Origin of the sequence: Streptomyces sp. Root1310, from assembly GCF_001426425.1 — a bacterium.
Classification (GTDB): Bacteria; Actinomycetota; Actinomycetes; order Streptomycetales; family Streptomycetaceae; genus Streptomyces.
Window position 1 is genome coordinate 1 of the sequence record NZ_LMEQ01000030.1, and the last position, 113,789, is coordinate 113,789.

A 113,789-nucleotide genomic window follows, 5' to 3' on the forward strand; every position below is an offset into this window, starting at 1 on the left:
GGTGGGTGGCGTTGCGCGGAATGAAGGCGAGGGCCAGGCGCCGTACAGGGCGCGTTCCCGCTCGACCAGCAGCGGCAGCGGCTCGGACGCGGTCACCAGCTCCCGCAGCGGATGGCGGCCGAGCACGGCGCCGACCTCCGGTGCCAGCGCCGCCGCGTAGCGTTCGGCCACCGGAGCCGAGTCGTCGAGCAGCTTCTTCGCCGTGTCCCGCAACAGGGTGCGCTCCGGTCCGCGCGGGGCCCGGGCGGCCGCCCGCTCGTAGAGCTGACCGCCCTCCTCCAGAACCAGACCCGGGTCGATCCCGGCCGGGATCTTGATCTCCGCGTGGCGGCGCCAGGTGGTGATCGGGTCGCTCCAGGCCTCCACGGTGTAGGTCCAGCGGCCCATGGCCTCCAGGGTCACATCGGCTGCCCAGCGGTCGCTGCCGGGGGTGAGCTCGCGCATCGGGGTCCAGGGCCCGCGGCCGCCGTCCGGGTTCTTGAGGACCACGTTGGCGCCGATGGCGTCGTGGCCCTCGCGAAACACCGTCGCGGAGATCCGCACCGTCTCCCCGGTCACGGCTTTCGCCGGCCGCCTGCCGCACTCCACGCGCGGTTCGACGTCCCGCACCGGGATACGGCCGATCGCCCTGGTGGACTTCACCCTTGCACCTCCGCTAGCTCGAAAATGGCTTCGTCCTCCCGGTGTTGGGCGAACGGACTGCACCTGCGCGGAGCGCTACGTCTCCGCGGGCAGGCAGGGGAGCGGTCGCGTCGCGGAGAGCCGTGCGACGCCGCCTCTCCGGCTCAGGCCCCAGCGCTCCCGGTGGAGGGCGTCCACGCCGGCCCGCAGATACTGCTCGGCGGCGTCCGCGGCCTCCCGTGCGCAGCGCTTGCCCATCAGCACGCAGAGGGTGTAGCCGCAGTCCTCGAACGCGGCCCGCGCCGTGCGATCCTCGGGTCGCGCCAGCATGTCCCGCTCCCAGGCCCGGTAACTGCGCAAGGTCCTGGCGACTTCTGTCTTCGCTGGTTGCAGCATCGCGCTGTGCACCTTCCGGGAGTTCAAGCAAGGGGGAGGTCGCTCGAGACGGCCGGGTCGGCCCGTTGCGCGGAGGCGCGAAGTGTCCGACCTTGTGAGGCCTTCACTTATGGTGCACGGCGCATCACCCAACGTCCTGTTGGATCTTGGTTGTGGTGTGCTCGTGTTGCACGAATGGCGTAGCAGCCCCACTGTGGTTGTGACTCTGGAGCGATAACCGCTCACGCTTCGTATTGGGGAACTCTGGCCCGTCGGGCCGAGCAGGAGTGGGAGCCTCGCCGGTGAGGAGCGAACGACGATGAAGACAGCAGTCCCCTGCTACTACCACCTCGATGTGGACGTCTGTCCGGAACGGGTCGGACAGGTCAGGCGCATCCTGGCCGCTCACCTGTCCTACTGGGAGCTCGAGACCCACGTCGAGACCGTCTGCCGCGGCGCCGAGATGCTGCTGACCGCGATCGACGAGCACGCCACGGACAAGCACACCTCCATCGAGATGTGGTGGAACGGACAACACCTGATCACGGCCATCGGGGGCCGTGACCGTCGGCTGCGTCCCGACCAGGATCTGCGCGCCTGTCTGCAGCGCATCGCCGTGATGAGTGACGGCTGGGGGTGCTGCGACACCGGCACCGGAAGCCAGGTCATCTGGTTCTCCCAGCGGGCCCGCTCCGGCGAACGTGTCCCGCTGGTGCGGACCGGGCCCTCGCCGAGCCTGCGCGCGGTGCGTCAAGTGCCCCGCGAACTGCCGGTGGCGGTCCTGGCCGCCCCCGCCCCGACGGACGAGGCGCACGGCGTCCGCGAGGTCGCCCGGTGACCTCACGGCCGAACCGGAAGGACCGCAAGGACCGCAAGGACCGCGGGAACCGGACGGACCGGATGGACCCGAGTGCCGGGGTGCCCGCCTGGAGCGGGCACCCCTTCCCGCTGGGCGCCGACTTCGACGGCCAGGGCACCAACTTCGCGTTGTTCAGCGAAGTCGCCGAACGCGTCGACCTCGTCCTCGTCGACGACGACGGCACCACCCGCGGTGTCCCGCTGACCGAGGTCGACGGCTTCGTCTGGCACGGCTACCTGCCCGGGATCGGTCCCGGGCAGCGCTACGGCTTCCGGGTGCACGGGCCGTGGAACCCCGGCTCCGGTCACCGGTGCAACCCGGCGAAGTTGCTCCTCGACCCCTACGCGCGCGCCGTCGACGGCCAGATCGACAACCACGCCTCCCTGTTCGAGCGGGCCGGCGACCGCCCCGACCCGGCGGACAGCGCCGGGCACACCCTGCTCGGCGTGGTCACCGACGCCGCCTTCGACTGGGGCGACGACGAGCCGCTGCGGCGCCCTTACGCCGACACGGTGATCTACGAGGCCCATGTGCGCGGTCTGACCCGCACCCATCCCGAGGTTCCGGCCGCCCTGCGGGGCACCTACGCCGGTCTCGCGCACCCGGCGGTGACCGAGCACCTCACCTCGCTGGGCGTGACGGCGATCGAGCTGATGCCCGTGCATCAGTACGTGCAGGACGGCGTGCTGACGGACAGGGGGCTGTCCAACTACTGGGGCTACAACACCATCGGCTTCTTCGCCCCGCACAACGCCTACGCCGCCCACGGCACCCGCGGCGAGCAGGTCACCGAGTTCAAATCCATGGTGAAGGCGCTGCACGCGGCCGGCCTGGAAGTGATCCTCGACGTCGTCTACAACCACACCGCCGAGGGCAACGAGAAGGGCCCCACCCTCTCCTTCCGCGGCATCGACAACGCTTCCTACTACCGGCTCGTGGACGGCGACTGGGCGCACTACTACGACACCACCGGCACCGGCAACAGCCTGCTCATGCGGCACCCGTACGTCCTGCAGCTGATCATGGACTCGCTGCGGTACTGGGTGACGGAGATGCATGTCGACGGCTTCCGTTTCGACCTCGCGGCCACCCTGGCCCGCCAGTTCCACGAGGTGGACCGACTGTCCGCGTTCTTCGACCTCATCCAGCAGGACCCGGTGATCAGCCGCGTCAAACTCATCGCCGAGCCCTGGGACGTCGGCGAGGGCGGCTACCAGGTGGGCAACTTCCCGCCGCTGTGGTCGGAGTGGAACGGCCCCTACCGCGACGCCGTACGCGACTTCTGGCGCGCGGAACCCGGCTCGCTGGGCGAGTTCGCCTCCCGCCTGACCGGCTCCTCGGACCTGTACGCCCACAGCAGGCGCCGCCCGCGCGCCGGCGTCAACTTCGTCACCGCGCACGACGGTTTCACCCTGCGTGACCTCGTCTCGTACAACGACAAGCACAACGAGGCCAACGGCGAGGGCAACCAGGACGGCGAGAGCACCAACCGCTCCTGGAACTGCGGGACCGAGGGCCCCACCGACCGACCGGCGGTCCTGGAACTGCGCGCCAGGCAGCAGCGCAACCTGCTCGCCACGCTGCTGCTGTCGCAGGGCATCCCGATGATCGGGCACGGCGACGAACTCGGCCGGACCCAGGGCGGCAACAACAACGCCTACTGCCAGGACAGCGAAGTCTCCTGGGTCGACTGGCGGTTGACCGACGAGCAGCGGGCCCTGGCGGACTTCTGCCGACGCCTCGTCGCCCTGCGCGCCGCCCACCCCGTGCTGCGCCGACGCCGGTTCTTCCGGGGCGAGACCGTCCGGCACGCCGGGCAGCCGCTGCCCGATCTCGTCTGGCTGCTGCCGGACGCGCGCGAGATGACGGACCGCGACTGGCAGCGCCCGGACGCGCACAGCGTCGGTGTCTTCCTCAACGGCGACGCCATCGCCGAGCCCGACCCCCGTGGCCGGCCGGTCGTTGACGACTCGTTCCTGCTGCTGTTCAACAGCTACTGGGAACCGGTCGTCTTCCGGCTGCCCGACGCCGCGTACGGCGAGCGCTGGACGGTGTGCGCCGACACCACCGAGCCCGACGGCGGCCCGGACGAGACGGAGTACAAGGCGGGCGCGGAGGTGACGCTGGAGGCACGCAGCCTGATCGTGCTGGCCCGGCCCCCGCGCCGTTCCGTCTGAGGCCGGGGGCGCTGAGCCCCGCGTCGTTCCGTCTGAGGCCGGGGGCGCTCAGCGCCCCCGGCTCGACGTCACCGTGAACTGGGCGCCGTCCGGGTCGCGCAGCACGGCCTCGTGGGCGGTCTCGACCAGCACACTGCCGCCGTGCTTCTCGGCCGCCCGCGCACAGGCCGTCACGTCCGCGACGGCGAAGTGCACCTGCCAGTGCGGACGGATCGTGGGGTCGGGCGCCGCCTCCAGCGCGCCCGACTCGATCCGGGCGACCGCATCGCCCCGGCTGCGCAGCACGACCTCGCCGCGCTCGTAGTGGACCTCGACGCAGCCGGGGCGGTCCGTGGCCCAGTCGAGGATCTCGCCGTAGAAGATGGCGGAGTCGAAGGCGTCGCGGGTGTGCAGCCTGATGAAGGCGGGCGCGTCCTGCCGCCACGCCTCCCAGTTGCCGATCAGCTCGCCCTCCCACACGCCGAAGGTCGCGCCGTCCCGGTCGGCCAGCAACGCCGCCCGGCCCGGCGGCAGCGAGATCGGGCCCACGGCCACGGTGCCGCCGCGCTCCCGGGTCCGGGACGCGGCGTCGTCCGCGCTCGGCACGGCGAAGTACGGCGTCCAGGCGACCGCCATCTGCCACATCGAGGCGACGGCTGCGACCCCGGCGACCGGCACGCTGCCGACCAGGGCCGTACGGAAGTGGTCGCCCAGCACGCCCCGGCGCCACTCCCAGCCCAGGACGGCCCCGTAGAACCCCTGGGTGGCGTCCAGGTCGCGGCTGGTCAGACTCACCCAGCAGGGCGCGCCGAACACGGAGTGCGTGGAGACGGATCCCCGCTTGCCGGGGGCGGATGTCGGGCGACGGTTCATGGCACTCGCGTTCCTGGTCTCTCGGCCGGCGGGCTGGGCCGCCGGGCTGGGCTACCACCAGTGTCCGGCCGGAACCGTCCCGGGCGCCTGCCGAGTGACCCGGTGGCACGACGAAGCGGTGGCACGAGTACCGCGTGCGACGGCCGACGAAACGGCCCGGATCTTCGCGCTCCAGGAGGAGGCCGTCCGGCCGAAGGCGGCGGTCGCCTCCCGGGCCGTGGTCGGCCAGGCCGTCGGAGTGCGGGTCGCCGTCGGGGCGGATGACGCCCGACCAGGCATGGATCGCGCGGAAGGAGGTCTTCCGGACACCGGCACCCAGCGGTGCCGCGTCGCCGGGCCGGCCTCGCCCACGGGCGCGCCGGAGAGATGCCCGACGAGATCGGGGCGCGGCCGGAGGCCCCCGGGACCGGCGCGGCCCACCCGGATCCCTGGCGTGCCATGCCTGGCCCCCCGGGGAGCGAGGGTCAGTCCGACTCGGCGGCGATCTCCTCGCGCAGCCGGGCGAAGCAGCCGCTGAGCAGGCGGGACACATGCATCTGCGAGATGCCCAGCTGCTCGGCTATCCGGCTCTGTGTCATGCCGGCGAAGAACCGCATGTACAGGATCGTCCGTTCGCGCTCCGGCAGCGCCCGCAGACAGGGCGCCACGGCCACCCGGTCGACGACGGCGTCGTAACCGGGATCGGGGTCGCCGAGGGCGTCCTCGAGCGCGTAGCCGTCCGTGCCGGGCAGTTCGGCCTCCAGCGACAGCGCGGAGAAGCACTCCAGCGCCTCCGCGCCGGTGCGCACCTCGTCCTCGGTGAGCTGCGCGTATGCGGCGATCTCGGCGACGGTGGGCGGGCGCCCCGGAGTCGTCTGCGACAGCTCCTTGGCGGCGCTCCGTACTCGGTTGCGCAGGTCCTGGACCCGGCGAGGTACGTGCAGCGTCCACATGTGGTCCCGGAAGTGCCGCTTGATCTCACCGGTGATCGTCGGTACCGCGTACGCCTCGAAGGCGCGGCCGCGATCCGGGTCGTAGTGGTCGACGGCCTTGACGAGCCCCAGGGCGGCGACCTGATACAGGTCCTCGAGGTTCTCGCCGCGCCCCCGGAACCGGACGGCGATCCGTTCGGCCATGGGCAGCCAGAGACGGACCAGCTCGTCCTTGAGCGCCTGGCGCTCCGGTCCGTCGGGCAGCTTGGCGAGCCGTGCGAAGGATTCGTCGGTGTCGGGAGCGTCGTCGTGGGGGTGCTGCTTCGATCTGACGGTGCTACGCATCACGCGCGCCTTCCCCAGAAGGATGCCGATGGAGATCGGGCACCGTGGGAACCGCGCATTCGGGCCGAACGGGAGAACACCGGGACCGGCCGCGCGGCGGGATCCCACGGACGTGCCTCCTGTCCGAAGCACTCTTGTCCGGATTCCCGTCATTGAGCTTCTTGAACCATTTTCTCCCTTTTTGTTCCATGTCGCTCCTTGACTCGCACCCTTGACCCTTCCTTGGGTCGACCACGTCTGTCGATTGCCTCTGACACAGAGGTAATCTCGTCCGCGTGGATCAGGAGCGGAGGGACCAGGAGACGTTCCCGGAGGAGCTCGCCGACGCGCTCGTCGGCGTCCAGCGGCTGCTCAGGCGGCGGCTGCGGGCCGGGCTGACCGTGCCGCGGCTGCGCGGCGCCGAGGTCGAGCTGCTGCGCATGGTCGAGGCGCGGCCCGGCATCGGCGTCTCGGACGCGGCCAGGGAGCTGTACCTGGCGGGCAACTCCGTCTCGACCCTCGTCAACCAGCTGGTCAAGGACGGCTACCTGGTCCGTGAGACCGACCCCGCCGACCGGCGCGCCGCCCGGCTGCTGCTCACCGAGGCGGCCGAGGCCCGGCTGCGGGCGTGGCGGGAGCGGCGCGCCGCGCTCGTCGGCCGGCAGGTCGCCCGCCTCGACGCCGCCGACCGAGAAGCCCTGCGCGCGGCGCTCCCCGCCCTGCGGGCGCTCGCCGTCAACCTGCACGAGGAGGCCGAGGAGTCATGACGACCGACAGCGCCACGGACGCCGTCGCCTGCACCGGGCTCGCCTACGCCTTCGGTGACTCGAAGGCGGTCGACGGGCTCGACCTGACCGTCCGGGAGGGCGAGGTCTTCGGCCTGCTCGGGCCCAACGGAGCCGGGAAGACCACCGCCATCCGCTGCATCACGACCCTGCTGCCGGTCCCGTCCGGCATGGTGCGCGTCTTCGGCCACGACACCGCCGGCGACCGCATGGCCGTACGCAGGCTGCTCGGCTACGTCCCGCAGCAGCTGTCCGCCGACTCGGGGCTCACCGGCCGGGAGAACGTCTCCCTGTTCGCCCGCGTCTTCGACGTGCCCCGGCGCGAGCGTGCCGAACGCGTCGGCCAGGCGCTGGGCGCCGTCGGTCTCACGGACGCCGCGGACCGGCTCGCCGGCACCTACTCCGGCGGCATGGTCCGTCGTCTCGAACTCGCCCAGGCCCTGGTCAGCGCGCCCCGGCTGCTGATCCTCGACGAGCCGACGATCGGCCTCGACCCGATCGCCCGAACGGGTGTCTGGGAGCACATCACCGCCGTACGCGAGGCCACCGGCATGACCGTCCTGGTGACCACGCACTACATGGACGAGGCCGACCAGTACTGCGACCGGGTCGGCCTGATGCACCGCGGCCGGATCCGCGCGCTCGGCACCCCCGCCGAGCTCCGGCGGGGGCTCGGCGAACGCCGACGCGCCGAGGGTGCCCCGGCCGACGCCCCGCTGCCGACCCTGGAGGACGTCTTCCGGGACGTCGCCGGCAGCGGCCTCGACGAGCAGGCAGGAGATTTCCGCGATGTCCGAAGCACCCGCCGTACCGCTCAGCGCGTCGGCTGACCGCGCCCGTCCGCACGCCATCGACCTGCTGCTGCGGCCGCCCCGGCCCCGCGTCGGCCGGCGGGTGCTGCCGGCCAGGGTCGCCGCCCTGTGCGCCGTCGAACTGCAGAAGCTGCGCCACGACCGCACCGAGCTGTACACGCGGGCGGTCCAGCCCGCCCTGTGGCTGCTGATCTTCGGTCAGACCTTCACCCGGATCAAGGCGATCCCGACCGGCGGCATCCCCTACATCGACTATCTGGCGCCCGGCATCATCGCCCAGTCCGCGATGTTCATCGCCATCTTCTACGGCATCCAGATCATCTGGGAGCGGGACGCCGGCGTACTCGACAAGCTGCTCGTCACGCCGACCCCGCGCTCCGCGCTGATCACCGGCAAGGCGTTCGCGGCGGGAGTGAAGTCGGTGATCCAGGCGGTCGTCGTGGTCGCCATCGCCGCCCTGCTCGGGGTAGCCCTGACCTGGAACCCGCTGAAGCTGCTCGGCGTCGCCGCGATCGTCGTCCTCGGCTCGGCCTTCTTCTCCTGCCTGTCGATGACCATCGCGGGCATCGTCCTCAGCCGCGACCGCCTCATGGGCTTCGGGCAGGCGATCACCATGCCGCTGTTCTTCGGCTCCAACGCGCTGTACCCGATCGGCATCATGCCGGGCTGGCTCCAGGCCGTCAGCAAGGTCAACCCCCTCAGCTACGAGGTGGACGCGCTGCGCGGGCTGCTCCTCGGCACGCCCGCGCACCTCGTCCTCGACTTCGGGGTGCTGATCGTGGCCGCCGCGCTCGGCGTCGCCGCGGCCTCCTCGCTCCTGGGACGGCTGGCCAGCTGATCCCGCCCGGGAACGTGATGTGCGGCACGCCCGCGGCGGGCCCTGTCGCGGCCTGTCGGCGGATTCTGCCTGCGCACGGCTTGATCAGCGATCAAAAGGGATGAATTCCCTGGCCACAGCGCATTCCGCTCATTTGACAGTGCGATCGGCGCACGGATAGGAAGCAGCCGGTAGAAGTCGAGAGGTGGACTGTGTACGAGCCGAACGTGGTCGGGGACTGGCAGGAGTACGACGAGCATGCCGGTCTGCGGGTCCGCGTCCACCGCCTGGAGCAGAGTGAGCCGCCCAGGGGACGCGACGACGCCGCAGAAGGGCTGACGTACTTCTGCCTGCGGGTGACCGTCGAGAACCGGGGCGACAAGAACTCCACGATCCACCTCGAGGACGGGCAGATCGACGTACGGCTCGGGCCCGACGGGGAGAGCGCGTTCATCGACTGGCGCAACTCGCAGTTCATCGAGGGCTTCGACGTCTATCCGCTGCGCCGGGCCACCGCGGTGCTGTACGCGGCGGGCCCCGAGGCGTCGCTCGCCCAGGTGGACGTCCAGATCCAGCTGCGGGTCGACGACGACTGGGCCGACCGCCGGCTGTGGACGGGCGGCATCGGCCTGGCCGAGGGATCCGGCGGGGCCCCGGCCGGCGCGGGACGCGACAGCCTGGCCCGCCAGATCAGCAACTTCCTGCGCGACCAGGCCGAAGAGGGCAGCGCCTGAGGGGTGCCGCGCCCTCCGCCCGGTCCGCGGACGGTCAGTGCGGGATGCCGTCGATGATCTCGCGCGCGCCCTGACGCAGCAGTGACACCGCCACCGAGGTGCCGAGCGTGGCCGGGTCCAGCCGGCCGGCCCACTCGTGGGCGTTCAGCCTGGTCTTCCCGTCCGGGGTGAACACGCAGGCCCGCAGGGACAGTTCCCCGCTGCGGTCCACTCGCGCGAAGCCGGCGATCGGGCTGTTGCAGTGCCCCTGGAGCACATGCAGGAACATACGTTCCGCCACGGCCTCCCGATGGGTGGCCGGATCGCCCAGCCCGCTGACGACGTCGATGACGTCGGAGTCCCCCTCGCGGCACTGGAGGGCGAGGATGCCCGCGCCGATCGGCGGCATCATCGTCTCCGGCGACAGCACCTCGCTGATCACGTCCTGCCGCCCGATGCGCTCCAGACCGGACACGGCGAGCAGCAGCGCGTCCGCCTCGCCCGCCGCCAGCTTCTCCAGCCGCCGGTTGGCGTTGCCCCGGAACGGCACGCACTGAAGGTGGGGGTGGGTGGTGGCGAGCTGGGCGACCCGGCGCACCGACGAGGTGCCGATACGCGTCCCGGCCGGAAGACCGTCCAGGGTGCGGCCGCCCGGGTGCACGAGGGCGTCACGGATGTCGTCGCGCTTCAGGAACGCGGCGAACACCGTGCCCGCGGGCAGCGGCCGGTCCGCCGGCACGTCCTTGACACAGTGCACCGCGAGATCCGCCTCACCGGCCAGCAGCGCGGCGTCGACCTCCTTGGTGAAGGCACCCTTGCCGTCGACCTGCGACAGGTCGCCCATCCACTTGTCGCCGGTCGTCTTCACGGGGACGACCTCGGTGCGCACATCGGGATGCAGGGCGGCCAACTCCGAGCGCACGCACTCCACTTGGGCCAGCGCCATGGGCGAGTCACGGGAGACGATACGGATCATTTCCGGAACGGACATGCGGGACACGATAGACCCTCGCGGGCCGTGCCCCGTGCCGGTGGCCGGTTTCGGTCGCGGGTGAACGGCCCGTCGGCGGCGGTTCCACGGGCCCGCGCAAGGGTGGCGGGCGACCGCTTTTCCACCGTCAGCGGATCACGTCTTTCGCGCCGTCAGGAGGTCACGTCGAGAACGAAGCGCCGCTTGTCGGTGCCGAGGGCGCCGAGCCGGGCGTAGAAGCGGATCGCCCCGTCGTTCCAGGCCGGGGTCTGCCACTGCACCTCGCTCATGCCCAGACTCCGGGCCTGGGCCGCCACGGCCGCCACCAGCAGGGCGCCCAGACCCAGGCCGCGGTGGCCGGGGGTGAGGAACAGACAGTCCATGTGGAGGTACTCGCGGCCCTCCCAGGTGGAGAGTTCGGGCGCGCAGGTCGCGTAGCCGACGACCTCGCCGTCGGGCAGTTCCGCGACCAGGCAGTACAGCCGGGGCGCCGGGGCGTCGAAGAGGAGCCCGGCCAGCCGCTTCGCGAGGTCGGGCACCGGCGGGGCGGCACGCTCGTACTCCGCGTGCTGGGCGGCGAGTTCGGCCACGCGCGGCAGATCGGACCGGTCGGCGTGCCGGACCCGTGCTGCGGCGCTCACCGGACGTTCCCCTCGACGGTGTCCGCGCCCCAGGCGGCCAGCCGCTCGCCGAGCGGGCCGGTGCCGTCCAGGACGTGCCGGGCGTAGGCGTCGCGCTCATGGGCCAGCACGGCCGCCTCCCACACGCACGGCGCCAGCCCCGCGCGACCCGGCCGCAGCTCCTGCGGCCGGCCGGCCGGACCCGTGAACACCGCGAGATCCGACATGTGGCCCTCGATCCAGGTGTGGACCAGCAGATAGTCCCCGTCGCCGCCCGCGTGCACCAGGACGACGGCGAGGCCGAGCGATCCCCGCAGCGCCCCGAGCGCCAGGTGGCCGGCGGCGACCCGCAGCGCCTCCCCGGCGGCGGACTCCGTCACGGTCCGCCCCGGCGCCTCGAGCGCGTACACCTTGACCAGGTGCCCGGCGGCCTCCCGGACGCCCAACGGCCGGGCGGCGCGGGCGTGGTGATCCTCGGCGAGGGCGAGCAGCTCCTTCGCCGGCACGGCCGGCGGCAGTTCGTCGTGAAGATCCATCCGGACATCATGGGCCGTGCGTGCGCCGCCGTCCACGGTCCGGGAGCGCGCAGCCCCGGCCCGCGGACGGCGGCCGGGGCTCACGCGGCAGGATCGAAGGCGATCCCGGACGGCTTCGCCGAGGAGAGGTGGTTGGCGAAGTTGGCGTCCTTCAGACCGAAGTTGGCGCTGCCGAAGTTGTACGCGCTCAGCTTGTCCCGCAGGCCCGCCGGGTAGCCGTTCCAGCCCACCAGCGGCGGGTACTGCCAGGTGCCCTTGTGGTTCTCCGGCGGCTCGTCGTTGGAGTTCGCGAGCCGGAAGCAGTGCGTGCTGATGCCGTCCTTGTGGTAGACGATCTTCGCGTGCGAGCCGTCGAAGCGGACGCCGGAGGCCGCGGTCACGGTGAACGAGCCGTGGTTGGACGTCGAGACGTACTGGACCTGGCCGTTCTGCACCCAGATCACGACGTGCTCCCAGTCGTGCCGGTGCCCGCCGATGCTGCTGCCCGCTATGGCCTGGTCCTTCTCGAAGTAGAGGCCGTACAGGTACGCGCACCAGCCGTTGTTGCACTTGTAGCGCGAGTAGCTGTTGGTGTTGTCCAGGTCCGAGGCGTCCCGGCAGCTGCCGTTGAGGGCGCCGGTCGGGTTCAGCCCGCCGTTGATCGTGCCGTCGGGGCCGATGGCGGGGGTCGAGTAGCAGCCGTCCGTGTCGTAGTCGAAGGCGGGCTGATACGTCAGTTCGGCGGCTTCGGCGTTGGACGGCAGGGCCGTCGGCGGGGCCGCGAAGGCCGCGGTGGGGAAGGCGATGACGAGCGCGGCGGCACCGGCGAACCCGGTGAGCCACCTCCGGCGGTGGACCTTGGACTTCGATGACGACACTGCGTCCTCCTCGGGGTTCGGGCGCAGCCGAACGGCTGTGTGGGGAGAGGGAGTTGAAAAGCAGCTCAGCTTCCCCGGTTTTCCCTTCCACGCCAAGAGGTCGCAGGGGTATCCGTGGTGAAGTACAGCCCAATACTTGGCCGCTGAGGTGAGGTCAGGCGGAAATGTCCGGCAGATCCGCCGCCGACTCCTCGGGGGTCAGGTCCGGCCGCAACCGCAGCCAGGACGGCTGGCGCAGCAGACCCGCCCGGGTCCGCGTGCTGTACCGCACCTCGCCGACCAGCCGGGGCACGACCCATCGCGCGCCCGGCGCCTGGGGTACGGCGTCGAAGGGGCACTCGTCGGTCGCGGCGGCCCGCAGCAGGGCCGCGAGTTCGATCCGCTCGGACTCGCTCCAGCCGGTGCCCACCCCGCCGACGTACCGCAGTCCCGTCGCGGCCCGCTGCCCCACCAGGACGGCGCCGGGCAGCCCGGTCAGCCGTCCCTTGCCCGGCAGCCAGCCGCCGACCAGGACGTCCGCGACGCGCATGTTCCGGATCTTGATCCAGGCGCGGGAGCGCACCCCCGGCTCGTACACCGAGTCCAGACGCTTGCAGACCAGCCCCTCCAGGCCGTGCGCGCGGGTCGCCTCCAGGGCCTCCCGCCCGTGTCCGACCAGGGCGCTCGGCGTCGACCAGAACGGCCCGTCCAGCGCCAGCGCCTCCAGCCGGGCCCTGCGCCGCGTGTACGACAGCGGGAGGAGGGACCGCCCGCCGAGGTGCAGCACGTCGAACAGCACGAGGTGCACGGGTGCGGTCGCCGCCAGCCGTGCGGCCTTGCCCGGCGCCCGGACCAGGCCCATCCGGGCCTGGAGCAACTGGAAGTCGGCCCGGCCCTGTCCGTCCAGGGCGAGGACCTCGCCGTCCAGTACGGCGGGTGTGGGGCCGAGCGCCTCGGCCAGCGTCCGCAGCTCGGGGTAGGCGCCGGTGATGTCCTCCCCCGAACGGGCGCGCAGGGTGACGCTCCCGTCTCCGGCGAGGTACACCACGGTCCGCTGCCCGTCCTGCTTCGTCTCGTAGGCCCAGCGCGCGTCCTGGGCGACGGGCGGCAGCCGCCCGGGGGTGGCGAGCATGGGGGCGATCAGAGGGAGGGTCACGGGTGAGTTGTGGACGTGGCCGGGCCGGACCACGCGGAACAGGCCGCGGTTTCGCCTGAACGGCGGCGCCGGACCGGCCGCGCGCTCAGTGGCCGCCGGGCCGCGGCTCGGGCGCCCGGACCGGCCCCGGCCGGTGGGCGACATCGGTGTTCACCACACGCACGGAAGCTCCACCTCGATCACCGTCGGCCCGCCCACCGGGCTGCTGACCCGCACGGTCCCGTCGAGTGCGGCGACCCGGCGCCGCATGCCCAGCAGCCCCGAGCCGGCGCTCTCGTCGACGCCGCCGCACCCCTCGTCGCGCACCCGCACGCTCAGCCCGGTCCTGGAGCGGGCCAGCAGGACCTCGGCGCGGTCCGACCCGCTGTGCTTCGCGGCGTTGGTCAGTGCCTCGGCGATCACGAAGTAGGCGGCCGCCTCCACCGCGGCCGGCGCCCGGGGGCCGTCGGGGAAGCGGTCGGCCCGCACGCTCACTCCGAGTCCGCTGCCGCCCGCCAGTGCCCGTACGGCCCCCTCGAGTCCCCGGTCGGTGAGGATCGGCGGATGGATGCCGCGTACGACGTGCCGCAGTTCGGTCAGAGCCTCCTCGGCCTGGTCCTGCGCGTCGGACAGCAGCTTCCGCGCGGTGTCGGGGTCGGCCCGGTACGCCCGCTGGGCCAGTCCGATCCGCATCGACAGGGCGACCAGCCGCGCCTGGGCGCCGTCGTGCAGGTCCCGTTCGATCCGGCGCAGTTCGGCGCCGTGCGCGGAGACCGCGTCCGCCCGGGTCGCGGTGAGCTGCTCGACCCGACGGGCCAGCAGCGCCTTCGGGGAGGGGCTGAGCAGGGCGGCCGACCAGCCCGCCTCCAGGTCGGCGAGCCGGACGAGCAACGGCAGGACCAGCGCCTCGCGCCGCAGCAGCCCGCACCGCACGCCGTCGACGAGGAGGCCGGCCGGCCACAGTGGCAGCATCAGCACCGTCAGCCAGCCGTAGGCGTAGTACGCCCCCGTCCAGCGCAGATCGGTGAGGGTGCCGGGGTCCCCGACCGCCGTCCGCAGCCGCTCGCGCAGCGGACCGGTGACCGTGCGGTACGCCTCCGGTATCTCCCGGCCGGTCCAGGACGCCGTCAAGCGCCGCTTGGCCCCGGCGATGCGGCGGATCAGCAGCACGGTCTCGGGCAGCATCCAGAGCCCGACCCCCGTGACCGCACCGGTGGCGGCGATCAGCAGGACGGTGATGAACAGGTACGACCCGAAGGCCATGGCGGCGGCCAGGAAGAGGTGGACCGTGGCCCGCGCAGCCTGTCGCAGGGTCGCGCGCATGCAGTGCCGTTCCTCTCTTGAAGAGAAGAGGGGAGGAGAAGGGAGAGCGATGCGGGGGAGAGGGAAGGGGGAGCGGGCCTGGGGAGCGGGGCGTGGAGGGAGGGAAGTGGGCGGCCCGCCGGCCGTGGGACGCGCGGACCGGCGGACCCGTGTGCGGCGGTCCTAGTCGTCCAGCGTGACGACGACCTTCTCCGCCGCGCCCGGCGTCAGGGCCAGTTCGAAGGCGCGGGCGGCCTCGGAGAACGGGACGCGGTGGCTGATCAGCTTGGCGAACCGCTCCTGGTGCTCGACCAGTTCCGGGGTCACCTCGAAGATCTCGGTCGGGTAGCCCTGGGAGGCGATGAGGGTGAGCTCGCTGCGGAGCATGCCGCCGAGGTCGATCTCGCCCTTCTTCTGCACGGCCACCATGACCAGCTTCGCGTGCCACTTCGCCGCCTGCACCACGGTGTCGAAGACGGCTGGGGCCCCGGCCGCGTCGATGAAGATGTCGGTGCCCGGCCGGGGCTGGCCGAGGGCGTTGGCGCTCTGCCCGTGCAGCTCGGTCAGCCGCGCGGCCACGTCCTCCTCGGCCGAGTCGATGACCGCGTCCGCCCCGACGGCCATTGCCTTCTCCAACCGGGAGGGGATGACGTCGGCGACCACCACGTGCTCCACACCGCGCAGCTTCAGCCAGATCGCCGCGCCCAGGCCGATCGGACCGGCGCCGAACACGACGACCTTGTCGCCCGGCCCCGCCCCGGAGCGGTTGACGGCGTGCCGTGACACGGCCATCGGCTCGTTGAGCGAGGCCACGTCGAACGGCATCGTGTCGGGGAAGACCGCGACGCTCTTTCCGACCTCGGCGTTCTCGATCAGCAGGTACTCGCTCATCCCGCCGAACTTCCCGCCGCAGCCGATGATGCCGGTGGGCGCGTCCTGCGGGTTGACGACCACCCGGTCGCCCGCCTTCAGGCCGTCCACCTCGGCGCCGACCTCCACGACCTCACCGGCGGGCTCATGGCCGAGCGGCACGGGGATCAGCTCGCCGCCCAGGTGGGCCCGGGCGGGCATGCCGCCCATGTGCAGGAAGGTGACGTCGGTGCCGCAGATGCCGCAGGCGCGGATCCGTACGAGCGCGTCCTTGGGGCCGGGTACCGGGCGCTCGACGTCGACGACGGCGATCTTGCCGGAGCCGCCGGTCCGTACGGACTTCATCGTGCTCATGAGGGGGCCTTTCTCGCTGGGGTGACTCGGTTGCTGGAGGCAGGTGTTGGCAGGCTCGGAAGCGTCCCGGGGCCCGGCGCCGGGCGGGGTGCCGGCTGCCGGGCCCCGGGACCGCGCCGATCCCCGTCCCCACGGGTTCGGCGGCCGGGGCCGCCTCCGCTCAAGGCGAGCCCCGGATTGCTTGAGTTAGGCAAACACATCTGGATTACTTGAGTCAAGCAAATTACTTGATGTGCGCGAGTCGGGCGTTCGGAGGGGGCCTGGCCCTGCCGCAGGTGGCAGGGGGGCGGGGTGTGCATGGGGCGCGGGCCGGATGTGACCCCAGTGTGTGCCGGTGGGTAGGGGTGATCGCGTGTCATCCGGCCATGGCAGGGGTGTCGTCCGCGTGTCGCCCCCGCGGAGCGTGGGGTGTGCGAAGGCGGTAACTTACTTGAGTTACGCAACAAGATGGTAAAGTGGGTCCCATGTCCACCGAACCTTTGCCGTTGCCCTCCACCGCGTCTCCGGAAGTGATCGAGATCGAGCGCGCGCTCACTCGCATCACCTACCTGAGCACCCGCGCCCGCCAGCACGACCGGCTGATGACCCTGGCCGGCGTGCCCCTGGACCGCGCCGCCGTGGCGCTGCTGCGGCAGGTCGCCGACTCCGAGCCGCTGCGGCCGGGGGAGCTGGCGCAGCGGCTGGGCGTGGAGGCCTCCCATGTGACCCGCACCGTGCAGCAGCTCCAGAAGTCCGGGTACGTCACCCGGGTCCCCGACCCCGACGACGGCCGGGCCCAGCGGATCCAGCTCACCGAGGCCGGCCGCGCGGCCGTCGGCCGGGTCCGGGACGCGGGCGCCAGGGGGATGCAGCTGGCGCTGGCCGACTGGTCCCCGGAGGAGCTCGGGCAGCTCGCCGCGCTCTTCCACCGCATGGTCGACGACTTCCTCTCGCACTCCATCGAGGACGAGACCGAGCAGCCGGCCGCGGCCCCACGCGCCTGACAAGCAACCGACCCTCAGGACGCGCGCCGGACCGTCAGGACGCTCGACCGGCGGTTCGCGCCGGACCCTCAGGACGCCGACCCTCAGGCGCGGGAGCCGGTCACGGGCGACAGGGCGGTGGCGGGGACCGGCTCGCGCAGCCCGCGCAGCAGGAACCAGGCCACCACCGGTGGTACCAGCAGGGGGAGCAGACCCGTCCGCAGGGACGTGGCGTCCGCGAGCGCGCCCAGGGCCGGAGCGGCCGCACCCCCGATGCTGACCGTCAGCCCCAGGGTGACGCCGCCGGCGGTGCCCATGCGGCGGGGCAGACAGTCCTGGCCCAGCGTCACGTGCAGCGAGAACGGTACATACAGGCCGGCCGAGGCGAGCGCGACGAACAGGTACAGGGGCGGACCCGGGACCAGGACCACACCGCCCACCGCGAGCACCGTCACGGCGTACGAATGCCGTACGACCCGGAGCCGCCCCCACCGCCCGGCCAGCCGGCTCCCGGCCAGCGTCCCCACCGCGCCGCCCGCGTAGAGCACGCACAACGCGGCCGTCCCCGCCGCCGCCCCGCCTCCGGTGCGCTCGCGGACGTACAGCGAGACGAACGTGCTCAGACCGACGAAGACGATCGAGCGGCACACCACGGCACCCGAAAGACGCAGGAACGCCGCCCAGTCGTCCCGGCCCGGCGCCGCCTCCGGCGCCCCCTCCGCCGACTCCGACCCCTCCGACGGCTGCGCCCCCTCGGTCGCCGGTGGAGCGGACCCCGCCCGGTCCGCCGCCGAGCGCACCGCGGCCGTACACAGGGCCACGCCCGCCAGCGCCGGCAGTCCCAGCAGCGGCGAGGCGCGCAGACCCCAGCTCGCGACGACGGCCGCGACCAGCGGCGGGGCGAGCGCGAAGCCGACGTTGCCGCCGAGCGCGAACCAGCCCATCGCCGTGTGGCGGCCGTCCGAGGCGGCCCGCGCCGCCCGCGCGGCCTCGGGGTGGAACGCGGCGACCCCGATCCCGGACACGGCCATCGCCGCCAGCGTGAGCGGGTACGAGCCGCCGATCCCGCTGACGGCGACCCCCGCGCCGGAGGCCGCCGCCGCGAGGGGCAGCAGCCACGGCATCGCGAAGCGGTCGGTCAGCACGCCGAACAGCGGCTGCGCCACCGACGACAGCAGGGAGGCCGCCAGGACGATCCCCGAGGCGGCGGCGTAGGAGTAGGCACGCTCGGCGACGAAGAAGGGGACCAGCGCGGCCACGGCCCCCTGGTACACGTCCACGCAGGCGTGTCCCAGGGACATCAGGGTGATGGATCGGTTTTTCGGCACGCTGCGATCGTCACGGCCCGGATGCCTGTCGCGCTTCCGATAATCTGCCGCCTTGTGCCGCACATCCGCCACACACCGACCGCGCCCACCCGGGTCCAGCCGCTGGCCGCGGGCCGGCGTATCGACGCGCACCGGCACGACGACCACCAGATCGTCTACGCGGGCTCGGGTGTCGTGGCCGTCACGACCGACGCCGGCACCTGGTTCGCCCCCGGCACCCGCGCGCTGTGGGTGCCCGCCGGAACGACGCATGCGCACCGGGCGTACGGCCCGCTCGACCTGCACCTGGTGGGCCTGCCGGCCGACGACAACCCGCTCGGGTTGGACGCGCCGACCGTCCTCGCCGTCGGTCCGCTGCTGCGGGAGCTGATCCTCGCCTACACCCGGGCCCCGGACGACCCGGGCCCCGAACGCGTCCGCCTGCTCGCCGTGCTGCGCGACCAGTTGCGCGCCTCCCCGCAGCAGCCGGCCCGACTGCCCACCCCTTCCGACCCCCGGCTGGCCGAGGTCTGCGCCCTCGTCCACGCCGACCCCTCCGACCAGCGCACCCTCGCCGCCCTGGGCGCCGCCACCGGTACCGGCGAACGCACCCTGAGCCGCCTCTTCCGCCGCGAGTTCGGCATGACCTTCCCCCAGTGGCGCACCCAGTCCCGGCTCTACCACGCGCTGCGTCTGCTGGCCGAGGGCACGCCCGTCACGACGGTCGCCCACCGCTGCGGCTGGTCCTCCGCCAGCGCCTTCATCGACGTGTTCCGCAGGGCGTACGGGTACACCCCCGGCCGGTACCACGGGCGGGCCCGGGAACCGTCCTAGACGCGCACGAAACCGCCGGTCCACTCGTCCTCGTCGAGGGTGTGCTCGTCGATGACGAAACAGTCCGGCTCGTCGGCGAAGCCCGGCAGCAGCCGGGCGCGGCGCCTGCGCTCCGCCGCCTTCTCGGCCGTGGAGTACACGCCGAGCAGCTTGGCGTCGTCGCCGTCCTCCTCGTCGACGTGCACCGTCTCCCCGTCGAGGTGCAGGGTCGACCCGCCTTCACCGGCTTCGTTCCGGTGCCCGATGTGCCACAGCAGATAGACGGTCATCCCGGCAGGCTATCGCCGACCGCGGGCAACCACGATGCGTCCCGGCCGAGTTGGGGGAGCCCCGTTCCCGGGTCCCGCCTCGCGACCCCGCCTCCGTACTCACGCCTACCCTCCAGTAATGTCGGGCGCCAGGTCATCAGAGGAGGAACCGTGTCCCGGTCCGAACGCTCACCCCTGCTCCTGGCGGGCCTGCTGGCCGGCATGGGCGTGGCCCACTTCGCCGTTCCGCGCCCGTTCGACGCGATCGTTCCGCGCACGCTCCCGGGCTCGCCCAGGGCCTGGACGCACGCCAGCGGTGTGGCCGAGCTGGTACTGGCGGCGGGAGTGGCCCTGCCGCGGACCCGCAGGACGGCCGCGCTGGCCGCGGCCGGCCTCTTCGTCGGCGTCTTCCCCGCCAACGTCAAGATGGCCTGGGACTGGCGGCACCGCCCCACCCCGCTCAAGGCCGCAGCAGTGGCCCGTCTGCCCTTCCAGGTGCCCCTGGTGCTGTGGGCCCGCAACGTCGCCGACGGCGCCGCGAAGATCACGGAGGGACGGTCATGACCAAGGCCCTGGGGACCGGCGACCTCGTCGAGGACTTCGCGCTGCCGGACGAGACCGGCACGGTGCGCAGCCTGACCGACCTGCTCGCCGACGGACCGGTGGTCCTCTTCTTCTACCCCGCCGCCCTCACCGCGGGCTGCACCGCCGAGGCCTGCCACTTCCGTGATCTGGCCGCCGAGTTCGCCGCCGTGGGCGCCCGGCCCGTCGGGATCAGTGGGGACTCCGTCGACCGCCAGCAGGAGTTCGCGGGCCGGCACTCGCTCGGCATGCCGCTGCTTTCCGACGCCGACGGGGCCGTGCGGGAACGGTTCGGCGTGAAGCGCGGCTTCTCCCTCGCCCCCACCAAGCGGGTCACCTTCGTCATCGCGGAGGACCGCACCGTCCTGGAGGTCGTGCGCAGCGAGCTGCGGATGAACACCCACGCCGACCGCGCCCTCGACGCACTGCGCGCCCACCGCGCCTGAGCCGCGGAGGGAACCTCGGCCGCGGAGGAACCCGCGCCAGAGAAGGAAGCGGGCCCGGAAGGCCCGGAAGGCCCGGTCGGGCCGGGGGTGCCGTGCGCCCCGGCCCGACCGTCGCGTTCGATGCGTCGCCCGGCCCGTCGTCGTCGGCCCCGTCGGCCCGTCGCGGTTGATGCGTCGGGACAAAGGGACCATTCTGGACGACATGGAGCATGTCGTCGCTGCGGCGGTCATCGATGCTCACGGCATCGTGACGGGCTGGAGCGAGGGTGCCCGTCTGCTGACGGGCCACGCGGCCGAGGAGGCCGTGGGCCGGGCCGTCGCCGACCTGCTCGCCGAGGCCCTTCCGCGCCGCCCGGACGGCGAGTGGACCGGCCCCGTCGTCGTGCGCCACCGCGACGGCCACCCCGTGACGCTCGTCGTGACGGCCTGCCCGGTACTCGGCGCCGACGCCCGCCCCGCCGGGTTCACCCTCACCGCCCAGCGGCCCGCCGCCCCGGAACCGACGCTGGCGGGGCGGGCCTTCCAGCAGGCCTCCATGTCGATGTCCGTCTTCGACCCCGCGCAGCGCTACCTGCGCCTGAACGAGACCGCGTGCAAGGTCATGGGCGTGCCGGAGGAGGCCCTGCTCGGCCGCCACTTCCCCGAGACCGTCGAGGACGCCGAGCACAGCCGGGGCTTCGACCGGCACCTGCGCCACGTCGCCGAGACCGGCCGCCCGGTGCGCTACGAGAGCTTCACCGGAGCCCCCGCCCTCAACCGGGAGCACGCCTGGAGCACCGAGATGTGGCCGGTGCGCGACGAATCCGGAGCGGTGGCCGGCGTGGCGCTCGCCGCCTTCGACAGCACGGAGCAGTATCTGGCCCGCCGACGCCTGGTGCTGCTGAACGAGGCCGCGGCCTCCATCGGCACCACCCTGGACGTGGTGCGCACCGCCGAGGAGGTGATCGAGCTCCTCGTGCCGCAGTTCGCCGACTTCGCCAGCGTGGACCTGCTCGAGTGGGTCCTGGGCGCGGACGAACCGCCCCCGGTGCCCGACGGCGAGATCCTGCTGCGCCGCGTCGCCCACGGCTCCGGGCACGAGGGCACCCCCGAGGCGGCGGTCCGCCTCGGGGAGACCGATGTCCATCCGCCCTTCAGCCCGCCCGCCCGCGCCCTGCGGCAGGGGCGTGCCGTCCGTCTCCAGGCGGGCGAGCCCGATTTCATGAGCTGGCTCGCCGAACGCAACGCGCGCGCCCCGGAGGGCCGTCGCTTTCGCAGCGGGGTCCACTCGGTGATCTCGGTGCCGCTGCGGGCCCGCGGCACCACCCTGGGCGTCCTGGTCGGCGTCCGTATCGCCCATCCCGACGACTACGAGGACGACGACGCCGTCTTCGCCGAGGAACTCGCCAGCCGGGCGGCCGTCTGCATCGACAACGCCCGCCGTTTCGCCCGCGAACGCACCACCGCTCTCACCCTCCAGCACAGTCTGCTGCCCCGCGGCCTGCCCGGACAGGTCGCCGTCGAGGTCGCCCACCGCTATCTGCCCAGCGGCTCCACGGCCGGCATCGGCGGTGACTGGTTCGACGTCATCCCGCTCTCCGGCAGCCGGGTCGCCCTCGTCGTCGGCGACGTCGTCGGACACGGCATCCCGTCGACGGCGACCATGGGCCGGCTCTGCATGGCCGTGCGCACGCTGGCCGACGTGGATCTGCCTCCCGACGAACTCCTCACCCACCTCGACGACCTCGTCACCCACCTCGCCGCCTACGACGACGCGGGCGAGGAGGTCGCGGAGCTCGGCGCCACCTGCCTCTACGCCGTCTACGACCCGGTCAGCCGCCGTCTCACCCTCGCCGCCGCGGGACACCCGGCCCCCGCCGTCGTCCTGCCCGACGGCACCGCACAGCTGGTCCGGATGACCCCCGGGCCCCCGCTGGGGGTCGGCGGACTGCCCTTCGAGGCGGTCGAGCTGGAGCTGCCCGAGGGCGCGGTCGTCGCCCTCTACACCGACGGCCTGATCGAGGACCGCGACCGGGACGTGGACCGCGCCACCGGCGAGCTGTGCAGCGCCCTGACCGCGCCGGCCGACACGCTCGACGCCCTCTGCGACACCGTGCTCAAGGCGGTGCTGCCGGAGGAGCCCGACGACGACGTCGCGCTGCTGCTCGCCCGTACCCGGGCGCTCGGCGCGGACCAGGTCGCCACCTGGGACGTCGAGCCGGACCCCGCCCGGGTCGCCACCACCCGCCAGGCGGCGACCGAGCAACTGACCGCGTGGGGCCTGGAGGAGGCCGCGTTCGTCACCGAACTCGTCGTCAGCGAACTCGTCACCAACGCCATCCGCTACGGCGCACCCCCCATCCGGCTCCGCCTGATCCGCGACCGCAGCCTCATCTGCGAGGTGTCCGACGGCAGTTCCACCTCTCCCCACCTGCGTCGCGCCCACGCCTTCGACGAGGGCGGGCGCGGCCTGCTGCTGGTCGCCCAGCTCACCCAGCGCTGGGGCAGCCGGCAGACGGACCGGGGCAAGACGATCTGGGCGGAGCAGTCGCTGGAGCCCGGGTGATCCCTCCTGGCCGGTGCCGCCCCGGGGAGCGGCACCGCCCGACCGGCCTCCCGCCGGCACCGCTCAGAACTCCTCGTGCACCTCGGGGTCGCCGCCCAGGCGCCGGTGCGGCCGGTCCCCGACCGCCGCCAGCTGCGCCGGCCCGAGTTCGAAGCCGAAGACGTCGAGGTTGGCGCGCTGCCGTTCGGGACTGGACGACTTCGGGATGGGGACCGCGCCGAGCTGGAGGTGCCAGCGCAGGACGACCTGGCCGGGCGTCACGCCGAGCGACTCGGCGACGGAGACGACGGCCGGGTCCTCCAGGAGCGTCGAACCGCGGCCCAGCGGGCTCCAGCTCTCCGTACGGACGCCCTTGGCCTCGTGGAAGGCGCGCAGCTCGTCCTGCGGGAAGAGCGGGTGCAGCTCGATCTGGTTGACCGACGGCAGCACGCCGGTCTCCTTCTCCAGCCGCTCGATGTGTCCGGCGGTGAAGTTGGAGACACCGATGGACCGGACCAGGCCGTCCTCGCGGAGCTTGATCATGGCCCGCCAGGAGTCGACGAATTTGTCCACCCTGGGAAGCGGCCAGTGGATCAGGTACAGGTCCACGTAGTCGAGGCCGAGCCGTTGCCGGGATTCCTCGAAGGAGGCGAGGGTCTCCTCGTAGCCGTGGTGGCGGCCGGGCAGCTTCGTGGTCACGACGATCTCCTCGCGCGGCACCCCGCCCCGTGCCACGCCCCGCCCGACCCCGCTCTCGTTGCGATAGTTCGTCGCAGTGTCGACGAGCCGGTACCCCAGGCCGAGCGCCTCGGCCACCGACCGCTCCGCCTCCGCGTCGTCCATCGGCCAGGTGCCCAGACCCAGGGCCGGGAGCTTCGTACCGTCGTTGAGCGTGTGCTCCGGGATGGTGCTCACCAGGGGACCTTTCCTCGGCTGTGTCGTCCGTGTCGTGCCACCAGCCTCACCGATGACACGGGGATCGATCAACCGGAGGCCGCGGGGCGGACCGTCCGACGCGGGCGGGGGCGTCCGAGGCGCTGTCGCCAGGCCGTCGATTCGCTGTCACGATCTTCCCGGAACCGTGACGGACGAGCGAGGACGAGCGGAGCACGCATGACGACGGACAGCCGGGCCACCCCCTTCGACGGCCCGACGGCCGAGGAGGCCGCGCGGGCGGCCGGAGTGGCGGTGAAGCCGGTCGCCGGACACATCGGCGCCGAGATCGAGGGCGTCGACCTGGCCGCGGGACTCGACGACGCGCAGGTTGCCGTGGTCAGGGCGGCGCTGCTGCGCTGGAAGGTGGTGTTCTTCCGCGGCCAGCGCCTCGACCACGCCGGACATGTGGCGTTCGCGCGGCGGTTCGGCGAACCCGTCGTTCTGCGCAGGCGCGGCGGCGCGTCACCGGCGGACTTCCCGGAGATCGAGACGACCGCCGACCGCCTGGAACTGGGCGGGAAGTTCGGGATGGAGCACGAGGAGTGGCTCCGGCGCCGCCGGCACACCCTCCTGCGCGGGTGGCACTGCGACCACGGCGCCCGCGTCGACCCGCCGGCCGCGACGATCCTGCGCGCCGAGACCGTACCGCCCTACGGCGGTGACACGACCTGGTCCAACCTGGCCGCCGCCTACGCCGGACTCTCCGCGCCGCTGCGGGAGTTCCTGGCCGCTCTGCGCGCCGAGCACCGGCTCGGCGTCGGCTACCAGCCACGTCCCGGCGACGACGCCTACGTCCGCCACCTGCTCGATCACCAGGTCGCCTCGGTGCACCCCCTGGTACGCGTCCACCCCGAGACGGGGGAGCGCGTGCTGTACGTCAACGGCTACTACGTCGAGCAGATCACCGACCTCTCCCGCGCGGAGAGCCGGGCGATCCTGGACATGCTGCTGGAGGAGGCGACCCGCCCGGAGTACACGGTCCGCTTCCGCTGGGAACCGGGCAGCGTGGCGTTCTGGGACAACCGCGCGACCATTCACCTCGCGCCGAGCGACAACGCGCATCTGGGCTTCCCCCGCACGATGCACCGGGTGATGCTCACCGGCGAGATCCCCGTCGGCGTGGACGGCAAGCCGTCCGAGCCGGTGACGGGAACCGAGCCGGGCCGCTGGTGAAAGTCCTCACGCTCCGGCGCCGGGCCGCCATCCCAGCGCCGGACCCAGCTTCGTCGCCATGTCGGTGAGGATCTGTACGTAGTCCTCGTGCCCGAAGGTGAACGGCAGGGCGAAGGCGACCTCGTCGATCTCACGGAACGCGGCGTGCGCGTGCAGGCGTTCGGCGATCTCGGCCGAGGTGCCGACCAGGTCCGGGGCGAACAGCAGCCGGGCCGGCCCCTGCGGCGAGGCCGTACGGGGGAGCCGCTTCGCCGCGAACTCCTCGTACCTCGCGCGCTGTCGGGGTGAGGCGGAGTCGGTGGGGATGACCACGAGACCCTGCGAGACACGGGCCGCCTCGCCGTCGGGGTGGGCGGCGCGGAAGGCGCGGACGTGCGAGAGCTGGATCTCGGCGAAGTCCCTGGTGTCGTCCGGGCCTTCGGCCTTGACGACGCTGCTGGTCAGGAAGTTCATGCCGTGTTCGCCGGCCCACCGCGCCGAACCGAGGCTGCCCCCGCCGTACCACAGGCGGCGGCCGAGACCGGGGGAGTGCGGCTGCACCACATCGGAGAACACCTCGAAGCCCTCGACCCCGCTGAAGTCGGTGGCGGACTTGCCGCGTACCAGGTCCAGCAGCCGCCGCACCCGGTCGTAGCCGAAGTCCTCCGCGTCGGCGGTGTCCGGGTACAGGGCCTCCTTCACCTGCTCGTAGTGCATCGGCGGACCGACGCTCACCCCCGGGTTGAGCCGGCCTCCGGAGAGGACGTCGACGGTGGCCAGGTCCTCCGCGAGGCGCAGCGGGTTCTCCCAGCCCAGCGGGATGACCGCGGTGCCGAGCTCGATGCGCCGGGTGCGCTGCGAGGCGGCCGCGAGGACGGCGACGGGGGAGGATATGCCGTACTGGAGGTGCCGGTGGCGCACCCAGGCGCTGTCGAAACCGAGCCGTTCACCCAGCTCGATGATCTCCAGCGTGGTCTCGTGTCCCCGGCCCGGATCGTCCGCGTCGAACAGTCCGATGGTGAGGAAGCCCAGCCTGCGCAAGGGGCGTGAGGTCGAAGGCACGGGGGCTCCTCCATCGTTGTGCGGCGCGTACGGCCGTACGGCGGTTGTCGGTGGTTGTCGGCGGTCGCTCGTGAGGTGTCGCGAGCGGGCGTTTCAGACCAGCGGGATCGTGACCTCGTCCTCGACCGGCGGGTTCAGCTCCTGGGCGCGGTTCCCGGTGGCCGCGAAGCAGCGCAGCCGGACGGACTCCGGCGTGACGTCCAGCCGCAGGAAACACTTGAAGAACGGCGGGCTGTACGTCGCCGAGCTGGGCGAGAAGAGCTGGGTGTAGATCTTCCGCACCGGCAGCCGGAACCGCTTGCGGTGCTCCGGGCGGCTCCCGGTGCCCAGCAGACCGGCCAGCAGGCGGATCCGCCGCGTCACCCTGACCTCCGGGCCCGGGGTGCGGGTCGGCGGGATGCCCAGCCGTTCGGCGACCACCGCCTGGGCCTCGGCCTCGGTGAGGGCGAAGAAGCGGCGCAGCCGCAGCCGGCGGCCGTAGAGCCGGCTGTAGAAGGCGAGGGAGTCACCGCGCAGCGGATAGCAGCGGAAGTCCCGCTCGGTGACGCCGGCGACGGACACCCGGGGGATGGTGTGCGTGGCGTGCATGAAAGCGCCCCCGCCACCCGCGACCACGTACTGCAGCGTCCGCCCGTCGGCCAGCCGCACCGGGTAGCGCTGGTAGTTGTGGATGTCGCCGCCGATGGCCGCCACGAAGCGGTGCTCGGGCGCGCTGACGATGTCGTCGACCGTGCCGCCGCCCTCGATGGGGCACGGGTGGTGCTCGCCGTCGACGTAGAGGGGTGAGCCCGTCACGAGGATCTTGGGGCGCGGTCCCTGCGACACCGCGCGCAGCCACGCGCCCTGTTCGGCGTCCAGTGTGCCCAGCAGCCCGGTGTCGATGCCGATGATCCGCACCGGGCCGGTGTCGATCGCCCAGTACGGTCCGGGCTGCACCGCCCGCTGGCCGGTCGCGGACCTCAACGCGCGTGCCTCGGCCAGGCGCCGGCCGTCGTGCGGGCGCGGCCGGTGCCACAGCAGGGCGCGCAGCCGGGCGCGGCTGAACAGGCTCGGCGCGGGCTCGGCGGGCAGGGGCGGGGCGTCGCCGCAGAAGACCCGCATGAACGCGCCCAGGTCCTCGTACCAGTCGTGGTTGCCCGGTATCGCGTATATGGGCGCCGGGTAATCCCGGTACGGGCGGAAGAACTTGGTGCCGTAGTCGTCGGCGCTGCCCACCGGATAGATCACGTCACTGGCGAGCACGGCGAAGGACGTGCCCTGACTCGCCCTCAGAAAGCCGGGAACGACGGCGTACTGGGGATCGTCGCCCTCGCCCGTGTCGCCGATGACCATGAAGGAGAAGCTGTCCGGGTCCGTGCGCCGGATCACCTTGTCCCCGGGTGCGCCCGCGGCAGCCCGCTGCGCCACCAGACGGCCTCGGGTACGGCCCGTCGGGTCCCCGAACCACGAGGCCAGCACGCCGTTGCGGGCGGCCCACAGCATCCTGGGATCGAGCCAGGAGATCTTCTCGGTCCGGTCCGGCATGAGCTGCCGGTACGCGCCTCGGTCGGCGCCGACCCAGCCGGCGCCTTCGGCGGTATCGCGTGAGGAGTCTGACACCGGTGCACCGTAGCAATGATCCACACCACGGCAGGAGTCCACCCGGCAGAGTTCATGCACCGACATCTAATGCCCTTGACACTTTCCGGGGCCGACCACGTAGGTTGAGGCGATCTGTCACGAAGGGCGGAGGCCTCGATGCGCGCACCCGGCACGACACCGCACGGTGTCGGCACGGGCACGCGGCTGATCACCCGACGGCATGTCGACTACTGCCGTACCGCCTCCGCCGTCTGTCCTTCCGCACGCCGCTGACCCCCGCCGGCCCGTCGGGCCGGTCGACTCGTCGTGCCTCCGGAAGGAACTCCCGTTGTCCGGTCCCGCCCTGCGGCTCGCCGTCGAACTCGACGGTGACGGCGCCCACCCCGCGGCCTGGCGCCGCGCCGCCCACTCGCCCGACCATCTGCTCACCCCACGCCGGGTGGCCCGCGTCGCCGCCGCCGCGGAGAACTCCGGGTTCACCCTGATCACCCTGGCGGACGGCGCGCTGCCGCCCGGCGGCGCCCCCGACGTCGTCGGCCGCATCGGAGCGGTCGAGCGGGCCGCGTTCCTCGCCGCGTCGACCAGCGTCATCGGCGTCGCGCCCGTCGTACCGGTCACCTACGCCGAACCCTTCCACGTCTCCAGCCAGTTGGCGTCCCTCGACCACATCTCCGCCGGGCGCGGGGGCTGGGTGGCCGGCGAGGAGGAACACCCCGACGCGGCCCGGGTCTGGGGCCGTCCGCTCGTCGACGGCGAGGCCGCCCGCGCCCGGGAGTCCCGCGACGGAGTCGAGGTCGTCCGCGCCCTGTGGGACTCCTGGGAGGACGACGCGGTCATCCGTTCCGTCGCCACCAGCAGATACCTCGACCGCGACCGGCTGCACTACGTCGACTTCACCGGCGACACCTACGCGGTGAAGGGCCCGGCCATCGTGCCGCGCCCGCCCCAGGGACAGCTCGTCGTCCTCGGCCGGCCCGACCGCGTCCCGGCCGGGCAGCTCGACGTCGCCCTCGTCGAGGGCCGCGATCCCGCCGAGGTCGCCGCGGCCGCCGCCGGCGCGGGAACGCCCCGCGTCTTCGCCGAGGTCGAGGTCGCCCTCGACACGGCCCACGCCACCGCCGAGGAACGCGTCACCGACCTCGAACAGCACGCGCCCTGGACCGACCGGGGACGGCTGCGCCACGTCGGCTCCGCCTCCGGACTCGCCGTCCTGCTCGGGCGGTTGCGGGGCGTCGTGGACGGCGTACGTCTGCACCCTCTCGTGCTGGACGAGGATCTGCCGGAGCTGTCCCGGCTCGTCCTGCCGCACCTCTTCGAGCGGCGCCTCGCCGTGCGTCCGCTGCCCGGCGCGTCGCTACGCACCCATCTGGGCCTGGAGCGCCCCGCCAACCGCTACGCCGCCGGCCCGGACCTCGAGGCCCTTCAGGAGAGCCGATGACCCGCACCGACCCCCTCGACGTCCCCCGGCCGGACGCGAAGCTGCACTTCGGTGTCTTCTTCCAGGGCGTCAACCACTGGACCATCTGGTCCGACCCGGCCAGCGGCTCCCAGATCGACCCCGCGAACTTCCGCCGGGTCGCGCAGACCGCCGAACGGGGATTGTTCGACGCGTTCTTCCTGGGGGAGGGGCTGCGGCTGCGCGAGGTCGACGGACTGATCCACGAACTCGACGTCGCCGGACGGCCCGACGCCATCACCCAGCTCGCCGCGCTGGCCGCCGTCACCGACCGGATCGGCCTGGTGAGCACCTCCAACACCACCTTCAACGAACCCGCCGACCTGGCCCGCCGGCTCTCCGGCCTCGACCTGCTCTCCGAGGGCCGGGCCGGCTGGAACGTGGTGACCACCGACAACGCCTGGACCGGCGCCAACTTCCGGCGCGGCGGCTACCTCGACCACGCCGACCGCTACCGGCGCGCCGAGGAGTTCCTCACCGTGGCCCGTGCCCTGTGGGACGGCTGGGCCGACGGGGCCGTCTCCGGCGCCGCGGGCGCCCCCGCCTGGGCGGCGCCGGGAGCCGTGGGCCGGGTCCGGCACCGGGGTGCGCAGTTCGACGTCGACCTCGCGCCCACCCTGCCCCGCAGCGGCCAGGGCCACCCGGTGATCTTCCAGGCCGGGGACTCCGGCGAGGGACGCGACTTCGCCGCCCGCAACGCCGACGTCGTCTTCTCCGCGCACGGCAACGACTTCGACGACGCGCTCGCGTTCGCCGAGGACCTGCGGCGGCGGCTGCTCGCCGTCGGCCGGCCCGAGGACGACCTGCGCATCCTGCCCGGCACGGAGATCATCATCGGGGCGACGGAGGCGGAGGCGCTGGAGAAGAAGCGCTGGATCCGGCTCCAACAGGTCACCCCGGCCACGGCGTTGGGTGTCGCCGGTCTGCTGTGGGGTCTCGACCTCTCGGACCGGGACGCCGACGGGCCGTTGCCGAAGGAGGACCCGGTAGTCGCCGAGAACGACGGCTCCTTCGGCGCCCGGCGCGTCACCGACCCGCGCACGGTGGTCGCCGAGTGGCGTGAGAAGGCGGAGGCGCACGGCTGGTCGCTGCGCGAGACCGTCATCGCCCTGGGACCTCAGCGCGGGCACGTCGGCACCCCGGCCGGACTCGCCGACCGGTTCGCCCACTGGGTGCGGCACGGCGCCGTCGACGGTTTCAACGTGACGCCGTACCTGATTCCGGACGGCCTCGACGACATCGTCGACCTGCTCGTGCCGGAACTCCAGGAACGCGGTGTCTACCCCACCGCGTACACGGGCAGGACGCTCCGTGACCACCTGGGCCTGCGCGAGCCCCTCACCCACCGCTCCACGACCGGCGGACGGCGGGCGGGCTGACCGCCTCCTCCGCCGTACCGGCCCGCCCCGTCCGGGCGGGCCGGTTCCACTCGCCGTCGCCGAGCACGAGCAGCGGATCGAACATCACCACCACCCCGGCCAGCAGCAGGAAGATCACCGGCCCGATCAGCATCGGCAGCAGCAGCGAGGTGGGGCTGTCACCCGCCCAGTACGGCGTCGTGCCGTGCACATGGACGCTGACCGCGGCCATCGCCGTGTAGTGCATCCCGGACACGGCGACGCCCATCACCAGGCTGGCGCCCAGGCTCGTCAGGAACCCCCGGATCGTGACGGCCGCCCACAGCGCGGCGGTCGCGGCCACCACGGCGATCAGCACCGAGAGCGCCACCGTGCTCGGCGCGTACTCGATGGCGCCGTTGAGCTGGAGGGCCGCCATGCCCAGGTAGTGCATGGCGGCGACCCCGATGCCCGTGACGACCCCCGCGAGCGACAGCGACACCCGGCCGGCGCCCCGGTAGCCCACGATGAACACACCGATGCCGACCACCACGACCGCGACCGCGAGGCTGAGCACGGTCAGGCCGACGTGGTAGCCGATCCGGGTCTCCTCCACCTGGAAGCCGATCATGGCGATGAAGTGCATCGTCCAGATGCCACAGCCGATCGACGCGGCCCCCAGCGCCAGCCAGCCAGGCTTCCACGAACCGCCGTTGAGCAGCGTCCGCACGATGCAGCGCAGCCCCAGCGCCCCTCCCATACAGGCCATCACGAAGGCCGCCACCGGGGTCACCACCCCGTACCGGAATCCGTCTATCGTGCCTTCCATCATCAACTCCCCCCGAATTGACGATTGTTCGAGAAGAACGTGTCTACGGGTAAGGGAGTGGTGAAAGCAAGCGTTTCCTGAGAGTCGACGGTCATGTCCGTGTGAACGCCGGCGGGGGAGTGCCTGCCGCCGTCCCGACCGGGCCGGTTCGCCGCCGGAGGACCGGGTCCCGAGGACCGGTCACGAGGGTTGGTCCCGGCGACCGGCCGCGAGGGCGGGGTCGCGCCGTACGCGCGGCCCTTGTCGCCGGACGCGGCCTTTCGGGGGACGACGTCCTTGATCCCGGGCGTCGCCGGGTCGTTCCCGCCGGTGACGGCGCACCGCGGCGTGCCCGCCGAACTCGGCGGCGCCCGGCGCGGGGAGGCCGACCCGGCGACGTCCCGCCCGCCGCGGCGGCGCCCCCCTGCGCCGGGTCCGGCCCAGGTCAGCGCGGCGTGGTGTCCGTTCCCCACACGAAGACCTCGGTGCTCGGCCCGCGTGCGGAGAACCGGCCCGACGCCGAGGCCTCCCGCAGCAGTCGGCGCAGGTCCGCCTCGAATGCGTCGCGGCGCGCGCCGAACAGGTGCGGGGCCGAGAACGACATCGAGAACACCCCCGCCACGACGTCGTCGGCCGTGCGTTCGAGCGGTTGTCCGCCGGGCACCACATGGCGCCGCGGACCGGTGAACCCGGCCCGGGCGAGCACCGCGGCCTCACCGCCGGGCGTGCCCTGCGGCAGCACGCCCCGGCCGGCCCGCCGGACCGGCCCGAGGTAGTGCCTGACGAGTTCCTCGATCGCCGCACCGGGCACCGCGGGACGGGGGAGACCGTCGACGCTGAGCGTCTCGGTCTTGAGGTCGGAGACGTGCACCAGCGCACCGCCGGGCCGGAGCATGTCCCTGGTGGTCGCGGCCACCAGTTCGCGGTCCGTCCAGTGGAAGGACTGGCCGAAGGCGGCGACGGTGAACCGCCCCAGTCCCGCGGGCAGTTCCTCGGCCCGGGCGCGCACCCACCGGGCCTTCCCGGCCACTCCCGTCGCGGCGGCCTCCCGCCTCGCCTCGGCGATCATCCCCGCGTCCGGGTCCAGGCCGACGACCTCGCCGAAGAGGTGGGCCAGGGTCAGGGCGAGGATCCCCGGCCCGCATCCCACGTCGAGGAGCCGCCCGCGTCCGTCGAGACACAGCGCCTCGGCGAGCACGTCCGCCAGTCCGGGGGCGTAGGGGAGGCGTCCGCGCCGGTAGTGCGCGGCGGTACCCGCGAACAACGTCTCGTCCCATTCCCACCCGGCCGTCACGTCCGCCCACCGTCCTCGCGCAGATCCCCCTTGTCCGGTTGCCGATCATTCCACGGCCGGGGCGGTGCGTCCCTGCCCGAGCCGCCCGCTGCCCCTCGGTCGCCGGGACAGCGGACGCACAGGGTTCTCACAGCGGGGCCGGGGGTGGGGGCGCCACCCCCGGCCCGGAACCGAGGGATAACCCTTGAAGCGTCCGGCTTTCGCTGACATGCCACTGTCAAGCCTGTCATTCTCCCACCCAACTACCGCGCACCAGCGGCAAGTTGCCTTCCCGTGCTCACGGTCCCGCACAACTCAGCTCGTCCCGGACAGCACACCCGTCTGCCCGGTCTGTCACCGGCCGTTCCCCACGGCCGCCGCAGTAGGAGAACGAGTGAGACCCAACCCCCGCAAGCGGACCACGGTCGGAGCGGCCCTGCTCTCCACCGCCGCACTCATGGCCCTCGGTGTCCAGACGGTTCCGGCCACCGCGCTGCCCGCAGCCCCCCACCCCAGCCCCGTGCGCACCGGTGGCCTGCCCGCCGACCTCACACCCGCGCAGCGCACGACGCTGATCAGGAGCGCCGAGGCGAGGACGACGGACACGGCCGAGTCCCTCGGCCTGGGCGCCCAGGAGAAGCTGGTCGTCAAGGACGTCGTGAAGGACAACGACGGCACCCTGCACACCCGTTACGAGCGGACCTACGCCGGTCTGCCCGTCCTCGGCGGCGACCTCGTCGTGCACACGCCCCCGGCCTCGCTGGCCGCCGGCACGGTCAGCACGACCTTCAACAACAACCGCCGCACCGTCTCGGTCAGGTCCACGACCGCCACGTACGGAAAGGCGGCCGCCGAGTCCAAGGCCCTGACGGCGGCCAAGGCGCTCGACGCGCAGAACCCCGCCGCCCAGAGCGCGCGCAAGGTGATCTGGGCCGGCGAGGGCACGCCCAAGCTCGCCTGGGAGACCGTGGTGAGCGGTCTCCAGGACGACGGCACGCCGAGCAAGCTGCACGTCGTCACCGACGCCGCCACGGGCGCGGAGCTCTCCCGGTTCGAGGGCATCGAGACCGGCACGGGCAACAGCCAGTACAGCGGAACCGTCACCATCGGCACCACGCTGTCCGGCTCGACGTACCAGCTGAACGACACCACGCGCGGCACGCACAAGACGTACAGCCTCAACAACGGCACGTCCGGCACCGGCACCCTGATGACGGACGCCGACGACACGTGGGGCACCGGCTCCGGTTCCAACACGCAGACCGCCGGCGTCGACGCGCACTTCGGTGCCCAGACGACCTGGGACTTCTACAAGAACACCTTCGGCCGCAGCGGCATCAAGAACGACGGCGTCGCCGCCTACTCCCGCGTCCACTACAGCACGGCGTACGTCAACGCCTTCTGGGACGACGACTGCTTCTGCATGACCTACGGCGACGGCACCAGCAGCACCCACGCGCTGACCTCGCTGGACGTCGCCGGCCACGAGATGAGCCACGGTGTCACCTCCAACACCGCGAATCTCAACTACACGGGTGAGTCGGGCGGTCTGAACGAGGCCACCTCCGACATCTTCGGCACGGGCGTGGAGTTCTACGCGAACAACTCCTCCGACGTCGGTGACTACCTCATCGGCGAGAAGATCGACATCAACGGGGACGGCACCCCGCTGCGGTACATGGACGAGCCCGACAAGGACGGCGGCTCCGCCGACAGCTGGTACTCCGGTGTCGGCAACCTCGACGTCCACTACTCCTCGGGCCCGGCGAACCACATGTTCTACCTGCTCTCCGAGGGCAGCGGCAGCAAGACCATCAACGGTGTCACGTACAACAGCCCGACCTCCGACGGCGTCGCCGTCGCGGGCATCGGCCGGGCCGCGGCCCTGCAGATCTGGTACAAGGCGCTGACGACGTACATGACGTCCAGCACCAACTACGCGGGTGCCCGCACCGCCGCCCTCAGCGCGGCCACGGCGCTGTACGGCTCCAGCTCCACCCAGTACGCCGGGGTCGGCAACGCCTTCGCCGGCATCAACGTCGGCAGCCACATCACGGTCCCGTCGACGGGCGTCTCGGTGACCAACCCGGGCAGCCAGTCCGCCACGGTCGGCACCGCGGTGAGCCTGCAGATCTCCGCCAGCAGCACCAACAGCGGCTCGCTGACGTACGCCGCGACCGGCCTGCCCGCCGGCCTGTCGATCAGCAGCTCGACCGGTCTGATCTCCGGCACGCCGACCACGGCCGGCTCCTCCAGCACCACCGTCACGGTGACCGACAGCACCGGCGCGAGCGCCACCGCCTCGTTCACCTGGACGGTCAGCTCCACCGGCGGCGGCTCCTGCACCGCCACGCAGCTGCTGGGCAACGCGGGCTTCGAGTCGGGCAACACCACCTGGACGGCGAGCAGCGGAGTGATCACCAACTCCAGCAGCCAGGCGGCCCGCACCGGCTCCTACAAGGCCTGGCTCGACGGCTACGGATCGACCCACACCGACACGCTGACGCAGTCGGTGACGATCCCGAGCGGCTGCACCAACACCACGTTCACCTTCTACCTGCACGTCGACTCGGCCGAGACCAGCACCAGCACCGCGTACGACAAGCTGACGGTCACCGCCGGATCCACCACCCTGGCCACCTACTCCAACCTCAACAAGGCCACCGGGTACGTCCAGAAGTCCTTCAGCCTCGGCTCCTTCGCGGGCTCCACCGTGGCGCTGAAGTTCTCGGGCGTCGAGGACTCCTCGCTCCAGACCAGCTTCGTCGTGGACGACACCGCCGTCACGACCGGCTGATCCGCTCCCCGTCGACGACGTCCCGCACGCGGGCTCCCTCCGCGTGCGGGACGTCGTCGTGCGCGCTCGCTTCAGTTCCCCTCAGGGCACCTCAGTTCAGCGGGTCGAGCGTCAGGTACGCCTGGCTCGGCGAGCCGTCGTGGACGAGGGACTCCTGCTGCCCGACGTCGTCGAAGGCGAACGCGTACGCCTTGCCGTCCGCCATCTGCGCGTGGATCTTGCGGGCGTAGTGGTTGGTCACCGAGTCCTGGTAGAAGTTCGCCGTCGTGGTGTCCGGCTGGTTGGGGTTGACCAGGAGCGTGGAGCGGTTGAAGCCCGCGCACAGGGTGCGCGAGATCGGTCCGCGGACGGCGTCGTTCGGTGCGTCCAGCAGCCGGTGACAGCCGAAGATGCTGGCCGCGTCCGGCTTCTGGAAGCTGGTCACGACCGCGCCGGAGGAGTTGGTGAAGTTCATGACCCCGCCCGAGACCCGCCCGTAGTACTTGGTGCCCGGCTGGTCGGCGAAGGGGGTGACGGTCAGCGTGCTCGTCGTGTACTTCTGCCAGACACGGTTGACGTAGTCGTCCATGACGTTCGCCGGGAGGGCGCCCGTCTCCACCCCGTACAGCGGGGCGAGAGCCCGCAGCACGGTGCCGTCGGACCGGGTCTGGACGAGGTTCGCCCAGCCGCCGGGCTGTCCGCGCAGGGCGTTGAAGAAGCCGTTGTAGCCGCCCGCCTTGAGGTGCCCGGTGCTGACGGTGGTCCCGTCGGCGCGCTGCACGCCGACCGCGTACGGCGCGGAGAACATGTCGACCTGCGTGCTGTTCAGCCACAGCCCGGAGTCGTTCAGCGTGTACTCCGACCAGTTGAACAGGATGTTCCGGTTCGGGTCGGTCGGGTTCTGCACAGCCGGCTGCACCAGTCCGCCGGTGGTCAGTCTGAAGTCGAGCTTCTGTCCGTAGGAGAAGTAGACCCGGCCGGAGAACTTCGGCATCCGGATGGTGACGGACTGCCCGGCGGCCGGGCCCGCGATCGAGGCGTCGGGTGCGGGAGTGGGCGGGTTGCCGCCGGCGGGCCAGGCGTGGAAGGCGCCGTTCGCGTCCGCCCAGCCCTGCCGGCCCGTCGACAGCTGGGTGCCGAGGTTGTAGACGTAGAGGCGTTCGGTGCGCCCCGAGTTGTTGGTGATCTTCAGCGGGATGGTGTCGGGGACGGCCGCCTGGGCCGGGGGGCCGAGCGAGAACAGCGCGCCGACGAGTGCGGCTGCTCCGGCGATCCTGAGAGCGTGCGTGATCCTGGAGAGCACTCTCCACCTCCGTGCGGGTAGGCCTGTGGGGTTGGTCCGTACCATGTTGAGAGCGCTCTCAACGTCGCATCAGGGTTGTGCCCATGTCAACAATCTGGACAGAGGCGGATCGGGGAAAAGAGAGGGCGCCCTCCGGCACGAGCCGTGCCGGAGGGCGCCCCCTCGGTCCGTCAGAAGGTCCGGTCCAGCAGCTCCAGCAGCGCGGCCCAGTGCCGCTCGGCGCCCTTCTCGTCGTACGCGGCGGTGTCGGCCTGTGTGTAGCCGTGCTCGGCGCCGGCGTAGACCTCGCACGTGTGGCGCACGCCCGCGGCCGTGAGGGCCTGCTCGAAGCGCTCGATCTGCTCGGGCGGCAGGGAGTGGTCGTTGTCGGCGTGGCCGAAGTACAGCTCGGCCGTGATGTGCTCGGCCGCCAGGTGGGGGCTGTCCGGCGCGTCGGTCGCGAGCCGCCCGCCGTGGAAACCGGCCGCCGCCGCGACCCGGTCCGGATGGGCCCCGGCCGTCCACAGGACGAGCCGGGCACCCATGCAGTACCCGGTCAGCGCCACCGGGCCGTCCGTGACGAGCGGGCTCTCCGCCAGCCACCGCAGATAGGCGCCGGCGTCCCGGACGGCCGCCTCGGCGGTGAGGGACTGGATGAGCGGGCCCAGGGCGGCGAAGATCTCCGGACGGGCGCCCGGGTCGATGAACTCGGGCAGCTCCACGACGGGCGCGCGCCCGTGCCGGTAGAACACGTTCGGGACCAGCACCGTGTAGCCGGCCTCGGCGAGCCGGTCGGCCATCGCCCGCAGGTGCGGACGCAGCCCGAAGGCGTCCTGGTAGAGCAGCACGCCGGGCCGGGGCGTCCCGTCACCCGGATGCGCGAGATAGGCGTCGGCGACGCCGTCCTCGGTGCGGATGTCCACGGCTGTTCCCTGTACGGAGGTCATGGGGGTGCCTCTCTGCGCGATGCTCTGCGGCGGATCGTCGACCGGCCCGGTGGGGCCGGGCGGCGACCATCGTTGCATGCACCATCCACCTGCTCCCCGGGACCCCCGGCCCAGGGCGGCGGGGTGCCGAGGGCCTACTCGAAACGAGAGGTGTCGCCCGCCCCGTGCCGCACGATCTCCGCCTCGCCCTCCGAGAAGTCGATGACCGTGGTCGGCTCGGTGCCGCAGTCCCCGGAGTCCAGCACGGCGTCCACCACATGGTCGAGCTGGTCCTTGATCTCCCAGCCCTGGGTCATCGGCTCGTCCTCGCCGGGCAGCAACAGGGTGCTGGACAGCAGGGGTTCACCGAGTTCGGCGAGCAGGGCCTGGGTGACCACATGGTCCGGGATGCGCACGCCCACCGTCTTCTTCTTCGGGTGCTGGAGCATGCGCGGCACCTCCTTGGTCGCCGGGAGGATGAACGTGTAGCTGCCCGGCGTCGACGCCTTGATCGCGCGGAACACGTCCTTGTCCACGCGGACGAACTGGCCGAGCTGCGCGAAGTCCTGGCACACGAGGGTGAAGTGGTGCCGGTCGTCCAGGTCGCGGATGGCCCGGATCCGGTCGATGCCGTTCTTGCTGCCCAGCCGGCAGCCCAGCGCGTAGCAGGAATCCGTCGGGTACGCGATCAACGCGTCCGCCCGGATGGCGGCCGCGACCTGGGTGATGGTGCGCGGCTGAGGGTTGTCGGGGTGCACGTCGTAGTACTTCGCCATTGGCCGAGCTTATGCCGTGCCGCGGGGCGGCGGTCCCGCAGGACCGCCGTGCGGCTCGCCCAGCAGGAACTGCCAGCTGTCGGCGAGCAGCCCCAGTGCCGTCGCGGGGTCGGTCTCCCAGCCGTGGCGCATCCAGCGCCGGGCGAGCTGGTCGAGCTGGGTCAGCGCCAGGAAGCCACGCAGCCGCCGGGAGTCCGGCTCGAACCGGCCTGCCTGCTCGAGCCCCGCCTCGACGGCCGAGACGACCTCGTCGAACCACCGGTCGACCAGGTCGCGCAGCTCCGGCTCGACCACCGCGGCCTCGTGCACGGCCAGTACGTAGGGACGGATCCGCGGCCACCGGTGGGCGGCGTCGCGCAGCCACGCCTCGAATCCCGCCCGCTCGCCTGCCCGGACGACGGCGACGAGGACCGGTGCGGCCGGACCCGGCTCCTGCGGACTCCCGCGCCCCAGCAGTTCGTCGAGCTCCGCGACGAGGGCCTTCACCAGCGCCGCCCGCGAGGGGAAATAGGCGTAGAACGTCACCCGGGTGGTGCCCGCGGCCTTCGCGATGTCGTCCACGGTCGTGCCCGAATAGCCCCGCGACTCGAACAGGTCCAACGCCGTCGACAACAACAGCCGACGGGTCATCTCCTTCTGGGCGGCGCGCAGACCGGCCACGTCAGACTGCCTCCCGGTCGACTGCGAAGGGGCCGCCGACCTGCGAGGTCGCGCCCTGCGGTGGACGCTCACATGGTACGGCACCGGTCCTTTTCGGCCATGGGGCGGCAGCGAGGGGCGGCGCGTGACGGCAGGAGCGGGGGCCCGGTACCTCGGTTGACATAGCTATGACGAGATACCTATTCTCCGTGTCATGTCCGACACCAGCGCACCCTCCGGGAGCATCGACCGCGTGGCCTTCGAGCTCGCGGCCCGGCTCCCCGCGCTGCACCGGGCACTGGACCGCCGGGTCGCGTCCACCTACCCGCATCCCAAGCCCCCCGAGGGCCAGCTCCTGCTGCTGAAGTTCGTCGCGCGGCAGGAAGGCGCCACCGTGCGCGAGGCCGCCGAGGCCCTGCTGATGAAGCCCAACAACGTCAGCGCCCTGGTCTCCCAGCTCACCGCGCTCGGCCTGCTGGAGCGCCGACAGGACGGCGCCGACAAGCGGGTGGCCCACCTGCACCTGACGGCGACCTCGCGTCGGCGCCTCACCGAGGTCGGCGACCTGGAGACGGCCTATCTCGCCGAGGCGCTGCGGTCCCTCACCGAGGGTGAGCTGGGCGCGCTCGGCGCGGCGCTGGACGCGCTCGGCTCACTGACGCGCCACCTGCACACAGCGGCCCACTGACCGCCCCCGGTTCCCTCCCCGGCCCGTTGCCCGCGGGCTCCGCACTCCCCGGCGGTTCTCCGCCCGGGGAGCTTCGCGTGCGCCCGGGGCGCCGCCACCTCCGTCACACCACCCCGTACACAGACAAGGCTCCTCCATGCCGTCCACCTCCGTGGATCACTCCGGCGTGCCCGCGCGCACCGCCGCGCCGGCCCCGGCCCCCGGCCGTCTGCGCTCCAACCCCTGGCTCACGCTCTGCGCGGTCGCCTTCGGGCTGTTCATGGTGCAGCTCGACGGGTCCGTCGTCGCCATCGCCAACCCGGCGATCGGCCGCGACCTGAACGCCTCCACCGCCCAGCTCCAGTGGGTGACCAACTCCTACCTGCTCGCCCTCGCCGCCAGCCTCATCCTCGGCGGCAAGCTCGGCGACCGCTTCGGCCGGCGCACCTTCTACGTGGCCGGCGTGGCCGGCTTCGCGCTCTCCTCGGTCGCCATCGGACTGTCCGGCTCCGTCGGGGGCGTCATCGCGTTCCGCGCCGTCCAGGGGATCTTCGGCGGCCTGCTGATGCCGAACACCCTGGGCCTGCTGCGCGCGGTGTTCCCGCCGAAGAGGTTCGGCATGGCCGTCGGCATCTGGGCCATGGTGTCCGCCGTGTCCACGGCCCTCGGCCCCATCGTCGGCGGCCTGCTGGTGGAGAACGTCAGCTGGGAGTCGGTGTTCTACATCAACCTGCCCATCGGTGTCGTCGCGTTCGTGTTCAGCGCCGTCGTCCTCCCGCAGTCCAGGAACCCCACCGGACACCACCGCTTCGACGTGCCCGGCGTGGTCCTGCTCGCCCTCGGTCTGCTCAGCGTCGTCTTCGGCGTCGTCAAGGGCGAGACCTGGGGCTGGACGTCCGCCGGCACCTGGGGCGCCATCCTGGCCGGCGTGGTCCTGCTCGTCCTCTTCGGCTGGTACGAGAACCGGATCGCGCACCCGCTGCTGCCGATGCGGCTCTTCCGCAGCTCCGCGCTCACGGTCGGCACGATCATCACCGCGCTCAACTTCTTCGTCCTGCTCGGCGCGGTCTTCTTCGTCATGCTGTACCTCCAGAACGTCCGCGGCTACACACCCGTCGAAGCGGGTGTCCGCACCCTCCCGCTGAGCCTCGCCTCGCTGGTCGCCTCGCCGCTCGGCGCCGCGCTCACCGGCCGGTTCGGCGCCCGGGTCACCATGCCGATCGGCATGGCGCTCCAGGCCGCGGCCTGCTTCGGCCTGCTCACCTGGTCCACGGACTCCTCCTACGCCACGATGTGGCCGCCCTTCGTCGCGCTCGGCCTCGGTGTCGGCATGGTGATGGCGGCCTCCTCCGACGCCATCGTCGGCAACGCCCCCGTGCAGGACGGCGGGGTGGCGGGCGGACTCCAGGCCACCACCCTCCAGATCGGCGGCGCCCTCGGCACCTCCGTCCTGGTCTCCGTGATCAGCGCCGAGGTCGGCTCCACCCTCGGCGGCGAACTCACCGACGCCGGTGTCCCCGCCACCGCGGCCGACGGACTGAAGGAGGCCACGGACGCCGTCGCGATGGGCGTGGCACCCGTCTCGGACGCCATGCCCGCGCAGCTGCGGGCGGCCGTCGTCGAGGGCAGCGGCCAGGCCTTCATGAACGGCCTGCACACCGCCTCCGTGGTCACCGGCCTGCTGTGCGTCGCGGGAGCCGTCCTGGCCGCCGTCGGCATCAGGAAGTCCCCGGCCTCCGTCTGACCTCCACCCGTCCGCCCGCGGTACCCCCGTTCCGCGGGCGGACGTTCCGGTCCGCGTGAGGTAACGTCCCCGACCGATATGACTGGTTCGGCCCGCAGGGGCCGTGAGGGACGAGGAGAGCGCCGAGATGGCCGGCCGGGACGACGGTAAGCCCCACACCGACGCGGCGGACGACGCCGGCTCGGCGTGGGCGCAGGAACTCCTCGGACATCTGCGTCCCACCGGCGGCGACCTCCACAGAGTCCTCGACTGGCTGGCGGACACGCTCGACGCGACCGTCTCCCTGCGCGACGACACGGGCACCACGCTCGCCGGACCCCTCACCCCCCTGGACGAGAGCCTCGTCGCCGCCGTCGCCGGCGGCCGGCTGGCCTCCGCCGCCTGGGAGGACGAGGGCAGGTCCGTGCGCCTGATCAGGGTCGAACTCCCGCGCCCCGCCGCCTCGGGCGTCCTCGCCGTGACCCGGACGAGCCCCTTCGACCGGCGCGCCTCCGCCATCGTCACGCACACCGTGAGCGTCCTCGAACTCCTGCTGCGCGCGCGGGAGACCGCCGCGACCGGACACCGCCTTGCCCGTGCCACCGCCGACCTGCGCCTCGCCATCCTCCAGCTGCTCATGGTCGAGGACACCGTCGCCGCCCGCCGCGTCGCCGCGGGCCTGTGGCCCGGCCTCCTCGACACCGACACGGCCTGCGTCTACGTGGTCGAGACCAGCCCCGAGGAACGCGACCGGCTCGCCGCGGCCTGCGTGGCGGCGACCCACGACGAGGCCCTCGTCGTGCGCTGTCCGGCCATGGACGGTCACGTCATCGTCGTCGTCCCGGACGACACCGCGGGCGGTGCCCTGCGCGCCCTGTGCGACCGGCATGCCGGCGCGTTCCTCGGCGGCAGCGCCCTGCAGAGCCTCGCCCGCACCGCCATCGCCTACGGACAGGCCGTCAGCGCCCTCGCGGTGGCCCGCTTCCGCCCCGACAAGACCGCCGTCTACGCCGAACGCACCCACCCCGAACGCCTGATGGACCCCGAGGTCCTGCGCACCTGGACGACCCGGCTGCTGCGCCCCCTCGACACGCTCCCGCACCACACCCGCGCCGAACTCCTCGCCACCACCCGGCTCGGCCTGGAGTTCACCGCCGTCAACGCCGCGAAGGTGCTCGGCGTCAGCCGCAACACCGTCCGCGCCCGCATGGAACGCGTCGAGAACCTGCTGCGCGCCGACTTCTCCGACCTCACCGTCCGGGCCGCGGTCCACCTCGCGCTGCACACCCAGGTCGCCACCGCCGAGCACCTGACGGGGACCCCGGCGGCGCCCGCCCGGCTCGGCGAACTGCTCGGCGGCCCCGCCCTGCGCGTCTGGGCGCAGGACCTGCTGGCCCGCCTCGACTCCGACGGCCGGGACCTGCGCGGGACGCTGCGCGCCTGGATCGCCGCCGGCGGCAACGCCGAACGCGCCGCCCACCTGCTCGGCGTGCACGCGCAGACCGTCCGCGAGCACGTCCGCAGCGCGGAACCCGTACTCGAACGCCAGCTCCTCGCGGCCGGCAGCGACCTGTACGAGGTCGTCCTGGCCCATGTGGCGGCGGGCGACCTGGACCAGCCCGACCTGCACGAATCCGCCCCCTGGACGGAATCGGGCCATCCGGACTCACCTGTGCACAGGTGAGTCCCGCGGCGGCCGGAGCGGGCACCGACACGATTCCCAGCCGCTCGCCGGGCACGTACTTTCGAGGAGCGGCGGGGGTACGACCGGAACGGGGGACCGGTCGCACCCCCGCGCTTCGGTCCTCAGTCCCGCAGACGGACCGGGATCTCCTGCCAGCCGCTCGCGATGAACGAGGACACCTGCCGCAGCTCCGCGGCCCCGGTGTCCAGACTCAGTCCGGGGAACCGGTCGAACAGCGCGGGCAGCGCCGTCAGCGCCTCCATCCGGGCCAGCGGCGCCCCGATGCACCGGTGCACACCGATCCCGAAGGCCAGATGGTCGTCCGCCGCGCGTGCCGCGTCGAACACGTCCGCGTCCGCCCCGAAGTGGGCCGGATCCACGTTCGCCGCCGCGTACGTCGTGATGATCGCGTCCCCGGCCGGGATCGTCACCTCACCCACCGTGATGTCCTCGACGGCGAACCGCAGCGGCAGCGTGGCGATCGGCGGGTGCAGCCGCAGCGTCTCGTCGACGACCGCGTCCCAGCCGATCTCGCCCGCGCGGACGGCCGCCAGCTGCTCGGGCCGCCGCAGCAGCGCCACCGCCGCGTTCCCGATGAGGTTCACGGTCGTCTCGAAACCGGCGCCGATGACCAGCAGCAGCGTGTAGAGCAGTTCCTCGTCGCCGAGCCGGTCGCCCTCCTCGTCGCGCACCCGGATCAGCTCGGTCGTCATGTCGTCGCCGGGGTGCTCGCGCTTGTACGCGATCAGCCCGCCCAGCACCGTGCCGATCTGCTCCTGCACGTACGCGGCGTGCTCCGGCGTCGGGTCGGTGGTGTCCATGATGGCCGCCACCAGCCGGACATTGGCCTCCCGCAGGTCGTCCGGCACCCCGAACAGCTCACAGACGATCTGCATCGGCAGCGGATGCGCGAACGTCGCCTTGAGGTCGACCGCGTCGTCGCCCTTGTCCAGCGCGTCCAGCAGCTCCGCGGTGATCGCCTCCACCCGGGTGCGCAGCGCCTCGGTGCGCCGGTGGGTGAAGCTCGGCGCCACCAGTTTGCGCAGCCGCGCGTGGTCGGTGCCGTAGGTGGAGAGCATGTTGATCACGCCGACCCAGCCCAGGATCCAGCCCCAGGAAGGGTGTTCGCCGAGTTCCGCCCACTGCCGCCAGTGCCGCCGGGGATCCTTGCTGACCCGCGGGTCCAGGATCAGCGACTTGAGGGTGTCGTACCCGGTGGGCGCCCAGGCCGGAATGCCGCCGGGCAGCTCCACGGGCACGATCGGGCCGAGGGCGCGCAGCCGGGCGCTCTCGGCGTGCACATCGGTGCCGAACGGGTCGAGGACGATGCGGTCGGTCACGGTCACGAACGGACTCCTGAGGGTTCGGAAGCGGGGGAGCGGGGGCTGAAGCGGACGGGCAGCGCGGTCAGCGAACGGTGGAACGGCCCGGGCCGCCAGGTCAGCCGCTCGCGGGGCACGACGGGATCGAGGTCGGGCAGCCACTGGGTCAGCCGTTCGATCGCCTCGGTGACCAGCAGCAGCGTGTGCTGCTTCACCGGACAGGCGTGCGCTCCCGCTCCCCACGACAGGTGCGAGGCGTCATGGGGATGCCGGCTCCCGGTGGCATCCCGCTCGGCGAGGATCCCCAGCGCCCCGTACGACACCACCACCGGCACCGCCTCGCGCAGCCACACCCCGTGGAAGGCCACGGGCCGCCGGACGTAGTAGATGCCGTAGTTCGCGAGCGGCGTCTCGTGGTGCAGCACCTCGACCACCGCGTCCATGACGGGGCGGGCGCCGTTGGTGAGGGTCGAGTAGTAGAGCGGGTTGCCGAGGATCCGCGACAGCGTGTTGGACAGCAGGTTCGCGGTCGGCCCGTAACCGGCGCCGAGCGTGAGGAACACCTGCCAGGTGACCTCCTCCCGGGTCAGCCCCGCCGGGTGGTCGAGCAGCCGGCTCGGCAGATCGTCGCCGCGCCGTTCGGTCTTGGCGGCGATGAGGTCCAGGACGTACTGGGCGTACTCCGCCTCGCCCACGGTCGCCCGGTCGCCGCCCTCCATCATCTTGCCCACGCCCGAGTGCAGCCGGTCGCCCTGGCTCTCCGGCAGGCCGAACAGGTCGTTGAACACCAGCGCCATCAGCGGCTCGGCGAAGTCGCCGACCAGGTCGGCCTCGCCCCTCGGCCCGATCCGCCCCACCAGCAGCCGCACCGCCCGGTGCACCCGCCCCCGCAGGTCGTGCGGTTCCACCAGGTCGAAGACGTCGATGAGGGTGGTGCGGTAGCGGACGTGCGCGGCCCCGTCGGCGAACAGGGCGTTGGGCCGCCACCGCATCATGCCGAGCACCGGCGAGTCCTCGGGGACGGTCGACTCCCATGCGCGCGGGTCGTGCGAGAACGTCTCCTCGTCGTGCAGCACGTCCAGCGCGGCGCGCCGGTCGGTGACCACGTACGCCGGTACTCCGGGCGCCAACTCGCCCCAGCCGACAGGCCCTTGATGGCGCAGTGCCTGATAGTGGCGGAGCGGGTCGGCCGCGAAGCTCTCGTCCCACAGCCGCACCGGCGCGGAGCGCGCGAAGTCGCGCCGATCCGGGGGATGGATGGTCACCGTGCCTCCACGGGGTCACGTCCGATCAGATGGTCGACGAGCGCGAGCAGCGCGTCGATCGAGGAGTCGGGGTCCCGCGCGTCGCAGGTCACCATGGGCGTCCCGGGCTCCAGGTCCAGCGCCTGGCGCAGCCGCTCCGTACCGTGGTGCCGGGGCGCGTCGGGAAAGGCGTTGAAGGCCACCGCGTACGGCAGCCCGCTCTCCTCCACCAGGCCCAGCACGTCGAACGACGCGTCGAGACGCCGGCTGTCGACGAGGACGAGCGCGCCCAGCGCCCCGTAGGCGATGTCGTCCCACAGCGCGCGGAAGCGCTCCTGCCCGGGCGTGCCGAACAGGTACAGCACGACATCGCCGGGGAGGCTGATCCGGCCGAAGTCGATGGCGACGGTCGTCGTCGACTTCTCCCGCACCCCGGCCAGGTCGTCCACCTCGGCGGACGCCTCGGAGAGGTGTTCCTCGGTGTGCAGCGGGCGGATCTCGGACACCGAGTCGATCAGGGTCGTCTTGCCGACCCCGAACGGCCCCGCGACCAGGATCTTCACCAGGGCGCGGGCGGTGTCGGGGCGGTGGACGGCGCCGGGCGCACCGGCGCTAGGCGTGGTGTTTGAGGGCGCGGAGGCCATCGGCCACTCTCTTCAGCAGGTCGGGGTCGAACCGTTCGGCGGGCGGAATCGGCGCGCGGGCGAGAACGAGGTCCCGGTCGACGAGGTCGGCCGCCAGCACCCGTACCGCGGACACGGGCAGTCGGAGCAGCGCCGCCGCCTCCACCACCGCCAGTGAGCCGCCCGCCAGCGTGTCCAGCAGGGCCAGTTCGGCGGCCGGCAGGCCGGCCGGCAGCGGCTCCTCGGTGCGGGCGAGCACCGACAGCCGCTCCAGTTGGGGCCGGCTGGGCCGGGCCACACCGCCGGTCGACAGGTACGCGGGGACGAGGGGACGGCCGGCCGGGCGGCGGGTCATGCCGGCGCGTTGTCGTCGGCTCCTCGGGGCGCGGCCGCCATGGCCTTCTCGCCCAGTCGCGCCACCTGGGAGTGGACCCGGTGTGCCAGCAGGTCAAGCCGCATCTCGCCGTCGCCGTACGCGGCCACGCAGGTGCCGTGGTCGGTCGGCACGATCAGCACATAGCCGTGGTCGGACTCGATGACGATCTGGCGTACCTCGGCCCGCTCCCGGTCGGCGAACGCGGCCGCCGCCGTCCGGCAGGCCCCCTGCACGGTGCTGGTGATGGCGGCCACCCGCTCGGCCGACGGCTGCGACAGGGCGTCGGTGTAGCCCGTCACCAGTCCGTCCCGGGTCAGCATGACGGCGGCCAGCACGTGCGGCACCTGCAGGATCGGCTCCAGCACCCATGCCGTGTCGCCCGTATTACGGCTGGTCATCTCGCCGCTTCCCCCTCGATGTCGGTGTGGTCGGTGTGGTCCGTGCGATCGGTCTCGCCGGTCCGGTCGGCCGGGGTGTCGGCGCGGCCGTCGGGTCCGGTGTTCTCGGCCGCAGCGCGGGCCGCCGCCGTGCCGGACTGCAGCGCGCCGAGCGCGGCCGCGGCCTCCTCCGGTCGCCGCGCCGGTCTGTGCGCGGGTCTCCGGGCCGGGCTCTCCTCGGGTGCGGCGGCCCGGGTGCGGCGACGGCGCTGCGGCAGGCCGTCGGTGTCCGAGGGCTCGTGATGGCCCGGTGCCGCCTCGGCGGCGCCGGACTCCGTGCCGTACGCGTGGGAGGGCGCGGGCCGGTCGGCCGCGGCCTTCCGGGTCGTGCGCGGCGCGCTGGCGGCCGGCGGCCGGTCGACCGGGTCGAGACGGCTCAGGAGGTGACTGTCGACCCGCAGCACGGCGCGCACCCCGCCGTACGGGGAGGCCGAGGAGACATCGACGCCCAGGTCGAACTGCCGGGTGAGACGGCCGATCGCGGCCAGCCCCATGCGCGGCGGATCGCCCAGGTCGGTCAGCAGGATGAGGTCGTCGCCGGCCACCATCCGCTGGGCACGGTCGCGTTCGTCCCGCGTCATGCCGAGACCGGCGTCGTCGATGGTGACGCACACGCCGTGGTGGACGTGCTCCAGGCTCACCACGACGTCGGTGTCCGGGGCGGAGTGCCTGAGCGCGTTGTCCAGCAGCTCGGCGACGATGATGGCGACCGGTTCGACGGCGTGCGAGACCAGGGCCGTACCGGCCTCGAGGTGGTTGTGGACCCGGACCCGGTGGTAGCCCGCGAGCCGGGCCTGACCGCCGGTGACCGCGTCCACCAGGTGCGACTCCTCGCGCGCCAGCCCGACCCACGCCCCGCACACCACGGCCGTGATCTGCGCGCGGCGCAGCGACTGTTCGTTCTCGTGGTCCAGCCGGAACAGGGTCTGCGCCAACTCCGGGTCGTCGTAACGCTGCTGGAGTCCGCGCAGCGCGTCCTGGAGCCGGTACAGGGCCGCCTGGATCTCCCGGGTGGCGCCGCGCATCCCGGCCTGGGCGGCCGCGTCGACCCGGGTGCGCTGGGCGGCCACCTCGGACTGGAGCGCCAGCACCACTTTCTCCAGGGCGATGCCGAGCGGGGTGCCGGTGGTCAACGGCTGGAGCGGGCCCGGTTCGGCCACGTGCGGATGGGCCACCTGGCGGGCGGCCGCGGGCACCCGGCGGCCGGCCAGATGCTCGACCTCCGCCGTGAACGCCCGTGCGGAACCGTCCAGTTGAGTGCGCAGTGCCGCGATCTCGGCTCGCTGCCGGGTGTGTTGCCGCCGTAGTCGCAGCAGGCCGCCGCCGAGGGCGAACGCGGACAGTGTGCCGGCGGCCAGGCCACCGGCCACCAGGTCCGGTAATTCCATCATCGATTCGGTTCCAGGGGGGTCGGGCGTCGTCTCGGTGCTCAGGGCAGGGGTGGATCCGATGCGCTCGGACCGGGCACTCGCAGCACAGTACACACCGTCATCGATCGATCCCGCACGGTTGAGCGAGACTTGCCTCCCAAAGTGCCCGGTATCTGTTCACTTCTGCGTCGACTGTCTGGATTGCCTTACGCCACAAGCGAGTTGGACGGCCGTATAGCCGCCGTCGACCAGGTGGTAGCTGCCCGCCACGAACGAGGCCCGGTCCGACAACAGGAAGACGATCAGCTCGGCCACCTCGGCGGGTCCGCCGAGCCGGCCGGCCGGGTGCAGGGCGACGAGACCGTCGTAGGCGTCCCGGTCGATGCCTTCCAGCAGCGGTGTCTCGATGAAGCGGCGGTGCGTACGGGGTGCGCCGGTGCACCGGCACACCGGCGCGGTGTCACCGGCGTCACCCGGCGGGGAGGGTCGTGTCGGTCCGGTCCTGCGATCGGGCGGGGGCGGGCCTCCGAACGGGGGTCGCGCTCACCCGTGCCGGTGAGCGCGCGGCGCCCGCGCGTACCACCGGCGTGCCCCTGCCCGTTCGCCGGGGCATGGACCGACCTCCGCCCGCGCCGCCCCGAGCCGACTGCCCGTCCGGCCTCCTCAGTGCCGCCCTGTGGGCGGACCGGCCCGGGTGCCGGGTGCCGATCTACGCCCGGCTCGTCGCGGAGTGGCGGGCCCACGGGCGGACCGTGCCCGCCCGCTCGGACCTGCAGTGGCTGCCCTCGCCCTCGCCCTTGGCCTCGCCCTTGCCCTCGGCCTCGCCCTCGGTTCGGCGGCTCCGCCGCGACGAGGACGGCACGTTCCGCCCGTGAGGCGCTACCCGCCGTGCATCGGGGCCAGCACGGCCAGCGTCCCGTTCGCCTGCCGCAGGGCGAGTTCCAGCGTCACCGGCGCGTGCAGCGCCCCGGTCCCGTCCGGCGGGACCAGCCACTCCAGGAACCGCGCGGCCCGGTAGGGCGGGGGAACCGCCACCCAGGAGCCGCGGCCCGCGCGTCTCAGCCCCGCGCCGATCCACCGGGTTCCGGGATCCGGCGGGAGGAAGAACCCGACCCGGTGGGACGCGGTGTCCACGAGTGTGGGCCCCGGGACGGGGCGGGACGCCTGCCACAGCAGATCGAGGGTGAGCAGGCCCAGCCGGTCGGGCACGCTGAGGACGTCCCAGTAGCGGCCCGCCTGCAGCAGGGCGATCCCGTCGCCCTGGTCCCATTCCCGCTTGCACAGTCGCGGGTCCGTCGCGGCGGCGGCGAGCCATTCCACGCCGCGCGTCCACATCGCATCGCTCATGTCGGCTCCGTGTGACGTTCACCCCCGGCCGCATGCCGAGCGGGCATATGCATGCTCGTAGATATTTCTACCTGGCGGAAGGGGTGGCGAACCGTGGCGTTTTGGTGTGTTTCGTTCGATATCCGAGCAGCCGTTCGGACCCGGGCCGCTGTTCGGACCCCGAGGCGCCCGCCCGGACCCCGAGGCGCCCGCCCGGACCCTAGTGGTCGTTCTCCAGGTGCAGTCTGAGCAGATCCACGCCGTAGTCGCCGCCGTTGGGGGTGCGGATGACGGTGTGGATGTGCTGCTGGGTCGGGGTTCCGCCCGGTCCGCCCATGCCGCCGCCACCGTTGCCGTCCTTGGTGCCGTAGGCGAGCGGCGACTGGGCGTCGTACTCGATGAGGACGACCGGGCTGTGCACGCGGTAGTAGAAGGCCGAGGAGTCCTTGGTCTCGCCGATCCAGTGGAAGTACGTGTCGTCAAGGTGCTCCTCCACCTCCCTCATCTTCACCTCGGCGTGCCCGTCGTCCATGTTGCCGACGTAGACGCGCACCAGATCCAGCAGAGCACTCCTCTGGGCGGCGGTGAAGCCTGAGGCCACGAGGCCCTGGTAGGCGAGTTCGAGGTTGTCCTGGCCTGCGCCCGCCTTCAGGTTGTCCCCGGCCTTCGTCTCCGAGGAGATCACCTTCTTGCGTTGGGCGTCCGTGAGCGACCGCAGCAGGGTGAGGCCGGCCGTCGTCTCCTTCTTGAAGAGGGTGATCTTCTCGCCGTCGTAGGTGGCCGAGGTCGGCTCGGAGCCCATGAAGGTGGGCGTCATGACCACCTGGTCGCCGAGCACGAAGTAGTTGATGGCCACATGGTGGCCCTCGTACTGGAAGCCCCATGGCGCGGTGGTCGACGGGGTGCCCATGAAGGTGAAGAAGTAGGCGCCCTCGGTGAGCGTGTCCCGGTTGCCGCCGCTGTAGTCGCCGAGGAAGGCGTTGAGCTTCATGATGTTGCGGGTCTGGGTGAGTCCCTCGGCGGAGAGCGCTGCCCCGAGCAGCGCGTAACCGAGGTCACGCTGCCTGTCGGTCAGGTCGCCCATCCGGGCGCCCTCACGCTGATAGCCGTCGACGTTGCTCCAGGCCAGCCACTCGTCGTCGTCCACCTCGAAGACGGAGGCCTTGCGCTCCTTGGTGGTCAGCCCGTCCAGGAAGGCCTGGGCGGCCTTGACGACCTTGTCGGTGGAGACGTCCGTCGCGTGGATCGCGTACAGGTCGTCCGCGACCTTGCCGTCGGTGGTGACGCCGACGAAGTCCGCGTACTTGACCTCGCTCGCTCCGGGGCCCATGCCGCCGGCGCCGCCGCCGGGTCCCCCGGAAGGCATCCCGCCCGGACCGCCGTAGGACGAGGTGGCGGCGCCCGCGGTGTCGGAGGAGCCGGAGGAGCAGCCGGTCATGGTCGCCATCGCGGCGACACCGCCGGCGAGCAGCGCCTTGTTCATGAACCAGCGACGGCTGCGTTCGGATGCGGGGGTACGTGGTCGGTGTCCGTGCATGGGACCCAAACTTCAGGAGGTACCTGAAGGAAACCTGAAACCGGCCCCGCCGTTCTCGTCCCGGTTCGCCCCCCCGTTCCCGTGCTCGCAACCGCCCCTGTTTCCGCCTCCGTTCCCGTGCTCGCAACCGCCCCTGTTTCCGCCCCCGTTCCTGTGCCCGCCCCGTCCACGTCCGTGCCCCGCCCCTGTCACGGCCGTCCGGTGCCGCCCTGCGGAACCGGCAGCGGCAGATCGGCCTGGCGCAGCTCCGCCAGCAACTCGTTCTGTCCCGCGAGGAGTTCGGTGAGGATGCGACGGGCGGCCCGCAGCAGTTCGGCCACGTCGCCGCCCGCGAGCGCGTAACTGACCGTCGAGCCCTCCCGGATCGACACCACGATCCCGGCGCGCCTCAGCACCGCCAGCTGCTGGGACAGGCTGGACGGTTCGATCTCGATCTCGGTGAGCAGGTCCCGTACGGCCACGGGGCCGCCCTGGAGGAGTTCGAGGACCCTGATACGGACCGGGTGTCCGAGCATGCGGAAGAACTCGGCCTTGGCCTGGTAGAGGGGAACCTGCATGATCGATCGCTCGCTCCCTGCCGCGTACGGTGCGTGGTGCGCGATGGCGGGGCGGCCCGCCCGGCCGGCCTACGCCGCCGCGCGCCACGTGCTGCGTCCCGATCCTGGTGGCTGCGGGCTCCGCACACCCGTGTGATGCGCTGATCTGGATGTGTCGAGATGAAGAAATCTTCAATTCGAGGGTGTGCGAAGCCCCGGCCGTCCGGGTCGCCTACACCTCGAGCTCGGCCTCGATCCGCTTGAGCTGGTGGCGGGCCATGGCCAGGTTGGACCGGCCGCGGTCCAGGACGAGATACATGAACAGCCCGCTCCCGCCACGGCCCTTGAGCAGCCGGATGAGGTGGTACTGGCTGGCGAGCGTGATCAGGATGTCCTCGATCTCACCCTTCAGCCCCAGGTGCTCCATGGTGCGGACCTTGGCACGGATCACATCGGTGTTTCCGGCCGCGGCGACGTTCAGATCGAGGTCTTTTCCTCCGCCGAGCGTGCCGAGTGCCATGCCGCTCGTGTAGTCCACGACGGCGACCCCCACCGCTCCCTCGATGGCGGTCATCGTCTCCTTCATCGAGATCTCCAGATTGGCCACGGCGCTTCTCCTGCCGCTCGCGCGGGCCCGGGCTCCTCCGGCCCCGCTGGTTCCCCGAACGTACGGAGCGCGTCCCCCGACGGAGTGACGCGCTTCGGGACTGGCCTGAGGAACTTCGGATCGGCAAGATCCCTGCACTCTTTTGAACGTGCGCGTACGGGAGTTGAGCGGAACGGCCACGCTCGCGGGACGCTTGCTCCCGTCACTCGCGTGCGCCGTACACAAGGACCTGCCGTTCACCGACGGACGTGTCCTCAGTTCGCGGGCAGCCACTTCTCCAGGGCGCCGATGAGACGGTCCAGCGCGGGTGCGTCGGTGGAGCGGTCCGTCATCACCGTACGGCCGTCGAACTGAAGCGTGTACTGGAACTTGTCCGCCGACCCCATGTCGATCGCGAACGCGGGCACGTCGTCGAGCGCCGGATCCCCGAGCAGCGTCCGCAGCGTCGTGAACTGTGCCGCGGTGGTGCGGCGCACCGCGGACTCGCCGCTGTCGATGGTCCGGACCGTGCCGTCGCCCCGGAGGACCACCTGCCGGTTCACGCCGGCGAAGCCGCCGCTGACGGTCATCGTCACCAGCTTCTGGTCCGGGCCGGTGACGGGCACCGGCGACGGGCTCGCCGACGCCGGAGCCGACACGGAGGGCGAGGCGGAGGCGTCGGGGGAAGCGGAGACGGAGGGCGAGGCGGAAGGTGCGGCGGATGACGGTGCCGCATCGGAGACGGTCGCGGTGACGACGGTCTCGTCCGTCGGCTCCGCCGCCGTCCCGTCGTCCCCGGACGAGCAGCCGGCCAGCGCCAGCGCCGCGGCCGCGCACACCATCACCGAACTCCGAGTGAGCACCGTTCCCTCCCCTGTCTGTCACGTCCGTGTGTCATGTCCCCGAGCACTTCTGTCGCCGAGTACCCGTCATGTCAGGGTGCCATGCCGCGGGTTGGCACCGGCCGGGGTACGCCCGGCCGCCTGCGTCAGAAGTGTCGACCGCGTTCTGAAAACGCTCGACAGCCACCAGTGCTTCTTCGGATCCGACGGAGCCCCCCGTCCACCAGGGTTGCTCCCGTCCTCACCGCAGCGCACCCGGGTGGTGCGCAGCCGCCGACGACCCTGGTGGTCCTCACCGCCGAGCCGGTCGGCGCGGCGGGCCCATGGACGGGAGCGGGTGCGGTCCTCGTCTCCGACGGCGCCCTGGAGGTCCGCTTCCCGCACGGCACGACCGAGACCGTCATGCCGGTACCGCTGCGGCTACCGGTGCCGCTACCGGCAGCGGCACCGGTAGCCGCAGCGGTACCGGAGAGCGCGGGCCGCCGTGAGCGCCGGGGATGGCGGATGCGGGCCCCGGCCCCCTTGGCCGCGGCGTCGCTTGCGAACGGGCCGGGGGAGCGGGCAGGGTTCCATGGCGTGGCCACTTTGCTGATCGTCCATCACACCCCCTCGCCCAACTGCCAGGCGCTGTTCGAAGCCGTCGTCTCGGGCGCGACGGCGCCGGAGATCGAGGGCGTCCGCGTCGAACGCCGGGCCGCCCTGGCCGCGACCGCCTCCGACGTCCTGGCCGCCGACGCCTACCTGCTGGGCACGCCGGCCAACCTCGGCTATATGTCCGGTGCGCTCAAGCACTTCTTCGACCAGGTGTACTACCCCTGCCTCGACACCACCCGTGGCCGCCCCTTCGGCTACTACGTGCACGGCGGCAACGACGTCACCGGCGCCGTGCGCGGCATCGACACCATCACCACGGGCCTGGGCTGGCGACGCGCGGCCGAGCCGGTCACCGTCACCGGAGAACCCGACAAGGCGGACGTGGCGGCCTGCTGGGAGCTGGGCGCCACGGTCGCGGCCGGCCTGATGGACTGACGGGCGCCGGGCCGCCCGTGCGTCAGTGCCCGCCCAGCCCGGGCAGACACGTCCCCTCGACGGTGCGCCCGACGACCTCCGCCATCGCGTGACCGCTGCTGTCGACGGTCCCGTTGACGCACACCCGGCCCTCGCCGCCGCCCACGCGCATGTCGTGCAGGGGAGCCAGGAAGTCGCCCTGCACCTCGATCTGCCGCGCCTCCAGGCCGAGCGCCTCGGCGGCGGCCGTCCGCAGCCCGTCCAGGGTCGTCCCCTCGGCGGCGAGTTCCCGGAGCGCGGCGGCCAGCGCCGTCGCCCGGGGTTGTGCTTCCTGCCGTTGCCCGGCGGTGATGGGCTGGGCCTCACGGTAGGCATGGTTCTCGGCGACCCGCTGGTCCCAGCCGTAGCTGATGCACGGAGAGGGCGACGCCAGGGTGTCCTCGGGCGGCGGGCAGAAGCCCTTCGCCGAGGCGGCGGGCGGGGAAGCGGCCGAGCCTGCCGCCCGGGGGTCGCTCGCCGGATCGGCACATCCGGCGGTGAGGACGAGCAGGGCGAGCACAACCGGGGCGCCGAGCCGCCCCCGTGGCCGTATCCGTGTCATGCCTCGATCATGGCAGGCGGGCACGACACCCGGGTGTGGGCGCGAGCCGCCGGGTCATGGGGGCCCGCGACGGGCTCAGTTCCAGAGCGGGTACGTCACCACGCGCCCGAACTGCTCCGGCCTGTCCCCGAGGTAGGTGAGCGTGATCCGGCTGTAGTGCTGCACCCGCGGGTTCTTCTTCCACGGCTGCGGCCGGTCCAGCTTCACGACGACGGCGTACGGGTGGAAGGCGCCCGCCGCGCAGTACGGATCGCAGTCGTTGACGACGTTGACCCCGGTGGCCCGCGCCGAGTTCGATCCCCAGCTGTCCCAGTGCAGCGAGACCAGACGGCTGTTGCCGTCGCCGCACGCGAGGATGAAGTCGCCGGGCCGCACCTTGGCGTGCCAGAGGCAGTCGACCAGGACGGGCGGCTTGGCCTGCCGCACCGCGGCCGTGCGCGCCGCGCTCGGCGACGAGGCCGGCACCGCCGAGGCCGAGCCGACGGCCGCCGTGAGCCCCAGCGCCGCACAGAGCATGACCGCTGTTCTCGTCGTGTGTCGCATGTCCGCTCCCGCCCGACCGAACCGGGAGCCGCCTGTGTCCGCGCCCGGATGAAGTTCTCTACCGACGCTACGACGGCGAGCGGAAGGGGACCACTCGAACGGCCCAGCCCCGCGAGGCGCGGCGACGGCCGGGGCGGTCGCGCTAGGAGGCGTCCACCCGCGCCACGTGGCTTCCGTCCGACCCACCCGCCCCACCGGCGCCGTCCTCGGCCGCGCCGTCCCGTACGATCACGACGATCTCGTCCGTGCGGCTCCAGACCCGTCTGCCGGACTTGGCGGGATTGAGCCGGACCCCGTGGCCGTCGGGCGCGCCGACGCTGTCGTGACAGCGGTACCCGATCGCGCACTCGCCACGGTCGCGCGCCGCCGCCACGACCGTGGCGAACGAGGCCGGACGGTCAGGAAGCACATAGTGAGGTGCTGGACGCAGCCGCAGCGCGCTGCCGCCGGCGGCGAACAGCTCCTCGAACACCCCGGCCAGGTGCCCGTTCTGCGAGACCTGTGCCATCAGCAGCCCCGTCAGCTGTCCCCCGACGACCGCCTCGGAGCCCGGTCCGAGCGGGGCCAGCGCCCGGTTGCGTTCGTCGGTGAGTTCCGCGATCACCGGCACGGTGTGCCCCCTCTCCTGGGCCAGCGACCGCAGGATCAGCAGGACGACCAGCGTGCGGTGGTCCGGCCGGTCGGCGTCGGCTCCGGTGTCCGGGCCGAGCACGATGATCCGGTCGTAGGAGCCCGGGTCGAGACCGCGCAGGGACGAGGGGTCGGTCGGATCGGCGGTTCCACGGGTCACGGTGAGCCCGTCGACGGGCGGGTGATCCCTGCGCGGTTCCGGCAGGGGGAGCGGTGACGCCGGCGTCGGGGGCGCCTGCTCCGTCGCGTCGGTGACGACGTGCAGGACCGAGCCCGGCCGAGCACAGCGGCTCAGCTGATCGACCAGATGCGGCGCCCGGCGGTTCCAGCCCAGCAGCAGGAAACGCGACGGTCCGAGCGGGCCGGCACCGTGCTCGGCGAGGGCCGACGGCTCCACGAGCTCCCGGCAGTCCTCCCATCGCGCGCTGTCCTCGGCCGGTGCCACGACCACGAGGCGGTCTCCCGGCGCGACGACGGTCTCCGGCGGCGGGTTGAGCAGGGGAGTGCCGTCGGCCCGCACCAGCCCGGCCACGGCGGCCGTCGCGCAGTCGAGCACGACATCACCGAAACGACGTCCCCCGAGCTCGGAAGCGGCGGCGAGGTAGAACTCGTCGCCCGCGAAGTCGAGGAGCTCCCGCAGCACGGGCGTCAGGCCCGGGTGGAGCGCGGAGTGCGCGATCAGCCCGGCCGCCGTGCGGTCGGACTCCAGCACGATGCCCCGCGGACCCGCGGCGAGCCGGGCCGCGGTCCGGTACCGCTCGTCCCGTACGCAGGCGACGACGGGCGGGCCCGCGTGCCCGCCGAGGACGGCGCGCAGGGCCAGCAGGGTCCGGACCGTCTCGGCGTCTCCGGCGGCCTCCGCTCCGGGCAGGACCAGCACCGCGTGCGCCGAACCCGGACTGACCAGTCCGAGCGCTTCGGGATCGGCCGTGGAGCCGCTGCGGCAGATCAGTCTGGTGGTGCCGGTGGGGCCGAGCACGGTCGCCAGCGCCTCCTCCATCTCCGTCTTGTCCCGGTCGGCGAGCACCACGACGGCGCTCCAGCGCTGATCACGTTGATCGGCGCGTGCCGCGACCAGCTCGCCGACCACCGTGAACACCTGCTCCGACCAGCCGAGCACCACCGAGTGGCCCGTCTCCACCACCGTGGAGCGGCCTCGGCGCAGTTCGGTGAGGCGGTCGGTGAGGCCGGTGGTGATCACGCCGATCAGGGTCGACACGTACAGCAGGGCCATCAGGCCCAGCAGCACGGACAGCAGCATCCGCAGCGGGGCGCCGGTCACCGCGCCCAGCCGCAGGGTCTCGGCGCTCACCCGCCACACCGCGGTCAGCCGGCCCGACAGCGACCGGGGCGAGGACGGATCCGTCCACACCAGCAGCGCACTCGCCGGGACGACGATGCCCAGGCAGGTCACGGCCAGCCATCCGACCAGCCTGCCGGTGCTACGGGCCAGCGTGTTGTCGAACCGGTAGCGCATCCGCTCCCGTAACGAGACCGGCCCTCGCCGCTGCCCTTCCACCGCGCCCCCCGCCTCCCGCCGACTCCCGTCGCCACCTGAACTCGCAGCGTGCTGCCCGCAGTGCCGCGACACGCCGTGCGGGTCCTCGTATTCACCCTTTCGGGAACGGTGGTCGCTCCGGCGGCTGAAAACGTGCGCCGAGCAGGGCGGATCCCCAGCAGGACATGGTCATTTCCAGCCGTTGTTTTGGCATTCCCATGACAAACCTGTGCACGCAGTGCCACGCTGCTGCCGAAGTTCACCGTTCCTTCACACCCGCATCATGCGGGGCATCCCAACCCACCCCCCACCTCCTTCCACCCGCCAGCCGTGCAGCGCTCCGGACCGGCCCCATCCCGTCGGTCCGCCCCACCTCGGCCCCCCATCACGGGCCGACCGTCGCACAGAAGGAGAACCCGTTGCCCCGGCGACACCACCCCATCCTCCGGCGCAGACGCGCCACCGCCCTCGCGCTGACGACCATCGGGACCCTGCTCGCCCTGGGAGCCCCCGCCGGTACCGCCGGCGCCGCGCCCGCCGACCCCGGTCCCGGTCCCGCCAAGATCACCGCCACACCCCGCGCCGGTGCGGCGGCGACCACCCTGTCCCCGGCCCGCCGCGCCTCGCTGATCAAGAGCGCGCAGAGCGCGGCCGGCGCCACGGCCCAGCGGCTCGCCCTGGGCGCGCAGGAGAAGCTCGTCGTCAGGGACGTCGTCCAGGACGCCGACGGCGCCACGCACACCCGTTACGAGCGCACCTACGCCGGGCTGCCCGTCCTCGGCGGTGACCTGGTCGTCCACCTCGAGAGCGGCCGGACCACCGTGTCCAGGGCGAGCGGAGCCACGCTCACGCTGCCGTCCCTCAGCCCGAAGCTGTCCGCGGCGAAGGCCGGCGGCAAGGCCCTCACGGCCGCTAAGAGCGCCGACGTCACCGGCGCCGCGACCGGTCGCGCGTCCCGTCTCGTCGTCTGGGCCGGCGCAGCCAAGCCCGTCCTGGCCTGGGAGACGGTCGTCGAGGGCGTCCAGCGGGACGGCACGCCCAGCGAACTCCAGGTGGTCACCGACGCGACCACGGGCAAACAGATCCTCGCCGCCGAGAAGGTGCACACCGGCACCGGCACCGGCCAGTACGTCGGCACGGTTCCCGTAGGGAGCACCCTGTCGGGATCGACGTACCAGCTCACCGACGGCGACCGCGCCGGGCACAAGACGTACGACCTGAACCAGGGCACCTCCGGCACCGGCACCCTCTTCACGGACGACAACGATGTCTGGGGCACCGGCCTGCCGTCCAACCGCCAGACCGCCGGTGTCGACGTGGCCTTCGGCGCCGCCGCCACCTGGGACTACTACAAGGACGTGTACGGCCGCAACGGCATCCGCAACGACGGCGTCGCCGCCTACAGCCGGGCGCACTACGGCAGCAGCTACGTCAACGCCTTCTGGCAGGACAGCTGCTTCTGCATGACCTACGGCGACGGCTCGGGCAACACCCACCCGCTGACGTCGCTCGACGTGGCCGCCCACGAGATGAGCCACGGCGTCACCGCCGCCACCGCCAACCTGACCTACTCCGGCGAGTCCGGCGGTCTCAACGAGGCGACCTCCGACATCTTCGCCGCGGCCGTCGAGTTCCACTCGAACCTCGCCGCCGACCCCGGCGACTACCTCGTCGGCGAGAAGATCGACATCAACGGCAACGGCACCCCGCTGCGTTACATGGACAAGCCCTCCAAGGACGGTTCCTCCCGCGACAGCTGGACCTCCACCCTGGGCAGCGTCGACGTCCACTACTCCTCGGGCCCCGCGAACCACTTCTTCTACCTGCTCTCCGAGGGCAGCGGGGCCAAGACCGTCAACGGCGTCGCCTACGACAGCCCGACCTACGACGGTCAGGCCGTCACGGGCATCGGCATCGACAACGCCGCCGCCATCTGGTACCGCGCGCTGACGACGTACATGACCTCGTCGACCAACTACGCGGGCGCCCGCACCGCCACCCTCCAGGCGTCGGCCGACCTGTTCGGCGCGTACAGCCCCACCTACCTCGCCGTCGCCGACGCCTGGGCCGCCATCAACGTCGGCAGCCGCATAGCCCTCGGTGTCAACGTCGCCCCGATCGCCGACCAGACCAGCGGCGTCGGCCAGGCGGTCAGCCTTCAGGTGGACGCCTACACCACCAACACCGGTGCGGGCCTGACCTATGAGGCCACCGGCCTGCCCGACGGACTGACCCTCAGCGCGAGCGGCCTGATCTCCGGGACGCCGACCACGCTCGGCACCGGCGACGTCGCCGTCACGGTCACCGACAGCACGGGCGCGTCCGTCACGGACACCTTCACCTGGCGGATCGCGTACATCTACGCCACGGCCACCCGCGTCGACATCCCCGACAACGGTGCCGCCGTGGAGTCCCCGATCACCATCGCGGGCCGCGACGGCAACGCCTCGGCCACCACCTCGGTCTACGTCAACATCGTCCACACCTACCGCGGTGACCTGACCGTCGACCTCGTCGGCCCCGACGGCACCGTCTACTCGCTCCTCAACCGCACCGGCGGCTCCGCCGACAACGTCGACCAGACCTTCACCGTCGACGCCTCGGCCCAGCCCCTCACCGGCACCTGGAAACTGCGGGTCCAGGACCGCGCGTCCATCGACGTGGGGTACATCCAGCGCTGGCAGCTCACGCCCTGACCGCAGACCGACCGACACCGCCGCCCGGGTCTCCTCGGACCCGGGCGGCGGGACGGTGCGTGCGGGCCCGGGGGCTACGCCGGCCCGGCGCCCGCGACGCGGTGCCTGCGGTGGGGCCGTGGTCGGGCCGGAGAGGAGGGTGCGGAGCGGTCATGCGGTGCGGCAGAGCGCCGCGGGGTCGAGGGGTGCCGCCGCGCGGACGACGGGCGCGTGCAGGGGACGGGCGGCGCGGACGGCGACCGGGGCCTGCGAGCGGTTGCGTGCGAAGACGACGAGGCGCAGCACCGCGAACCGCGCGGCCCCGGCGAGTGCGGAGGCGGACAGGTAGACGACCTGTTCGAGCACCGCGCCGGGTGCCGCCGCCAGCCGCTGCAGGACGAGCATCGCCACGCAGGTCACCACATACGCGGCCGCCGCCGACCCGGCCGACTGCGCATGCTGGCGCAAGGTCGCGCGCCCGCCGGTACCGAAGGTGAAGCGGGCGTGCAGCTCGGTGGCGAGGAGTGTGGAGCCCACGGTGATCAGGGCGTTGGCCAGGATCCAGGGAATCCAGGAGGCCAGGGCCGCCACAGCGAAGCTGGAGGCGATCCCTACTCCGCCGCCGCAGAGTACGAAGCGGGTGAAGGCGCTGAGGGCGCCGGGTGCCGCCCGGCGCAGGTCCTGTGCTGTTTCCATGATCCGCCCCCCTGGGATCGCCCTTCGCGAAACGCGCGCGTCACCACCTGCCAGGCCCGGCTCGCTGTTTCCTGATATGGAAACGCTACGTTGCATTCACCAAGTGAGCAACGAGTTAAAGGCGAAAATCCTGTATATGGCCAGCTGGTAGGGGTGAAATCGTTGCAATGGCTTAAGTGTTAATGCAACAAACCTCTCTCCTTCGTTGCAATGAATGGGTAGTGAACGCTATGTCGGGGGCGTTCACGTCGCAGCCGCCGCGAAATCCGGTGGATCAGGCGTCGAGGGGCAGGCACAATCCCCGGGAACCGGGGCGAGGGGGAGCTTGGTTGGACGTGTTCGCGTGTGCCGGGTGCGGCACGGAGCTGACCGCGCCGGTGTCGCGGGTCGCCCTCCCCGTCCACACCCACCACGGAGGATGGGAGGAACTCCATCCTCCGCTGATGGAGTCCGCGACGTACGCCGTCGATCCCCGGCCCACCGGGCCGCCCTGGCGGCTGTGGGAAGAGGTGGGAGAGGACGCGGCCGCCCGGCAGGGCGTGTACGCGCCCGTGTACTCCGTCTCCTTCGGCGCGCGGAACAGGATCGTCATCGCCCCCGGCGACTCCCGGTCCATGACCCTGATCCCCGAGAAGTGCGAGGGCTACTGCCGGGGTGTGGACGGCCGGGCCGGCCCCAACCTGGCGTGCGAGGGGTGCGGGCGGGCCGTGGCGACCCGTATCGACGACTGCGGATCGTGGCAGACGGTGTGGCTCGAGCCCCCAGCGGTCGTACGGCGCCCCTCGGGGCTCCCGCCCGTTCCCCCTCCTGGCTGGGACGACCTGGAGCGCGCCGGCCATCGTGTCCCACCCGTCGAACCCGACGGGTCGTGGAGCCGCCGCTGGGAGGCGGCGGTCGGGGTCGCGCTGGCCCACCTGGTGGCGGTCACCGGGAACCGCCCTGCGACCCTCCCCGCGGGCCCCGTCGCCGCGTTGCTCGGCCACGCCGTCGGCCGGTACCTCCCCGCCGGACCCGATGCCCGTTCCGTGGAGCTGGCCGGTCCGGGGATCCGCATGCCCCGACCCCGTCCCGACGTCCTGCTCGTCCCCCGCCACCCGCTCACCGGCGCGCCCTGGCGCCCGCCCGGCGACGACGGGGCCGTGGTGCCGCTGGGCAGCGGGGTCTGGGCGTACCTGGCCCATCCGGGCGAGACCTCGCCGATGCCCGCGACCGGGGTGCTCCCGGAGGGTGTGCTGCGCGACGACTACCCCCTGCCGCCGGGTCCCTGGTGCCCGCTGACACCTCACCACCACGCCTTCGATCACACCCTGGTCGGGTTGCCCGCCGTACGTGCTCCCCGGTTGCGCGCATATCGCGACACATATCGCGACGCGTACCGCTAGAGCGCTTCGTCGAGGGCGCCCCGCTCCGGTCCGGCTGCCCCGCGTTGTCCGTCACGGCGTGTTGGTGAAGGAGCGGCGGTAGGCACGGGGCGGCACTCCCCGGCGGCGCACGAACTGTTCGCGCAGGACGGCCGCGCTTCCGTAGCCGACTCGGCGGGCGATCTCCTCGACCGGCAGGTCCGTGGTCTCCAGGAGCTCCTCGGCGCTGCTCAGCCGCAGGTTCCGCAGCCAGGCGTGGGGGGTGGTGCCGGTCGCGGCGGTGAAGCGGCGGGCGAAGGTGCGTCGGCTCATCACGGCACGCCGGGCCAGTTCCGCGACGGGAAGCGGCTGGTGGAGGTTCTCGCGGGCCCACGCGAGCACCTCGGCGAGCCGCTCGTCGTGGCCGTCCTCGGGGACGGGGGCGGTCAGGTACTGCGCCTGCCCGCCGTCGCGATGGGAGGGCAACACCATGTCCCGGGCGACGGCGTTGGCCATGGCGGCTCCGTACTCCCGCCTCAGCAGGTGCAGACAGAGATCGAAGCCCGCGGCGGCTCCCGCGCCGGTGATGACGCGCCCTTCGTCGACGTAGAGGGCGTCGGGTTCGACCGTGACGTTCGGGTGGCGGCGGGCGAGCAGTTGGGCGAACCGCCAGTGGGTGGTGGCCCGCCGGCCGTCGAGCAGTCCGGCGGCGGCGAGCGCGAAAGCGCCGACGCAGTGGGCCGCGACCAGTGAGCCTCGTCCGTGCGCGGCCGACAGCGCATCGAGCACGGCCGGCGCGGGCGGTGTGCGGAAGCCGGCCCACGGCAGGGCGATCACCAGATCGGCGGAGGCGAGCTTGTCCAGGCCGTGCGTGATGGTGAGCGGCACGCCGAGGTCGGTGGGAACCGGCCCGGGCCGGTCCGTGCACAGGGCGAAGTCGAAGCCCGGCAGCGTCTCCCCGTGCGGACCGAAGACCTCGGAGACGATGCCGACGGCGAGCATGCCGACTCCGGGAGGGGTGTACGCGGCGACGGTCATGAAACGAGGCACCCGTGCAGTGTGGCAGTAATCCTGCGATCACCGGCACCTGTGCCACTCGTGAACGACCGTCCCGCCCGGAAGGATTGAGGCCATGACAGACGCACCGCTCGGCCGCAGCGCCGTGTACACGATCCTGACCACCGGATACGTCGGCTCCACCGGCCCCGGAGTCGCCGCCACCGTCTCCTACATATCCGACGCCGGCCGGCATGTGATCTTCGACCCGGGCATGGTGGCGAGTCCCGACCGAATCCTCGCTCCGCTCGCGGAGTTGGGGCTCGGCCCCGACGACATCACCGACGTGGTGCTCAGCCATCACCACCCGGACAACACCATGAACGTGGGCCTGTTCGGACGGGCCCGGGTGCACGACCACAAGGTGGAGTACCTGGGCGACCAGTGGAGAAACCGGGACGCCGAGGGCTACGAACTCACCCCGTCGCTACGGCTGATCCGTACTCCGGGCCACAGCGCCGAGGACATCACCCTGCTGGCGGGAACGGAGTCGGGCGTGGTCGCCTTCGCCGGTGACCTGTGGTGGCACGCGGAGGGTCCGGCGGACGACCCGGTGGCCCCCGACCGTGAAGTCCTGCGGGCCTCCCGGCTCCGGGTGCTGACCGCCGCGGACCTGATCGTGCCCGGCCACGGCGGCCCGTTCAGGGCCGACGACAACACGCCACGCTAGCCGCACCGGTCCGGTGCGGGCGGCGGACCCTCCCGGAGATCGCGGCTGTCGCTCGTCGAGGGACCGGGCATCGGCCGGCCCCCCGACGACACGGGACCTGCGTGGTCGCCCTGGCGGAGCCGGGTGGGTTCCGCCAGGGCGGGCCGGACGGTCACGGCCTCGTGCGCGTCCCGCGCCACGCCGCCACGGTGCCCTCGGGCCGGCCCCGGCGCTCTCCGGTCCGACGGTCGGCGGTCGTTCCGGCCGTCGGTGGCGAAGCGGGAGGCGGCGGATCGCCGGGTGCGGTGGGCGGGTGGAGGGGGTGGATCACCGGGTGTAGGTGGTCCGGTGTTCCTTCAGGGAGCCGCAGTTGGAGCCGGTCACCTGGACGTAGGTGTTGGCGATGCCGCCGCCCCAGTCGACGCAGTGGCCCTTGCCGATGACGTAGGACGGCCCTGCGTACGAGGTGTAGGACCCGTAGTCGTCGTCGCCTTCGTTGGTGTCGGGGACGTAGATCCAGGCGGACATGTCCACGGCGGTGCCGGGGTTGTTGCGGATGGTGACGACGCAGTTGTTGCCGTTGGTGGAGTTGTAGGCGAGGTAGACGGTGCCCAGTGAGCCGACGGGCGCGGAGTTCACGGTCTTGTAGCCGGTTCCGCAGACCTTCTGCGGGGTGGTGTTGGGTGCGGCGGAGGCGGGTGCCGCCAGGGCGGTGGTGGCCCCCACCGACAGAGCGGCCAGTGCGGCGGCGCCCAGTATGGAGTGAGTGAAGCGCATATTTCCCCCTTGAGTGCTTAGGAGTTGGTTGCTCCTGTCTTATGTGACGGGTGGAACCTTCGGATGGTTGTGCCGGAGTTACCCGTGTTTTCAGACATAACTGGCGGCGCGGTTGGCCGAGTTGGGACGCAACCATGGGGGCGTGAGCGATGCGCGGCAGGCTCGTGCCCCAACCGAGGCCCGCTGCGGATGGAGTAGCGCTCAGCGCAGCCGACGCGCCCGCAGCACCAGGTCGTCGGTATGGTGCGCGCCGGCGCCGCCGTCGGGCGCCACCCGTGGCCGCTGCTCGTCCACCTCCACCTCCCAGTCGTCGTCGAGCAGAGCGGTCACCATCGAGGGCCAGACGTAGTCAGCCGGGTCGAAGCCGCCCTCGTGCGCCTGCTGGGTGTCCATCCCCGCGTGGTGTACGAGCAGCAGCACGCCGCCGGGCGCGACGGCCGCGAGCAGCGCTCGCTCGGCCGCGGCCTCGGGGGTGCGCAGCAGGGCCGGGTACTGCGCGGAGACGAGGTCGAAGGAGGCCGGCGGGAGGGCGGCTTCCGTCAGTGCGGCGTGTACCCAGCGGACGGTGAGGCTGGCGTCCCGTGCGTGCCCGGTGGCCCGCTCCAGCGCCACGCCCGAGACCTCGACCGCGGTCACGTCCCAGCCGGTACGCGCGAGCCAGACGGCGTCCGCGCCCTCGCCGCAGCCGACGTCGAGCACCCGCCCGGGGGTGAGCCCGGCGACCTCGGCCACGAGCGCACCGTTGGGCCGGCCGCTCCACAGCTGCCGCCGGTCGGCGTATCGGTTGTCCCACTCCGCCCGCACCGCGGGATCTCCGGCGTATCCGTCGGCGGACAAAGGGGCGTCGGAGGCGGGCGGTCCCGCTGAGATGTCGTCGGTCACGGGCCCACCGTCGCCCACCGGGTCCCGGTCACGCCACTGTTGTTGCCGGTCCGGCAAAACGGCGTCCGGTCCTTCAGCGGCGGGCGGGTCGCAGACGCTCGATGCGGTCCAGGTCGCCCGCGAGCAGGTCGCGGTGGCTGATGGTGAAGTCTCCGTTGGGCAGGGCCTGCCCGCGGCCGTAGTGCCGGCCCGCGACGGCGGTGGGGAGGAAGTCACGCAGGCTGTGGCGCATGTCCCCGGGGTACACGACGGGTGCGCCCCAGCCGGAGGGGGCTCGGTCGGTGGAGAACAGAACCCAGTGGTCGACCGGCACGGCGGCGTCGGGATCCGGCGCGGCGCCGGTGTGGCTGTCCAGGGCCGGCACGGTCAGCCGGTCGGGGTCGAGGGGCGAGTACCACAGCAGCAGGGGCTTGGCGCGTCGCGCGTCGGCGTTGCCGAAGCAGCACACGGCGATGGTGTGGTCGGGGAAGTGGTCCGCGTAGAAGCGCAGGAGGCCCGGGTCGAGGTCGGGGCGCCGGTGCGGCGGCACCTGCAATCGGGTCCCGCACCCAGCGCAGCGCGGCAGGGACCGCGGTGGGGTCGGCGGCCAGGAGCACCGTGTAGATGTCGTGCTCGAAGACCTGGACGGGCTGGGGTTCCGCGCCCATCCACGCGATGCCGTCGGTCGCCGCGGCCGCGGACTCGGCGGCGGCGACCATGCGGTGCAGGACGTCGCCGGTGCGTCCGGCCGAGAGGAACTGCCGGGGGGTGAGCTGTCCGGTGGGCAGGTGCAGCAGCATGGCGTTCGGGCCGTCCGTCAGGTTGACGGCGGTGTTCTGATAGCCCAGGACGTGGATGAGGCCGTGCACGGGGTGGTGCTGCCGTCCGCAGTACACGATCGTGCCGGAGAACACGGCCTCACCTGTCGAAATGCACATGACGGCAAGGTATCGCCCCTACCCGGCACATCTGACGGCCCTGTCCCATAACCTCGTGCGTGGGGACGTCGGACGCCCTGGATTCCCGGCCTGAGGAGGCGATGCTGGTGCCCGCTAGGGGAGTGCGTCTGCTCACCGGCGCCTTGATCGTGGCCTGCGTGCTGCTCGTGGGCCACAACGCACGCAGTGGTGCCCCCTCGGCCAGGTCGCTGCCCGTCGAAGCCGTCAGGGATGTCGTCCCGAACCGGGTCATGACGTGGAACATCTGCAACCCCTGCGAGGAAAGCAACGCCGACCGGGCGGCGGAGATCGCCACGTACGCACCCCAGGTCATCGGCCTGCAGGAGGCGTGCGTGCGGGACGTCGAGAGGATCCGGGACTATCTGGAGAGCCGCCACGGGCTCGTGTACCACGTCGAGTACGGCACGGTTCTTCGGAACTGGGGCCGTTGCGGGGGAGCGCTGTGGAGTCCGGGGGCCTACGGCCAGGCGATTCTCTCCGCGGCGCCGATGAGCGACCCGGTCACCGTGGAATATCCCGACGGCGGATCCGAGGACCGTGGGTACATGGCGGTCACCACCACTGTGGGCGGCCGGCAGTTGCGGGTCTTCAACACACACCTTGCCGAACGACGCCAGGAGGCGGTCCGAGCAGGTCAGACCGACGTGCTCGCCGCTGCCGTGGCCCGGCACAGGCGCGCGGTCGTTCTCGGCGACTTCAACGCCGTGCCGGACGCCCCCGAACTGGCCGGGATGTGGGAACTGGCCACGGATGCGGACCCCCGGTGCCGTCCCTCGCTCAACGGCGACTGCAAGACGACCACCGACTGGCAGAGCAAGTTCGACTACATCTTCCTGCGGGGTGTCGTCTCGCTCAAGCACGGTGTGCATCCGACCCCGCACTCGGACCACGATCTGGTGCAGGCCGACCTGGACACCACGTAAGTGGGCATGGCGGCCCGCTCGCTGGGTGCTCCCGTGAGCCGGCGCCCCCAAAAACACCTGCCCCCAGAACCCCCGTGCCTCCAGAACCACCGTGCCTTCAGAACCCCCGTGCCCCGAGAACCACCGTGGCAGGGACCGCCGTTGCGCGACACCGGTGAATTCGCCGTTGGCCGCCCGGTGCGGCAGGACGAGACTGCGTCGCCCTGACCATTCGACACGGAATTCACGGAGGCAACCGTGAGCATGTCCGTCCGGTTACCCCGGCGGTGGGCCACCGCCACCGCCCTCGGAGCGGTGCTCGTCACCACGCTCCTCGGCACGTCTGCCGCCCAGGCCGGTCCCGTCCAAGGCGATCCCGTCCAAGCCGGTCCTGCCCGGGCCGAGGCCGCGAACCCCACCGTCACCGTCCCGCCGGCCGGCAGCCGCGGCTTCCCCTTCCTGGCGGCGGCGGAGGACCTCGGCTCGTTCGGCTACACCGAGAGCGAGTACTTCATCGCGGGCACGGCCACCTCGTACTCCAAGTCGGGGCTGTGGGGCTCCGACGGCCGCTGGAACGTACGCGCGTCCGGCCGGGCCGCCTACAAGAGCCGCCTTCTCGTCCGCCGGCCCGTCGACGCGGCGAGGTTCAACGGCACCGTCGTCGTGGAGTGGCTCAACGTCAGCGGGCAGCTCGAACTCTCCCCGGACTACTGGTTCGAGCGGGACGAGCTGCTGCGCGAGGGATACGCCTGGGTCGGTGTCTCGGCCCAGGCGGTCGGCGTCAACGGCGGTCTCGGTGAGATCAAGGGGCTGAAGGGCTGGGATCCGGCCCGGTACGGCAGCCTGGTCCACCCCGGTGACGCCTTCGCCTACGACATCTTCAGCCAGGCGGGGCAGGCACTGCGCACCCCCGACGGGCCCGATCCGCTCGGCGGCCTCACGATCAAAACGCTGCTCGGCGACGGCGAATCGCAGTCGGCCGGTCTCATGACGACGTACGCCAACGCCGTCCAGCCCGTCTCCGGCGTCTACGACGGCTTCATGGTGCACAGCAACAGCGCCCTCGCCGCGCCCATCAGCGGCGACCTGGGCGACATCCTGCTGATGCCGTACCCGTCGCGGTTCCGTACCGACCTGTCCGTACCGACGTTCGTCGTGCTGACGGAGACCGATGTGCCGGGGGCGTCCGCGGCACGGCAGCCCGACACCGACCGCCTCGTCCGCTGGGAGGTGGCCGGCACCGCCCATGGCGATCAATGGGCCTACGACCTCGGCGGGCCGACCGTGACCAGGTCCGCGGGTACCGCCGCACCGCAGCCCGACTGCGCCGCCGGATCGGCCCCGTACAACGACGGCCCCGGCCACTACGCGATGAACGCGGCGCTGCACCACCTGACCCGCTGGGCGCAGGGCGGCCCCCGGCCCGCGAGCGGGCCACAGCTCAACGCCGACCTGCGCGACCCCGCCACCGGCCTGGCCGTCGGTGGCATCCGGCTCCCCGACGTGGCGGTGCCCACCCGGACGCTCACCGGAGCCCGGGACACCGGCGGCAGCGGAGTCTTCTGCGGTCTCTACGGCGCCAGGGACCCGTGGAACGGCGACACCGACCCGTGGGACCGGCATGACGCGGCCGACCCGTCCGACCCGGCGTTCCCGCCCCGCGCAGAACCGGTGCTCAGCCGGCTGTACCCGACGCACGAGGACTATGTGAGCAAGGTGCGGGCGGCCGCGCAGGCCTCCGCGACCGCCGGATACCTCCTGCCGCAGGACGCGACCACGGTCGTCACCGCCGCCGAGCAGTCGGACATCGGCGGCTGACACCCGGTCAACTGCCCTCTGCCGCGGCTATCTCCTCGTCGACCGCCGCGGCAGGACATGACGCGGCGCCGAGCCGATCGGGCCCTCGCCACCTCCTCCCGGAGGCTGCCGCGCGGGCCTCGGTTCGGCGCTGCCGACGAGGGCGGGACGACATGACCGGGTGACCTCGCCGGGCGTCCGGCCGTACGGGTTCTTGATCATCGCCCGGGCGTGCGGGCCGAGGGGCAGGGGTAGGAGAAGCTCCGAGGGTGGAGGAGCACTGATGAGTGAACGCGAGGACCGCGAGTGGTCGGCGATGACGCCGGCGGACTTCGACCGGGACGTCCCGCTGCGTCTGAACGTGGGGACGGGACCCACCCCTGTGCCGGCCGAACCCGACGAGTACGGCACAGTTCCCCTCTTCGGCAAGGAACCGCCCGCCCGGCAACCGCTCCGGCGCACAGCGGGCCGGACCGGCCCCATGGAGCAGGACGAACTGTTCTGACCCGGTCCGGACGGCGGGCACGAACGGTGCGGCACCCGCCGAAGTTGGCCGGGAAGGGACTGCGTGCGGACGCGGGGAGGGCCGTCGAGGCGCGCCTGTGCCCTCGCACAGCCCCGCCGTGGCCCCGCTGTGCCACCGCCTCCTGCCTGCCCCGTCCGCTGTACGCGACCCCGGCCGGCTGATGGCATGACCGCCATGTCTCCCGCATCCCCTCCACCGCCAGGCCCGTACGCACCGAACGGCCCGCACGGCCTGTACACACCGAACGGCCTGGACAGCCCGCACGACCGGTACGGGCCGAACGGCGGCCCCTGCGCGCTGAACGGCCTGTACGCGCCGAAAGCCCCGACCGCCGGGACGACTTCGTACCCGGCGCCGAGGCCGGAGGGCCGGGCATGAGCAACGGTGACGGACACTCGTTCGCCGTCGTGGTCTTCCTCGTCTTCGTCGCGGTGTCCCTGCTGATGTGCGGGCTGGCGGCGGCCGACCTGGACGACCCCGAGCACTTCTACGCGGGTGGCAGCGCCGCGTTCGGCCCGGCCGGCAGCGGACTCGCCATCGCCGGCGACTACATCTCCGCGGCCACCCTGCTCAGCACGACGGGCTCGGTCGCCCTCGACGGCGCCGACGGCATGCTCTTCGCCTGCGCCACCGTCGTCTCGCTCTACCTGGTCTTGCGGATCCTGGCCGAACCCCTGCGCCACGGCGGCGTGTTCACTCTGGGGGACTTCTTCGCCGACCGGCTCGGCGACCTCTCCGTGCGCCGCGCGCTCGGCGTCGCCACCCTCGTCGTCCTCACCCCGCTGCTGCTGGTGCAGCTCTCCACCGCGGGCCACATCATGGTGGCCATGTTCGGCCTCCCGGGGGGCGCCCTCACCGGCTGCACCGTCGCCGCCGGGACGCTGATGGTCTGTTACTCCGCCTTCGGCGGGATGCGCGGCATCGGTTACGTACAGGTCCTCAAGGTCGGTGTCGTGCTGACCGCGATGCTGCTGGTGGCCGGGCTCGTCCTGGCCCGGTACGGATGGTCACCGGCGGGTCTCTTCGACGCCGCCCGGGACCGCTCCGAGGCGGGCGCCGACTACGCGTACCCCGGACTCCACTTCGGCCACTCCCTCGCCGGCCGCCTCGACCTGATCAGCTTCGAGACCACCCTCCTGCTCGGCGCCGCGTGTCTCCCGCACCTCACCATGCGGCTGCACCCCCTGCGCGACGCCCGTACCGCTCGCCGTGCCGTCGGCTGGGCGGTGGGCCCCGTCACGGTGGTGTGCGCCGCGGTGGTGGTGGCCGGACTCGGCGCCTGCGCGCTGATCGGCCGGGATCTGCTGCGGGCCGCCGACCCCGGGGGAGCGACCGCGCTGCTCATGCTCACGGGCGCGCTCGACCCGGTCGCCGGGGGAGTCCGGCACAGCATGCTGTTCGCCACCGTCGCCTGCGCCGTCTTCGTGACCACGCTCGCGGCCGTCGCCGGTATCACCCTGGCGGCCGCCTCCAGTCTCGTCCGCGACTTCGGCGGCCGGCCCGTCCACGGAACCGCGCGCCGCTCGCCCGGCGGCGAGATCCGCCGGGCCCGGATCGGCATCGTCCTGGTCGGGGCGGCCGCCGTCCTGCTGGCCGTGATCGTCGAGGACCGCGGCCGACTGACACTGATCTCGCTGTCGTTCACCGTCGCCGCCTCGGTGCTCGCCCCGGTCCTGCTGTACGCGCTCTTCCTGCCCGGCCACACCGCCACCGGGGCGCGCTGGACCGTCTACGGGACCCTGCCGCTGATCGCGCTGCTCATGGCGGGATCCCCCGCCGTCTCGGGCACGCCCATCGCGCTCTTCCCCGACCACGACTTCCACTGGTTCCCGCTCCAGACCCCGGGGCTGATCACCATCCCCGTGGGCTTCCTGCTCGGTCTCATCGGCCGCGACCGCCCCGAGGCCTCGGGGGAACCCTGGCACCACGGGACGGGCACCCTGCGTCGGGACGCACGCAGTCCCGATGCCGCGGGACGCTCCTGAGCGGGTCTCCGTACGACGCGGAGCGCCTGGTGGAGGAGAAGCGGGAAAACCGCTCGTGTGACGAGATGGGTTTGGGGGCGTTCGGGTGGTTCGTCTCCGGTGCCGCAACCGTCGACCGGGCAGGCCGCCTCCTGGACACCAAGTGAACGCCGAATGCTGGAGGTTGTATGCAGGAGTGGCAGTACTCACCGACCGCCGTGACGGTGCCCGAGCTGATCCTGGACCCCTACCGCTGCGGATTCGACGCGCAGACGACTCTGAGCGGGGCGGACTCCGCAGAGCAGTGGGGGGACGAGGACTGGCGTGTGCCGCCGCAGGCGCGGCCGGTCGAGGAGGAGGCACCGTGGCCTGCTCCCGACCCGGGTCGGCGACTGCCCCTGGTGATGGCCCCGGCCGACCGGCGCCGCCTGGAACTGCACGCGGCACTCACCCGGGCGGGAGTCGCGCCCGTGCCGGGCGACCTGCATGCCGTGGAAGCGCTGAGCGCCCTCGACGACACCGTCAACGAGGCCGTCCGGCGCTGGATCGCCGCCCACTGAGCCAGTGAGCCTTGCCGTGGTGCGGGCGTGCGAGAGGGGGCGACCGGCCCCGGGCGCCGCGGGCGTCGTCGACGCCGACCATGACGCCGACCACGACGCCTGACAGCACCAGCGGCCCAGAAGGCCCGTCAACTCGTGCCGACGAGGCGGGGGGGGGAAGGCCGGGGCCCAGGGTGGGGGTCCAGGGGGTCCAGGGGGGGCAGGGGGGGGAGCCCGGGAGATCCAGGGGGGCAGGGAGGGGATCGCCTCGGGACAAATGGGTGTTGACCCCGATGGTGCCGACCCCCACCGGCGCGTGATCGTGGAGGAGGCCCGGAACACCGGGTGGCGTCGAGACGGGCCGATCGCGGCCGTCGGCGCGTCCGTCCGCCTGTCACCACCCGCGAAGGAGAACCGCCCATCCTCTCCCGTGCCGAGCGACGAGTCCGACTCCGCCTCCCCGGAAGGGAGGTGACGCATGGGACACGCTGACGCCCTGCTGGCCATGGGCGGCGCCTTCCTCGCCGCGGCCTTCCTCGCCCGTCTCGGCAACCGCATCGGGCTGCCGACCATCCCCCTGTTCACCCTCGCCGGCATGCTGCTCGGACCGCACACCCCGGGCTTCGTCCTGGTCGAGGACGCCCACGACTTCGAGATGCTGTCGGCACTCGGCCTGGTGCTGCTGCTGTTCTACCTCGGTCTGGAGTTCCACCTCGACGACCTGAAGACCGGCGGCAGACGCCTGGCCCTGGCCGGGGGAAGCTATCTGCTGCTGAACGTCGGCGCCGGACTCGGCTTCGGCCTCGCGCTGGGCTGGGGCACGCGGGAGGCGCTCGTCCTCGCGGGCGTCCTCGGGATATCCTCCTCCGCCATCGTCACCAAGATCCTCATCGACCTGGGGCGTCTCGGCCGTCCGGAGACCCGTCTGATCCTGGGCGTCATCGTGGTGGAGGACGTCTTCCTCGCCCTGTACCTCGCGGCGCTCCAGCCCGTCATCGGTGGCGCGCACGGCGCCGCCGAGGTGCTGCTCCAGGTGTCGAAGGCGTTCGGGTTCCTGCTGGTCCTGGCCGCCACCGCCCGCTGGGGCACGCGGCTCATCGGCCGGCTCATCCATGTCCGCGACGACGAACTCCTCGTCATCAGTTTTCTGGGTGCCGCCGTACTCGTCGCCGGAGTCTCCGAGCTTCTCGGCGTCGCGGACGCCATCGGGGCGTTCATGGTCGGTCTGATCCTCGCCCAGACCCCGTCGGCCGCCAGGATCCGCCGCCTGGTGCATCCCCTGCGGGACGCCTTCGCCGCGATCTTCTTCTTCGCGTTCGGACTGGCCATCGACCCCGGTGACTTCGCGGCCGTCCTCGCCCCGGTCGTCCTCGCGGCCGCCCTGACCCTGTGCATGAACGTGGCGGCGGGCCTGATCGTGGCCCGCCTCTACGGCTACGGTCCCGAACCCGCCGCGAACATCGCCGCCACGCTCCTGGCCCGCGGCGAGTTCGCGCTGATCCTCGCCGCCATGGCCGCGAGCGCGGGACTCGACGACCGGCTCGCCCCCTTCATCGCCGGGTACGTCCTCGTGCTGGCCGTGCTCGGTCCCGTGGCCGCGGGGCGCGCGCACCTCCTCGTACGCCTGGTGACCCGAGGCCGGGCTCGACCGCAGCACCACTGAGACCGGACGGGGGCGAGGGGTGTTCCCGGCGATCCCGCACGCCGAGGACGAGCCGATCCCGCACGCCGAGGACGAAAATGCCGGACGCGGGGCAGGTCGGCGCACGGCCCCGGTCACGGGCGCGGGCCGTCGTCGTGTCCCGAGCCGACCCGCCCGGACTCGCCTCGCGGTGTCAGCCCGCGACGTGGATGCCGGGGCGGCGGGCGGGGTCGGGCTGGTGCCGGCGGATGATCTCGCGGGTGACGGGGGCGGTGTCGCCGCGGCCGAGGAGGAAGTAGCGGAACATGTGGGTCAGGGGGCTGCCTTCGGCCCAGGCGAAGTAGCAGTGCGGCTGGACGCCGGTGGTGTCGTGCAGGGTGAGAAGGATCGCGGCGATGGCGTTCGGCGCGGCGGGGGCTTCGGCTCGCAGGATGCGATGTCCGTCGATCTCGACGCCGTGGACGGTGAGGGTTTCGCTGAAGTCGGAGGGGTCGACGACGTCGATCTCCAGGAACAGGATGTCGGCGAGGCCGGGCACGGGGTTGGTGGCCCGCTGCTCGCGTTCCTTGTCGGCGTACTCGGCGCCGTCTCCGGCCTGGCGGCGGTTGGTGATGATGTTGATGGCGTTGTCGTGGGCGAGGGTGTCGGCGATGAACCGGCGGGCGGCCTCGTCGAACACGATCTTGTCCGCGCGCAGTTCGGTGGTGCGTGAGATGCGGGAGATCAGCGAGATGGTGATGATGCCGACGATGAACATCGCGGAGATGGTGATGCCGTCGGGCTTGTCGATGATGTTGGCCCCCAGCGCGTAGAGCAGCACCGCGGTGAGCGCGGCGAATCCCACGGACAGGGCGCGTTGGCGGCGACGCAGTGCGGAGACGGTGACGGCGAAGGCACCGGAGACCATCATGGCGAGGATGCCGGTGGCGTAGGCCCCGGCCTGGGCGTCGATGTCGGCGTCGAAGGCGATGGTGATGATGACGCACAGGGCTGTGTAGACGAGTACGACGGGGCGTACCGCGCGGCCCCATTCGGGGGCCATGCCGTAGGCGGGAAGATAGCGCGGGACGATGTTGACCAGTCCGGCCATGGCGGAGGCGCCCGCGAACCAGAGGATCAGGATGGTGCTGATGTCGTAGGCGGTGCCGAAGGCTTCACCGACGTGTTCGTGGGCCAGCCAGGCCAGGGCCCGGCCGTTGGCCGCCCCGCCCGCCTCGAACTCCTTGTGCGGGATGAGGACGGTGGTCACGAGACTGGCGGCGAGCAGGTAGACACTCATGACGAGTGCGGCCGTCGTGAGCAGTCTGCGGGCGTTGCGGACGCGGGACTTCAGCCGCTGCTCGGTGCTCTCGCCCTCGGCGGTGATGAGCGGCATCATGCTCACCCCGGTCTCGAATCCGGACAGGCCCAGCACCAGCAGCGGGAAGGCCAGCAGCGCGGGCTCGGCCAGGTCGCCGAATCCGCGGCCTCGGGTGAGTGCGCCGGTCCAGGCCGAGAAGGCGTCCGGGCTGGTGAACACATCCACCAGGCCGACGCCGATGGTCACCGCGTTGAGCGCGAGGAAGACGGCGACCAGGGGGATGGCCACGCTCACCGCTTCGCTGAACCCGAGCAGGAAGACCCCGCCGAGGAGCACGAGGAGCGCCACGGTGATGACGACCTCATGTCCTTGCAGAGCATGCGGCGCGTAGGAGCTCTCCACCAGATGCACGGAGGCGTCGGCCGCGGACAGGGTGATCGTGATGATCCACGAGGTCACCACGAACCCGAGCAGGACCAGGACGAACAGTTTGCCCCGCCAGAACGGCAGCAGGTCTTCGAGCATCGCCACCGATCCGGCCCCGTGCGGACTCTCGCCGGCCACCCGCCGGTACATCGGCAGCATGCCCACCAGGGTGAGCAACACGAGCAGAAGAGTGGCCAGCGGTGAGACCGCACCGGCCGCGAGGGCGGCGATGGCCGGTACGTAGGCCAGGCTGGAGAAGTAGTCGACGCCGGTCAGGCACATCACCTTCCACCAGGCGTGGGACTCGCCGGAGCCCGCCTCCGCCGCGGGATTGACCGCCTGCACCCGGTGGCGCAGCAACCACCGCGCCAGAGCGCCGCCTTGACGCTCCGGTGCGGCGGAACCCTCCACCACGTCCACCGCGGCCAGCTCGTTCACGTCGGTCATATCCCCCCACACCCTTCGACCCGCTCGGCGGGCAGAGCTCCACAGTCCGCAACGATCACCGAGTATGCGGCCTCCAGGCGCCTTCCCCCTACCGGGACGGCAGCCTGCGGAAAGCGCGCATCCCCGCCCTTCTGCCCCGTCACTCGTGGGGTGTGCGTGCTGACCTCGGAGGAATTCGCCCGCGTGCGCCGACCGACGGCCGTCGGCCTACTCCTGCTCGTCGCGGTGGCGTCCGACCGCGGGAGTCGGCTCTGTCGTTGCCCGTCGTATGGCGCGGCGCTGGGCGGCCGTCGTGGCGCCCCAGATCCCGTCGTCCTCGCCGTGTTCGAGTGCCCAGTCGCGGCAGGCGACGAGTACGGCGCAGCGGCGGCATACCGCTCGGGCCAGCGAGGCTTCCGTGCCGGGGGCCGCGAGGTCCGAGAGCGGGAAGAAGATCTCGGGGTCTTCGCCGACGCACGCGGCCTGATCGCGCCAGTCGGTGGTTGCCGGGTGTTCGCAGCATGAGCCGGTCATGGTGCACCTCTCAGGGCTGCCCGAGGGCAGGGCGAGCGACGGCCGCGGCACACGCCTGTGCCGCGGCTCCGGCAGAGGTTCCGAGCATCTTAGGCTTATATGTCTGCTTTGTGGTAGGGGTCGGCGATGCGGGATCACACCGGCCGGTGTGATCGTCGAGTGTGGCGCCACCCGGCCGGCGGTGGCCGGCCAGGCTCCCACGGCGGGCACCGCGCGCGAGACGGGCGATGCGTCCGCCCGGCCCGTGGTGGCCGTGGCCGGCCGGCTGCGGGACATCACTGACACAGGGAACCGTGCCGCCGTCGAAATCGACATCTTTGATGTCGCGTTGGTGTCGCCGTGCTCGACCTCCGGTCGTTCACGCGCTCCCCGAGGGAGGCCGTCCATGGGTTCGGCGCTGCTGGCTGTCGTGGGAGGACTGCTCCTGCCCGTCGCCGTCCTCATGCTGATCGTCGGCAGACGGTGGCTCTGGGGCCCTGAGGCGCTGGAATGGCCCTGGCGCCTCCTCTACCTGTCGGTCCTCGCCGTGCTCTTCCTGGTGATCGGCCTGGCGCTGTGGACCGATTCCGGTTGTGGCGCCGACTGCGAACCGGTGGTGACGCCCGTGTTCCCCTGAGGCCCGGTGCTTTCGGCCCGCGAGACGTGACCTGCACGGTCTCGGCTCGTGGACGCAGGACGATTCGTGGACGGAGCACGAGAGGGGCTGCGGGGGTCGCGCGGGCGCAGGCGATCCCCGGCAGGGAAGGCGTCGGTGCCGCTCGGACTCCCGGCGGATTCCCCACGGATTCCCGCGCCCTCCCGCGCGGAACGGCCGGGCGGTTCCCGCTCGAAATGCCCCGTGTAATCCCTGGTGAAGAGGGTCACCGCGCCTGCTAGTGTTCGGCGTCCTGTCGCACACTCGTGCGCGCACACCACACCACTCGTCGCATCATTCCCGTGGGGGGAACCTGTCATGACCCAGTCAGCTCCGCCGCCTTCCGAGGGCAACCCGTTCGCCCAGCCGCCGGCCGCACCGGGCGCCCCGCAGCCCGCCGCACCGCAGCCCGCCGAGGGCAACCCCTATGCCCAGCAGCCCGGTGGCGCCCCGCCTTCCTCCGCCCCGTTCGCGCCCCCTGCCGCTCCGGCCCGCAACAACCTCGCCCTGGGCCTGGTCGTCGCCGTCGTCGTGGCCCTGGCCACCGCCGGTGTCTACGGCGGGATCGTCGGCGCGACCGAGTACGAGATCGGCTACGCCGCCGTCGGCGTCGGCTTCCTCATCGGCTTCGCGGCGGGCAAGATCGGTGGCACCAACCCGGTCCTGCCCGTGGTCAGTGCCCTGCTGTCGCTGGGCGCGGTCTACCTCGGCCAGCTCATCGGCATCGCGATGATCGGCGCCGACGAGCTCGACGTCTCCGCGACCTCGCTGTTCACCGAGCACTTCGACCTGCTGACCGAGGGCTGGAGCGAGACGGCCGACGCGATGACCTTCCTGTTCCTCGCCATCGGCGCGTTCGCCGCGTTCTCCGGCGCCAAGAAGGCCGCCGTCTCGTAACGCGCGTGTGGCGGGTCCGCGTGACACGCGACCCGCGCATGAGCCCGCGCAGCGCGTGACTCCCGAGGACGCGCCGGTGGTCCACCGACGGCACCGACCGGGCCGGCCCCTGGGCGCCGGACCGGCACGGGTGCCGCGGCCGGGCGGCGAGCGCGGATCACGCGCGCCGGGGGGCGGGGACGAGCCCGCCCGCCAGCTGGCCCAACGGTGTTCCGCACGCCCACAGTTGAAGACGGGGACCGTCGATCAGATACGTGTGGGGCTCGCGTGCGGCCCACACCTCGTCCCGGTGGGTGAACGTCCCCCGGTGCACGACGAGCCGCAGCGGGGGCCCGGCCTGCCCCCGACCCCGTAATCGCGCCCGGCAGGAACAGGCCGACTCCTCGTCGGGCAGCGGCTCGGCCACGGGACGGAACGCCACGTCGAGCAGTCGTCCGCGGCCGTCGCGGGCGGCGAGATGGTGGGTGTCGTGCCGAGGGGGCGGGAGCACCCGCCAGCCGTCCCGACGGAGCATCCGGGCCACGGCGAGCACCAGCTCCGGCATGTCCAGCTCGGCCAGCTCCCGGGCGCTGTAGTACCCGCCCCGGCGCCGGGCGGGCCGCCTGGACAGACGGCGCACCACGGCGGCGACCACCGCCGACGGCGCGAGCAGCAGCGCGCAGGCCGGACCGCCGAACTCGCGGTAGACCAGAGCGATTCCGCCGAGGGCGGCGCCCACGAGGACGACCGTGGCGGTGAGGGCGGGCAGCACCTCGCGCAGCCTTGGTCCGTAGCGGCCCGACGCGCGCAGTTCGCGCACGGTCCGCCGACGCCGGGCCCGCGCCGAATCGCCGCTCCGCTCCCGCTCCCGCCTGCGTGCCATCAGGGCCGGCCCCCCCACCCCATACACAACGATGCGTACGGGGTGGTTACCCGGCCGGGTCGGGGATCGCGCCCGGATGCCACTTTTCCGCCATGTCCTTGGCCGAAGAGTGCTCAACGGGCCGTTGTCAGTGGTGGGTGACAAGCTGCTGGTCATGGACGAGGTTGAGTTCTTGCGGGGCCGGGTCTACGGCGCCGACCACGACGACGCGGGACCCCGCCCGGACCGCGCCTACGCGCAACTCGTGGGCGGCCCGCTGGACGGCCTGCTGCTGGACGTCACGGACCGGACCCGGCACGAGCTGCGCGAGGTGGCGCTGATCACGGAGATAGGCCGTTACGGGCCCGGCGGCCGCGCCCTGTACGGGCGACGCACCGGCGACGACCGCCGTCTCGACTGGCTGGGCGACGCGCCGGGCGCCCCCTGACGAGCCCGCGTCCCGCGGCGGGGTCACTTCAGATACGGCCCGTCGGCGCCGATCTTCCCGGGGCCGTTCAGTACGTACACCCGCAGGTTGCCCTTGCCCGGGGCGGCCACCGTCAGGGTGCCGTTCGAGACGCTCTGCACGTCACCCGTGACGGCGTCCCTGTAGGTGCCGTTCGGGATGCCGGTGAAGCTCGCCCCGCCGGTGACCGTCACCACTGCGAAACTGTCCGTGCCGCCGCTGGTGTAGCGGCGTTTGAAGGCCATTCCGCCGCTGATCCCGTCGGTCGAGTACTGGCCCGACTGCAGTGCCGGGACCGCCCGGCGGATCTGGTTCAGCCGCTGGAGGTGCTTGACCAATGGCTGGGCCAGGGTGGTGGCGACCGTGCCGCTCGCACTCGCGACCGTGCCGAAGTCCGAGGCCGTGACGGAGCCGGCCAGGTGGTCGCCGAAGTAGGCGCGCCCGGTGGACGCCAGCGGGCAGCTCGGCCCGCAGTCGATCTGCTTGCCCTTCTGGAACTCGATCTCCGAGCCGTAGTACAGCGTCGGGATGCCGCGGAAGGTCCACATGAGCGCCATGTTCTCGGCCCAGGCGTCGGTGCCGCCGCTGTAGCGCGTGCTCGACTTGTTCGGCCCGTAGTCGTGGCTGTCCACGTAGACCACGTTGTAGGTGGCGTCGTTGACGCTGTCGTCGGAGTCCTTGCCGTTGCCGAAGGCGTTCTGCGCGTCCCCGAAGTTCATGTGCATGCGCATGTCGATGATGTTCATGCCGGAGAACTGGCTGCGGTCGGGCGTGTGGTAGGCGTTGCCGCTCAGGAAGGCGTTGGTCGACGTCGGCTGGTTCCCGGTGCCGAGGTTGTTCTCGTAGGTGAACTGTTCGAGGGCCGCCGTCTCGTCGTCCCCGCTGTACTCCTTGCGCTCCTTCCAGGTGAAGAACTGCGCGGAGTGGTTCACGGAGCCGCGGTTCCACTTGTCGTTGACGAACGCGCCGACCTCGCCGAAGACGAAGAAGTTGGCGGCCGCCTCCGTGCCGAACTTCTGGCTGACCCGGTCGTGGATGGCGGGCAGGAAACGGCGGTTCCAGGTGACGCGCGGGATGTGGACGGCCGTGTCGATCCGGAAGCCGTCGACACCCATGTCGATGTACTTGTCGTAGGCGCCGATCAGGTAGTTCTGCACGGGCGTCGACTCGGTGTCGAAGTCGGCCAGGTCCTCGTGCAGCCAGCAGGACCGGGAGTCCTCGCCCTCCCAGTTGCCGATCCAGCACTGGTGGTAGTAGGCCTTCGGGAACATGCCCGAAGTGGGGCTGGGCCACTGGCAGTTGTAGAGGGTGTAGCCCTCGGCGCTCTTGCCGCCGGTGGGCTTGCCCCAGTTCAGACAGGTGTTGCCGGTCGGTTCGGCGGTCGACCACAGGTCGCCGTTGTAGTAGGACTTCCCGGACTTGGGCTCCACGGTCAGGCCGTCGTACTCGAAGCCCTCGGCCTTCTCGTCGTAGTACCAGCTCCACTGGGAGTCGCGGACGCCGTACACGGTCGGCGTGAACAGGCCCTTGGCCCCCCAGCGTGAGCTGTGGTTGTAGACGACGTCCTGGTAGATCTTCATGCCCTTGGCGTGGGCGGCGTTGATCAGGTCCTGGTAGGAGGCACCGGCCGACTCCAGGCGCGGGTCGACCTTGTAGAAGTCGTAGCCGTGATAGCCGTGGTAGTCGTAGTCCGACCGGTTCAGGACCACCGGGGTGATCCAGACCGCCGAGAAGCCGAGTGCCTTGATGTAGTCGAGCTTCTCGACCAGGCCCTTGAAGTCCCCGCGGAACATGGGGTCGTCGTTCGCCGAGTTCCCGGACTTTACGTGCTGGCTGCCGCCGCGGTCGTTCGCGGTGTCGCCGTCGTAGAAGCGGGCGGTGAGCACGAAGTAGATGGGGTCCTTGCGCGGGTCGGTGCCCAGCGGGGTGCCGGCCGCCGGGGCCGGCGCGCGCTCACCGGTCGTCGCGGTCGCCGCGGCGGAGGCGGGCGAGGTGTTCCCGGCCGCGTCGACGGCCTTCACGGTATAGGTGTACGTGGTCTTCTCCTCGAGCCCCGTGTCGGAGAAGACCGTCGAGCCGGCATCGGTGACCACCGTGCCCAAGGTGCCTCCGGTGCGCGTGACCTGGTATTTCGTCACCCCCTTGTTGTCGGTGGCCGCGTCCCAGCCCACCACCACCGAGGTGTCGGTGGCGCTCGCCGTGACCCTTGCCGGGGCGGTCGGCGGCTCCGTGTCGGGTGCCTCGGCCGCGCAGGGGTCCGCAGCGCCGGAGGTGACCGTCCGGTCCTTCACGGTCGTGGTGCCGAGCGGGATCGTGTAGTCCGCGCTGTTGTTGTTGTCCCAGACGCCGTTGCCGTTGTTGAAGGCGGCCTTGAGCGACGTCGCCGTACCGATGGCCAGGGTCTTCTTCCACCAGCCCGTGCAGGCGGTCTCCATGCCGGCACCGGGGGCCGTCGTCCAGGAGCCGCCGGTGGGCGCGTAGTGGATGTTGGCGGTGGTCCATCCGGAGGTGGCGGTCGAGTAGTAGACGGTGGCCTCGTTGCCGCTGCCCGTGTCGGTGCCGGCGCACGGATCGCTGTGGGCGATCACTCCGTCCTTGACGGCCACGGCGCCGGTGCCCAGTGCGTAGTTGCCGCCGCCGTTGTTGTCCCAGGTGCCGCTGCCGTTGTTGAAGGTGGCCTGGAGCCCGGCGGCCGAGCCGAGGTCGACGGTCTGCTTCACCCAGTCGGCGCAGGCTGCCTCCATGCGTACGCCGGGGACCGTGGTCCAGGTGCCGCCGTCGGGGGCGTAGTGCAGATAGGTGGCGGACCAGTTCTTCGTCTTCGTGTAGGAGAAGACGGTCGCCGTGTTGGAGGCGGCCGCCGTGGTGCGCAAGGGGGCGGGATCGGGTTCGGACGGGCCCGCGAGCACTGCGAACAGCCCGGCCGCGGCCATGGCGGCGGCGAGCGGACGGGGTGGTCCGTGTCTGCGGGACGTTGTCGGTGCGCGCCTCATGGCCTCTCCCGGTACGGGCAGCGGATGGAGGGAGTCGCCTTGAAAGAGCAACCGGCAACTTCCTGAAAGGAGTTGCGCACGGAAGTTACAGGGGCATGACACCTCCGTAAAGGGATCGCGCGGTGCGGGAGAAGGGGTGGTGCACCTGCCCCGGGGCAAACGGAGCGATGGCTTCCCGCCCGGGAGGGTGATCAAATGTGCGAATGTCCACAGGATTCACGCCCGCCTCCCGGGCGGCGACCGCCGCGCCGACGGTCCGTCACGGCTGGCACAAGCTGCTTATCGGCCTTTTTCTGCTGGGGCGTCTCGCGCGTGTCCCGGCGGCCCTGGACGCCACGACGGGGGCGACCCCTTCGGGCTGGTGGCATGTGGTGTGGGAGGTGCTCGCCCTGGTGCTGGCCGCCTTCGCGGTGAGTGAGTGGGAGATCCTCCGGGCGGCGTCCTGGCGGATGTCCGTGACGCAGTGGATCTGCATGGTCGTCTTCCATGTCGGCCTGCTCGGTTTCCTGGCCTCTCAGGTGCTCCAACTGTTCTAGTTCCCGGCCCGTGTGACGGCGGGTCAGTGGCAGTGGGGCCGTTTGTTCGATCGCACGAACATGGCTTCGATGGGTTACTTCTGTCGCCGAGCCTTGATAGGAAACTTTCCTGTCAGTCGCAGTGCAGCGTCACCCCACCCCCCACTCCTCACCTGGAGCCACTGTGGTGCACATATCCCGGCCGGTCGACGGCCCCACCTCCACCTCCCGCCGCCTCTTCCTCGCCCTCACCGGCGCCCTGGTCGCCGCCCCGCTTCTCGACGCCCGCCGGGCGACCGCGGCCACCGCGGCAACCGCGGCGAAGAGCCTCGACGACCCGGCGAAGAAGGAGATCGCCATGAAGCTGGTGTCGAGCGCGGAGAACTCCTCGCTCGACTGGAAGGCCCAGTACCGGTACATCGAGGACATCGGCGACGGCCGGGGCTACACCGCCGGCATCATCGGGTTCTGCTCCGGCACCGGCGACATGCTCGACCTCGTACAGCTCTACAGCGACCGCAGGCCCGGCAACGTCCTGGCCAAGTACCTGCCCGCCCTGCGCGAGGTCGACGGCACCGACTCGCATTCCGGTCTCGACCCGAACTACCCGAAGGACTGGCGCAAGGCCGCCCAGGACACGGCCTTCCAGCAGGCCCAGAACGACGAGCGCGACCGCGTCTACTTCAACCCCGCCGTCCGGCAGGGCAAGACGGACGGCCTGCGGGCCCTCGGCCAGTTCGCCTACTACGACGCCATCGTCATGCACGGCGACGGAACCGACCCCACCAGCTTCCGCAACATCCGCAAGCGGGCGCTGACGAAGGCGAAGCCGCCGGCCCAGGGCGGCGACGAGACGGCATATCTGCACGCCTTCCTCGACGCCCGGGTCTGGGCCATGAAGCAGGAGGAGGCGCACAGCGACACCAGCCGGGTCGACACCGCCCAGCGCGTCTTCCTGCGCAACGGCAACCTCGACCTCGACCCGCCCCTGGACTGGAAGGTCTACGGCGACAGCTACCACATCGGCTGACCGCCTCCGCGTGATCCCGGCTGGACGCGGCGCGCCAGTCTGCGGCCCCACGCCTGCCCCGGTACCTCGACGTACCGGTGGGTCAGTGCGCACAGCGGCAGCAGTACGGCGAGAAACGCCGCCTCCAGCGCGGGAGCGTCCTGCCGCCACCGGCCGACCGTGCCGTCGGTCACCGTCAGCAGCACCGGATGGACCAGGTACACCGAATAGCTGATCGCTCCCAGCCCGGTCAGCGATCTCGGGACGCGACGGTGGCGCGCCGCCAGTCCGGCGCCGAAGGTGAGCGCGGCCATCAGGAACGCCAGGATCCAGCCGCGCCGGGTGAAGTGCGCGCCGTCGCCGTGTCCGTACGCGCTCCCCACGGCGCAGACGAGCACCACGGCCGTCGTGCCGGCCACGCGCCACCGGCCGCCCCCGCCGTTCGCGGCCCGGTGGACCGCGGTGCCCAGGAACATCACGGCGAGAATCACCAGCCCCTCCCACATCGCGACCGTGCCGTTGAAAGCGACCAGGACGAGCGCCGACACCCCGCCCAGTACGCCGCCCGCCACACGCAGCACGGGTGCCCCGGCGCTCGCACAGCAGACGGCGAGCACCAGGGCGGCCGCGGCGAGTGCGACCAGCGGGCCGGTGCCGACGGCGCCGGAGAGCGCGGAGACCGGCAGCGAGCCCCCCACCGCCGCGCTCACGGCGGCGAGCGCGGCGAGGACGCAGGCGACCGCCGCCGGACGACGGTGCAGACGGACCGTGAAGAGCGCCACGGTCAGCAGATAGAAGGCCATCTCGTAGGAGAGGGTCCACAGGACCAGAAGGAGACTCGGCGTCCCCAGCAGCTCCTGGAGCAGGGTGACATGGGCGACGGCGACCGTGGTGAGGCCCTGCCGGCCCAGACCGGCGCGCGACTCGGCGACGCCCAGGAGGTCGAGCACGAGCACCGCCGTGACGGCGGCCGCCCACAGCGGATACATGCGGAACACCCGTCCGATCCAGAACGACCGGACGCACCCCCGGCGCTCCAGTGACGCGGGGACGATGTACCCGCTCACCAGGAAGAACAGCATGACGCCGTACCGTCCGATGTTGAACTGCGGCACCAGCTCCCGCCGGAACTCCGCCAGGAACGCGTACGACGAATGGTCGAGGACCACGGCGAGGGCCGCGACGGCGCGCAACGCGTCGAGCCAGCACAACCGCGCCGCGGAGCGGGTGGTGGGTGACGACGTGGCTACCGAGGGTGACTTGTCCGGGCGTGGAGGAACCAAGGGCGGGGGTTGCATGGGTGGACCGAACTCCGTGCGGGTGAGAGGTTCTTAGGGCGGGGGCGGGCTCTAGCTAGTGCTGCGACCGGAAAGATTCACCGGCTCGCGACGCCCGGCACGGCACCTCGCGGCGTTGTCGCACCACCCGAGTACATCCGGTACGCGGGTGGTGCTCCGCCTTGCGATGCACCGCACCGGACGCCGCGAGCTTTCCGGTAGACCTTTCCGGCCACAGCACTAGTCGTCCGGAAGGGTGACCTTCAAGGGAACGCAGGGCTCGGCCTGGCTCCTGGTGGAGTACAACTCGACCGCCCGGGGCCGGGACATGCCCTCCATGTTCTCGAAGGTCAGTACGTTGCCCCGGCGCAGGGTGAAGTCCCAGCCGGCCTTGATCGGGACGACGGGGGCACGGTCGCCGTTCCCGTCGACGGCCCAGGCCGAGAACGGGGTGAAGCTGCGCTCGCAGACATAGCCCGGGGCCAGCACGTCGATGGTCACCTCGATGCCCCACGGACGCACCCTCGTCGCGAGTTCGCGCTGGGCCGCCACACCGATCGTCCGGTCCTTCACGGTCAGCGTGACCGTGCCGTCCCCATGGCGCTCCACCGCGTACGCCGTGGAGTAGGCCGAGGAACCGGGCACCACCGCCGCGCCGAACCAGGCCACCGCGCAGGCCACCGCGACGACGGCGATCCGGGGCGGGGTGAACAGCCGACGCACGGCCGCCCGCGCCCCGCCGCCACCGGGTCCGGCCGTGGCGGGACCGGTCCGGCGGACCCCTGCCTCGCGCAGCTCGATCTCCCTCTTGAGCTCGTCCAGGAGCCGGTCCTCGAACGTCCGCCTCGTGCTCATGCTTCCCCCCTCGCGATGTACAGCAGCGGTGTGTCCGGTGTCGTGGCCGCCGCGGAACCCGTGTGGGTGGCCGGGGGCGTCTCCGCGGCCTGGGCCTCCGCCTCCCGCCGCAGCGCCTTGCGCGCCCTGTGCAGTCGTACGCGGGCGGTGACCTGGCGTACCCCCAGTGCGGCCGCCGCCTCCGTGACCGTGAGCTGGTCCACCGCGATCAGCTCCATGACGGCCCGCTCGCCCTCGGGAAGCCGCGCCAGCGCGGCCAGGGCGCGCCGCCCCGGGCTCTCCGCGTCGAGTCTGTCCTCGATACGGACGATGTCGTCGGCCTCCAGCAGCCGCCGCCCGGAGAACCGCAGGTCGCGTTCCGTCTCCCGGGCGACCCGGCGCCGCTCCGACGACACCACGTTGCGGGCGATGCCGAACAGCCAGGCCGTCTCGCTGCCGAGGTCCGGCCGGTAGGAGTCCGCGGAACGCAGGACGGCGAGGAAGATCTCGGCCGTCAGGTCGGCCGCGGTGTGCGGGTCGTCGACGCGCCGCGCCACGAACCGCATCACCGCGTCCAGGTGGCGGCGGTAGAACTCCTCGAAGAGCCGCGGGTCACGTACCGCCGCGGCGGGCCCACCCCGTAACCGTTCCGCGTCGTCCACAGGCGTCTCCTTCTCGGGATTCCTTCAAAGGCGCTACACCCGTTCTTGGAACGAGGTGCGAAAAGCGTTACAGAAAGAACCCGGACCCGGCTCGGAGGCGGAGGGTCCGGGCGAAGACGTGGCAGTGTTGCGCCCGCAACCGATCACTCGGTACATGACAGAAGCGATTTCTGCGACACCTGCCGGGCGCGGTACGCGCAGGAAGGGGGAGCTCTCGGACATGGTGGCCCTGGGGGGACTGGCGGCCCTGCTGGCGAGCCCGCTCTGGTGCGTGGCCGTCCTCGTCAAGCTCGTCTCCGTCGCGCTGCCGGGGCGGCGGCCGGACCGGGCCGTGCACCTTCTGCGCTGGTCGGCCGGGATGGCGGTCGCGGCGGCCGTCGGCTGCTACCTGCTGTCGAGCGGAGCGGTGGCGTTCGCCGAGCACGAGTCCCGGTCGGGCGCCGACTCGTCCCCCGCGCCCGCCTGCCGGGGGGACGAGGTCCCGCGGGAGACCCGCCTGCACCTCGTGAGCCACCGGGCCTCCTACTTCCCGCCCGCCTTCGACTGCGTACTCGACGACGGGACCACCTACGGGAGCAGCGGCGTCTACGGCACGCTGAACACGTGTGTCGTCGTCTTCGCGGGCGGCGCCGGTGCCCTCGCGGCGGCGGCCGGGTTCGCGGCGGCCCGCCGGGACCGGGACCGGGCGGGGGCCGTACCGCGTGCGGACGGTGACCCGGCCGCGTCTGCGGGTGACACCTCGGACGACGAGCTGCACGGTGACCGAGTGAGTGGTGAGGCTGGGGCGTAGGGGGTGGGTTCGCGGGTAGTCGCGCCGATATGAACGGGGTACTGAAGGCGGTCCGGATGGAACCTGTCCCGCCCGACCAGGGTTCTTCCGCCCCCGGCGGGAACCCTGCCGAGACGACGGTGGCACTGGACGGCAAGGACGGCTGTATCGCCCGGGCGCGTCGCCTCACGGGCGACTTCCTGCGGCGCGTGCAGAGCCGGGACGGCCTCGCCGTGTCGGACCGCGCCATGGATCTGTCCCAGCTCGTGGTGAGCGAACTGGTCACGAACGCGCTCAGATACGCGCCCGGTCCGGTCCTGCTCCAGCTGCGCATCGCCGGGGCCGCGGTGGAGATCGTCGTCTGGGACAGCGATCCGGTGCCGCCGGTTCCCCAGGCGCCTGATCCGACGCGGGTGGGGCAGCACGGGCTGGAGATCGTGAGGGCGGTGGCCCAGGACTTCGTCGTGGCGCGGGAGCCGGTCGGCAAGCGGATCGTCGCCCGGCTCGGTCTGTCGGGCTGACGCGGGCCGGGGCCGGCCGGAGCAGACCGGCTCGGTCGAATCCGACGGACGGACGGACGGACGGATGGATGGACGGACGGACGGCCTGCGCCGCGCCCGGTCCGTGTGCGTGACGCGGCGGTGGCCGGTACGTCGCGGCTGCGCGTACCGGCCACCGCCGGGTGACTCGTGTCAGGGCCTGGGACTCAGGGCCACAGACTCAGGGCTGCAGAGGAAGAGTGGCGCAGTTGGACATGACCGGTTTGCCGTTGAGCCGGTCGTTCAGCCAGGAGATCGCGTCGCCCTGGTCGGCGAGCAACGGTGTGAAGTGGTTGATCAGGGACCGGCCGAGGCCGGGCAGGATCACGGGTTTGTAGGTGACGTCGGCGCCCTTGGCGCACCATGCGACGGCCAGGGCGCGCGCCTGTGCGTGCGGCACCAGGTCGTCGGCGGTGCCGGTCGCCACCCGGACCGGCGACGCGGGCTTCAGGGTGCCGATGCGCTGGTCGGCCAGGAACGCCTTGAGGGCCGGCTCGGACTGGACGATGTCGCTGAGTGAGCGCCCGTCCGTGGTCCAGTCGGTGCTGCTGGCCGAGTTGTAGGAGAGGAGCGCGTCGCCCACGCACATCGTCGACAGGTCCTTGAGCGCGGCGCGGCCGGCCGTGTTCAGGTGCGCTTCGGCGATCGGTACGAGAGCGGGATCGGACTCCAGGAAGCCGTTCACCGACCATCCCAGCGCGCCGGCCAGGTCGCTGCCGTCGATGGCCTTGGTGACGGCGACCAGGTCGGCGGGCGGAGCCCCGGTGTAGGTCCCGGCGAGGGTGACGTCGGGCGCGTACGAGGGCTGGAGTTCGGCGGCGGCGGCCGTGGCCCCGCCGCCCTGGCTGTAGCCGAACAGCGCGACCCGGGAGCCGGACGTCAGCGACGTGGCGTCGAGGGAACGGACGGCGCGGACGGCGTCCAGGACGGCGTGGGCCTCGTCGACCCGGTTGACGTAGGTGTGCAGCCGGTCGGTCGCGCCCAGCCCCGTGTAGTCCGTGACCACGACGGCGATGCCCCGGGCGAGGAGACGGTAGATCGCCAGGTCCTCGTAACCGACCGACAGGGTCTGGCCGTTGACGACGAGCGGGTGTTCGAGACCCAGGGAGGCGGCGCACTGGTCGCCCTGGCCCATCGTGCCGGGCGCCACGACGACCAGGGGCCGTGGTCCGCTGCCCGTCCAGCGGGCCGTGGGTTCGATGTACGCGCCGGTGACGGCCATGGGGCGGCCGGCCGAGTCCGTGGACTTGTACATGAGGCGGGTCGCCGTGCCGGGCAGCGGTCCGTCGACACCCGGCAGGCTCAACGCCAGCGGGAGCGGTTCGGACCGGATCAGGGCGCCGTCGGCGGCCGGAAGGGCGGCGGGCGGGTTGTAGAACGTGGGGATGGTGACGCCGCGCGAGACCACGGCGTCCGACTGCGTGGTCGCGTCGGCTGGTACGGCGGTGACGCCCAGGCAGGCGGCAGCGGTGACGGCTGCGGCCAGCAGGCGGGTGGGGGCGGGCATGGCGGACCTCCGGTGAGGGGGAGGCCGAGCCTTCGTCTGCGGCTCGGGTGGCGGACGGGCCGGTGGGGTGCGGACCGTGACGACCGAGCGGTACGGGCCCCGGTCGTCCACCGTTGCCACGTACCGCTCTTAGACGAACTGTCAGGACCGTAGCGAGAGCAGGGTTACCTCGGGTAGCGGTCGGTAGGTTACGTTTCAGTAATATGACTGCCGAGTAGCAAGTTCGAAGCCGTCGCCCCGCCGATCACTCGCATCACAACGAGCGACCACAAGCGGCCCCTTCGCGGCAATCTCGGACAAAACAAGACCTCCGGCTCGCCTGTCGCTAGCGTCCCGAGCCATGAACACCGACCGCACACGCGGCGCGCAGCTCGGCGACCACGCCTCCCGTGACGACGCCTTCGTGCCACCCCAGCCCGGCACCCACCACTCCTCGACGCAGACGGCGACCGCGAGCGGCAGCGCCAGGATCACGCAGAAGAACACCCAGATGAAGTTCTCGATCCCGGTGATCGGACCCCTGCTCACCATGGCGTACGCCCATCCGCTGATCGCCGGGCTCACCGCCGTGGCGGTGGTCGGGGGAGGAGGCGCGGCGGTCACGGCGGCTCTGCCCGACGCGACGTCCTCGCCCTCGACCGCGCTGGTGCGCGGCTTCGTCATGGAGCAGTCGGACGGTCAGAAAGCCCCCACGGGTTACGACTTCACCTCCACGCCGCCCGTGGTCGCCGACGCCGGTACGGACGCTCTCTACGTGCAGGGCGGCTTCCTGATGTCCACCAACGGCAGGCTGGCCTCGTGGGGTTCGTCCGAGGTGCCCACGGCGGAGGGCTGCCGCAAGGCCGTCTCCGAGGACCCGGTGCGGAAGACGTCCGTCTCCGTCGGCTACGCGATGTGCTATCTCGACCGCAACGGCGATCCCGGCTACATCACCGTCACCGCCTCCGACACCGCCTCCGTCACCGTCGACACCGCCCACCTGCGCTGACCCCACCGCCGTCAACAGGCCTTCGACACCGGTGTGGTTGACTACGCTCGTGCTGCACGAGTCGGTCTTCCGCACCACGGACCTGCCAGTGGGCGACCGGTTCGATGCGTGGGCGGAGCGCATGGGCCGCACCCACGCGCCCATGCGGCTCAGCAGCGACCGCCACGCGGACTACCGCGGCTCCCAACGCGTGATAGCGCTGGGCGACGTCATCGTGTGGCCGGCCACCTTCGACCAACTGGTCTTCCGCCGTACGCCGAAACTCATCCGCGAGTCCGACCCCGAGACGTACCACCTGTCCCTCCTGCTGAAGGGCGAGGGGGCGGCCGACTGGGGCAGACAGCAGGCGGCCTACCGGATGAACGACTTCCACATCAACTCCTCCTCGCGGTCCTGGGAGGTGCTCACCGGCGCCGAGCCCGTCACCGTCCTCGGCGTCGAGGTGCCGCGCGCCCTGGTGGCCGTGCCCGAACGCCGGGCCGACCAGGTCCCGGGGAGCCTCCTGTCGGGCCGCGAGGGGATCGGCGCGCTGCTCTCGCAGTTCCTGCGCCAACTGGTCGCGGACACCTCCTCGTACCAGCCCTCGGACGCACCCCGGCTGGGCACGGTCGTCACCGACCTGGTCACGGCCCTCTTCGCGCACACCGCGGACGCCGACCTCCGGCTCCCGCCGGAGACCCGTGACCGCACCCTCGTCCTTCACGTCAAGACGTTCATCCACCGGCACCTGGACGACCCGGACCTGACCCCCGCCGGAATCGCCGCCGCACACCACGTCTCCCGCAGCCGTCTGTACCGCCTCTTCCAGGCCGAAGGCCTCACCGTGGCCTCCTACATCCGCGACCAGCGGCTGGAGCATGCCCGCCGCGACCTCGCCGACCCCCGGCTGCGCGCCCTGCCCATCCGCGCCGTGGCCGCCCGCTGGGGCTACCCCCGGGCCGCCGAGTTCACCCGGGCCTTCCGCACCGCCTACGGGCTCCCGCCCAGCGAACTGCGCGAACAGGCGCTGGGACAGGCGTAGGACGGCTCGCTTCCCGGGATCCCCGCGCCGGCCTCCCGGCGCCTGCCGGCCTCCCGCCGCTTGTCGGCCTTCCCCGGTACCACCGGTGGACGCTCCGCCAAGCAGTTGTGGACTGTCCGCCAACGACACACCACCCGTCCCTCCCGCATCCTGGTGATCACCGCGGCACACCGCCGCGACAACGGGGGCCGTGCCAGGACGACGGGGGAGTCCTGGCACGGCACGGACCCGCCCGCCCACGCACACCGCCCGCACGGCCCACGAACGGGCCGTGGACGGGCCACGGATGATCGAGTGGTGACGGTCCGGCCACGGGCGTACCGTCTAACGGTGGACCCGACAGCGGACGCCTCCGTCCGCTGACCTCTCCCAGGGCCCGCTCCCGAGCGGGCGACACGTCATGAGCAGCCTCCCTCAGCCGACCTCAGCAACCGGTACCACCGCCCGACAGGGTGGCGGGGGCAACGCGATGGCGCTGTTGGTGATCGCGTCGTGCCAGTTGATGGTGGTGCTCGACATCACCATCGTGAACATCGCGCTGCCGGACATCCAGCGCTCCCTGGACTTCTCCACCACCAGCCTGGCCTGGGTGGTCAACGCCTACACCCTCACCTTCGGCGGCCTGCTGCTGCTCGGCGGCCGGGTCGGCGACATCCTGGGCAGACGGAGGGTGTTCATCTTCGGAGTGCTGCTCTTCGTCCTCGCCTCCCTGCTCGGCGGACTCGCCCAGAACGAGGCCCAACTCCTCGCCGCGCGCGCCCTCCAGGGCGTCGGTGGCGCCATCGCGTCCCCGACCGCCCTGTCCCTGGTCAGCACGACGTTCCCGGAAGGACCCGAGCGCAACCGGGCGTTCGGGGTCTTCGCCGCGGTCTCGGCGGGCGGTGGCGCGATCGGCCTGCTCGCGGGCGGCATCCTCGTCGAGTGGCTGAACTGGCGGTGGGTGCTGTTCGTCAACGTTCCCATCGGACTGCTCATAGCCCTCGCCACACCCCGCTTCATCAAGGAATCCGAACGCCACCCCGGCCACTTCGACGTCGCCGGCGCGCTGACCTCCACCGTGGGCATGGTGTTGCTGGTGTACGGCTTCATCAGAGCCGCGCAGGAAGGGTGGCGGGACACGCTCACGATCGCCTCGTTCGTCGCGGCCGTCGTGGTCCTCGCGGTGTTCATCCTGATCGAGCGGCGCTCCCGGCAGCCGATCACACCCCTGCACATGTTCGCCGACCGCAACAGGGCGGGCACCTACGGCATCATGCTGTGCCTCGCCGCCGCGATCTTCGGCATGTTCTTCTTCCTCACGCTCTTCGTGCAGAACGTGCTCGGCTTCAGCCCGCTCGCGGCCGGGTTCGCCTTCCTGCCGGTCAGCGCGGTCATCGCGGTCGGCGCCGGCCTCGCCTCACGGTTCCTGCCGACGTACGGCCCCAAGCCGTTCATGGTGGTGGGCGCGATCCTCGCGGCCGGAGGCCTGTCCTGGCTGACCCTGACCGACGTCCACTCCACGTACGCGGGCAGTGTCCTCGGCCCGATGCTCGTCTTCAGCCTGGGCATGGGCATGGAGTTCGTCTCGCTCACACTGATGGCGCTCTCCGACGTGTCCCCCCTGGAGACCGGTGCGGCCTCCGGGCTGCTCAACGCCACCCAGCAGGTGGGCGGTTCGCTGGGCCTGTCCATCCTGGTCACGATGTACGGCACGGCCAGCCGCAACGAGGCGGACAAGCAGGTCCCCGACTTCCTGGCCCAGGCGACCCCCGCCGAACGCCTGAACTTCCGGCGGACCGGCCAACTCCCCGCCCCCTGGTCCCACGAGGTCCTCACGGCCGGTGTCTCGGCCGCCTTCGTCATGGCGGCGATCTTCACGGTCCTCGCCGCTCTGATCGCGATCATCGTGATCCAGGTCCGCCCCTCGGACCTGGAGCGCCTCAAGGGCGGCACGGTTCCGGGCGGTGTATGAGCCGTGACCCATCGTCAGGCGCGGTGCGGAGGACGGATCGGTCTCCGGGGTGTCCGCGTGGACGCCGACGCGGTGAGTCCCGAGCGCATGACCGGGCGACCTGCTCGACCCGGCCCGGCGGATGCTGCCGGACACCCCGCCGGCCGGACCGGAACACGGTGAGCGGTCGATCGCCGATCCCGTTCAGGGGACCTCGCCGTCCATGTCGCGCGACCGTACGGGTTTGCCTTCGCGGTGAGCGGCAACGCGATGTCCATGAGTGAACCGAACAGGAAGACGAGTGAACAGTCCGCAGCCGAGCGGGTGACCGCGTCCAAGGCCCGGCGCACCGCGGACAAGGCGACCGCTCCGGCGGCCCGGGCCGCGAAGAGCGCCGCGACGAAGACGGACGACGCCGCGTCGGCCACCAGGTCCGGAGTCCAGCGCTCGGCCGAGGCGACGACCGGTGCCGTGCAGAGCGCGGCGCACAGTGCCTCACGCGGTGTCGAGGCGGGCCGTCAGGCGATCGTCGCGACGTCGGGCCAGGTCGCCGCGACGGCCAAGACGGCGTGGACGGTCATCGCGCACCGGAAGCTGATCGCCGCCGGAGTGGGCGCCGGCCTCTCCGCGCTGACCGCGGCCTCGTACGCCGTGGGCCGGCGCTCCGGCCGCTCCCCGCAGGGCCCTCTCACCCGGCTCACCGGCGGTCGGATCTGACCCTTTCGGATCGCGGTCAGGAGATCGGCCCCCGGCGGGAACCCGCCGGGGGCCGGGTCGTGCCCGGCCCGAGCGCCCACCGGCGGCGGACCTGCGGCGGGACACAAGTCGGCTCCATACGGGGCCGCGTCGACGTCGCGCCCGACGTCGCGCCGGTGTCGCTGCCACGGTTCAGGAGCATCGCAGCGGGAGGCGTCGCGTTCCCGGAGACCTTCGATATGACGCGTGACACCCTGCGGCTGCCTCGGGTGGGGCATGGGCGATGATGATGGGAATGGACGCTCGTTTCCTCGGTATCCCTGATCTGGTCGAGACTCCGTCCGTGGCGGTCGTGGTCGACGTCATGCGCGCTTACACCGTGGCCGCCTGGGCCTTCGCCCAGGGCGCGGAAAAGATCGTTCTCGCCGGGTCACTGGACGAGGCCCTGGCGCTCAAGGCCCGCCACCCGGATTGGGTGGCACTCAAAGACGGTCCGCCCGCGCCCGGGTTCGACGCCGTCAACTCCCCGGGCCTGCTGCGGTCCGTCGACCTCGGTGGACGGACCGTCGTGCAGAAGACCACGGCAGGGACGGTCGGCGCCCTGGCGGTCAAGGAAGCGTCGCTGGTGCTGTGCGCCGGGTTCGTGGTGGCGGAGGCGACGGCTCGGCTCCTGCGGACCCGCGGGAGCGCCCGTGTCACGTTCGTGGTCACCGGCGAGGACGGGCGGGCCGACGAAGATCTGGCCTGTGCTCAGTACATCGCCGCGCGGGTCACCGAGGCCGAGACGGACGCTGCCGGTTTCCTCCGCCGTGCTGCCGAGTCGCGCGCCGCCGCCGAACTGGCGGAGGGGGTGCGCCAAGGAGTCCATCCCGACGACGTCGCGCTCTGCCTCGAGGTCGACCGGTTCCCCTTCGCCATGGTGGCGACTTCGGAAGGCTCCCTCATGGTCCTCCGCCCCCACGCCTGGTGAGCGGTCAGGGACGGGGGTAGACGCCGCACGACGTGACCGGCTTGCCGTTCGCGTCGTCGAGGCAGACCCCGGCGTACGAGCCGCCGCCGACGACATCGGCGGGCAGGGTCGCGGGCACCGAGGTCACCGTGTTGCAGTGCGTGCTGCTGCTCCGGGGACCCAGCGGGTTGGCATAGGCGTCGAACACGCTGTACCAAGCCCTGCGGCAGCCCACGGACTTCAGCGTCCCCGTGAAGGCCACCGACCGGTTGTACCAGGTCAGGGTGCCCGAGATGTAACTGCCGGCGCCGTCGGCCACGTAGACCGGGGTGGTGGGGTAGGCGGCGGCCGTGGCCGGAGCCGCCGCGACCGGCGTCGCGGTCAGTGCCGCGGACAGGACCAGGCCCGCCGCGGTGAAGAGGGTGGGAGCGGATCGGCGCAACACGACGTAGGTCTCCTTGCGTGCAGAATTCGCGGGACGACGCCACAAGGCTGCCCGCAGCCCTCGCCGTGAACCCTGGTGCAGCGCGGCGCGGTCCCGGACGGCACGCCGCCCCTCTCCCGTCACCGGGCGACTGCTCTCAGCCGTCCTTGTACACCGTGAAGTAGTTCCTGGAGGGGAACTCGAGCCTGAACACCATGCCGTACTCGCGGCGCAGGGTCGTGACGCCGGTGGAGGCCGGCTCACGCAGGCACCGCTGGACGGGCGGAACGCCGGGGGCGCACGCCCGTGGTTCCTCGACCAGTTGACGCGTTCCCTGCTGCCGGACCTGGTCCCAGTCGAGCGTGGCCGTACCCGCGCTGAACAGCTGGTGCGGCTCACCGGTGCCCGGCCCCTGCGGGTCGCCTGTGGTGCCCCGGTAGTAGTCGACGACCTTGGTCGCGTAGTCGAAGTCGTGGCCGAAGGGAATCGGGGAGGTCTCGGGGTCGCCCGCGGCGAGGATGCCGTCGATCGTGTCCGGCACCTGGTGCGGGTCGGCGCCGAAGTAGGCGGTCACGTACATCGTGCAGCGGATCTTGTACCGGTCGTCCCCGTCCTGGAAGAACCACTCCTTCGCCTGTCCGCCCGCGCACGAGTCGTCCACGGTGACCAGTCCGAGGGTGAGCGCGGTGTGGACGTCCCAGTGGTCGACGGTCGTCCGGATCTCCTGCTCCACCTGCTCGCGGGCCCTGACCGCCTCGGCGCCGCCGGCGAGTTCGCGGACGGTTCTCGGGCTGGTGGCCCCGTCCTGCGAACAGGCGGTCACCGCAAGCAGCGCCATGCCGACCGTGCCCAGCAGGGCTCTGGTGTGCCGTCGATTCCCCACCACTGTCGCTCCCTCCTTTCCGTCTCCACGGCCACTGTGGACGCAGGGAGCGTGAGGTCGCATGAGTACGCGTACTCAGCGCGGACCGGGGCCCGTCGGGTGCGCCGGTGCCGCGTACGGCTGGTGGGAGGGAGGCACGTCCGCGGGTCCGGCCCCGGTGCCGGCGTGTGCTCCGACGCGCGCGCACGCCGCCCGCGACGGCGCCGCGGTGGTCACCGTCTCGGGCCCGCGACGGCGTAGGCCGCGGTGCCGGCGACCGCGAGGACCAGGGCCGTCCAGGTGCCGGCCGCCGTGCCGGGCGGCAGCAGCATCCAGCTCGCCACCCGCATCGGCGCGCTCGCCGGGGGCGGGGCGAAGAACGAGAACGACAGCCAGGCGAACGGCGGCGTCCAGGCGTACCGGCCGCCCGAGAGCGCCGCGCCCAGGGCCGCCAGCCCCATCAGGCCCGCGCTGTCGCGGAGGACGAACGCGGTGGTGGCCCGGTCCTCGCCCATGGCCTGCGTGGCCAGCACAATTGTGCCGATGACCGCCCCGCAGAGCAGCACATGTGCCGCCCTGCGGGGCACCCAGCGGATCGCGGCGGTCCGGTCCAGTGCGGGGTCCTGCCCGCCGAGCCCGACCGAGGCCGCCATCGCCCCCGTGGCGAGGACGAGCACGGGCAGCCGCGGATCACCGGGCCCCCCGCCGCCGTCCCGGGCGAGCGACCACACCGCCAGCGCGCCGACCAGCACCGCCGCGAGCGACGCGGGTACCTGGCGCGAGCGCGCGTACAAGGTCAGCCATCTCATCGGGACGCTCCGCCGCTCAACGCGTCGAAGGCGTCGCCCTCGCAGGAGAACGCGGCGGCGCGCATCGCGTCGATCCGCGCGAGCTGTTCGGCCCGGGGCAGCGCCCTGAGTTCCTTCCACACCGGGCGGGTCTCGGCGTCGACCTCGCGGCGCAGCCTCGCCGGCAAGGTGCCGGGCAGCGGCCCGAGGTCCCCGAGGACCCAGCCCACCGCGACGGTCTGCGCGTACTCGTCGTTGCCGAAGCCGCTCCAGCCGACGGGGGAGCACCCCGGCACCATGCCTTTGGCGATCAGGGCCCGGGTCAGCTCCTCGCCCTTCGCGGCGGCGATGATGTCGTCGTCGAAGTCGAAGAGCACGCTCCCGCGGGACCACTGCGGCGTGGAGCCCTCCGGCTGCCGGCCGGCGTTCTCCCGGACGTCGACCGGCGCGCGGCTGCCCAGGGCGGCGCGCAGCAGGCGCAGCGCCTCTTCACCAGGGCCCGCGAGGTCGGCGAGCCGCGCCTGCTGTGTCCTCGTCACGCATACCGGGCCGTCGCACACCAGCTCGGCGGCGTCCTCGTCGACGACGTACATCCGGTGCGGGTCGGAGGGCAGGACGAACAGGGCGAGCGCCGCGCCCGCCAGGACGGGTGTCAGGGCGGCCAGCCGGGCACGCGGCGTCGCGGCGACCAGCAGCGCGAAGCCGGTCGCGGCCATGGCGAGCAGCCAGATCGTCTGCCCGACGTGCACGGCGGCGGAGAGGGTGACGAGTGCGTCGTGTGCTTCCTGGACCGCCGGGGACAGCAGGGAGACCCGGTTCGGCTCCGTGCCCGGGATCCCGCTCGTCGTGGTCGTCTCCGTGCGGCCCCACGACATCTGCATGAGCGCCGTGAACACGAAGGCGCCCATGGCCAGCGCGGGGGGCGTGAGCACGGACGGCAGGGCCCGCGCGGCCCCCATGCCCAGCAGGGCCCCCGCGACGAGCGAGAGTGCCCCCACCAGCGAGATCGGCAGCCACCCGAGGTGCGTGTACTCGGTGTGGGCGACCACCTGGACCGCGCCCACGAGGACGAGGAGCGCGAAGGCGGAGGCCAGCGTGAGCGCCGTCGGGCCCGCCAGCGCGGCCGCGCGGTGCCGGGCGGGCCGCGGCGTGCTCGTCAGCAGCTCGGACATCTTCGAGCGGTGGTCGCGCAGGCCCTGCAGCGCCCCGAGCCCCACGGCGAGCGGCCACAGGTAGAACAGCAGGCCGCGGGTCCACAGGGCCATCGACGTCCACTGGGCCGTCCACGCCGTGGTCCCCGTCCACCACGCTCCGGGAATCAGGTACAGGAACGCCAGTGCCGGTACCAGGATCACGGCGCCGGCCCACGGGGCGACGGAACGTCTCGACTCGATACGCAGTACGCGGACGTTCACCAGGTGCCCCTTGCCTGCGCGGGGTTGAGCAGCAGTGCCGAGTAGCCGCGCTCCAGCGGGCTGTCACCCGCGTCCTCGGGGCCGCCCACGGAGGCCAGTTCGTCCGGAGGGCCCTGGAAGACCAGCCGGCCCTCGTCGAAGAGCACCACATTCGTACAGGCGGCGGCGACGTCCTCCACCAGGTGGGTCGAGACGACCACGCAGGTGTCCGTGCCCAACTCCTGGAGCAGTTCGCGAAAGCGCAGCCGCTGCACCGGGTCCAGGCCCACGGTCGGCTCGTCCAGCAGCAGGATCGTCGGGTCGTTGACGATCGCCTGGGCGATGCCGACCCTGCGCACCATGCCGCCCGACAGGGCCTTCATCTTCTCGTCGGCGCGGTCGGCCAGACCCACCCGTTCCACCGCGCGCTGCACGGCGGCCGGGATGTCCGCCTTGGGCACCTCCTTCAGCCACGCCATGTACTCGACGAACTCGCGCACGGTGAAGCGCTTGTAGTAGCCGAACTCCTGCGGAAGGTAACCGATCCGGCGGCGCAGCGCACGGTGCTCACCCCTGCCGCCCGCGGACTCGCCGAGCATCTCCAGGGTGCCCTCGGTGGGGCGCAGTACGGTGGCCAGTGTCCGGATGAGGGTGGTCTTGCCCGCGCCGTTGGGGCCGAGAAGGCCGTGTACGCCGGTGCCCAGCGACAGGTCGAGGCCGTTGACAGCCATCCGTCTCCTGCCGACCCTGACCTTCAGCCCGGTCGCCCGGATCTCCCAGGCGTAGGCCGTCGGTGCGAGGTCGGCCGCACTCACCGCGGATGTCATGTGGTGTTCCTTCCGGATCGTCATCGATGGGCCCCCAGTACGCTGTACGCCCCTCTGCGGGCGATCACGACACCGGTACCGAGTGCGAGGATCAGCCCCCACGCGGGCAGACCCCCCGTCTGCAGGGCGAAGGCCGTACGGCTGGTGGCCAGGGTCGGCGCCACGACCACCGCGGCCCACACGGCGGTCAGCGCGACGGCGGCGCGGGTCACCCCGATGACACCGCCGAGCGCCAGCGTCGTCGTCGTGAAGGCCAGACAGGGCAGCAGCCACTGAGCCACCATCACCCCCGTCACCCAGCCGCCCACCAGCAACGCGGGGACGACCACGGCGAGCACGGACGCGGTGCGTCGCAGCACCAGATAGAGCCCGGCCCTGGGCACCGAGGCCGTCAGTTCGTACGCAGGGTCCAGGCCGCGCGACCAGGACGCGGCGACGCCGAGCACGGGCAGCACCGGCGCGAGCAGCAGCACCGGCGACACCTCGCCGTATCCGGTGCCGGCCAGGTCGAGCAGCAGGGCCAGCAGCGTCACGCCCACGACCATGGCCAGCCACGGCACCATCGTCGGCGTCATCCATCTCGACAGCGGCGCCGACCACCGCCGGCCGCGCGGCATCGTGGCGGTGACCGCCAACCGGGGCTGGAGGCCGGACCATACGGTGTCGACGAGCGCCGCCACGGCGGGGACCTCGGCCTCGACGGTGGCGGACAGCCGGTCCCGGCACCCCCGGCACGTCTCCAGATGGGCCTCCACGGCCCACACCTCGTCGGCGGTGAGGCCCGTGCCGCCGCGCGCGTAACCGTCGATGATCCACCTCGACGCGTGTTCCATGGTCATGCCAGCGCCCTCCGCATCGCGATCCGGGCCCGGCGGGCACGGGTCTTGACCGTTCCCTCGGGCAACCCGAGCAGGACGGCGGTCTCCCGGACGGACAGTCCGTCGAGCACCATCGCCTGCAGTACCTGTCTCAACTCCGGTGCGAGACGGCGCAGCGCGTCCCCGACATCACCGCCGACGGTCGCCGCGAGGGCTTCCTCCTCGGCGGCGGGCGCCGCGTCGGGGACGGCGGCGGCCGGCGGCGGCTCCGCGTGGTGGGCCCTGCGCCGGAACGCGTCGACGAGGCGGCGCGCCGCGATCGTCCACAGCCAACCGGTCGCCGATCCGCCGACCGCGGCCCCGGCGAACGCGCCCGCCGCGCGCCACACCGCCAGATAGGTCTCCTGCATGACCTCCGCGACGATCTGCTCGTCCCCGCACCGGCGGCGCAGCCGCACCGCCAGCCAGGGCGACGTACGGCGGTACAGCTCCTCGAACGCGGCACGGTCACCTCTGGCCACCAGCCGGACGAGACGCTCCTCGTCCGGTGCGCGGGGTGCCTTGCTGATTGATCTCACACCGGCTAGACGCCCGAGCCGGACGACGGGTTTTCCTGCCGATGTGATCCGCGCCACATGCGGGACGGCCCGCGGCGTCGACTCCACCGAAGCCTCGCCCGTTCACGCAATGCGCGTGCGGCCGGTCCGGAGGATCTCGCCGACGCCGCCCGCGGCCCGCCCCGGGGGAGCGTCACTTCCCCGCCGGCCTGCCGTCTCCGAACTCCCCTCGTCCGCGACCGGCTTCGGAAGTGGGCCACCGATGGCGCCCGGAACAGGGGGACTCCCCGCCCAGCTCGCCCGGGCCGATGCCGAGGGGGATCCCCACGGAACCTCTTTCGCCGTGAGGGAAGGGGCCTTCGCCCCACTTCGCGAGCGGCGCCCGTCCCGCGTCCCCGCTCCCACTGCGGGCAACTTCCCGGCAGCAAAGGGGACCTCGTCGTCACGCGACACCCGACGGCCCGCTGAGCGCCTCGTCCCGGTCCGCGCCGCGATCGCGCCGCGAAGCCGGCCGTGCTCGCCACACACCCCTGTGAGGTGCCCGCCGCGCGCCGCCACCCCCCGCGCCCTCTGCGCGACTTGATCCGTCCGACATCTTGACCTTGCTCCGGGCCGAGGCTTAGCGTTCCCGCGTTCGAGTCGGATTGAAACGATTCAAAACCAAGAACGATCATCTGGGAGCGCTCATGCGGGAACCGGTCGAGCAGGTCGAGCAGGGCGGCGGGATGTCACGGCGGGCGGTTCTCGCCGCCGGGGCGACGGTGGGCATCGCGGCCGGGATCGTGGCCGCCCTGGGATCCGGGACGGCGGCCGCGGCGGCGCCGTCCGTCACCGGGGCGCCCGGGCCGGCCGCCGACTGGTTCGCCGCTCCCGCCCGTTCGGTGCGGCCCAGGTTCCGCTGGTGGTGGCCGGACGGTCTGGTGAACGCCGACGAGATCGCCCGCGAGGTCGACCAGATCGCGGACGCCGGGTTCGGCGGCGCGGAGATCGCCGCCGTCCACCACAGCATCAAGGACAAATCGGTCCTGGACACCGCGCACCACGGGTGGGGCAGCCGGCCCTGGCGCGAGGGCGTCGAGGCCGCGCTGCGCCGGGCCGCGAGACGGGGCCTCACCATCGACCTCACGCTCGGCCCCAGCTGGCCCGTCGCGGTCCCCGGTATCACCCCGGACGACGACGCGGCCGCGAAGGAACTCGTGCACGGCCGGGCCGCGTTGAGCGGCGGAGCCACCTTCCGGGGACCGGTGCCGCCACCCGTGCACGCGCCCGCCGCCGGGGTGACCCGGCAGCGGCTCCTCGCCGTACAGGCCGCCCGCGTCGAACCCGCGTACTCCACCCGCAAGGAGACCGGACTCGACCTCGCCAGCGTCCGCGACCTCACCTCCACCGTCGCCGAGGACGGCACCCTGACCTGGACGGCTCCCGACACCGGTGAGTGGACGCTGATCTCCTACTGGACGCGCGGCAGCGGTCAGCAGCCCGAGTCCGGCCCGCACTCCGCGCCCGCCGCCTACGTCGTCGACCACCTCGACCCGGCGGGCACCGCGGCCGTCACCGGCTTCTGGGAACAGCAGCTGCTGACCCCCACCGTGCGGAGCCTGCTGAAGGCGGCCGGCGGCGCCTTCTTCGAGGACTCCGTGGAGCTGGAGACGGACGGGCTGACCTGGACTCCGGCCCTGCCGGACGCCTTCGCCGAGCACACCGGCCGGCCCCTGCTGCCCTGTCTGCCCGCCCTCGTCCTCAGCGACAGCAACCAGGTGTTCGCCTTCGAGGCGCAGCTGACCCGGCAGATCAGACACGACTTCTGGGAGACCTTCTCGGAACTCTTCAACCGGCACCACGTGCGCGCGCTGAGGGACTGGGCCCACTCCCTCGGCATGACCCTGCGCGCCCAGCCCTACGGACTGCAGACCGACGCCATCGAGTCCGCGGCGATCCTCGACATCCCCGAGGGCGAATCCCTCGGCTTCAAGAACCTCGACGACTTCCGCTGTCTCGCGGGCGGCAGGGACATGGCGGGCCACACGGTGCTGTCCTGCGAGTCGGGCGCCTACAACGGCTCCGCGTACGGCACCACCTGGGACCGCTTCCTGCGCACCATGGGCGGCGCCTACGCGGCGGGCGTCAACCAGACCGTCGTCCACGGGTTCTCCTACGCCACCGCCCCCGGCGCGAGCTGGCCCGGCTTCGCCGCCTTCAGCCCGTACAACGGCACCCCGGGGTACGGCGAGTCGTGGGGACCCCGGCAGCCCAGCTGGCACCACGTGGCGGACATCGCGGACTACCTCGGCCGGGTGCACGGCGTGCTCCAGTCCGGCACCGCCCGCGCCGACGTCGCCGTCTTCCGGCAGACCGGCTACGCCTCCACCGGCATCGGCGCGTCCTGGTTCACCGCGACCGGCGTCCCGCTCGGCTGGACGCACCAGTTCCTCAGCGGTCCACTGCTCGACCTGCCGAACGCCACCGTCTCGGGCGGCCGGCTCGCCCCGAACGGACCCGCCTACAAAGCCCTGTTCGTCGAAGGCGACTTCTTCTACTCCTCCACCCCCACCCTCGCCACGGCCGACGCCCGCCGCCTGCTGGCGCTGGCCGAGGCCGGCCTGCCGATCGTCCTGCTGGGCGCCTTCGACCAGCCGCTCACCCCGGGGGTCCCCGACGACGGCGAGACCGACCGGCTGCGGGAGCTCCTGACCCGGCTGCTCGCTCTGCCGCACGTCACCCGGATCACCGACAAGACCGCCGTGGGCGACGCCCTCGCCGGGCTCGGAGTCACCCCGGACGTACGCCACGCCACCGCCTCCACGCTGTTGAACGCCCACCGCGTCACCCGGGACGCCGACTTCTACTACCTCTGCAACGGCAAGCACGCGGAGACGGTCAAACCCCCCGTGGCCGCGATCGACCACCAGGTGACACTGCGCCACACCCGCCGCACACGGGGCGGGACGACGATCCCCTACCTGCTCGACCCCTGGACGGGGGAAGCCACGCGGATCGCCCGGTACACCGAGGACGACGGCGACGTCACCGTGCGGGTCGCCCTCCAGCCCGGCCAGGTGATGATCGTCGCACTGGGACGTCCGGGCCTCTTCGGCGACCGGAACGGGGCCAAGCCGCACGTCGTCGACACCGACGCCTGCGAAGTCCTCTTCGACGGACGCTCCCTGACGGTCCGTTCGACCGAGGCGGGCACCCTTACGACGCGGCTGTCCTCGGGCCGTACGGTCACCACGGCCGTCCCGTACGTACCCGCCCCCGTCACCCCGGGCCGATGGCAGCTGGACGTCGACGACTGGTACCCCGGCTCCTCCGCGACCCGGACCGACCACGTCCACCGCACGCTGACCCTCGACACGCTGCTGCCCTGGTCGCGGATCCCGGAACTGGCCGACTCCGCGGGCATCGGACGCTACCGGACGACGATCGACCTGCCGGCCGGGTGGACCTCCGCGCACGGTGCCCACCTGGAACTCGGACAGGTCTCCGACACCGCCCGTGTCACCGTCAACGGCACCGGCGCCCCGCCCCTCGACCGTCTGCACCCGGTCGTCGACGTGGGCCCCCTGCTCCGGCGCGGCCGCAACGTGATCGAGGTCGAGGTGGCGATCCCGCTCGTCAACCGGCTCCGGGTCGCCCAGCCCGCGGTCTTCGGCGCCGTCGCCCGGCAGGACTTCGGTCTCGTGGGACCCGTACGACTCGTCCCGTACGGGCAGGGCACGGTCGGCTGAGGGAACGGGGGCCGGGGCGCGACACCCTCCGGGCGACGCCTTTCGGACGTGTCGCGGCCGCCGGAACGACCGCCGGCCCGGCCCCCGCACCGACCTTCGGCGCGCCGATCCAGACCATCGGCCGACTGCGCACCGCGCCCGCCACCAGCACCGTGGGGGCATGGAGCGAACGAATCGGATCAGCCGGGCCGGATTCCTGGCCGGGACGGCGGCGGTCGGCGCGGCGGCCGTGCTCGGACCGGCGGGACGGGCGCACGCCACGGGACGAGGGCGCGGTCTGCGGCACCGGGGCGTCGTCTACACGGTGGGGGAGGGCGAGACCCCGGCCACGGGATGGACCGCCGAGCGGATGCGGGCGGACCTGCGCGCCGTCCGCCACGACCTGCACGCCGACACCGTCGACGTCACCGGCGACGGCGTGGAACGTCTCGCCGCGACCGCGACCGAGGCCGCCGAACACGGCCTGCACATCTGGCTGCAGCCCACGCTCGGGGACGTCCCGGCGCGGGACATCCTCGAACATCTCGCGGAGACCGGCCGGGTCGCGCAGCGGCTGCGCAGGCAGGGAGCGAGCGTGGACTTCAGCGTGGGCTGCGAGTTCTGGCTCTTCGTGCCCGGCATCGTGCCGGGGGACACGGTGCTGGAGCGCGTACGCAACCTCATGAACGGGACCTACGACCCCGTGGTCATGCAGCGCCGTCTGGACGCCTTCACGGCGCGGGCCGCAAGGACGGGCCGCTCGGTCTTCGACGGCCGGCTGTCCTACGCCGCCGCACAGGACGACCGGGTCGACTGGTCCCTGTTCGACGTCGTCGGCATCGACTACTACTCCTCCTTCCCGCGACCCGCCGACCATGTGAAAGAGCTGCGCCGCCACACGCGATGGGGGAAGCCGCTGGCCATCACCGAGTTCGGCACCTGCGCCTATGTGGGTGCCCCGGACACGGGCGGGATGGGATGGGACGTGGTCGACCACGACAAGGACCCCGAGGAGATCAAGGGCCACCTGGTCCGCAGCGAACGCACCCAGGCCGACTACGTCAGCACCCTCCTCGACGTCTTCGAGTCGATGGGGCTGTACGCGGCGATGGCCTTCGAGTTCGTCACCCCGGACGCCCCGCACCGCGCCGACGACCCCCGATACGACCTCGACCTGGCGTCCTACGCCGTCACCAGAACCGTCCATCGGCGACCCGGTCACCCGGAAGCCGGCTGGCACTGGGAACCGAAGCAGGCCTTCCACGCCCTGGCCCGCCACTACGGCCGGCGCGCCACCCCGCGCTGAGCGGACCGACCGGCTCCGCGCGGCTACCCCGCGTCCGGGAAGCCGATCTCCTCCGGCGCCGCCTCCGGCCCTTCGCGCGGCCCTTCCGGCGCCCGCCTGCTCTCCGACCGCTCCGCCCGGCGCGCGTTCTCCGCCCGCATCGCCGTCAGCCACGGCCACAGGTCGGGCAGCCGCTGCGCCGCGCAGGTCAGCCGGTGCTCGATGCGGCAGCGCTGGGCCGGAACCGGCGGGCACACCCCGTACACCGTCACCCGCCCGTCGGACAGAACGATCCACCGGTGCTCCGCGGGCACGAGGTGGGCGAGGACGTCCACCCCCGGCTCCAGCAGCACCCAGTCCTGCTCCAGCGTCAGCACCCGGTCCTGCGGCAGTCCGCAGTACGGGCACGTGTACATCCGTCCACGGCCCCACCGCCGCGAACCCTCGTGATCGACGGCCCCCATACGGTGAGCGTGCGCCCCGAACGCCGTCGGACGCACGCCGCCTTCCGGACGGGACCCCTGAGCCCGCCCGGGCCCGACACGGCAGCCGAGACACCCCAGGACCGCACGAACCCCCACCGGCCCACCCGTCACGGCCGGACAGACGCGGCGGACATCGGGGACCACCACACCCCTCGGGCGACGGGCGCCCACCGGTCGCCCCCCGCCCGCCCGTGGGTAGAGTCTGGGCGTCACGCGGGCGGGCAGGTCCGGCGGGCGCTGCGGACACGGAGGGCGGAACGGCCGATGAGCTACGCGATGCTGGTGGACCCCAGGGCCGAGGGCGGCGGCGCACCGTGGCTGTCGCTGCCCGCCGGGACCGCCCTGAACGACGCCGCCGAGGTCCTGCGGCGGTGGCTGAACGAGGAGGAACGACCGGACCGGCTTCTGCTCGTCGTGGGCGACGAGCGGATCGGGGCCACCTCGAGCACCTATCTGCGCATCGTTCTGGAGATGCAGCCGGCGCGCGGACCCGGCGACGAGGTGCGGGCCGCGGCCCCCGGGGAGTCGACCCGGTTCCGTGTGATCGCGTTCCGCTGCGCGCAGTGCGGGAGTTGCGCCTACACCGCCTTCTACGACGACCGGTACCGCCCGGTGTGCCGAGCCGGCGACCACGGTCCGATGGAACTGAGGTGAGCCCGGCGTGAGCCTCGGGCCCGTCGTTCCCAAGCCGCTCGACGGCTCGGTCAGGTTCTTCTCGGTGGCCTATCTGCCGACCTACGCGGCGACGGTGTTCGTCCTGCTCCTGGTCTGGGCCGGGGCGCCCGGAGCCGATGTCTCCCTGCGACGGGCCTGGCGCACCGCCACCGAGGTCGGCGCCGGGCAGGCGGTGTGGATCGTGGTCGGGACGACCGTGGTCGCCGTGCTGTTCCAGCCCTTCCAACTGGCCGTGGTGCGCCTGCTGGAGGGCGGTTGGCCCGAGGCGCTCGGTGCCGGTCCGCTCCGCGCGCTCCAGCGCCGGCGCAGAGCCCGGCTCGCGGGCCGGGCCGAACTCGCCGGGCCGGCCGGGGAGTCGTCGCCCGCACAGGTGCAGCGGGCGGGCGCCGCCGCGGCCGCGCTGCGACGCCGGTATCCGCTCCCGGACCACCTCGTGCGGCCGACGGCCCTGGGCAACGTGCTGGCGGCGCTGCGCGACACGGCCGGACGGGACCACGGCTGGGACGCCACGGTCGCCTGGCCGCGGCTGTACCCGGTGCTCGGTGACCGTGCGCGTGCCGTCGTCGACGACGGCCGCGACTCCCTCGACGCGGCGGCACGGCTGTGCGTCACCACCGCGGTGACCGCCCTCCTCAGCGCCGGGCTGCTGTTCCGTTCGGGCTGGTGGATGCTGCTCGCCCTGGCGCCGGCCGCCGTCGCCCTGCTCGCCTATCACGGGGCCGTCCAGGCGGCACTGACCTACGGCGACGCCGTGCTCGCCGCGTTCGAACTGCACCGCTTCGACCTGCTCCGGGCCCTGCACCTGCCGCTGCCCGACAGCCTCCGGGAGGAGCGGACCCTGGCGGAGGCGCTGTGCCTGCACTGGCGGCAGGGCCTGCCGCCGCCCTCCCGGTACCTGCACCCCGTCGACTCACCGCCCCCGCCCGCGACTTGAGGGACCGGACCCGGCGGAGGAGCCGCCCGCGGCGCCCTGCCCCGCGCCGCCCCCCCCGACCCTATGGTGGGGGTATGGGCAACGATGTTCCCCGCTTCGGGCGGCCGGCAGGGCCGTCCATCGACGAGCTGCACCGCCAGGGCTTACGGGAGTTGGAGCTCTACCACCGCACGGGGGACGTCGGCGCGCTGCTGCGGGCGCGCGATCTCGACCGGCGGGTCGTCGACGCCACCTCCGACGCCACTCCCGGCCGGGATGTGCATCTGAGGAACCTCGCCCACGCGGAGGCGGAACTCTACGAGCACACCCGGGATCTGCCGACCCTGCGGCGCGCGATCCACTGCTACCGGCGCGCCGTCGACGTGGCCCCCGACGGGCACCCGTACCGCGAGATCCATCTGTACGGTCTGGGCCGCGCCCTGCGCCTGCTGCACCACCACACCGGCGAACTCCCCGCGTTGGAGGAGGCGGCCGAACTGCTGCGCCGTTGCGTGGCGTTGCCGCCCGCGATGCCCGGCGAGCGGGCCGCCCAACTCGGCGGTCTCGCGGAGACGCTGGGGGAGCTGTACGACCTCGACGGCGACCGCGAGCGGCTGCGGGAGGCCGTGGCGGTACAACGGCGGGCACTGGCCCACACCCCGCCGGACAGTCCGGCACACCTGCCCAGGCAGATCAATCTCGCCTCGTTCCTCAGCAGTTGGTACCAGCTGACCCGGGAGCGGGCCGCTCTGGACGAGGCGGTGGACGGCCTGCGCAGGGCCCGAGACGAGATGCTCGGGAACGGCGGCGGGGAGCCGTGGCAGCTGGCCGCCAATCTCGCCGGGGTCCTGACGGAGCGGTTCCGGCTCGACGGCCGACTGGACGAACTGGACGAGGCCGTCGCCCTCCTGCGGCACGTCATCGAGGCGGACCTGGCGCTCGACGACTTCGACCGCCTCGTGATGACCCTGCGGGCAGCCGCACTCGCGTTGCGGCGGGCGGAGCACTCCGGCGCGGTGGAGTGGGCGGACTGGGCCGTGCGCACCCTGAGGGAGACCGCCCGGACGTTTTCCCACAAGGATCCCCACGAGGATCCCCACCACGGCGTGGTGCTGTCCGAGCTGGGCAAGGCCTACGCGGGGCGGTACGGCCTCACGGACGATCCGGCCGACCTCGAGGCGGCCATCGGCACGCTCGGCACCGCCCTCGACCTGCTGGGCTCGGACGAGGGCTCCGCCGAGAACGCCAGGGCCGCCGCCGCGGATCTCGCCGCCCAACTCGCCCGCCGCCACCGCCGCACCGGCGATTCCGCCGATCTGGACCGGGCCATCGACCTCCAGCGGGACGCGGTCCGGCACGTCCCCCGGGACAGCCCCAACTACGCGACGCTGCACGTGGCCCTCGGCCAGACCCTGCTCCAGCGTTTCCAGACCCGCAACGACCTCGGCGACCTCGACCGGTGCGCCGACCATCTGCACCGGGCCCTGGCCGCCCTGCCACCGCACGCGCCGGACCGCTCCGCCGTGCTGTCCACCCTCGGCAGCGCTCATCTCGCCCGCTACGAGCACACCGGTCACCCGCCGCATCTGCACGAGGCCGTCGACATCCAGCGCGAGGCCCTCGCCGCCTGCCCGGCCGGAGACGTCCAACGGCCGCTCCTGCTGGGCAACCTCGCTCTGCTGCTGCGGCTGCGCCACGACGCCGTCCAGGTCGGCGCCGCCGACCTCGACGAGGCGGTGGGCCTGTTCCGCCAGGTACTGGCCCTGCGGCCGGCCCACTCCGGGGCGGGCCGGATCACCCTCCTGCAGCTGGCCGAGACGCTGCGGTCGCGCGCCGAGGCCCGGGGGAGCGAGGCCGACCTCACGGAATCCGTCGACTTGCTGCGCACCCTCGTCGGCGGTTACCCGGCCGAGCACCCCGCACAGATCTCCGCGCGCACCGCGCTGGCCGAGGCGCTGCACAAACTGTCCCTGGCGACGGGCGACGAACGGCTCCTGGCGGAGGCCGTCGAGGTGGCGCGGGGCTCGGTCGAGGTGTGGACCGCGCCCGTCCACGACCGGCTGCGCGCCCGCGCCACGCTCGGGCAGGTGTGCGGCACCCGGCACGACTGGGAGGCGGCCCGTCACTGGCTGACGGAGGCGGTACGGCTCCTGCCGCGGCTGGCCGCCCGCGATCTGAACCGCACGGACCAGCAGTACCTGCTGGCCCGTGAGCACGGTCTGGCGGCCGAGGCGGCCGCGTACGCCCTGGAGGCCGGCCGGCCCGAACAGGCCCTGGAGGTCCTGGAACACGGGCGCGGCGTGCTGCTCGGCCGTCTCCTGGAGTCCCGGGAGACCGATGTGGCGCGGCTGCGCGAGCACGCACCGGCGCTCGCCGAACGTTTCGTGCGGCTGCGCGACGCCGAGGATCCGGTGCCGCCCGGCACGGACGCGTCCTCCGCGGCGGGGGAGCGGGCGGCCGCCGAACGGATGCGGACCCACGAGGCGGAGTGGGACGAACTGGTGGACGAGATACGGTCCCTGCCCGGGATGGCGGACTTCCTGCGGCCGCCGCCCGCGGAGGAGATCGTCCGGCGGGCCGGTGCGGGGCCGGTCGTGGTGATCAACATCAGTATCCGCTGCGACGCCCTGATCGTGGCCGACGGGGTGCTCGACGTGGTTCCCCTGGGGATCACCGCCGAGGAGGTCCAGGACAGAGTGGCCGGATTCCTCGCCGCGGTCGACGCTTCGGCCGACGGTTCCGAGGGCTCAGACAGCTCCGACGGGCCCGCCCGTCCCGCCCGCCCCGACGGCCTCGCCGGGCGGCTGGCCCGGCAGGAGACCGTCGCGGAGACACTGGAGTGGCTGTGGGACACGATCACCGGACCGGTCCTGGAACGGCTCACCGCCGTCCTGCCGTCCGGTCCCGGCGGCGCTCCCGCGCGCGTGTGGTGGTGCCCCCAGGGACCGCTGGCCTTCCTGCCCCTGCACGCGGCCGGCTACCACGGCCCCCGGGCCGGCACCGACGGTGAGCGGTGTGCGCTGGCGCGGGTGGCCTCCTCGTACACGTCCACCGTGGCCGCGCTCCACCACGCGCGCACCCGGCGAGAGGGAAGCGCCGGCGGCGGCTCGGAGCAGCTGATCGTCAGCATGTCGCGGACCCCGGGGGCGGGGGACCTGCCGAACGCGGACGCGGAGGCGCGCGCCGTGGGCCGGCACCTGACGAACGGACGAGCACCCGTCTCGCTCGTCAACGAGAGGGCGACCCGGGACGGCGTGCTGGAGGCGTTGCGGCACGCGCGGTCCGTGCATTTCGCCTGCCATGCCGTGGCCGACACACAGGACCCCTCGGCGTGCCGCATCCTGACCCATGACCACGCGACCCGTCCGCTCACCGTCACCGACGTCGCCGGGCTGCGCCTCGACGGCGCGCACCTGGCCTATCTGTCCGCGTGCGCCACGTCGGCCACCCGGCAGGATCTGGTGGACGAGGCCGTCCACATCACCGGCGCCTTCCAACTGGCGGGATTCCGGCACGTGGTGGGCACCCTGTGGCCGGTCGGGGACGAGCTGGCGCCGGAGATGGCCACCGCCTTCTACGCGGCACTCGCCGGAGAGGCCCCGGCGGACACCGGGGCGGCAGGGGCGGTGCGGGCGGCAGCGGCGGCAGGGCCGGCCGGGGCGGATCCCCGGGCGGAGGACGACCGTGTGGCCCTCGCCCTGCATGCCACGGTGACCGACCTGCACACCCGGTACGCATGGTTCCCTTCGCTGTGGGCCTCGCACATCCACGTGGGCGTCTGAGCGGCGCCGCGGCCGCCGAGGGCGGCGACGCTCAGCCGTCGGCCCCCATGACTAGGCGCAGGTTCGCCCGCGCCTCTGCGGTGCGCGGGTCGCCGGGACCGAACCGGCGCTCGTAGACGGCGACCACCTTGCGGCACAGGGCCTCCGCCTCGGCGCGGCCACCCCGGCGGTGCACCATCGCGGCCAGGTTGCGCATTCCGCCGACCGTGCGGGGGTGATCCGTGCCGTAGATCGCGGAGTAGCCGTCCACGACCGTGCGCATCAGCGCCTCGGCCTCACCCGCCCGGCCCGCTCCGTGCAGCACCGAGGCCAGGTTCTGCCGGGCCGACAGCGTGTCCACGTGGCCCGCGCCCCGGCTCCGCGCCCGGAAGTCGACCACCACCCGGTACTGCCGCTCCGCCTCGGCCCACCGGCCCTGGTCGGAGAGGACGGCGGCCTGGTTGGCCCGTGCGTTCATACTCAGCTCGTCGTCGGCGCCGAACAGCCGTCCGGCGTCCCGCGCCACCTGTCCGTACAGCCGCTCGGCCTCCTCGACCCGCCCCTGCGCACGCAGGGCGCCGGCCAGGTCGTTGCGACTGCCCAGAGTGGACCGGTGCTCCTGGCCCAGGACCCGCTCGCGGACCGCCAGCACCTCGCGGACCAGCCGCTCCGCCTCGGCCGGCCGCCTCATCCGCAGGGTGAGGCGAGCGACCCGGGCCAGGCTGGTCAGGGCTTCGGGGTCGGCGGCCCCGGACGCGCGGACCTGTTCGGCCCACACCGCCCGGGTCAGCTGCTCCGCCTCCGTCAGCTCGCCCAGCTCCTCCAGCGCACGCGCCAGGGAGGACGTGGCTTCCAGGGTGTCGGGGTGGCCGTGGCCGAGCACGGTCCGGCGCCCGGTCACCGCATGGCGGTACAGCTCGACCGCGTCGCTCGCGGAGCCCTGCCCCCTCAGCACCTCGGCCAGCTCGAACGCCGCCGTGAGCGTGTCGGGATGCGTCGCGCCCCTGTTCTCGTAGGCGGCGCTCAGGGTCAAGCGTGCCTTGGCCTCCGGCGTCATCGTGTAGGTGATGTTCACTTCCGGGATCCCGTCGGCCCCGTCCCGTCGGGTGACGCTGTAGGAGATGCCCTCGGCCAGCTCGCCGCTCCCGACGTTCTCCGGCTCCACCGGCCCGGGTTGCGGGCTCGCCTTCCGCCGCCGCCCCGGCCCTCGCCATCCACCACTCATCGACCGCCCCTCCCCCTGGCGCGATTTCTGATCCGTCCCCATGGTCGCGCAAGGGCCCGCGCGAACCTAGGGCGAGTCCGCGCCAGGAAGGGAGCTCCGCCGGCCCCGACCGGATTCGCGCCGCCGACCGGATTCCTGCCGGGCCATGACCGGATTCGTGCCGGGTTCCGGCCGCTGTCCTGGTCGACGCATGGAACGGCCGGTCGCGGTTACTCCGTTGTCATGGCACGCACATCGAAATCCGACCACGACGACACCACGCCGTCGGCGACCGGTCGGGCGGGCACGCCGGGGCCGGACGAGCAGGTGGAACGGCGGACGCCGGACGGGCCGGGACAGTTGCCGAAGCGCTCCTGGCCGGCCGTGTTCAAGGGCACCCTGCGGGAGTTCAAGGACGACGAACTCACGGACCGGGCCGCGGCACTGACGTACTACGGGGTGCTGTCGATGTTCCCGGCCCTGCTGGTGCTGGTGTCGCTCCTGGGGCTGGCGGGGAAGTCGGCGACCGACGAGGTCCTGGACAACCTCCGCAAGGTGGCGCCCGGTTCGGCCCGCGACATCATCAGCGACGCGGTGCAGCAGTTGCAGGGGCGGGGCGGCGTCGGCTCGGTCATGGCGATCGTCGGTCTGGTGCTGGCGGTGTGGTCGGCGTCCGGCTACACGGCGGCCTTCATCCGCAGCGCCAACGCGGTCTACGACATGCCCGAGGGGCGGCCGGTGTGGAAGGTGCTGCCGCTGCGCGTGGGGGTGACGGTGGTGCTTCTGGTGCTCGCCGTCGCCAGCGCGCTGATCGTGGTGTTCACCGGCGGTCTGGCCCGGCAGGCCGGTGCCGCGCTGGGCATCGGGGACACGGCGCTGACCGCGTGGTCCATCGCGAAGTGGCCGGTGCTGGTACTCCTGGTGACGATCATGATCGCCCTGCTGTACTGGGCGACGCCGAACGTCCGGGGGCGCGGATTGCGGTGGATCACGCCCGGGAGCGTGCTGGCGCTCGTGATCTGGCTGATCGCCTCCGCCGGCTTCGCCTTCTACGTGGCCAATTTCGGCTCGTACAACAAGACGTACGGCACGCTTGCCGGCGTGATCGTCTTCCTGGTGTGGCTGTGGATCAGCAACATCGCGATCCTGCTCGGCCTGGAGTTC

The 113,789-nt window shown here is 72.5% G+C and carries 104 protein-coding genes and 1 pseudogene (1 of these 105 running past the window's edge); 46 read left to right on the plus strand and 59 right to left on the minus strand.

The annotated features are described in order from the left end of the window. The coding region (locus ASD48_RS27275) for a maltotransferase domain-containing protein (RefSeq protein ID WP_157880709.1) at window positions 1–642 on the minus strand (642 nt) is incomplete at its 3' end. Between the two features lie 75 nt (window positions 643–717). Continuing rightward, the gene (locus tag ASD48_RS27280; RefSeq protein ID WP_079073997.1) at window positions 718–1,017 is read right to left on the minus strand and encodes a DUF5133 domain-containing protein; all 300 of its coding nucleotides are present in this window, start codon (window positions 1,015–1,017) and stop codon (window positions 718–720) included. Window positions 1,018–1,315: 298 nt separating this feature from the next. Here ASD48_RS27280 and ASD48_RS27285 point away from each other — a divergent pair, with 298 nt between their 5' ends. Further along, window positions 1,316–1,834 carry a hypothetical protein gene (locus ASD48_RS27285; RefSeq protein ID WP_057604392.1) on the plus strand — a complete coding sequence of 173 codons (519 nt, stop codon included), beginning with the start codon at window positions 1,316–1,318 and terminating at the stop codon, window positions 1,832–1,834. A 62-nt stretch (window positions 1,835–1,896) separates the two neighbouring features. Next, window positions 1,897–4,032 (plus strand): glycogen debranching protein GlgX, encoded by a 2,136-nt coding sequence (gene glgX / locus ASD48_RS27290; protein ID WP_242432778.1) that lies wholly within the window; start codon window positions 1,897–1,899, stop codon window positions 4,030–4,032. 48 nt (window positions 4,033–4,080) lie between these two features. Here the strand turns inward: glgX and ASD48_RS27295 are convergent, their stop codons facing one another. Both ASD48_RS27295 and ASD48_RS27300 read right to left on the minus strand, forming a co-directional pair. Then, a complete protein-coding gene (locus ASD48_RS27295) occupies window positions 4,081–4,884 on the minus strand; it encodes a VOC family protein (protein WP_057604393.1) in 804 nt (267 codons plus the stop codon). 464 nt (window positions 4,885–5,348) lie between these two features. Then, window positions 5,349–6,140: a SigB/SigF/SigG family RNA polymerase sigma factor gene (locus ASD48_RS27300; protein ID WP_057605002.1), complete on the minus strand. Its 792-nt coding sequence runs from the start codon at window positions 6,138–6,140 to the stop codon at window positions 5,349–5,351. Between the two features lie 275 nt (window positions 6,141–6,415). Here ASD48_RS27300 and ASD48_RS27305 point away from each other — a divergent pair, with 275 nt between their 5' ends. The 4 genes from ASD48_RS27305 to ASD48_RS27320 all read left to right on the plus strand — a co-directional run bounded on the left by ASD48_RS27305 (window position 6,416) and on the right by ASD48_RS27320 (window position 9,267). Next, entirely contained in the window at window positions 6,416–6,886 is a 471-nt protein-coding gene (locus ASD48_RS27305; RefSeq protein WP_057604394.1) for a MarR family transcriptional regulator, read from the plus strand. Further along, the gene (locus ASD48_RS27310) at window positions 6,883–7,734 is read left to right on the plus strand and encodes an ATP-binding cassette domain-containing protein (protein WP_057604395.1); all 852 of its coding nucleotides are present in this window, start codon (window positions 6,883–6,885) and stop codon (window positions 7,732–7,734) included. Before ASD48_RS27305 ends, ASD48_RS27310 begins: the two co-directional genes overlap by 4 nt. Further along, complete coding sequence (locus ASD48_RS27315) at window positions 7,694–8,554, plus strand: ABC transporter permease (RefSeq protein ID WP_057604396.1); 861 nt, start codon at window positions 7,694–7,696, stop codon at window positions 8,552–8,554. The genes ASD48_RS27310 and ASD48_RS27315 overlap by 41 nt, the downstream gene beginning before the upstream one ends. Window positions 8,555–8,745: 191 nt before the next feature. Further along, the gene (locus ASD48_RS27320) at window positions 8,746–9,267 is read left to right on the plus strand and encodes a hypothetical protein (protein WP_057604397.1); all 522 of its coding nucleotides are present in this window, start codon (window positions 8,746–8,748) and stop codon (window positions 9,265–9,267) included. A gap of 34 nt (window positions 9,268–9,301) precedes the next feature. On the opposite strand, the gene hemC is transcribed toward ASD48_RS27320, so the two are convergent. The 7 genes from hemC to ASD48_RS27355 form a co-directional block, all read right to left on the minus strand. Further along, window positions 9,302–10,237, minus strand: a complete 936-nt coding sequence (gene hemC / locus ASD48_RS27325) for a hydroxymethylbilane synthase (protein ID WP_057604398.1) — start codon at window positions 10,235–10,237, stop codon at window positions 9,302–9,304. A 152-nt stretch (window positions 10,238–10,389) separates the two neighbouring features. Then, complete coding sequence (locus tag ASD48_RS27330; protein WP_057604399.1) at window positions 10,390–10,857, minus strand: GNAT family N-acetyltransferase; 468 nt, start codon at window positions 10,855–10,857, stop codon at window positions 10,390–10,392. Beyond that, on the minus strand, window positions 10,854–11,372 hold the full coding sequence (locus tag ASD48_RS27335) for a hypothetical protein (protein ID WP_057604400.1): 519 nt from the start codon (window positions 11,370–11,372) through the stop codon (window positions 10,854–10,856). The genes ASD48_RS27330 and ASD48_RS27335 overlap by 4 nt, the downstream gene beginning before the upstream one ends. 80 nt (window positions 11,373–11,452) lie before the next feature. Then, the gene (locus ASD48_RS27340) at window positions 11,453–12,229 is read right to left on the minus strand and encodes an NPP1 family protein (protein WP_057604401.1); all 777 of its coding nucleotides are present in this window, start codon (window positions 12,227–12,229) and stop codon (window positions 11,453–11,455) included. Window positions 12,230–12,383: 154 nt separating this feature from the next. Further along, window positions 12,384–13,364, minus strand: a complete 981-nt coding sequence (locus ASD48_RS27345) for an ATP-dependent DNA ligase (protein ID WP_242432748.1) — start codon at window positions 13,362–13,364, stop codon at window positions 12,384–12,386. Between the two features lie 150 nt (window positions 13,365–13,514). Next, the gene (locus ASD48_RS27350; protein ID WP_057604402.1) at window positions 13,515–14,666 is read right to left on the minus strand and encodes a histidine kinase; all 1,152 of its coding nucleotides are present in this window, start codon (window positions 14,664–14,666) and stop codon (window positions 13,515–13,517) included. Between the two features lie 162 nt (window positions 14,667–14,828). Further along, window positions 14,829–15,869: a zinc-binding dehydrogenase gene (locus tag ASD48_RS27355; RefSeq protein ID WP_057604403.1), complete on the minus strand. Its 1,041-nt coding sequence runs from the start codon at window positions 15,867–15,869 to the stop codon at window positions 14,829–14,831. A 464-nt stretch (window positions 15,870–16,333) separates the two neighbouring features. On the opposite strand from ASD48_RS27355, the gene ASD48_RS27360 reads away from it, so the two are divergent. Beyond that, on the plus strand, window positions 16,334–16,852 hold the full coding sequence (locus ASD48_RS27360) for a MarR family transcriptional regulator (protein ID WP_057604404.1): 519 nt from the start codon (window positions 16,334–16,336) through the stop codon (window positions 16,850–16,852). Between the two features lie 83 nt (window positions 16,853–16,935). On the opposite strand, the gene ASD48_RS27365 is transcribed toward ASD48_RS27360, so the two are convergent. Then, window positions 16,936–18,132 (minus strand): MFS transporter, encoded by a 1,197-nt coding sequence (locus ASD48_RS27365; RefSeq protein WP_057604405.1) that lies wholly within the window; start codon window positions 18,130–18,132, stop codon window positions 16,936–16,938. Window positions 18,133–18,213: 81 nt separating this feature from the next. On the opposite strand from ASD48_RS27365, the gene ASD48_RS27370 reads away from it, so the two are divergent. After that, on the plus strand, window positions 18,214–18,972 hold the full coding sequence (locus ASD48_RS27370; protein ID WP_057604406.1) for a helix-turn-helix transcriptional regulator: 759 nt from the start codon (window positions 18,214–18,216) through the stop codon (window positions 18,970–18,972). On the opposite strand, the gene ASD48_RS27375 is transcribed toward ASD48_RS27370, so the two are convergent. After that, window positions 18,969–19,241: a hypothetical protein gene (locus tag ASD48_RS27375; protein WP_057604407.1), complete on the minus strand. Its 273-nt coding sequence runs from the start codon at window positions 19,239–19,241 to the stop codon at window positions 18,969–18,971. The two genes, ASD48_RS27370 and ASD48_RS27375, sit on opposite strands and share 4 nt — an antisense overlap. A 150-nt stretch (window positions 19,242–19,391) precedes the next feature. Here ASD48_RS27375 and ASD48_RS27380 point away from each other — a divergent pair, with 150 nt between their 5' ends. From ASD48_RS27380 to ASD48_RS27390, 3 genes are all read left to right on the plus strand, one after another. Continuing rightward, the gene (locus ASD48_RS27380) at window positions 19,392–19,784 is read left to right on the plus strand and encodes a hypothetical protein (protein ID WP_057604408.1); all 393 of its coding nucleotides are present in this window, start codon (window positions 19,392–19,394) and stop codon (window positions 19,782–19,784) included. Then, window positions 19,781–20,248, plus strand: coding sequence for a peroxiredoxin (locus tag ASD48_RS27385; protein WP_057604409.1), 468 nt, complete (start codon window positions 19,781–19,783; stop codon window positions 20,246–20,248). The genes ASD48_RS27380 and ASD48_RS27385 overlap by 4 nt, the downstream gene beginning before the upstream one ends. Before the next feature lie 202 nt (window positions 20,249–20,450). Then, on the plus strand, window positions 20,451–22,793 hold the full coding sequence (locus ASD48_RS27390) for a SpoIIE family protein phosphatase (protein WP_057604410.1): 2,343 nt from the start codon (window positions 20,451–20,453) through the stop codon (window positions 22,791–22,793). A gap of 63 nt (window positions 22,794–22,856) precedes the next feature. On the opposite strand, the gene ASD48_RS27395 is transcribed toward ASD48_RS27390, so the two are convergent. Further along, entirely contained in the window at window positions 22,857–23,687 is an 831-nt protein-coding gene (locus ASD48_RS27395; RefSeq protein ID WP_057604411.1) for an aldo/keto reductase, read from the minus strand. Window positions 23,688–23,885: 198 nt separating this feature from the next. Here ASD48_RS27395 and ASD48_RS27400 point away from each other — a divergent pair, with 198 nt between their 5' ends. Beyond that, window positions 23,886–24,881: a TauD/TfdA family dioxygenase gene (locus ASD48_RS27400; protein ID WP_057604412.1), complete on the plus strand. Its 996-nt coding sequence runs from the start codon at window positions 23,886–23,888 to the stop codon at window positions 24,879–24,881. 6 nt (window positions 24,882–24,887) lie between these two features. Here the strand turns inward: ASD48_RS27400 and ASD48_RS27405 are convergent, their stop codons facing one another. After that, entirely contained in the window at window positions 24,888–25,922 is a 1,035-nt protein-coding gene (locus ASD48_RS27405) for an LLM class flavin-dependent oxidoreductase (protein ID WP_057604413.1), read from the minus strand. Between the two features lie 93 nt (window positions 25,923–26,015). Further along, window positions 26,016–27,521, minus strand: coding sequence for a metallophosphoesterase (locus ASD48_RS27410; RefSeq protein WP_057604414.1), 1,506 nt, complete (start codon window positions 27,519–27,521; stop codon window positions 26,016–26,018). A gap of 310 nt (window positions 27,522–27,831) precedes the next feature. On the opposite strand from ASD48_RS27410, the gene ASD48_RS27415 reads away from it, so the two are divergent. Together ASD48_RS27415 and ASD48_RS27420 are read left to right on the plus strand one after the other, a co-directional pair. Next, entirely contained in the window at window positions 27,832–28,941 is a 1,110-nt protein-coding gene (locus ASD48_RS27415; protein ID WP_057604415.1) for an LLM class flavin-dependent oxidoreductase, read from the plus strand. Further along, window positions 28,938–30,338: an NtaA/DmoA family FMN-dependent monooxygenase gene (locus ASD48_RS27420; protein WP_057604416.1), complete on the plus strand. Its 1,401-nt coding sequence runs from the start codon at window positions 28,938–28,940 to the stop codon at window positions 30,336–30,338. The genes ASD48_RS27415 and ASD48_RS27420 overlap by 4 nt, the downstream gene beginning before the upstream one ends. On the opposite strand, the gene ASD48_RS27425 is transcribed toward ASD48_RS27420, so the two are convergent. Beyond that, complete coding sequence (locus tag ASD48_RS27425; RefSeq protein WP_057604417.1) at window positions 30,298–31,125, minus strand: MHYT domain-containing protein; 828 nt, start codon at window positions 31,123–31,125, stop codon at window positions 30,298–30,300. The genes ASD48_RS27420 and ASD48_RS27425 overlap by 41 nt on opposite strands. Before the next feature lie 424 nt (window positions 31,126–31,549). Then, window positions 31,550–32,398 carry a class I SAM-dependent methyltransferase gene (locus tag ASD48_RS27430; RefSeq protein ID WP_057604418.1) on the minus strand — a complete coding sequence of 283 codons (849 nt, stop codon included), beginning with the start codon at window positions 32,396–32,398 and terminating at the stop codon, window positions 31,550–31,552. Window positions 32,399–32,771: 373 nt separating this feature from the next. Between ASD48_RS27430 and ASD48_RS27435 the strand changes: the two genes are divergently transcribed. Further along, entirely contained in the window at window positions 32,772–35,174 is a 2,403-nt protein-coding gene (locus ASD48_RS27435) for a M4 family metallopeptidase (protein ID WP_057604419.1), read from the plus strand. 91 nt (window positions 35,175–35,265) lie between these two features. Here the strand turns inward: ASD48_RS27435 and ASD48_RS27440 are convergent, their stop codons facing one another. The 4 genes from ASD48_RS27440 to ASD48_RS27455 all read right to left on the minus strand — a co-directional run bounded on the left by ASD48_RS27440 (window position 35,266) and on the right by ASD48_RS27455 (window position 38,797). Next, a complete protein-coding gene (locus ASD48_RS27440) occupies window positions 35,266–36,456 on the minus strand; it encodes a glycoside hydrolase family 64 protein (protein WP_107104414.1) in 1,191 nt (396 codons plus the stop codon). A gap of 170 nt (window positions 36,457–36,626) precedes the next feature. After that, complete coding sequence (locus ASD48_RS27445; RefSeq protein ID WP_057604421.1) at window positions 36,627–37,382, minus strand: dienelactone hydrolase family protein; 756 nt, start codon at window positions 37,380–37,382, stop codon at window positions 36,627–36,629. A gap of 134 nt (window positions 37,383–37,516) precedes the next feature. Continuing rightward, window positions 37,517–38,137 (minus strand): L-threonylcarbamoyladenylate synthase, encoded by a 621-nt coding sequence (locus ASD48_RS27450; RefSeq protein ID WP_057604422.1) that lies wholly within the window; start codon window positions 38,135–38,137, stop codon window positions 37,517–37,519. Window positions 38,138–38,146: 9 nt separating this feature from the next. Then, complete coding sequence (locus tag ASD48_RS27455) at window positions 38,147–38,797, minus strand: TetR/AcrR family transcriptional regulator (protein WP_057604423.1); 651 nt, start codon at window positions 38,795–38,797, stop codon at window positions 38,147–38,149. Window positions 38,798–38,990: 193 nt separating this feature from the next. Here ASD48_RS27455 and ASD48_RS27460 point away from each other — a divergent pair, with 193 nt between their 5' ends. The 3 genes from ASD48_RS27460 to ASD48_RS27470 all read left to right on the plus strand — a co-directional run bounded on the left by ASD48_RS27460 (window position 38,991) and on the right by ASD48_RS27470 (window position 42,850). Next, on the plus strand, window positions 38,991–39,464 hold the full coding sequence (locus tag ASD48_RS27460; protein WP_057604424.1) for a MarR family winged helix-turn-helix transcriptional regulator: 474 nt from the start codon (window positions 38,991–38,993) through the stop codon (window positions 39,462–39,464). Window positions 39,465–39,600: 136 nt separating this feature from the next. Beyond that, window positions 39,601–41,187 (plus strand): MFS transporter, encoded by a 1,587-nt coding sequence (locus ASD48_RS27465; protein WP_057604425.1) that lies wholly within the window; start codon window positions 39,601–39,603, stop codon window positions 41,185–41,187. Between the two features lie 127 nt (window positions 41,188–41,314). After that, window positions 41,315–42,850 carry a helix-turn-helix domain-containing protein gene (locus ASD48_RS27470; RefSeq protein WP_057604426.1) on the plus strand — a complete coding sequence of 512 codons (1,536 nt, stop codon included), beginning with the start codon at window positions 41,315–41,317 and terminating at the stop codon, window positions 42,848–42,850. Window positions 42,851–42,972: 122 nt separating this feature from the next. Here ASD48_RS27470 and ASD48_RS27475 read toward each other — a convergent pair whose 3' ends face one another. The 12 genes and pseudogenes from ASD48_RS27475 to ASD48_RS44440 all read right to left on the minus strand — a co-directional run bounded on the left by ASD48_RS27475 (window position 42,973) and on the right by ASD48_RS44440 (window position 53,070). Beyond that, window positions 42,973–44,196: a cytochrome P450 gene (locus ASD48_RS27475; RefSeq protein ID WP_057604427.1), complete on the minus strand. Its 1,224-nt coding sequence runs from the start codon at window positions 44,194–44,196 to the stop codon at window positions 42,973–42,975. Then, entirely contained in the window at window positions 44,193–45,437 is a 1,245-nt protein-coding gene (locus ASD48_RS27480) for a cytochrome P450 (RefSeq protein ID WP_057604428.1), read from the minus strand. Before ASD48_RS27480 ends, ASD48_RS27475 begins: the two co-directional genes overlap by 4 nt. Then, the gene (locus ASD48_RS27485; RefSeq protein ID WP_057604429.1) at window positions 45,434–46,060 is read right to left on the minus strand and encodes an ATP/GTP-binding protein; all 627 of its coding nucleotides are present in this window, start codon (window positions 46,058–46,060) and stop codon (window positions 45,434–45,436) included. The genes ASD48_RS27480 and ASD48_RS27485 overlap by 4 nt, the downstream gene beginning before the upstream one ends. After that, a complete protein-coding gene (locus tag ASD48_RS27490) occupies window positions 46,029–46,394 on the minus strand; it encodes a DUF742 domain-containing protein (protein ID WP_057604430.1) in 366 nt (121 codons plus the stop codon). Before ASD48_RS27490 ends, ASD48_RS27485 begins: the two co-directional genes overlap by 32 nt. Beyond that, the gene (locus ASD48_RS27495) at window positions 46,391–46,813 is read right to left on the minus strand and encodes a roadblock/LC7 domain-containing protein (RefSeq protein ID WP_054245159.1); all 423 of its coding nucleotides are present in this window, start codon (window positions 46,811–46,813) and stop codon (window positions 46,391–46,393) included. The genes ASD48_RS27490 and ASD48_RS27495 overlap by 4 nt, the downstream gene beginning before the upstream one ends. Beyond that, window positions 46,810–48,243, minus strand: coding sequence for an ATP-binding protein (locus tag ASD48_RS27500; RefSeq protein WP_057604431.1), 1,434 nt, complete (start codon window positions 48,241–48,243; stop codon window positions 46,810–46,812). The genes ASD48_RS27495 and ASD48_RS27500 overlap by 4 nt, the downstream gene beginning before the upstream one ends. A 156-nt stretch (window positions 48,244–48,399) precedes the next feature. Then, window positions 48,400–48,633, minus strand: a pseudogene (locus tag ASD48_RS27505) (SDR family oxidoreductase); the annotation flags it as partial. Between the two features lie 468 nt (window positions 48,634–49,101). Continuing rightward, complete coding sequence (locus ASD48_RS27510; protein WP_057604433.1) at window positions 49,102–49,569, minus strand: hypothetical protein; 468 nt, start codon at window positions 49,567–49,569, stop codon at window positions 49,102–49,104. A 199-nt stretch (window positions 49,570–49,768) separates the two neighbouring features. Further along, window positions 49,769–51,085, minus strand: coding sequence for a DUF3500 domain-containing protein (locus ASD48_RS27515; RefSeq protein ID WP_063887508.1), 1,317 nt, complete (start codon window positions 51,083–51,085; stop codon window positions 49,769–49,771). Window positions 51,086–51,273: 188 nt separating this feature from the next. Continuing rightward, on the minus strand, window positions 51,274–51,642 hold the full coding sequence (locus ASD48_RS27520; RefSeq protein WP_020127091.1) for a metalloregulator ArsR/SmtB family transcription factor: 369 nt from the start codon (window positions 51,640–51,642) through the stop codon (window positions 51,274–51,276). Between the two features lie 211 nt (window positions 51,643–51,853). After that, complete coding sequence (locus ASD48_RS27525; RefSeq protein ID WP_057604435.1) at window positions 51,854–52,228, minus strand: hypothetical protein; 375 nt, start codon at window positions 52,226–52,228, stop codon at window positions 51,854–51,856. 254 nt (window positions 52,229–52,482) lie between these two features. Next, window positions 52,483–53,070, minus strand: coding sequence for a hypothetical protein (locus ASD48_RS44440; RefSeq protein WP_157880710.1), 588 nt, complete (start codon window positions 53,068–53,070; stop codon window positions 52,483–52,485). A gap of 555 nt (window positions 53,071–53,625) precedes the next feature. Here ASD48_RS44440 and ASD48_RS27535 point away from each other — a divergent pair. Beyond that, on the plus strand, window positions 53,626–54,078 hold the full coding sequence (locus tag ASD48_RS27535) for an NAD(P)H-dependent oxidoreductase (RefSeq protein ID WP_057605004.1): 453 nt from the start codon (window positions 53,626–53,628) through the stop codon (window positions 54,076–54,078). Window positions 54,079–54,100: 22 nt separating this feature from the next. Here the strand turns inward: ASD48_RS27535 and ASD48_RS27540 are convergent, their stop codons facing one another. From ASD48_RS27540 to ASD48_RS27550, 3 genes are all read right to left on the minus strand, one after another. Then, window positions 54,101–54,658 (minus strand): hypothetical protein, encoded by a 558-nt coding sequence (locus ASD48_RS27540; RefSeq protein WP_057604437.1) that lies wholly within the window; start codon window positions 54,656–54,658, stop codon window positions 54,101–54,103. Window positions 54,659–54,733: 75 nt separating this feature from the next. Next, window positions 54,734–55,201, minus strand: coding sequence for a hypothetical protein (locus ASD48_RS27545; RefSeq protein WP_057604438.1), 468 nt, complete (start codon window positions 55,199–55,201; stop codon window positions 54,734–54,736). Window positions 55,202–55,343: 142 nt separating this feature from the next. Continuing rightward, window positions 55,344–57,308 carry an NAD-binding lipoprotein gene (locus tag ASD48_RS27550; protein ID WP_057604439.1) on the minus strand — a complete coding sequence of 655 codons (1,965 nt, stop codon included), beginning with the start codon at window positions 57,306–57,308 and terminating at the stop codon, window positions 55,344–55,346. Window positions 57,309–57,748: 440 nt separating this feature from the next. Here ASD48_RS27550 and ASD48_RS27555 point away from each other — a divergent pair, with 440 nt between their 5' ends. Next, window positions 57,749–60,025, plus strand: a complete 2,277-nt coding sequence (locus ASD48_RS27555; protein WP_057604440.1) for a M4 family metallopeptidase — start codon at window positions 57,749–57,751, stop codon at window positions 60,023–60,025. A 150-nt stretch (window positions 60,026–60,175) separates the two neighbouring features. Here ASD48_RS27555 and ASD48_RS27560 read toward each other — a convergent pair whose 3' ends face one another. After that, window positions 60,176–60,700, minus strand: a complete 525-nt coding sequence (locus tag ASD48_RS27560) for a hypothetical protein (protein ID WP_057604441.1) — start codon at window positions 60,698–60,700, stop codon at window positions 60,176–60,178. Window positions 60,701–61,029: 329 nt separating this feature from the next. On the opposite strand from ASD48_RS27560, the gene ASD48_RS27565 reads away from it, so the two are divergent. Then, window positions 61,030–62,082, plus strand: coding sequence for a hypothetical protein (locus tag ASD48_RS27565; RefSeq protein ID WP_057604442.1), 1,053 nt, complete (start codon window positions 61,030–61,032; stop codon window positions 62,080–62,082). Window positions 62,083–62,133: 51 nt separating this feature from the next. Here ASD48_RS27565 and ASD48_RS27570 read toward each other — a convergent pair whose 3' ends face one another. Further along, window positions 62,134–63,078, minus strand: coding sequence for a helix-turn-helix domain-containing protein (locus ASD48_RS27570; protein WP_057604443.1), 945 nt, complete (start codon window positions 63,076–63,078; stop codon window positions 62,134–62,136). 94 nt (window positions 63,079–63,172) lie between these two features. Between ASD48_RS27570 and ASD48_RS27575 the strand changes: the two genes are divergently transcribed. Beyond that, window positions 63,173–63,766 carry an MBL fold metallo-hydrolase gene (locus tag ASD48_RS27575; RefSeq protein ID WP_057604444.1) on the plus strand — a complete coding sequence of 198 codons (594 nt, stop codon included), beginning with the start codon at window positions 63,173–63,175 and terminating at the stop codon, window positions 63,764–63,766. A gap of 306 nt (window positions 63,767–64,072) precedes the next feature. Here ASD48_RS27575 and ASD48_RS27585 read toward each other — a convergent pair whose 3' ends face one another. The 3 genes from ASD48_RS27585 to ASD48_RS45610 all read right to left on the minus strand — a co-directional run bounded on the left by ASD48_RS27585 (window position 64,073) and on the right by ASD48_RS45610 (window position 65,939). Then, complete coding sequence (locus ASD48_RS27585; protein ID WP_057604446.1) at window positions 64,073–64,522, minus strand: hypothetical protein; 450 nt, start codon at window positions 64,520–64,522, stop codon at window positions 64,073–64,075. Window positions 64,523–64,723: 201 nt separating this feature from the next. Next, window positions 64,724–65,404: a class I SAM-dependent methyltransferase gene (locus ASD48_RS27590; protein ID WP_057605005.1), complete on the minus strand. Its 681-nt coding sequence runs from the start codon at window positions 65,402–65,404 to the stop codon at window positions 64,724–64,726. A gap of 73 nt (window positions 65,405–65,477) precedes the next feature. Beyond that, window positions 65,478–65,939: a hypothetical protein gene (locus ASD48_RS45610; protein WP_242432749.1), complete on the minus strand. Its 462-nt coding sequence runs from the start codon at window positions 65,937–65,939 to the stop codon at window positions 65,478–65,480. 483 nt (window positions 65,940–66,422) lie between these two features. On the opposite strand from ASD48_RS45610, the gene ASD48_RS27600 reads away from it, so the two are divergent. The 6 genes from ASD48_RS27600 to ASD48_RS27625 all read left to right on the plus strand — a co-directional run bounded on the left by ASD48_RS27600 (window position 66,423) and on the right by ASD48_RS27625 (window position 73,733). After that, window positions 66,423–67,265, plus strand: a complete 843-nt coding sequence (locus ASD48_RS27600) for an endonuclease/exonuclease/phosphatase family protein (RefSeq protein ID WP_057604447.1) — start codon at window positions 66,423–66,425, stop codon at window positions 67,263–67,265. A 243-nt stretch (window positions 67,266–67,508) separates the two neighbouring features. Further along, window positions 67,509–69,062 carry an alpha/beta hydrolase domain-containing protein gene (locus ASD48_RS27605; RefSeq protein ID WP_242432779.1) on the plus strand — a complete coding sequence of 518 codons (1,554 nt, stop codon included), beginning with the start codon at window positions 67,509–67,511 and terminating at the stop codon, window positions 69,060–69,062. Between the two features lie 262 nt (window positions 69,063–69,324). After that, window positions 69,325–69,546, plus strand: a complete 222-nt coding sequence (locus ASD48_RS27610; RefSeq protein WP_057604449.1) for a hypothetical protein — start codon at window positions 69,325–69,327, stop codon at window positions 69,544–69,546. Between the two features lie 395 nt (window positions 69,547–69,941). Beyond that, on the plus strand, window positions 69,942–71,552 hold the full coding sequence (locus ASD48_RS27615) for a cation acetate symporter (protein ID WP_242432750.1): 1,611 nt from the start codon (window positions 69,942–69,944) through the stop codon (window positions 71,550–71,552). A gap of 167 nt (window positions 71,553–71,719) precedes the next feature. After that, window positions 71,720–72,091, plus strand: coding sequence for a hypothetical protein (locus ASD48_RS43690; RefSeq protein ID WP_107104416.1), 372 nt, complete (start codon window positions 71,720–71,722; stop codon window positions 72,089–72,091). A gap of 457 nt (window positions 72,092–72,548) precedes the next feature. Beyond that, a complete protein-coding gene (locus ASD48_RS27625) occupies window positions 72,549–73,733 on the plus strand; it encodes a cation:proton antiporter (protein WP_057604451.1) in 1,185 nt (394 codons plus the stop codon). A gap of 172 nt (window positions 73,734–73,905) precedes the next feature. Here the strand turns inward: ASD48_RS27625 and ASD48_RS27630 are convergent, their stop codons facing one another. Next, window positions 73,906–75,885, minus strand: a complete 1,980-nt coding sequence (locus ASD48_RS27630; protein WP_057604452.1) for an APC family permease — start codon at window positions 75,883–75,885, stop codon at window positions 73,906–73,908. 207 nt (window positions 75,886–76,092) lie between these two features. After that, window positions 76,093–76,398: a WhiB family transcriptional regulator gene (locus ASD48_RS27635; protein WP_057604453.1), complete on the minus strand. Its 306-nt coding sequence runs from the start codon at window positions 76,396–76,398 to the stop codon at window positions 76,093–76,095. Window positions 76,399–76,783: 385 nt separating this feature from the next. Here ASD48_RS27635 and ASD48_RS27640 point away from each other — a divergent pair, with 385 nt between their 5' ends. Both ASD48_RS27640 and ASD48_RS27645 read left to right on the plus strand, forming a co-directional pair. After that, window positions 76,784–77,014, plus strand: coding sequence for a hypothetical protein (locus ASD48_RS27640; protein WP_057604454.1), 231 nt, complete (start codon window positions 76,784–76,786; stop codon window positions 77,012–77,014). A gap of 336 nt (window positions 77,015–77,350) precedes the next feature. Continuing rightward, window positions 77,351–77,929, plus strand: a complete 579-nt coding sequence (locus ASD48_RS27645) for a hypothetical protein (protein ID WP_057604455.1) — start codon at window positions 77,351–77,353, stop codon at window positions 77,927–77,929. Between the two features lie 157 nt (window positions 77,930–78,086). On the opposite strand, the gene ASD48_RS27650 is transcribed toward ASD48_RS27645, so the two are convergent. Further along, window positions 78,087–78,791 carry a hypothetical protein gene (locus ASD48_RS27650; RefSeq protein WP_063887509.1) on the minus strand — a complete coding sequence of 235 codons (705 nt, stop codon included), beginning with the start codon at window positions 78,789–78,791 and terminating at the stop codon, window positions 78,087–78,089. A gap of 154 nt (window positions 78,792–78,945) precedes the next feature. On the opposite strand from ASD48_RS27650, the gene ASD48_RS27655 reads away from it, so the two are divergent. After that, on the plus strand, window positions 78,946–79,218 hold the full coding sequence (locus tag ASD48_RS27655; RefSeq protein WP_057605007.1) for a hypothetical protein: 273 nt from the start codon (window positions 78,946–78,948) through the stop codon (window positions 79,216–79,218). A 23-nt stretch (window positions 79,219–79,241) separates the two neighbouring features. Here ASD48_RS27655 and ASD48_RS27660 read toward each other — a convergent pair whose 3' ends face one another. After that, window positions 79,242–82,229, minus strand: coding sequence for a carbohydrate binding domain-containing protein (locus ASD48_RS27660; RefSeq protein WP_057604457.1), 2,988 nt, complete (start codon window positions 82,227–82,229; stop codon window positions 79,242–79,244). Between the two features lie 203 nt (window positions 82,230–82,432). Here ASD48_RS27660 and ASD48_RS27665 point away from each other — a divergent pair, with 203 nt between their 5' ends. Together ASD48_RS27665 and ASD48_RS27670 are read left to right on the plus strand one after the other, a co-directional pair. Beyond that, window positions 82,433–82,765 (plus strand): hypothetical protein, encoded by a 333-nt coding sequence (locus tag ASD48_RS27665; RefSeq protein WP_057604458.1) that lies wholly within the window; start codon window positions 82,433–82,435, stop codon window positions 82,763–82,765. 163 nt (window positions 82,766–82,928) lie between these two features. Next, complete coding sequence (locus ASD48_RS27670; protein ID WP_057604459.1) at window positions 82,929–83,774, plus strand: chitosanase; 846 nt, start codon at window positions 82,929–82,931, stop codon at window positions 83,772–83,774. Here the strand turns inward: ASD48_RS27670 and ASD48_RS27675 are convergent. From ASD48_RS27675 to ASD48_RS27685, 3 genes are all read right to left on the minus strand, one after another. Beyond that, window positions 83,759–84,946, minus strand: a complete 1,188-nt coding sequence (locus ASD48_RS27675) for an acyltransferase (RefSeq protein ID WP_057604460.1) — start codon at window positions 84,944–84,946, stop codon at window positions 83,759–83,761. The genes ASD48_RS27670 and ASD48_RS27675 overlap by 16 nt on opposite strands. Window positions 84,947–85,270: 324 nt before the next feature. Further along, the gene (locus ASD48_RS27680; RefSeq protein WP_057604461.1) at window positions 85,271–85,885 is read right to left on the minus strand and encodes a hypothetical protein; all 615 of its coding nucleotides are present in this window, start codon (window positions 85,883–85,885) and stop codon (window positions 85,271–85,273) included. Beyond that, window positions 85,882–86,526: a sigma-70 family RNA polymerase sigma factor gene (locus ASD48_RS27685; protein WP_057604462.1), complete on the minus strand. Its 645-nt coding sequence runs from the start codon at window positions 86,524–86,526 to the stop codon at window positions 85,882–85,884. The genes ASD48_RS27680 and ASD48_RS27685 overlap by 4 nt, the downstream gene beginning before the upstream one ends. A 220-nt stretch (window positions 86,527–86,746) precedes the next feature. Between ASD48_RS27685 and ASD48_RS27690 the strand changes: the two genes are divergently transcribed. After that, entirely contained in the window at window positions 86,747–87,316 is a 570-nt protein-coding gene (locus ASD48_RS27690) for a hypothetical protein (protein WP_057604463.1), read from the plus strand. A gap of 56 nt (window positions 87,317–87,372) precedes the next feature. After that, the gene (locus tag ASD48_RS27695) at window positions 87,373–87,816 is read left to right on the plus strand and encodes an ATP-binding protein (RefSeq protein ID WP_057605008.1); all 444 of its coding nucleotides are present in this window, start codon (window positions 87,373–87,375) and stop codon (window positions 87,814–87,816) included. Window positions 87,817–88,015: 199 nt separating this feature from the next. On the opposite strand, the gene ASD48_RS27700 is transcribed toward ASD48_RS27695, so the two are convergent. Beyond that, window positions 88,016–89,341, minus strand: coding sequence for an alpha/beta fold hydrolase (locus tag ASD48_RS27700; RefSeq protein WP_057604464.1), 1,326 nt, complete (start codon window positions 89,339–89,341; stop codon window positions 88,016–88,018). A gap of 340 nt (window positions 89,342–89,681) precedes the next feature. On the opposite strand from ASD48_RS27700, the gene ASD48_RS27705 reads away from it, so the two are divergent. The 5 genes from ASD48_RS27705 to ASD48_RS27725 all read left to right on the plus strand — a co-directional run bounded on the left by ASD48_RS27705 (window position 89,682) and on the right by ASD48_RS27725 (window position 94,946). Beyond that, on the plus strand, window positions 89,682–90,329 hold the full coding sequence (locus tag ASD48_RS27705; protein ID WP_057604465.1) for a hypothetical protein: 648 nt from the start codon (window positions 89,682–89,684) through the stop codon (window positions 90,327–90,329). A 37-nt stretch (window positions 90,330–90,366) separates the two neighbouring features. Next, window positions 90,367–91,350 carry an AraC family transcriptional regulator gene (locus tag ASD48_RS27710; protein ID WP_348983233.1) on the plus strand — a complete coding sequence of 328 codons (984 nt, stop codon included), beginning with the start codon at window positions 90,367–90,369 and terminating at the stop codon, window positions 91,348–91,350. 469 nt (window positions 91,351–91,819) lie between these two features. Further along, complete coding sequence (locus tag ASD48_RS27715) at window positions 91,820–93,301, plus strand: MFS transporter (protein ID WP_057604467.1); 1,482 nt, start codon at window positions 91,820–91,822, stop codon at window positions 93,299–93,301. Between the two features lie 249 nt (window positions 93,302–93,550). Then, entirely contained in the window at window positions 93,551–93,997 is a 447-nt protein-coding gene (locus ASD48_RS27720) for a hypothetical protein (RefSeq protein ID WP_079074001.1), read from the plus strand. A 274-nt stretch (window positions 93,998–94,271) separates the two neighbouring features. Then, on the plus strand, window positions 94,272–94,946 hold the full coding sequence (locus tag ASD48_RS27725; protein ID WP_057604468.1) for a 2-phosphosulfolactate phosphatase: 675 nt from the start codon (window positions 94,272–94,274) through the stop codon (window positions 94,944–94,946). A 4-nt stretch (window positions 94,947–94,950) separates the two neighbouring features. Here the strand turns inward: ASD48_RS27725 and ASD48_RS27730 are convergent, their stop codons facing one another. The 7 genes from ASD48_RS27730 to ASD48_RS27760 form a co-directional block, all read right to left on the minus strand. Next, a complete protein-coding gene (locus tag ASD48_RS27730; protein WP_242432752.1) occupies window positions 94,951–95,370 on the minus strand; it encodes a hypothetical protein in 420 nt (139 codons plus the stop codon). 136 nt (window positions 95,371–95,506) lie between these two features. Further along, window positions 95,507–96,232, minus strand: a complete 726-nt coding sequence (locus tag ASD48_RS27735) for a hypothetical protein (protein WP_157880711.1) — start codon at window positions 96,230–96,232, stop codon at window positions 95,507–95,509. A 212-nt stretch (window positions 96,233–96,444) separates the two neighbouring features. Next, a complete protein-coding gene (locus ASD48_RS27740) occupies window positions 96,445–97,020 on the minus strand; it encodes a hypothetical protein (RefSeq protein WP_057604470.1) in 576 nt (191 codons plus the stop codon). Beyond that, a complete protein-coding gene (locus ASD48_RS27745; RefSeq protein ID WP_057604471.1) occupies window positions 97,017–98,414 on the minus strand; it encodes a hypothetical protein in 1,398 nt (465 codons plus the stop codon). The genes ASD48_RS27740 and ASD48_RS27745 overlap by 4 nt, the downstream gene beginning before the upstream one ends. Next, a complete protein-coding gene (locus ASD48_RS27750) occupies window positions 98,411–99,244 on the minus strand; it encodes an ABC transporter ATP-binding protein (protein ID WP_057604472.1) in 834 nt (277 codons plus the stop codon). The genes ASD48_RS27745 and ASD48_RS27750 overlap by 4 nt, the downstream gene beginning before the upstream one ends. Beyond that, window positions 99,241–100,059: a zf-HC2 domain-containing protein gene (locus ASD48_RS27755; RefSeq protein WP_057604473.1), complete on the minus strand. Its 819-nt coding sequence runs from the start codon at window positions 100,057–100,059 to the stop codon at window positions 99,241–99,243. The genes ASD48_RS27750 and ASD48_RS27755 overlap by 4 nt, the downstream gene beginning before the upstream one ends. Next, complete coding sequence (locus ASD48_RS27760) at window positions 100,056–100,616, minus strand: RNA polymerase sigma factor (RefSeq protein ID WP_057604474.1); 561 nt, start codon at window positions 100,614–100,616, stop codon at window positions 100,056–100,058. The genes ASD48_RS27755 and ASD48_RS27760 overlap by 4 nt, the downstream gene beginning before the upstream one ends. 665 nt (window positions 100,617–101,281) lie before the next feature. Here ASD48_RS27760 and ASD48_RS27765 point away from each other — a divergent pair. Both ASD48_RS27765 and ASD48_RS27770 read left to right on the plus strand, forming a co-directional pair. Beyond that, window positions 101,282–104,323: a glycosyl hydrolase gene (locus ASD48_RS27765; protein ID WP_057604475.1), complete on the plus strand. Its 3,042-nt coding sequence runs from the start codon at window positions 101,282–101,284 to the stop codon at window positions 104,321–104,323. Window positions 104,324–104,483: 160 nt separating this feature from the next. After that, on the plus strand, window positions 104,484–105,608 hold the full coding sequence (locus tag ASD48_RS27770; protein WP_057604476.1) for a hypothetical protein: 1,125 nt from the start codon (window positions 104,484–104,486) through the stop codon (window positions 105,606–105,608). 23 nt (window positions 105,609–105,631) lie between these two features. On the opposite strand, the gene ASD48_RS27775 is transcribed toward ASD48_RS27770, so the two are convergent. Beyond that, complete coding sequence (locus ASD48_RS27775; RefSeq protein ID WP_057605011.1) at window positions 105,632–106,051, minus strand: DUF6083 domain-containing protein; 420 nt, start codon at window positions 106,049–106,051, stop codon at window positions 105,632–105,634. 285 nt (window positions 106,052–106,336) lie between these two features. On the opposite strand from ASD48_RS27775, the gene ASD48_RS27780 reads away from it, so the two are divergent. The 3 genes from ASD48_RS27780 (at window position 106,337) to ASD48_RS27790 (ending at window position 111,442) form a co-directional block, all read left to right on the plus strand. Further along, complete coding sequence (locus ASD48_RS27780; protein WP_057604477.1) at window positions 106,337–106,726, plus strand: hypothetical protein; 390 nt, start codon at window positions 106,337–106,339, stop codon at window positions 106,724–106,726. Between the two features lie 7 nt (window positions 106,727–106,733). Then, entirely contained in the window at window positions 106,734–107,681 is a 948-nt protein-coding gene (locus tag ASD48_RS27785) for a hypothetical protein (protein WP_057604478.1), read from the plus strand. Window positions 107,682–107,755: 74 nt separating this feature from the next. Then, window positions 107,756–111,442 carry a CHAT domain-containing protein gene (locus ASD48_RS27790; RefSeq protein ID WP_057604479.1) on the plus strand — a complete coding sequence of 1,229 codons (3,687 nt, stop codon included), beginning with the start codon at window positions 107,756–107,758 and terminating at the stop codon, window positions 111,440–111,442. Window positions 111,443–111,473: 31 nt separating this feature from the next. On the opposite strand, the gene ASD48_RS27795 is transcribed toward ASD48_RS27790, so the two are convergent. Beyond that, the gene (locus ASD48_RS27795) at window positions 111,474–112,586 is read right to left on the minus strand and encodes a tetratricopeptide repeat protein (RefSeq protein WP_057604480.1); all 1,113 of its coding nucleotides are present in this window, start codon (window positions 112,584–112,586) and stop codon (window positions 111,474–111,476) included. Between the two features lie 282 nt (window positions 112,587–112,868). Between ASD48_RS27795 and ASD48_RS27800 the strand changes: the two genes are divergently transcribed. Further along, a protein-coding gene (locus ASD48_RS27800) for a YihY/virulence factor BrkB family protein (RefSeq protein WP_057604481.1) crosses the window boundary here: on the plus strand, window positions 112,869–113,789 show its 5' portion. It continues 120 nt past the right edge of the window; the window shows 921 of its 1,041 coding nt (coding positions 1–921); its start codon is at window positions 112,869–112,871; the stop codon falls past the right edge of the window.

Excerpts from the sequence above, each read along its gene's own strand:
- ASD48_RS27280 (WP_079073997.1), bottom strand. The coding sequence starts at position 1,017 with ATGCTGCAACCAGCGAAGACAGAAGTCGCCAGGACCTTGCGCAGTTAC.
- ASD48_RS27285 (WP_057604392.1), top strand. The coding sequence starts at position 1,316 with ATGAAGACAGCAGTCCCCTGCTACTACCACCTCGATGTGGACGTCTGT.
- glgX (WP_242432778.1), top strand. The coding sequence starts at position 1,897 with ATGGACCCGAGTGCCGGGGTGCCCGCCTGGAGCGGGCACCCCTTCCCG.
- ASD48_RS27295 (WP_057604393.1), bottom strand. The coding sequence starts at position 4,884 with ATGAACCGTCGCCCGACATCCGCCCCCGGCAAGCGGGGATCCGTCTCC.
- ASD48_RS27300 (WP_057605002.1), bottom strand. The coding sequence starts at position 6,140 with ATGCGTAGCACCGTCAGATCGAAGCAGCACCCCCACGACGACGCTCCC.
- ASD48_RS27310 (WP_057604395.1), top strand. The coding sequence starts at position 6,883 with ATGACGACCGACAGCGCCACGGACGCCGTCGCCTGCACCGGGCTCGCC.
- ASD48_RS27315 (WP_057604396.1), top strand. The coding sequence starts at position 7,694 with ATGTCCGAAGCACCCGCCGTACCGCTCAGCGCGTCGGCTGACCGCGCC.
- hemC (WP_057604398.1), bottom strand. The coding sequence starts at position 10,237 with ATGTCCGTTCCGGAAATGATCCGTATCGTCTCCCGTGACTCGCCCATG.
- ASD48_RS27335 (WP_057604400.1), bottom strand. The coding sequence starts at position 11,372 with ATGGATCTTCACGACGAACTGCCGCCGGCCGTGCCGGCGAAGGAGCTG.
- ASD48_RS27350 (WP_057604402.1), bottom strand. The coding sequence starts at position 14,666 with ATGCGCGCGACCCTGCGACAGGCTGCGCGGGCCACGGTCCACCTCTTC.
- ASD48_RS27355 (WP_057604403.1), bottom strand. The coding sequence starts at position 15,869 with ATGAGCACGATGAAGTCCGTACGGACCGGCGGCTCCGGCAAGATCGCC.
- ASD48_RS27360 (WP_057604404.1), top strand. The coding sequence starts at position 16,334 with ATGTCCACCGAACCTTTGCCGTTGCCCTCCACCGCGTCTCCGGAAGTG.
- ASD48_RS27365 (WP_057604405.1), bottom strand. The coding sequence starts at position 18,132 with ATGTCCCTGGGACACGCCTGCGTGGACGTGTACCAGGGGGCCGTGGCC.
- ASD48_RS27375 (WP_057604407.1), bottom strand. The coding sequence starts at position 19,241 with ATGACCGTCTATCTGCTGTGGCACATCGGGCACCGGAACGAAGCCGGT.
- ASD48_RS27385 (WP_057604409.1), top strand. The coding sequence starts at position 19,781 with ATGACCAAGGCCCTGGGGACCGGCGACCTCGTCGAGGACTTCGCGCTG.
- ASD48_RS27390 (WP_057604410.1), top strand. The coding sequence starts at position 20,451 with ATGGAGCATGTCGTCGCTGCGGCGGTCATCGATGCTCACGGCATCGTG.
- ASD48_RS27400 (WP_057604412.1), top strand. The coding sequence starts at position 23,886 with ATGACGACGGACAGCCGGGCCACCCCCTTCGACGGCCCGACGGCCGAG.
- ASD48_RS27420 (WP_057604416.1), top strand. The coding sequence starts at position 28,938 with ATGACCCGCACCGACCCCCTCGACGTCCCCCGGCCGGACGCGAAGCTG.
- ASD48_RS27425 (WP_057604417.1), bottom strand. The coding sequence starts at position 31,125 with ATGGAAGGCACGATAGACGGATTCCGGTACGGGGTGGTGACCCCGGTG.
- ASD48_RS27445 (WP_057604421.1), bottom strand. The coding sequence starts at position 37,382 with ATGACCTCCGTACAGGGAACAGCCGTGGACATCCGCACCGAGGACGGC.
- ASD48_RS27450 (WP_057604422.1), bottom strand. The coding sequence starts at position 38,137 with ATGGCGAAGTACTACGACGTGCACCCCGACAACCCTCAGCCGCGCACC.
- ASD48_RS27460 (WP_057604424.1), top strand. The coding sequence starts at position 38,991 with ATGTCCGACACCAGCGCACCCTCCGGGAGCATCGACCGCGTGGCCTTC.
- ASD48_RS27465 (WP_057604425.1), top strand. The coding sequence starts at position 39,601 with ATGCCGTCCACCTCCGTGGATCACTCCGGCGTGCCCGCGCGCACCGCC.
- ASD48_RS27470 (WP_057604426.1), top strand. The coding sequence starts at position 41,315 with ATGGCCGGCCGGGACGACGGTAAGCCCCACACCGACGCGGCGGACGAC.
- ASD48_RS27485 (WP_057604429.1), bottom strand. The coding sequence starts at position 46,060 with ATGGCCTCCGCGCCCTCAAACACCACGCCTAGCGCCGGTGCGCCCGGC.
- ASD48_RS27490 (WP_057604430.1), bottom strand. The coding sequence starts at position 46,394 with ATGACCCGCCGCCCGGCCGGCCGTCCCCTCGTCCCCGCGTACCTGTCG.
- ASD48_RS27495 (WP_054245159.1), bottom strand. The coding sequence starts at position 46,813 with ATGACCAGCCGTAATACGGGCGACACGGCATGGGTGCTGGAGCCGATC.
- ASD48_RS27500 (WP_057604431.1), bottom strand. The coding sequence starts at position 48,243 with ATGATGGAATTACCGGACCTGGTGGCCGGTGGCCTGGCCGCCGGCACA.
- ASD48_RS27510 (WP_057604433.1), bottom strand. The coding sequence starts at position 49,569 with ATGAGCGATGCGATGTGGACGCGCGGCGTGGAATGGCTCGCCGCCGCC.
- ASD48_RS27515 (WP_063887508.1), bottom strand. The coding sequence starts at position 51,085 with ATGCACGGACACCGACCACGTACCCCCGCATCCGAACGCAGCCGTCGC.
- ASD48_RS27520 (WP_020127091.1), bottom strand. The coding sequence starts at position 51,642 with ATGCAGGTTCCCCTCTACCAGGCCAAGGCCGAGTTCTTCCGCATGCTC.
- ASD48_RS27540 (WP_057604437.1), bottom strand. The coding sequence starts at position 54,658 with ATGACACGGATACGGCCACGGGGGCGGCTCGGCGCCCCGGTTGTGCTC.
- ASD48_RS27545 (WP_057604438.1), bottom strand. The coding sequence starts at position 55,201 with ATGCGACACACGACGAGAACAGCGGTCATGCTCTGTGCGGCGCTGGGG.
- ASD48_RS27550 (WP_057604439.1), bottom strand. The coding sequence starts at position 57,308 with ATGCGCTACCGGTTCGACAACACGCTGGCCCGTAGCACCGGCAGGCTG.
- ASD48_RS27560 (WP_057604441.1), bottom strand. The coding sequence starts at position 60,700 with ATGGAAACAGCACAGGACCTGCGCCGGGCGGCACCCGGCGCCCTCAGC.
- ASD48_RS27570 (WP_057604443.1), bottom strand. The coding sequence starts at position 63,078 with ATGACCGTCGCCGCGTACACCCCTCCCGGAGTCGGCATGCTCGCCGTC.
- ASD48_RS27575 (WP_057604444.1), top strand. The coding sequence starts at position 63,173 with ATGACAGACGCACCGCTCGGCCGCAGCGCCGTGTACACGATCCTGACC.
- ASD48_RS27585 (WP_057604446.1), bottom strand. The coding sequence starts at position 64,522 with ATGCGCTTCACTCACTCCATACTGGGCGCCGCCGCACTGGCCGCTCTG.
- ASD48_RS27600 (WP_057604447.1), top strand. The coding sequence starts at position 66,423 with ATGCTGGTGCCCGCTAGGGGAGTGCGTCTGCTCACCGGCGCCTTGATC.
- ASD48_RS27605 (WP_242432779.1), top strand. The coding sequence starts at position 67,509 with ATGTCCGTCCGGTTACCCCGGCGGTGGGCCACCGCCACCGCCCTCGGA.
- ASD48_RS27610 (WP_057604449.1), top strand. The coding sequence starts at position 69,325 with ATGAGTGAACGCGAGGACCGCGAGTGGTCGGCGATGACGCCGGCGGAC.
- ASD48_RS27615 (WP_242432750.1), top strand. The coding sequence starts at position 69,942 with ATGAGCAACGGTGACGGACACTCGTTCGCCGTCGTGGTCTTCCTCGTC.
- ASD48_RS43690 (WP_107104416.1), top strand. The coding sequence starts at position 71,720 with ATGCAGGAGTGGCAGTACTCACCGACCGCCGTGACGGTGCCCGAGCTG.
- ASD48_RS27625 (WP_057604451.1), top strand. The coding sequence starts at position 72,549 with ATGGGACACGCTGACGCCCTGCTGGCCATGGGCGGCGCCTTCCTCGCC.
- ASD48_RS27630 (WP_057604452.1), bottom strand. The coding sequence starts at position 75,885 with ATGACCGACGTGAACGAGCTGGCCGCGGTGGACGTGGTGGAGGGTTCC.
- ASD48_RS27635 (WP_057604453.1), bottom strand. The coding sequence starts at position 76,398 with ATGACCGGCTCATGCTGCGAACACCCGGCAACCACCGACTGGCGCGAT.
- ASD48_RS27640 (WP_057604454.1), top strand. The coding sequence starts at position 76,784 with ATGGGTTCGGCGCTGCTGGCTGTCGTGGGAGGACTGCTCCTGCCCGTC.
- ASD48_RS27645 (WP_057604455.1), top strand. The coding sequence starts at position 77,351 with ATGACCCAGTCAGCTCCGCCGCCTTCCGAGGGCAACCCGTTCGCCCAG.
- ASD48_RS27650 (WP_063887509.1), bottom strand. The coding sequence starts at position 78,791 with ATGGCACGCAGGCGGGAGCGGGAGCGGAGCGGCGATTCGGCGCGGGCC.
- ASD48_RS27655 (WP_057605007.1), top strand. The coding sequence starts at position 78,946 with ATGGACGAGGTTGAGTTCTTGCGGGGCCGGGTCTACGGCGCCGACCAC.
- ASD48_RS27660 (WP_057604457.1), bottom strand. The coding sequence starts at position 82,229 with ATGAGGCGCGCACCGACAACGTCCCGCAGACACGGACCACCCCGTCCG.
- ASD48_RS27665 (WP_057604458.1), top strand. The coding sequence starts at position 82,433 with ATGTCCACAGGATTCACGCCCGCCTCCCGGGCGGCGACCGCCGCGCCG.
- ASD48_RS27680 (WP_057604461.1), bottom strand. The coding sequence starts at position 85,885 with ATGAGCACGAGGCGGACGTTCGAGGACCGGCTCCTGGACGAGCTCAAG.
- ASD48_RS27690 (WP_057604463.1), top strand. The coding sequence starts at position 86,747 with ATGGTGGCCCTGGGGGGACTGGCGGCCCTGCTGGCGAGCCCGCTCTGG.
- ASD48_RS27695 (WP_057605008.1), top strand. The coding sequence starts at position 87,373 with ATGGAACCTGTCCCGCCCGACCAGGGTTCTTCCGCCCCCGGCGGGAAC.
- ASD48_RS27700 (WP_057604464.1), bottom strand. The coding sequence starts at position 89,341 with ATGCCCGCCCCCACCCGCCTGCTGGCCGCAGCCGTCACCGCTGCCGCC.
- ASD48_RS27705 (WP_057604465.1), top strand. The coding sequence starts at position 89,682 with ATGAACACCGACCGCACACGCGGCGCGCAGCTCGGCGACCACGCCTCC.
- ASD48_RS27715 (WP_057604467.1), top strand. The coding sequence starts at position 91,820 with ATGGCGCTGTTGGTGATCGCGTCGTGCCAGTTGATGGTGGTGCTCGAC.
- ASD48_RS27720 (WP_079074001.1), top strand. The coding sequence starts at position 93,551 with ATGTCCATGAGTGAACCGAACAGGAAGACGAGTGAACAGTCCGCAGCC.
- ASD48_RS27725 (WP_057604468.1), top strand. The coding sequence starts at position 94,272 with ATGGACGCTCGTTTCCTCGGTATCCCTGATCTGGTCGAGACTCCGTCC.
- ASD48_RS27740 (WP_057604470.1), bottom strand. The coding sequence starts at position 97,020 with ATGAGATGGCTGACCTTGTACGCGCGCTCGCGCCAGGTACCCGCGTCG.
- ASD48_RS27750 (WP_057604472.1), bottom strand. The coding sequence starts at position 99,244 with ATGACGATCCGGAAGGAACACCACATGACATCCGCGGTGAGTGCGGCC.
- ASD48_RS27755 (WP_057604473.1), bottom strand. The coding sequence starts at position 100,059 with ATGACCATGGAACACGCGTCGAGGTGGATCATCGACGGTTACGCGCGC.
- ASD48_RS27765 (WP_057604475.1), top strand. The coding sequence starts at position 101,282 with ATGCGGGAACCGGTCGAGCAGGTCGAGCAGGGCGGCGGGATGTCACGG.
- ASD48_RS27770 (WP_057604476.1), top strand. The coding sequence starts at position 104,484 with ATGGAGCGAACGAATCGGATCAGCCGGGCCGGATTCCTGGCCGGGACG.
- ASD48_RS27775 (WP_057605011.1), bottom strand. The coding sequence starts at position 106,051 with ATGGGGGCCGTCGATCACGAGGGTTCGCGGCGGTGGGGCCGTGGACGG.
- ASD48_RS27780 (WP_057604477.1), top strand. The coding sequence starts at position 106,337 with ATGAGCTACGCGATGCTGGTGGACCCCAGGGCCGAGGGCGGCGGCGCA.
- ASD48_RS27790 (WP_057604479.1), top strand. The coding sequence starts at position 107,756 with ATGGGCAACGATGTTCCCCGCTTCGGGCGGCCGGCAGGGCCGTCCATC.